This window comes from Rhizobium sp. YTUHZ044, from assembly GCF_051123975.1.
GTDB lineage: Bacteria > Pseudomonadota > Alphaproteobacteria > Rhizobiales > Rhizobiaceae > Rhizobium.
The window spans coordinates 4226603-4341945 of sequence record NZ_CP101426.1; the positions used below are offsets into that span (position 1 = coordinate 4226603).

Here is a 115343-nt window from a genome sequence, read left to right on the forward strand (position 1 = left end):
CGCTACGGGCCTGTCCAGGCGCTGACGGATATTTCGCTCGATGTCCAGGCCGGCAGCCGCACCGCCGTCATCGGGCCATCCGGCTCGGGCAAGACGACGCTGCTGCGCATCATCGCCGGCTTCGAGCTGGCCGACACCGGCAGGGTGACCCTGGACGGCGACGTGTTGGCCGATGGCCCCGCGGCGATGCCGGCTCACAAGCGGGGCATCGGCATCGTCTCGCAGGATGGCGCGCTGTTTCCACACTTGAGCGTGGCTGAAAATATCGGCTTCGGCTTCGAACGGGGTGCTGCCGATCGTGAGCGGCGCATCGCCGAACTGCTCGATATGGTCGAGCTCGACCGCGGCATGCTGGCGCGCCGCCCGCACCAGCTTTCCGGCGGTCAGCAGCAGCGCGTGGCGCTCGCCCGCGCGCTCGGCCGCAAGCCGCGGCTGATGCTGCTCGACGAACCATTCTCGGCGCTCGACACCGGCTTGCGTGAAAACATGCGCAAGGCTGTCGCGCGCGTGCTGCAGGCGGCCGGCATTACCGCCGTTCTCGTGACGCACGATCAGGAAGAGGCACTGAGTTTTGCCGATCAGGTCGCGGTCCTGAGGGAAGGGCGGCTGATCCAGGCGGGAACGCCGCAAACCCTGTATCTGCATCCCAGGGACCGCGAGACGGCACTGTTCCTCGGCGATGCCGTACTGCTTCCGGCCATCATCCGCAACGGCCTTGCCGACTGCGCCCTCGGCCATGTCGCCGTCGAAGGCAGCCGCCAGGGCAAGGCGGAAATCATGCTGCGGCCCGAGCAGATCCGCGTCATTGCCGATGAAAGCGATCGCGACTACGGCGGACGGGTTGTCGAGGTGGAATTCGGCGGCGCGGTCTGCACGGTTGCCGTCTCGCTCGATGGCGTTGCCCTGCCGCCGATCCGGATCAAGACCTCGAGTGTCGCCCTTCCCTCGCCAGGCGATCTCGTTCGCCTGGATATATCGGGCAAGGCGCACGTTTTCGAGCGCTGAGATAATCCTTTTCGGAAATCGACCCGGGTTGCGCGCTAACCGACTTTACGCATCAACTCTTGCGGCTCGACGCCCTCGAGCCAGCCGCCGGTAAAGCCGGCGCGCTCGAGCCCGAGGCGGATGACCGGCGATTGCCGCATCAGCTTCCAGATGAAATCGGAACGCGCGTTTTCGACGGTCATGACGACAAGACCCTGGTCGATGCCGACGGTGCGGTCGTCGACCCAGCCCTCCGGACGTTTTGTCTGTACGGTCGGATTGAAGCCGCCGGGGAAACCGCCTTCCAACAGCAGGTTCGGATAGGTGGTCAGCAGCGCCTTGGTGCCGTCGAGGGCTGCCTGCCGGTCGTAGGGCAGGCAGGCGAGTGCTGCCCATGGCGCGATCGTGCCGTCATCGGGCCCGAGCGGCGCGCCGCGCGCGGCATAACCCAGGACCTTCGGCTGCCGGCCGCCACGCATGCGCCGGGTCGGCGGTGGGCCGTCGCAGGCGGTAAAGCCCCAGACATTCCTGTTGTAGCCGACGAAACCGCCAGGATTGCGCTCGGCATAGTCGCGCTGCATGTTGATGACGATCTGGGTATTGCGGAAGTAGTCCCAGTTGCGCTCCATCATCGGTCTGTCCTGGATGCCGCGGAAATCGATCCAGGCATGCGAGAAGAGATGAATGAAAAGCGGTCCGGCATAGAGATACGGCTGGTCACCGAACGTCATCCAGGAATAGCTGGATGTGAAGGCGTCGTAGCTCGACTGCGGAACGGGATGCGTCGGCGAGGCGAGTGCCAGCGCATAAAGAATGATCGCCTCGTCGAAACCGTGATAGCGCCAGCGCAGGAAGCCCGACGAAGGCTTCCAGCCCATGGAAATCGTGTCGCCCTTGTTCAGCGCCCAGCGCCAGTCGACCCGTTCGTAGATGAAGGTTGCGAGTTCACGGATTTCCGTCTCTGTCTCGTCGTCTGCGCGATTGAAATATTGCGCTGCTGTCAGCACGCCGGCGATAAGCAGCGCGGTATCGATGGTCGAAAGCTCGCTGTTCCAGGCGCGATTTCCGCTATCCATCTGGAGAAAATGATAAAAGAAGCCGCGATGGCCGGTCGCATGGCGCTCTTCGCCCTGGCGCGCCTCGGCGAAGAAACGCAGCGTATTGACCGTGCGCTCGGCTGCTTCCTTGCGGCCGATCCAGCAACGCTCGACGGCAACCGGATAGGAGGAAAGGGCAAAACCGACGGCCGCGATGCTTGCCGGCACGCCGCCGATCGAGGTATCGGCCACCAGGCCATTTTCGGGATTGGAATATTTCAGGAAGTACTTGAATGCCGAATGCTGCAACCTGTCGATAAGGGCCGCATCAATGTCTTCAATCCGTTGCAGCATAGGCACCCACCCAACTGTTGCATCGCCCCATGCTTGAACATGGTCGTCATCTCCGGGCAAATCAAACCTTTTTGATTCGTAGGGATAAGAGAGCACAAACGGAGGTGATCGGTCGTTAACAATTATCGGTGAAATAATATCTAGCATAAGTCATATAAGCGGTGCAGCAAAAGCATCGCCGCGCACCGCACCGGCACAGTCTATCCCAGGCGACACTTGTTGCCAGCGGGCGCTGCGGGAAGCGGCCGCTATCGTCCGACCGCATAGGCCTGCATCAGGCGCGGGGTGGCTGCGGCGCGCATCAGCCCGTCGGCATCGCGTCGTGCGGCCGTCAGCCGGCCGATCGTCCAAGGATCGGTGATCGTCAGCTTGTGGCCCTTTCGGGCGAGCGCGGCGAGCACATCCGGACCGAAACTCTCTTCCGCTATCAGGCTGCCGGGTTCGCGGCTGCGCGGATAGAAGGAGCTCGGAAAATGAGCGGTATGAAAGAGCGGCTGATCGATCACCGCCTGCAGGTTCAGCTGGTGATGGATATGCCGCAGGAAGAAGGAAAGCTGCCATTGCTCCTGCTGGTCGCCGCCCGGCGTGCCGAAGGCAAGGGTCGGGCGGCCTTCATAGAGGCCGAGGGAAGGCGTCAGCGTCGTACGCGGCCGTTTTCCCGGAGCAAGCGATGTCGGCAAGCCTGGCTTCAGCCAGAACATCTGCGCGCGGGAATTGAGGCAGAAGCCGACGCCGGGCACGGTTGGCGAAGACTGCAGCCAGCCGCCGGACGGCGTGACGGAGACCATGTTGCCGTCACGGTCGATCACGTCGATATGCACGGTGTCGCCGCGCTTTTCGGACAGATGCGCCATGGTCGGCTCGTAGACGGCGCCGGTCTGCGAATCGGCGCCGAGCATCTTCATCGTCAGGTCATACTGCGCTTCGAAACCCGGAAAGATGCCGGGGCGAAGATCCAAGGAGGCATCCGCACCGACGAGTTTGCGGCGTTCGGCAGCGTAGCTCTCCGACAGCAGATGCGCCACAGGGATCTCGGAAAAATTCGGGTCGCCGTAATAAACCTCGCGGTCGGCAAAGGCGAGTTTCATCGCCTCGACGACGGTATGAACAAAATCGGCGCCATCCGGTCTCAATGCGCCGAGGTCGAAGCCCTTCAGGATCGACAGGGTCTGCAGGAAGACAGGCCCCTGACCCCACGGACCTGTCTTGGCAATCGTCCAGCCGTGATAATCATAGGTCAGCGGCGCCTCGACCGTCGCCGACCAGTTCGCCATATCGTCTGCCGTCAGCACGCCCCTGTGGCGGCTTCCGCTCGCATCCATCACCTCGGCGGTCTTAATATACTCATCGATCTTCTCGGCGATGAAGCCGCGATAAAAGGCGTTGCGCGCCGCTTCCACCTGCGCCTCCCGCCCGCTTTTCGCCTCGGCCTCGGCAATGACGCGCTTCCAGGTCGCAGCAAGCACCGGATTGCGGAAGTTCGCATGCGCCTCGGGCACGCGGCCACCAGGCAGCCAGGTTTGGTAAGAGGTCGGCCATTCATTCTCGAAGAAAGTCGCCAGCCCCTTAATGGTGCCCGAGACGCGCGGCAGCAGGGGATGGCCATGCTTCGCGTAGTAGATCGCCGGTTCCAGCACGTCGCGCACGCTCATCGTGCCGTAATCGCGCAGCATCAGCATCCAACCGTCGAAGGCGCCGGGAATGACCGTTGCGAGCAGGCCGTCGCCGGGGATCAGCGTCAGGCCTTCCGCAGTATAGTGCTCGATCGTGGCGCCGGCCGGTGCGGGGCCTTGCGCACAGATGACTTCGACCTTGTCCTTTTTCTTCGAATAGATCACCGCCGGCAGATCGCCGCCCGGCCCGCACAGATGCGGCTCGACGACCTGCAGCACGAAACCCGTCGCTATTGCGGCGTCGAATGCATTGCCGCCCTTTTCGAGAATGCTCATGCCGACAGCGGAGCCGATCCAGTGCGTCGAGGTGACGACGCCGAAGGTGCCGAGGATTTCGGGACGGGTCGTGAATGCGGTCATGTCAGCTGTCCTTTCTGGGGACCATGCCTAGGATCGGGCTAGCGCGCGCGTGCGGAACGGAAGACTTTCGGCTCGAAGGCAAATTCCTTGTCGAAGGGGTAGGTCGGATGCTGCTTGCGCAGCCGCGGCAGGCGCTCGACGAACTGATCGACCACGCCCTCCGACAGCGCCATCAGGTTCGGGTTGGCGATCGGCGCAAGTTCCGGCGAGAGATAGCCCGATTTGACGACGATGATCCTGGCGCCATGCGGGTCGAGGCCGAGCCGGGTGAAATCGGCGATATTGTGGTAGGGCCGCCGTTTGGCCGAGAGCACGAGATCGATGCCGCCGATCGAAACGACTGCCTGCCGATCGGCGGGGTCGCGGGTCTCATGCAGGAATTTGACGGTGAATCGGGCATTGACCGGCCTGCTGCCCTTGGAATCGAGCGAGGCGCCGACGCTCAAGACAAGCTGCGCACCGACACCTGCGGCATAACAGGCCTCGGTCGCCGCCTTGTCGGCGATGCCGGCAAAGACGACGCCGTCAGCACCCTTGGCGATCAACTCGGCCAGGACATCGGCCCGGTCGCCGACGCCACCGCCGGTCGGGTTGTCGCCGGATTCGGCGAGCACGACAGGCGCGGTCGGGCTGGCGATCGCTTTCGCGACGCATTCCTCGACGGAACCGGTCTCGCAGCCGAAGACGAAGTCTTCGCGGGCATCCCAATAGGCCTTGGCGAGCCTCCTTGCCTCACGCTCGAGCACGGCACGGTCGGTGCCGGTCATGATAGAGGCGGCCGTGGCGCGCGGTTCGTCGGCCCAGACATAACCGACCATCAGCGATGCGTCCCAGACGCCGGCCATGACATCGATCTCGGGCAGCCTGGCATAGAGGCTCTTTGCCGGCTCATCGACCGTGCTGGTGCGCTCGCCGGGCAGGACAACCGGGATCGGCGCCCAGAGAACGAACGGCCTGACGCCGGTTTTCAAGCTCTTGACCAGCATGGAGACCGAGCGGCGCATCGTCTCCTCGACATCGATATGCGGCGCCGTGCGATAGGTGGAGTAAATGTCGAGCGCGTCGATGATGCGCTGGGTGACGTTGCCGTGCAGGTCGTAGCTTGCCGAGACGGTGCATTCCTCGCCGACCAGTGCGCGGGCAGCACTGATCCAGTCGCCTTCGGCATCCTCCATGCCTTCGACATACATGGCGCCGTGCATGGCAAGATAGAGACCGTCAAGCGGCAGCAGCGGCTTCAGCCGCTCAAGAAATTCGCGCTTGAAGCCTTCATAGGTGGCGCGCGAAACCGGCCCGCCGGCAATGGCGCGGGCATGGATCGTCGGCAGGAACTCGGCATCATAATCCTTCAGAAAAGCGAAATAGGGCGATTCCAGCAGCCCCTCCCCCCGCAACACCCGAAAGTCCTTTTCCTCATTCAGAACGGGATTGTATGTGCTGCATTCGATATGGATGCCACCGACGGCAATGCGCATGGGAAACCTCGGTTGAAAGTGGGGGCGATCAGGACGGTATGGGTGGCGATGAGATCAAGGTGAAGACACAGGCGGTTTCTGCAGGTGTGCCGCCGTTATCCGATGCTGATGATAGTTCGCAAAATAAACCGATCAACCGCACTACATGACAAAATCGACCCGGGTCGATCATGAGATAAGTGTTCGATGACTGCCCTTGGAAGGAACTGCGTCGGCGTGCGGGCAAGATCGCTCACCAGGCGCAAAGCGACCGCGACGTCGGCGTCAACAGTGCGACATCGATACGCCGCCAGCACCGGCTGTCCATCCATGGATAAATCTCCGCCGTCCAGATCGGATTCTGCCGCAGCCGCTGCTGGTAGGCGGCTGCACCGCTTTGATCCGCGTGCGCTTCAAACCAGACGAACACCGTTTCCCCCTCGCGAACCGGCAGGCGCGGGAAACCGTTCCTGCTTCGCTCGGTCATGAACACCGCCTCGATCCGCGCACCGGCCGCCAGCATGGCCGGCATCGCCCTGGCGCGGAAAAATTCCGAGAAATCTTCTCCCGTTCCGGGTGCGAGCGAGCAGATGTTCACGGCGATCAGCCCTTGTGCTTCCGCGCGCTCCGCCTCTTTCTGCCTCGGCAGGTTATGCGCAAATGGAAGCACACCGGCCGCCGGCTTCAGCAGCAGGACATTGTCCGAATTCAGCATCGTCGCGTTCGCGGCCGGTCCATGCTCCTTCCAGACGGGGCCCGAATAAAAGGATGCGAGCGCATCCGTTCTGGCCTCCATGTTCTTGAAGGAGCGCACCCACACAAAGCAATCGGGATCGCCGAGATCGCGAAACTCCCCGTCGACGCGGATGCCCAACGCCTCCTGGGGCTCAACGAACTCGCGATCAAACAGGCGAATCAACCTCTCTCTGCGCTCGGGAAGGAGCCGGTAGCGGCGAAGCTCGAATATGAGGTGAGGGTCCATGGTTTTCCTGACAGGTCGATCATCCTGTTTTATCACAGGACAATTGACCTGTTTTGTCAAGCTGCTAGAATGCACGCCGACTGAATTGAGACGCCATGATCGAAACCAAAAGAAACAATGATCCCGAGGGCGTGCGCCGCAGGATCATCGATGCCGCCTATGACGCCTTTGTCACGCAGGGTTATCTCGCAACCGGCATGCTGGAACTGCGCGAGCGGGCCTCCGTGTCCGGCGGCGCACTGGCGCATCATTTTCCTGCAAAGCGTGACCTCGGGCTTGCAGTCATCCGCGATCGCGTCGCTGCCGCCGTTCGGCAGACATGGATCGAACCGCTGCGCACATGCGCCGATGCGCCAACGGCCATAGACCTGATTTTTGAAGCCATCATCGGTGAACTGACACAAAAGGACCGGGTCTCCGGTTGCCCGCTGAATAATATGGCAATGGAAGTTTCCCAACACGACGCAGAGATGCGCGCACTTGTCAGTGCCGTGTTCGGAGACTGGCACAATGCGCTCTTCGCCAAGTTTGCGGCAGATCTGGAGGAAAAGCGCGCCATCGGGCTCCATCCGCGGACAATCGCAACGCTTGTCATTGCCGCCTATTCCGGCGCCATGACGATGGCAAAGGCAAGCCAGGATGTCGGCCCGCTCCGCGACTGCCGCGCCGAATTGGCGACACTGCTGGCGGCGAACTACCGCCGGCCTTGACCGACAAATGGGATCGGGGAGAGTCGCGCCGATTTCGCCTGAAAAATCAGACCTGCGAAGCCGACATGGACAGAAAATGAGTGGCGGAGAGGGTGGGATTTGAACCCACGATACCCTTGCAGGTATGCCGCATTTCGAGTGCGGTGCATTCGACCACTCTGCCACCTCTCCGCGGTCTGGTCGGCGCTTGTTCGGCGCGGGCGTTCTCATAACGGGCATATGACAGGTTGGCAAGCCGAAATCTCAAGCTTTTCCATCCTTTTGCCTTGACACCTTTCTGTCACTCGCGTATCCCGCATCCGCAATAGGAGTGGAGTAGTCCGCCCCTTGCCCGCCTCGCGCTCGCGCGGGGTTTCACCGGCAGACCAGAGTTCCGGGCCAGTTCCCTGAAATCCCTGCTTAACTTCGACTGATAAAAAGACGGCCACCTGCTATTTGCGGGGAGCGCCGGAACGAACATGAAAGGATAAAAAATGTTCGCAGTCATCAAGACCGGCGGTAAGCAGTACCGTGTGGCAGCCAACGACGTGCTGACCATCGAGAAGCTTGAAGCATCCGCTGGCGACTCCATTGAATTCACCGAAGTCCTCGTGATCGGCGAAGGCGCCGACGCGGCGATCGGTGCGCCCTTCGTAGCCGGCGCCTCCGTCAAGGCGGAAGTCGTCGACCAGACCCGCGGCAAGAAGGTCATCGCCTTCAAGAAGCGCCGTCGTCAGAATTCGAAGCGTTCGCGCGGCCATCGTCAGCATCACACGGTCGTCCGTATCACGGACATCGTGGCTGCCAAGTAAGATCAACGGGTTTCAGGTTTAAAGGAGAACTCCAATGGCACATAAAAAAGCTGGCGGTTCCTCGCGCAACGGTCGCGATTCCGAATCCAAGCGCCTTGGCGTGAAGAAGTTCGGCGGCGAAGCCGTCATCGCAGGCAACATCATCGTGCGTCAGCGCGGTACGCAGTGGCATCCCGGTTCCAACGTCGGCCTCGGCAAGGATCACACGATCTTTGCACTTACCGCCGGCAATGTGGACTACCGAACGAAGGCCAACGGTCGCGTCTACGTGTCTGTCATGCCGAAAGCGGAAGCAGCGGAATAAGCCGGTAGCGCTCAAAAACAGCCGGCGTCTCATCGACCCGGCTGGCCGTACCAGGTTCAGTCCAGAAAACAGGGGAGATGGGGCGCCATCTCCCCTTTTTCTTTGTCCAAACAGGAGGACTGAACATGCAAGGCGAATTGATAAGGGTAGACCAATCACGGTCTTCCCCGGAAGACCAGCGGTCTTCCAAGGAACGGCTGAGGCCGGAGCGGTTAAGGACCGATTGCCCTGTCTTGTTATCGGAAAGGCTCGTCATGCGCGCGCCCCACGAAGAAGACATCGACGCCCTTGCCCATCTCGCCAATAACGCCAAAGTCGCCACCATGGTATCGCGTATGCCGCACCCCTATACCGCCAATGATGCCGCCGACTTTGTTTGGCGTTCGCGAAATGGCGAGATCGGCAAGTGCGTCTATGCGATCACCAAAGCCGAAAACGGCGCATTCATGGGATGCTGCGGCGTCGAACCGCATACCGACGGCAAGACCGTCGAGATCGGTTACTGGCTGGGTGAGCCCTATTGGAACCAGGGCTACACCACCGAGGCCTGCCACGCCCTCGTCGACATGGTGTTCAGAACCCGTCAGGACGTCGACCAGATCGACGCCCGCTGCCGGGTGATGAACGTCGCCTCGCGGCGTGTCATCCAGAAGTGCGGTTTCCAGTTCCAGGGTTCGGGGCTTGCTGCCTCGCTGGCGCTCGGCAGCAACGTGCCTGTGGAATGGTACAGGCTCGACCGCAAGACCTGGATGTCACTCCGAAGCTGGGGGAACATCGCATGAGCACGTCGGCACTGCAAAGGCCGGACACCAGGTCGATGCTGCCCGGCCCCGCGCCGGTCATCCCGACCACTCGGCTGACGCTCCGCCCCCACCGGCTGAGCGATGCGCCCGCCATCGCGGAATCGCTCTCCGATTTCGCGGTGACGCGCATGCTTTCCCGCGTGCCCGCGCCGTTCGACCGGCAGGATGCGCTGGACTGGCTGATGCCGGTCACGTCAGGCACCCTGCCGGACTGGTCGCTCGCGATAACAGGCAAGGACGATGTCCATATCGGCACCGTCTCGATCGAGCTGCGCCACGGCCGCTGGCATCTCGGCTACTGGCTGAACCGCTACTACTGGCGGCGCGGCTATATGAGCGAGGCGGTGGCGGCGATCATCGAGCGCTTCTCGCGCCGCATGCCGGAGACGCCTGTCCATTCCGGTGTCTTCGCCGACAACGCCGCTTCGCTGCGGCTGCAGGAGAAGCTCGGGTTCCGCATGACGGGTTGCGGCGAAATCTATTGTTTCGCCCGCAACACCATGGTGTCGCACATCGAAACCGTGCTGCAGCCGGGCGCGCTGCAGCCGCGCAAGGTTGCGTAACCCGGCATTATGCCGAAAAGTGTGAGCGGTTTTCGGACAACATCATGCTCTCAGAAGTCGAAAAAGGAGGCGCCGCCGGCTCGGCGGCGTCTTCGTCAATCGCCGATCTCGACCCACACAGGAAAATGATCGGAGCCGAGGGATTGCGTATCGATCCGCGCGGATTTCAACCGGCCGCCCAGGCCGCAACTGACGAAGCAATAATCGAGATGCATGCGTTTGCCGTGATCTTCGGGATCCATCCAGCTGTAGCTCTCAGGCCCGTAAGCCTTCAGCGCCGCAAAGGCATCGACCGGCGTGCCGATCCTGGCGACACGGCCGTAATATCCGCCGCCGGCGCCGGCAAGCGCACAATATTCCGGCGATTCCGGCTCCATGTTGAAATCGCCCATGATCATATAGTCCTCGGGCAGCGGCAGCTCCGGCAGATCAAGCTCGCCACCCCCCGTCAGCGATCCGCCCTCCTGGACGAATGCGTTGATGTGCACGTTCAAGAATTGCAGCTGGCGAATGCGCTCGTCGGCCGAGACATGGTCGAGATGGACGGAGTAGACGCGGATCGCGCCGCCCGGGATGGCGATCAGCGCCTCGGTTGCGCCGCGCTGCAGGTTGATCTTGGCGATGGTTCGGCTGCGCGGCAGAAGCAGAGTCCGCGTCGACAGGATCGGCCAGCGCGACAGCACCATATTGCCGAACTGAAAACGCGTGCCTCGTACCGGCTGCAGACCGCCTTCGCCCCCGTCGATATGGACGTCGCAGGCCGGCCCATACGCCCAGAAATGGTCGGGAAAGAAGGCTGCGATATCAGCCACCATGTCGGCAAAACCGTTGCGCCAGAAGCCGCGGGTCACCTCCTGCAGCGCGATGACATCGGCGCCTTCGAGGCTCCGGGCAATGCGCTTGAGATCGTATCGGCCGTCGAGACCGAAGCCGTACTGTATGTTATAGCTCACAAAATTCACGATAATCTTTGACCTCCGTCGGAACCGCCTATATCGAATGGGCCAAGACGGGCCGTCCAACTGCCACGGAATATTGGAAGTAAAATGAAATTTCTCGACGAAGCAAAGGTCTATATCCGATCCGGGGATGGTGGCGCGGGCAGCGTTTCCTTCCGGCGCGAGAAATTCATCGAGTTCGGCGGCCCCGATGGCGGTGACGGCGGACGCGGCGGCGACGTCTGGGTCGAGGCCGTCAACGGCCTCAACACGCTGATCGATTTCCGCTATCAGCAGCATTTCAAGGCGACCATCGGCACCCATGGCATGGGCCGCAACCGCACCGGCGCCAACGGCAGCGACGTGACGCTCAAGGTTCCCGTGGGAACCCAGATCTTCGAGGAAGACCGGGAAACGCTGATCTGCGACCTGACCGAGGAAGGCCAGCGCTACTGTCTCGCCCATGGCGGCAATGGCGGCTTCGGCAATGCCCATTTCAAAACCTCGGTCAATCAGGCGCCCGACTGGGCCAATCCCGGCCTGCCCGGCGAGGAAAAAACCCTCTGGCTGCGGCTGAAGCTGATCGCCGATGCCGGCCTTGTCGGCCTGCCCAATGCCGGCAAGTCGACCTTCCTGGCATCGGTTACCCGCGCCCGGCCGAAGATCGCCAACTATCCCTTCACTACCCTGCATCCGAATCTCGGCGTTGCCACGGTCGACGAGCGGGAGTTCATTCTTGCCGATATTCCGGGCCTGATCGAAGGCGCCCATGAAGGTGTCGGCATCGGCGACCGTTTTCTCGGCCACGTCGAGCGCACCCGCGTGCTGCTCCACCTCGTCTCCGCCCAGGAAGAAAAGGTCGGCAAGGCCTACAAGACGGTCAAACATGAACTCGAAGCCTATGGCAACGATCTGGCCGACAAGGCCGAGATCGTGGCGCTGTCGCAGATCGACGTGCTCGATGAGGCCGAACTGAAGAAGAAGACGAAGGAATTGGCCAAGGCCTGCGGCAAGACCCCCTTCCAGATCTCGGCTGTGACAGGCAGGGGCATGACCGAGGTTCTGCGTGCACTGCGCGACATCATCGTCGAGAATAATACCGAGGAGAAACCGGCCAAGGCGCCGAAACTCCGGCATCGCGACATGGTCGTCGGAGAAGAGGGCAAGGACGAGGATGGGGTCGATGACCAGCCGTAAGCCGCTCGGCCGCTACCGCCGCATCGTCATCAAAATCGGTTCTGCCCTGCTGGTCGATCGCAAGGCCGGGCTGAAGAAGGCGTGGCTGGATGCCATGTGCGCCGATATATCTGGCCTGAAGGCCAAGGGTATCGACGTGCTCGTCGTGTCATCAGGGGCCATCGCGCTCGGCCGCTCGGTGCTCGACCTGCCCTCGGGCGCGCTGAAGCTGGAAGAAAGCCAGGCCGCCGCCGCCGTCGGCCAGATCGCACTGGCGCGCGCCTGGTCGGAGAGCCTGTCGCGCGACGAGATCGTTGCCGGCCAGATCCTGCTGACGCTCGGCGATACCGAGGAACGCCGCCGCTATCTCAATGCGCGCGCCACCATCAATCAGTTGCTGAAGATCGGCGCCGTGCCGATCATCAACGAAAACGACACGGTCGCGACCAGCGAAATCCGCTATGGAGACAACGACCGGCTGGCCGCCCGCGTGGCGACGATGACCGGCGCCGACCTGCTCATCCTACTCTCCGATATTGACGGCCTCTACACCGCCCCGCCGCATCTCGATCCGAATGCGAGTTTCCTGGAGACGATTGCCGAAATCACCCCGGAGATCGAGGCGATGGCCGGCGGCGCCGCCTCCGAGCTATCGCGCGGCGGCATGCGCACCAAGATCGATGCCGGCAAGATCGCCACCACCTCGGGCTGCGCCATGATCATCGCCTCGGGCAAGACCGACAGCCCGCTGTCGGCGATCGAAAACGGCGCGCGCTCCTCCTGGTTCGCCCCCTCCGGAACGCCCGTCACCGCCCGCAAGACCTGGATCGCCGGACAATTGCAGCCGGCAGGCGAACTGCATGTCGATGAGGGCGCCGTCACGGCGCTCGGCGCCGGCAAGAGCCTGCTTCCCGCCGGCGTGCGCAGCGTTTCCGGCCTCTTCAGCCGCGGCGACACCGTGGCGATCATCGGCCCTTCAGGCCGCGAGATCGCCCGCGGCCTGGCAAGCTACGATGCCGAGGACGCCCGCCGCATTGCCGGCCGCAAATCGGCGGAGATCGAAGCCATCCTCGGTTATGCCGGACGGGCTGCCATGGTCCATCGCGACGATATGGTGATGACCGCGCAGATCCGGTCGAGATCGGAAAGGCAGAAGAAGGACGCGAGCTATGCTTGATACCGTTGCGCCGGGCCCTGACATTGACGTGCTGATGAATGACATCGGCCGCAAGGCGAAGGCTGCCGCGCGACCGTTGGGCTTTGCCTCCGCCGAGGCGAAGAACAAGGCCCTGAACGCCATGGCCGACGCGATCCTGGCGAACAAGGCGCATATCCTGGCCGGAAACGCCAAGGACCTGAAAGACATCGAAGGCAGCGAAACGCTTGCCTCCTTCGTCGACCGGCTGACGCTGAACGACAAGCGCATTGCCGAGATGGCCGAGGGAATCCGTGCGATCGCCGCCCTTGCCGATCCGGTCGGAGAAGTCATCGCGGCCTGGGACAGACCGAACGGCCTGAAGATCGAACGTGTCCGCACGCCGCTCGGCGTCATTGGCGTGATCTTCGAAAGCCGGCCGAACGTTACCGCCGATGCCGGGGCGCTCTGCCTGAAGGCGGGCAATGCGGTCATCCTGCGCTGCGGCTCGGATTCGCGCCGTTCATCGCAGGCTATACACGCCTGCATGGTCGAGGGCCTGAAGGCGGCGGGACTTCCGGAGCATGCGATCCAGCTCGTTCCGGTCATCGACCGCGCCGCCGTCGGCGCCATGCTGCGCGGCCTGGATGGGGCAATCGACGTCATCGTGCCGCGTGGCGGCAAGAGCCTGGTGGCCCGTGTCCAGAACGAGGCCCGGGTGCCGGTGTTCGCGCATCTCGAAGGCCTGTGCCACATCTATGTCGATGGCTCGGCCGATCTCGAGATGGCGAAGAAGATCGTCGTCAACGCCAAGATGCGCCGTACCGGCATCTGCGGGGCGGCCGAGACGCTGCTCGTTGATGCTGCAGCGGTCGGCACGCATCTGACGCCACTGCTTGAGGTGCTGACTGACGTCGGCTGCGAGATCCGCGCTTCGGCGGCGGTGCTGAAGGTTGCGCCCGGCCTCAAGCCCGCGACGGAGGAGGACTGGTCGACCGAATATCTCGACGCGATCATCTCAGTCGCTGTGGTCGACGGCATATCGGGGGCGATCGCCCATATCCAGAAATATTCCTCGAACCATACCGAGGCCGTCATCGCCGAAGACCCCGGCGTGGTCGAGCGTTTCTTCACCGAAGTCGATTCGGCGATCCTGCTGCACAATGCCTCGACCCAGTTCGCCGACGGCGGCGAGTTCGGCATGGGCGCGGAAATCGGCATCGCCACCGGCAAGATGCATGCCCGTGGCCCCGTCGGCGTCGAACAACTGACCTCCTTCAAATACCGGGTGCGCGGTGCCGGCCAGACCCGACCCTGACGTGACGACGGATAAGCTGGACCGACGTTATCTCCGCATGCCGCACAGCGAGCGCGGCATGGTCGTCGGCCTGTTCGGCGGGTCGTTCAATCCGCCGCATGAGGGCCATGCACTTGTCGCCGAAATCGCCATCAAGCGGCTCGGTCTCGACCAGCTCTGGTGGATGGTGACCCCCGGCAACCCGCTGAAAAGCCGCAATCTTCTTGCGCCGCTTGCCGAGCGCATTGCCGAAAGCGAGCGTGTCGCCGCCGATCCGCGCATCAAGGTCACGGCTTTCGAGCAGGCGCTCGGCGTCAGCTACACCGCCAATACGCTGGCCCGCGTCAAGGCTCGCAATCCCCATGTGCATTTCATCTGGATCATGGGCGCCGATAGCCTGCAGACATTTCACAAATGGCAGAAATGGCAGGAGATCGCCCGCACCTTCCCGATCGCGGTGATCGACCGGCCGGGGGCGACGCTCTCCTACCTCTCTTCGAAAATGACGCGGACCTTCGATTTCGCCCGCATCGACGAAGACGACGCACGTGTTCTCTGGAAGAAGCGGGCGCCAGCCTGGACCTTCATCCACGGGCCACGCTCCGGCCTGAGCTCGACGGCAATCCGCAACGGCGCTTTGCCGGTCCCGGTCGGTAGCTGAATTTCAGAAAAATCCCGGAAACGAGAAAGCCCGACGGGGGAGGAGATCCGTCGGGCTTATAAACTCGACCGACAACTTGGGAGGAGGAGTGTTGCCGATCCTGTCGAACGGCTATGGGAGGAGGAGAAAGCCGTTTCGATGGGTGTGTTGTACCATATTCAGCCGGTAGGTGAATATCATTTTGTGCAATGCAGCAATGCGACCGATGCAACACTGCGGGTAACGAAAGCTGCCGCCTTAATCGGCAAGCCCTGCAGTACAGCCGCTTTGCCCTGCGGTTACTCTGTCTGACCGATCGCCATTCGCCGTTGATTGCAGCCTGCGGACGTCTTGTTCTCAGAAAGCCATGCACCTCCTGAATAGGTAAGGCCGATTGGCAGTCGATACGGTTATGTTTTTCTGAATATATCCCTAGCCAGACAGTGAGCATCGTTATATTCGTCGAAATATTTCGAATCCTGGGGAGTGAAAGCATGCGGAACCGCCGCCAATGGACGAAACTGGCAACCGCCGCGATCGCGGCTCTTTGGTTAGGCGCGGCAGCACTGCCGGCGCCGGCCGCAGCCGCTGAAAAACTGACCGTCTTTGCCGCGGCGAGTTTAAAGAACGCGCTCGACGCCGCCAATGCCGCCTGGACCAGTGAGAGCGGCAAAGAAGCCGTCGCCTCCTATGCGGCGAGCGGGGCACTTGCCAAGCAGATCGAAAACGCCGCCCCGGCCGATATCTTCATTTCGGCGGATCGCGATTGGATGGATTATCTCGCGGAGAGGAAGCTGATCAAAGCCGACAGCCGTTCGGACCTGCTCGGAAACCGGCTCGTGCTCGTGGCCGAAAAGGACAAGGCAAAGCCGGTCGAGATCAAACAGGGTTTCGATCTCGCCGCTTTGCTCGGTGACGGCAGGCTTGCCATGGGTGAGCCGAAATCGGTCCCAGCAGGCAAATACGGCATGGCCGCGCTGGAAAAACTCGGTGTCTGGGCATCGGTCGAATCCAAGGTCGCCGGCGCCGAAAGCGTGCGCGCCGCCCTCGCCCTCGTCTCCCGCGGCGAAGCGCCTTACGGCATCGTCTACCAGACCGACGCGGCCGCCGATAAGGGTGTCGCGATCGTCGGCACCTTCCCGGCCGACTCCCACCCGCCGATCATCTATCCGGTCGCAATTCTTGCCGAGAGCAAGAACCCGGATGCAGCGGCCTATCTCGACTTCCTGAAGTCGGACAAGGCAGCCGCTTTCCTCACGGCGCAGGGTTTCACTATTCTGAAATAGTCGGCCAACTAATGTTTCGTCATGCTCGGGCTTGTCCCGAGCATCTGCAATCGGTTGATGTACAGCAGGTTAGGCACCAAGCCGCGGCTGCCCCTCACCCTAACCCTCTCCCCGTAAACGGGGCGAGGGGACGTGCCATGCGAGAGGCTGGCGAGGAACGGAGAGGTTGCGGCCATTCCCCTTCGCCCAGCGAGCGGGAGAAGGTGCCGGCAGGCAGATGAAGGGCAGGCGTCGAATGATGTCTGATTTTCCAGGGAGACGACCGCAGTTGAACATATTCGGCTTGAGCGACGAGGAATGGACGGCAATCCTGCTCAGCCTGCGCGTCTCGATCGTCGCAATGCTGGCGAGCCTGCCCTTCGGCATTCTCGTTGCCTTGCTCTTGGCCCGCGGCCGCTTCTGGGGCAAGTCGTTGCTGAACGGCATCGTTCACCTGCCGCTGATCCTGCCGCCCGTCGTCACCGGTTTTCTTCTTCTCATCCTCTTCGGTCGCCGCGGCCCGATCGGCAGCCTGCTCGACCATTATTTCGGCATCATCTTCTCCTTCCGCTGGACGGGCGCCGCACTTGCCTGTGCCGTCATGGCCTTTCCGCTGATGGTTCGCAGCATTCGCCTGTCGATCGAAGCGGTCGACCGCAAGCTGGAAGAGGCGGCCGGAACGCTCGGCGCCGGCCCTGCCTGGGTTTTCCTGACGATCACCCTGCCGTTGACGCTCCCGGGCATCATCGTCGGCATGATCCTCTCCTTCGCCAAGGCGATGGGCGAGTTCGGCGCGACGATCACCTTCGTCTCCAACATCCCGGGCGAGACCCAGACGCTGCCGGCAGCAATCTACACCTTCACCCAATTGCCGGGCGGTGATGCCGGCGCGCTGCGACTGACGCTGGTCGCTGTCGCCATTTCCATGGCCGCTCTGCTTGCCTCGGAGTTCCTTGCTCGTCTCGCCGGCCGAAGGATTGATCCGGAATGACGCTGATTGTCGAGGCAAAACAAAGGCTCGGCGCGTTCGCGCTCGACGCCGCCTTTACCTCCGAAGGCGGTGTAACCGTATTGTTCGGCCGCTCCGGCTCCGGCAAGACCTCACTGATCCGCATCATCGCCGGTCTCGCCCGGCCGGATGAAGGTCGCGTCGTGCTTGACGGCGAGCGCCTCACCGAAACGACAGCTGGCATCTTCGTCCCGAAACACCGCCGCCGTTTCGGTTATGTCTTCCAGGAGGCACGGCTGTTTCCGCATTTGAGCGTCCGAGCCAATCTTTCCTACGGCCGCTGGTTTGCCCCAAAGGCGGCACGCCGTGAGAGCTTCGATCATATTATAGACCTGCTCGGCATCGAGCCGCTGTTGGAACGCAGCCCGGCAAAACTTTCCGGCGGCGAAAAACAGCGCGTCGCGATCGGGCGTGCCCTTCTCTCCTCACCCCGCCTGCTCTTGATGGACGAGCCGCTCGCCGCCCTCGACGAGGCACGCAAGGCCGAGATCCTGCCATATCTCGAGCGGTTGCGTGATGAAACCGAAATTCCGATCGTCTATGTCAGCCATGCGATCGCCGAGGTGGCACGACTCGCAAATCAGGTCGTCGTCCTCAGCGACGGCAAGGTGGAAACGACCGGCCCGGCCGTCGACATATTGAGCCGTCCCTCAGCGGCCGCCGACCGGAAAGAGGCCGGCGCGCTGCTCGAAGGCACCGTCGAAAGCTTCGATGCGCGTCACCGCCTGTCGACCGTCGCTCTGAAATCCTCCCAACTGCATATTCCGAGCGGAGTGCTTCCGCCCGGCAGACCGGTGCGCATCCGCATTCCGTCGCGCGACGTCATGCTGGCGACCGCCAGGCCCGAGGGCCTCAGCGCGCTGAACATTCTCGAAGGCAGGATCGAGGCGATATCGTCTGGCGAGGACGGAACGGTCGAAATCCGGATCGATTGCGGCGGCAATGCCATTCTTTCGCGTATCACCGCACTGTCCTGCGAGCGCCTCGATCTCCGGCCTGGCAAGACCGTCTTCGCCATCATCAAGACGGTTGCCCTGGAAGGCTGATCAACCGTGCTCGCCAGGCGGCAGGTTGCGCTTGGCTTCGAGCCAGGCGAGATCCTTGGCAAGGCTCTCCCGCACCGTCTTTTCCATCCGGCGAAAACGCGCGAGCAATTCTTCGCCGAACGGTGTCAATGCCGCGCCGCCGCCCTTCTGCCCGCCGCGTTGCGGCTCCACCACCTGTTCTGAGAACATCCGGTTCATCTCGCTGACAAGCAGCCATGCTCGGCGATAGGACATGTCCATCGCCCGCCCGGCCGCCGAGATCGATCCGGTCGCGCGGATATGCTCCAGCAGCTCCATCTTGCCGTGACCGAGACGATGCTCATTCGGGAAGCTGATTCGCAGGACGGGAACAGGTGTTTTTGCGGCGGGGTCGGTCATTGAATCGAAAAATCGAGGAATTTGCGGCACTTTACGCCGCGGCACGGAAACTGTACACCGACCGCAAAGCAGCCCGAGCGGCAATATTCTTCAATTCGGACGCCAGATCGGATTTTCGGCGGCTCTGTACCTTAGCACGTCTTGAAACATTAATGGATTGATGCCTATCTTAACCATGATCCGGTCGTGATCGGATCTCGTGTTGTGCATGGTTTGTCATTCCAGGAAAGGGAAAAAACTGACAACAGTACACGCCAAGGGAAAAACGCTCGCCGTTGTCCCGAAGAGTGCGGAACGTGGCGCCGATGCCGCTGCCCGCGCTTTAGAAGCCGTCCTCACCAGTCTTGAGGACTCCAAAGCTGAAGATATCGTCACCATCGACATTGCCGGAAAATCGGCGCTTGGAGACTACATGGTCGTCGTCTCCGGCCGCTCGAACAGGCATGTCTTGGCGATCGCGGATCACCTGCTCACCGATCTCAAGGACGAAGGCTTCGGTACGGCCCGCGTCGAAGGTCAGGAAGGCGGCGACTGGATCCTGATCGACACCGGTGACATCATCGTGCATGTGTTCCGCCCGGAAATCCGCGAGTTCTACAATATCGAAAAGATGTGGGCGGCTCCGGATATGGATGAGGAAACACGGCACTGACAGGCAGGCCGGCATCGCCCGGCGCCTGAGATGCGGCATTTGACTGGCCGGGAAACATGCGAAGCCGGCTGCGGTGTATCGTGTGCCTGAAATGCCGTCACGAGCAGGAGCGGGGAAATGCGAATTGGTCTTTTTGCGGTGGGACGGCTGAAGTCCGGCCCCGAAAAGGATCTCGTGGCCCGTTACGTCGATCGTTTTGCCAAGGCCGGCTCTGCGGTCGGCCTCGAATTCACCCGTATTACCGAAGTTGGCGAAAGCCGCGCCTCCAATGCGGAGACCCGCAAGCGCGAAGAGGCGGCGATGCTGCTGAAATCGCTGGCCGAGGGCAGTGTTCTCATTCTTCTCGATGAACGCGGCAAGGCGCTCGACAGCCAAGCCTTCGCAAACCTGCTCGGCACCTATCGTGACCAGGGAAAACGCGAGCTGACGATTGCGATCGGCGGAGCCGACGGCCTCGATCCCGCCCTTTACGATCGGGCCGACGCCACACTGTGCCTCGGCAAAATGACCTGGCCGCACCAACTCGTGCGCACGCTGATCGCCGAGCAGCTCTACCGCGCCGTCACCATCTTGTCCGGCCACCCCTATCACCGCGTCTGACGCCTCAGGCTCGGTCCAGGGCTTTGGCTGCGCGTCGCATTGTCACGCAGCCGTGTTTTGCGCAGGCAGGCTTTCTCCTGCAAACTTTCTGGCAAAGCGTGCCAAATCAGCTTAGTCTCCGCGCGATTTGAGAGAGTGCCCGGACACGCATGACGACGACTCCAACCAGGCGACACCGCATGATTCTGCCGGCACTTGCGGCCGGTTTCGGTGTTGCGGTCATCCTCGTCTCGACAAGCCCGTTTTCGGTCCGGGCCCAGGATGCCGCCCCGGAAGCGGCGCAAGCTTCAAGCCCGCCGCCCGCCGAGGCGCCGTCGCCCGATCCGGCCGCCGAACTTGCCGCCAAACGCGATCGGACCCGCGCCGAACTCGAAACCCTGTCGAAATCAATCAGCCTGTCCTCCGACAAGGTGAGCGAACTCCAGCAGAGTATCGCCAATCTGGAAAAGAGTACGCAGAGCATTCGCCAGGCGCTGATCGATTCCGCCGCCCGCCGCAAGGGGCTGGAAAAACAGATCCTCGAGAGCGAAAAGAAGCTTGCCGACCTCGGCGTCAAGGAGGATGGCATCCGCCGTTCCCTGCATGAACGCCGCGGACTGCTGGCCGAGGTGCTGGCAGCACTCCAGCGCATGGGCCGTAATCCGCCGCCGGCGTTGCTCGTCACCCCCGACGACGCGCTTGCTTCCGTGCGCAGCGCCATCCTGCTCGGTGCCGTCGTGCCCGGCATTCGCAAGGAAACCGACAAGCTCGCCGCCGATCTCGGAAGCCTGGCCGCGCTGCAGACGGCAAGCGCCGCCGAGAAGACGCAGCTGACAGCGACGATGACTGATAGCATTGAGGAAGAGCGGCGCATGGACCTGCTGCTTGCCGAAAACGACAAGCTCAGCCGCAGCAACGCCGCTGATCTGGAGGCCGAGAAGAAGCGGTCCGAGGAACTCGCGGGCAAGGCGACCAGCCTCGAAGGCCTCGTCGCCTCAATGGAATCCGAGATCGCCTCGGTACGCGAAGCGGCCGCCGCCGCTCGCCAAGCCGAGGAGAACCGCAAGCTCTTGACGGACGAGCAGCGGGCTCAGGCGAAGGCGCTGGCCGAGAGCGGCGTGCCCGATAAAAACCGCATTGCGCCCGCATATCCCTTCGCAGAATTGAGGGCGAAATTGGAACTGCCCGTGGCAGGCGATATTCTGCGCCAGTTCGGCGATGCCGATGGCACCGGGCATGAAGCCATGGGAATGACGGTCGCCACCAACCCCGAAACAGTGGTGACGGCCCCGGCCGACGGGCTGGTGGTTTTTGCCGGCGCTTTCCGCAGTTACGGTCAGATGGTCATTCTCGACGCGGGCGGCGGTTACCACCTGGTTCTCTCGGGAATGGATACGATCAATACCCGTCAGGGAAAATTCGTTTTCTCCGGCGAGCCGCTCGCCGTGATGGGAGCGAAAAGAGTGGCAAGCGCAACTGCATTGGCGCTGGAAACGGACCGGCCAACGCTTTACATTGAATTTCGAAAAGACGGTAAACCGGTCGATTCCCGACCGTGGTGGACCGCCAAGGACACTGGAAAGGCACGCAATGATTCGTAGGGCTTCTCTTGTTCTGGTCGGCGCATTGATGGGTGCGACCGCGATGAGCGTCATTTATTCGGCAGGTGTGCCGGCAGAAGCAGCCGGATCCTCCACATACAAGGAACTGTCGGTATTCGGCGACGTCTTCGAACGGGTGCGCGCGCAATACGTTACGCCGCCGGCCGAAGACAAGCTGATCGAAAACGCCATCAACGGCATGCTGTCCTCGCTCGACCCCCATTCGAGCTACATGAATGCGAAGGACGCCGAAGACATGCGCACCCAGACCAAGGGTGAATTCGGCGGCCTCGGCATCGAAGTCACGATGGAAGACGAGCTCGTCAAGGTCATCACCCCGATCGATGACACGCCCGCCGCCAAAGCCGGTGTTCTCGCCGGCGACTACATTTCCGAGATCGACGGGCAGTCCGTTCGCGGCCTGAAGCTGGAAGACGCCGTCGAGAAGATGCGCGGCGCCGTCAACACCCCGATCAAGCTGACGCTGATCCGCAAGGGCGCCGACAAGCCGATCGAACTGACGATCGTCCGTGACGTCGTCGCCGTCCAGGCCGTCAAGTCGCGCGTCGAGGACGATGTCGGTTATCTCCGCATCATCTCCTTCACCGAAAAGACCTATCCCGACATGGAGAAGGCGATCAAGAAGATCAAGGACACCGTTCCGGCCGACAAGCTGAAGGGTTATGTCCTTGACCTGCGCCTCAACCCGGGCGGCCTGCTCGACCAGGCGATCAACGTCTCCGACGCCCTGCTGCAGCGTGGCGAGGTCGTTTCGACCCGCGGCCGCAATCCCGATGAAACCCGCCGCTTCAATGCCGGGCCAGGCGATCTGACGGACGGCAAGCCGGTCATCGTGCTGATCAATGGCGGTTCGGCGTCTGCATCGGAAATCGTCGCCGGCGCCCTTCAGGATCTGCGCCGTGCCACCGTTCTCGGTACGCGCTCCTTCGGCAAGGGTTCGGTCCAGACGATTATCCCGCTCGGCGAAAACGGCGCGCTGCGCCTGACCACGGCGCTCTATTACACGCCGTCGGGCCGCTCGATCCAGGGCACCGGCATCACCCCTGACATCAAGGTCGAGGAGCCGCTGCCGGAGGAACTGCAGGGCAAGATGGTGACCGAAGGCGAATCCAGCCTGCGCGGCCACATCAAGGGCCAGAGCGAAACCGACGAGGGTTCGGGCTCCGTTGCCTATGTGCCGCCGGACCCGAAGGATGACGTTCAGCTGAACTACGCGCTCGACCTGCTGCGCGGCAAGAAGACCGATCCGGCCTTCCCGCCGAACCCGGACAAGGCCGTCGTCGCCAAGTAATCGATCATTGCAAGGCCGGGCACTCGCCCGGCCTTGACCCTTTCTGCTGTTTCCCGGTTTGGAGCGGGCGAGAAAATTGGGAACGGACCTGCATGCGCCTTTGGGGCGCAACCGCAAAACCGGCAGCCGGCGGCCGGGAGTGCTGCTTCTCGGCCGCATCGCCGCCAGTCTGTGTCTTTTTGCAATAGGCGGCTTCTCGCTCTATACGGCGTTTCGCGGCGACGGGCTCGAACGCAAAAATCCGCCGGCAACCGATCAGGCGGCAGTGCCCTCCTCCGGCACACCCCAACCAGCGCAAAAGCCGGCCGGCCAGGCGGCGGATGGCATGCCGCGCGCCGAACCGCGTTCGGGCGCCAATGTCGAGCAGATGGTCACCGGTGACGGCTCCGTCGTCACCAAATACAGCCCCCGCCCCCGCGACGGCGGCGGACCGGTATTGGTCGATGCGATGCAGATCGGCCAGGATCCGCGCATGGCGGCGCTGCCGAACGAGACGCTGCTTGAGGATTCGGCCTATGGCAGGCTGCCGATCGTCGGCCCCGACGGCCGACGGCCGATGGATCAGTATGCCCGTCCCGCGTCCGGCGCCCGCGGTGTACGCATCGCCATTGTCGTCAGCGGCCTCGGGCTTAGCCAGACGGGAACGCAGCGCGCCATCGCCGAATTACCCGAGGAGATCACGCTAGCCTTTGCCGCAAGCGGCAACAGCCTCCAGCGCTGGATGCAGGAGGCTCGCCGCGGCGGCCATGAAATCCTTCTGCAGGTGCCGCTGGAACCGTTTGATTATCCGGCGAACGATCCGGGCCCTGAGACTCTGCTGACCTCAAAGCCTGTCGCCCGCAACATCGAGAACCTCCACAAGGCGATGGGCGAGATCACCAACTACACCGGCATCATGAACTATCTCGGCGGCCGTTTCCTTTCCGACCCTGCCGCCATGGAACCGGTCATGCGCGATATCGGCAAGCGTGGCCTGCTCTTCCTCGACGACGGGACGTCGGCGCAGTCGAAAACGGCTGATGTCGCCAAGGGGACTGAACTGCCCTATGTCTTTGCCGATCTGCAGCTCGACGGCCAGCTCGACGTCAACGCCATCCTGCAGAAACTCGACGAGCTCGAACGCATCGCTCGCAAGAACGGCCAGGCGATCGGCGTCGCCTCGGCTTTTGACGAAAGCGTCGACGCCATTGCCAAGTGGAGCGAGGAAGCTTCAATGCGCGGCATCGAGATCGTCGGCGTCGCAGCGCTTTCCAACGACCCCAGAAACCCCTGAGATGATGACCTCAACGGAGAAAAAGATGAGCCAGGCGACCGTGAAAGCCGAGGATCTGCCCTATCGCCCATGCGTCGGCGTGATGATCCTGAACCGCGATGGCCTGGTCTGGGCCGGCCGGCGCATCCCCGACGGCAATTCCGAATATGACGGCTCGCCGCAGCTCTGGCAGATGCCCCAGGGGGGCATCGATAAGGGCGAGAATCCGTTGGATGCCGCCTATCGCGAGCTTTATGAAGAAACCGGCATCAGGACGGTGACGCTGCTCGCCGAAGCGCGGGACTGGATCAATTATGATCTGCCGCCGGCGCTGATCGGCATCGGACTGAAAGGAAAATTCCGCGGTCAGACGCAGCGCTGGTTCGCCTTCCGCTTCGACGGCGACGAAAGCGAGATCGCTATCAACCCGCCGCCCGGCGGCCACGATCCCGAATTCGATGCCTGGGAATGGAAGCCGATGCATGCACTGCCGGGCCTGATCGTTCCTTTCAAACGCGCCGTCTATGACCAGGTGATCGCAGAGTTCCAGCATCTGGCGGCGTTGCAATCGGAAGACTGATCATGCCCGGATGCTTCCGTTTTGGGCGCGGCGAGCACGGGAGTGCCGGCCGCCCTAAGGCGGCCGGCACCTGGTAGGAGCTTATTCGGCTTGGTCAGCGGAATCGGCGTTGAGCTGGCCGTATTTGCTTTCGCCGATTTTTTCGAGCAGATCGAGCTGCGTTTCGAGGAAGTCGATATGGCCTTCTTCATCGGCCAGCAACTGTTCGAACAGCTTCATCGAGACGTAATCGCCGGCTTCATAACAGATATCGCGCGACTTCTTGTAGGCCGTGCGGGCGTCGTACTCGCCGGCGAGATCGGCTTCGAGGACTTCCTTGACGTTCTGGCCGATGCGCAGGGGGGCCAGGGTCTGCAGATTGGGATGGCCTTCGAGGAAGATGATGCGGGCGACGAGCCGGTCGGCATGATGCATCTCTTCGATGGATTCGGCGCGTTCCTTCTTGGCGAGCTTGGTGTAGCCCCAATCCTCGAGAAGACGATAGTGGACCCAGTATTGGTTGACCGCCCCGAGTTCGAGGAACAGTGCCTCGTTAAGCCGCTCGATGACCTTTTTGTCGCCTTTCAATGTCCGCTCTCCTGTTTTCCTCATGGAACTGCTTCAAGCGCGACATGAAATCAAATATCTCGGCCTCCGTCGAGTGGCGACGGGCGTGATATTCCTCGGTCGTCTGGATAATAATGTCGACCACGTTGGGGAAGCAGCCGCAGCAACGGCCGCGTTTTTCCATGGCGTGGTAGACCTTCGCAGGCACGATAAGCTGCCAACAGTCGTCGTCGAGAAGGTTGGTGATAACCTCCCGGATTTCCTTGTCGGTTATGTAATTGCAGCTGCAGACAAGCACGTCTTCATTTCCAAACATGACATTGACTATCGTGTTTTCTGCTAAAGAAGATGGTGGCTGTCAAGAAAAAATTCGAATCAGACGGCATCGATTGGAAGCGATGGGCGCGGCCTGTTGCAGATTGACTGGAACTGTGCGGCGATCACACGATGAGGCATGCCGGTGATCCGGTCGATCCGACTGCTAATGAAAGTTCCGCCCGCGCGGCATGACCTCGGCGGTTTCCACCACACCGGCATGGCGGCCCGCGGCGCCCGCCTCCCTTTCCAATTCCGCCCCTTCCCGCGCATTCGCAAGCCTTCTCTGTCGTGGATCGACCCCTGGCCTCAGCACCTCGTCGGCGCGCTCGCAGGCACCGAAACGTCGGGCCTCGCGTTGCAGGATGCCAAGCGCCGGCGTCATGTCCTCGATATGCTCGACGACCGTATGGATGACGCCGCTATGGCTTTGCAGCCTGCCCCGGATTTTCACGAGCCGGGCACCCATGACGACCGCCCGGTATTTTTCGAATATCTTGCTCCAGACGATAGCGTTGGCGACACCGGTTTCATCCTCCAGCGTCATGAAGATTACACCCTTGGCCGAACCCGGGCGCTGGCGCACCAGCACCAGACCGGCGATGGTCACTCTCTTTCCGTTCGGCACCGTCAGGAGATCGACATTGCGCGTGATGCCCATCTTTCGGAATTCCTCCCGCAGGAAAGACACCGGATGCGCCTTCAGCGACAATGACAGATAACGATAATCCTCGATCACCTGCTCGCCTGGCGGCATATCAGGCAGGCTGGTCTTCGGTTCGACCTGCAGATCGATATGGTTCACCCGATCGAACAGAGGCAATTTTTCAGGAGCGTATTTCGTATCCAGCGCCCTTGCAGCCCAAAGCGCCTCACGCCTCGATAGGCCGATCGAGCCGAAGGCATCGGCATCCGCCAGCCTTTCGATATCGGCTTTGTCGAGGCCGGACCGCAGCCAGAGATCACGAACCGAGCCATAACCATCGCCCCTGTTGGCAAGAAGGCTCTCCAACGCCTTCTCGGACAGACCCTTGACCTGCCGGAAGCCGAGGCGAACGGCTCGCTTTGCCTTGATGAGGGCTCGCATATCGGCATGCCGCCTGTCGACGGCATTTCTGTCGAATACCGCCTCCTCGAGATGGCAATCCCAATTGGATCTGTTGATGTCGACGGGTCGGACCTCGACCCCGTGTTCCCTGGCATCACGAACGAGCTGCGCCGGCGCGTAGAAGCCCATCGGCTGCGAATTGAGCATGGCAGCGCAAAAGACGTCTGGATAATAGGCCTTGACCCAGGACGAGGCATAGACCAGCAGGGCGAAGGAAGCCGCATGGCTTTCCGGAAAGCCATATTCGCCGAAGCCTTCGATCTGGCTGAAGCAGCGTTCGGCAAAGTCCCTCGGATAGCCTCTGCGGGTCATACCATTAATCAGATCATCCTTGAACGCGTTGACCTTTCCCAACCGCTTGAAGGTCGCCATCGAGCGGCGCAGGCGGTCGGCCTTGGCAGGCGAGAAGCCCGCCGCCGTAATCGCGATCTGCATCGCCTGTTCCTGAAACAGTGGCACGCCGAGCGTCCGCTTGAGGATCGGGATCATCTCGTCTTTCGGATAGTCGATCTTGAAACCTGGAGAATGCGACTGCTCCCGCCGCGTCAGGTAGGGATGGACCATATTGCCCTGAATCGGCCCCGGGCGGACGATTGCCACTTCAATCACGAGATCATAGAATCGGCGCGGCTTCAGCCGGGGCAGCATGCTCATCTGCGCCCTGCTTTCGATCTGAAAGACGCCCAGCGTGTCGGCCCGGCACATCATGTCATAAACCGGTACGCCCTCGTCTCCGTGTTCCCTGTTGCCGAGATCGGCAAGGGTTTTCTTCACGTCATAATGCAGTTCGAGCAGCGAGAAAGCCTTTCTGAGACAGGTCAGCATTCCGAGAGCCAGAACATCGACCTTCAGGATCTTGACGTTGTCGAGATCGTCCTTGTCCCATTCGATCATATAGCGATCCGGCATCGCCGTCTTCATGATCGGCACGACTTCATCGAGCCGATCCCGGGTGATGACGAAGCCGCCGACATGCTGGGTCAGGTGACGCGGAAATCCGAGGAGTTCGGACGCATAGCGCAGAACGTTTGATGTCACCGGATCCGAAATATCGAGCCCAGCCGCCTTGGCATCCCGCTCCGACAGATTATCCTCCGACCAGCCCCAGACCAGGCTGCTGATCGCCGCCTGGACGTCCTCCGAAAGCCCGAAGGCCTTGGAGACCTCGCGGCCGGCGGAACGAGTGCGATAGGTGGTGACGCCAGCCGTCAGCCCGGCATGCTCCTTGGTATATTTTCTGTAGATGTGCTGGATGACTTCTTCGCGGCGGTCATGCTCGAAATCCACATCGATGTCAGGCGGCTCGTCGCGATCCATCGAGATGAAGCGGTCGAAAAGCAGTGTGCTTTTGGTCGGATCGACTTCCGTGATCTCGAGGCAATAGCAGATGACCGAGTTGGCTGCAGAACCGCGGCCCTGGCACAAAATCTTCAATTCATAACGCGCATGCTGGATGAGCTTGTGGACCGTCAGGAAATAAGGCTCGTATTTCTTCTCCCGGATGAGATCGAGTTCATAGTCGATCTGGGTCTGGATTTGAGCAGGAACGCCATCCGGATAGCGCTTCTTAGCGCCCTCTTTCGTCAGACGTTCGAGGGTTTCATAAGGCGTCTCGCCGGGATCGTTTTCCGGCGGGTAATTGTGTTTCAGCTCATTGAGCGAAAACGAAAGCCTGCCGAAGAATGTCCCGGTATTGGCGATCGCCTCCGGATAATCGCGAAACAGCCGGGCCATTTCACGTGGGCCCTTGAGATAACGCTCGGCATTCGGAGCAAGAAGAAAACCTGCTTCGGCGATCGGAACATGCTCGCGGATCGAAATGACGATATCGGAAAGGGGTCGGCGATCCGTATGGTGATAGAGCGGCTGGTTGGTCGCGATGACAGCAATGCGGTGGCGGGCGGCGATTACGGAAAGTGCCGCGAAAACCTGCCTGTCGCGGCCATCATAGGCAGGCGCCAGCGCCACGTGAAACGCCTTGCCGAAACGGTTCTGGAACCGGGCGAGACAGGCTTCCAATTCCTGTTGGGCGACAGGCTCGACGGCAGCCGCCTGGCCGGGAACGAGGGCCAGCATCATCTCGTCCCCCCATTCCATGATATCCGCCTCGTAAAGCAGGCAGGATCCCTTTTCCGCTCTCAAATTTCCCGCACTCAGCAAACGGCAGAGATGCGCCCACCCTCGCCTGTTCTCAGGATAAGCAAGGATATCAGGCGTTCCGTCTGAAAAAACGAGACGGGCGCCCGGCTGAATCCGGATTGGATCGAGAATCTTCTCTTCCTCTCTGCCGTCGAGGTTCTTCTCGTGCCTTCTTCTGAATTTCTCTTCGATCTCCTGCGCCTGCGCATGCGCCCGGACGACGCCGGCAACCGAATTCCGGTCGGCGATTCCAAGACCGGAAAGTTTCAGCGCCGCGGCCTGCACCACCATTTCCTCAGGTTTCGAAGCACCCTCCAGAAAGGAGAAATTGGTGCGGGCGCCGATCTCGAAAAATGCAGGCGCCGCGCTCATGCGAAAATCCCGTGCATAAACCAGCGCGGCGGCGGCTCTTCACCGTAAAAGCCTTCGCGGTAAATCCAGAAACGATGCCCGGCATTGTCCTCGACACGGAAATAGTCACGCGTTTTGGCGTCGGCGCCATCGATCCACCACTCCATTGCAAGCCGTTCCGGGCCTTCGCTGCGCAGAACCTGATGCTGCATGCGGCGCCACCGAAAACTTTGCGGCGGCCCTTCCGGAACTTCGGCGAGCAAGGCCTCCACCGGTTCCGGTCGGGCAAAAAGCCTCAGAGGCCGCTCGCTGCGAGCGGCGGAAAGACGGCTTCCCTCGCTCCTGCGATGCGCCGGAAAACTCTCCATGAGTGGGGTTATGATAACCGCACGCTCCGGCACATGGCTTTCACGGAGCTGAAAGCTTTGGAGACAGTCTGCGCCAAGGCGAGCCGAGACGCGGTCGATGAAAGCTGCAAGGGAGATCTCTCTTTGCCGCCCGCCGTCGAAATCGCCCTGCGTTCCTTCGAAGGGCTCATGGCGCACGACATTCAGCCGCAGGATCTCGAAACCATATCCGGCATCGAGATCGTCATGAATTGCCTGCAGACGCTGGGAAAAAAGATCCGCGATCCGCTTCGGCTCCCTGAGCGGCCGTGAAGCGCCGACCGAAATCCGGAAAACCCGGCCATCGACCCGAAACAGCACGAGTTCGAAGACGCGGCCGCCGGCGCCGCGGGCTTCCAGGGAGGGTTTCAGCGACACGGCGATCTGGCCGGCAAGGACGAGAATATCCTCTTCGGTGCCGATCGGCTCGGCCAGCCGCCGCTCGGCCGAAAGGCTCGCAACCGGCAGGCGCGGCGAAATCGGTTCCTCATCATGTCCGAGCGCCTGATCGAGCCGCAATAGCAGGCTTGCCCCGAAACGGCGGGTCAACGGCGCCCGCGGCGCATTCATGACATCGCCGATATATTTCAGCCCGAGCTTCTTCAGCGATGCCACGGTGTCTTCGTTCAGCCGAAGCGCGGCGATCGGCAGCGGCGCCAGCATATCCTCCATTTCCTCGTCTTCGATGACGCCGCCATTGCCAAAACGAGCGACGGCCGAGGAAAGGCCGGGCGAAGAGGAGATCGAACCCCGGACGTCGAGCCCCATATGGAAAAGCCTGAGCAGAATATCCTTCAGCAGCGCTCTCTCGCCGCCGAAAAGATGGGCACAGCCGCTAATGTCGAGAAACAGCCCGTCCCGTCCGTCGATCGCCACCAACGGCGTATAGCGGTCGCACCAGTCGGCGATGGCTTCGAGCAGCCGCGCATCGGCGGCCCGATCCTCCTCGACGATATCGAGTTTCGGATGCATGGCGCGCGCTTCCGCGACACCCTGGCCCTTCTTCAGGCCAAGCGCCTCCGCGGCCTCGTCCAGCGCCATCAGCCGCATGGCATTTTCGTGCTTTCCGGCGCAGACGATCGGCGCAGCCTCAGGACGCCCTCTCGAACGCCAGGAGAGGCCCCATTTTCTGCGGGCGATCCTGTCCGTCGAAAGGTGCGGAAAGCTGAGCGCCAGGATACGCTGACCGTTCGTCTGGAGTAAGAGCGTGCCTTGGCTCGTTGATGGGGAAAAACTGACGTTCATGAGGGTTCCACTCCAGAAGAAGGGAGAGCGGAGCCGGGTTGCGGCTCTTCTCCAGGCTGAGATGAAAAACCGGATTGCCGATGCTGCCGGCAAGTCTCGATCCACCCGGCAGAGCCCGCATGCCGGCTGGCGCAGGCTCGGCAAGCAGCCGGAAGGCGGCGCTGCTCGCCTCCTCCTCTCCTGCCTGCCGAAGCAGGAAGAGCGGCCGGCCGGCCGCCTTGGCGCGAAGACCGAGCCGCCGGCTCTCGGTCAGACCGACATGCGCGGGATTGCCCCTGATCTCCAGGATGACCACCGAAAAGGCGCCGCTTTCCAGCGCGGTTTCCGCAAGCCAGAGCGCCTCATCGAGCTTGCGCGGCAAAGCCTGCAGGAAACGCTCAGGCCGCAGGCCGAAATCCTGCAGACCCACCGCATAGGGAAGGCCGGCCTCCATCGTCGAGACCGGATCGCCGATCCAGAGTATTGGCGAACAGTCGCTCGCCTCCTCCTCCACCCGCTGCAGCAGCGTTGCGGCCGCAAGGGCGAACCCACTGGCGGCTCCCGCATCCCGGAAAAGCGCCGAACGGATTTCCGTTATCGCATCGAGCGGCAGCCCGCCCTCCATCGCTTCGTCGAGCGATGTCACCCCAAACGACAAGCGCTGTCTGCGTCCATTCCGTTCCGCATCCTGCCGCCCGGTCTCACCCGAAGCCAGGGCTTCCCGCTCCGCTGCCGCAAGCGCCGGCGCAGGCTTTCCTTCCAGCTTGGCGATGGTTTCGCGGAGCGCAAAAAGCCGCTCGCGCGCCAGGGCGTTCTGCGCCATGGCGTTTACTCCGTCCGTATTGTTCCTGTTATGTTCTTATGGATTCCAGAGAGCTGAAGAAGAGTCAACAACCATTTTCTATGAATTTATTCCTGCCTTTGATTCCGCACTCGAAAATCGGCGGCAAAGGTTCTATATGGGCCCGCAAAGGAAGGAATATTCATGGCCCGCATAGACCTGAGCGATGATTGGCGGGACCGCCATGCGCCGACGATCAGCACTTTCGAGTCGCTGGCCATGGAGGCTTACAGCCATCTACCGGATGAATTCCGCCAACTGACGACCAATCTCACGATCGAGATTGAGGATTTTCCCGATGACGACGTTTTCGAGGATATGGCGCTGGAAACGCCTTTCGACCTGCTCGGCCTTTTCGAAGGCAGGGGAATTTCGGAGCGTTTCACCGTGGAAACCGGCGAAATGCCGAACCGCATTCGCCTCTACCGTCGCCCCATCCTCGATTATTGGGCAGAAAACGACGAGACGCTCGGCGATATCATCACTCACGTCCTGATCCACGAGATCGGCCACCATTTCGGACTGAGCGATGAGGATATGGAGCGGATCGAGGCTAGCGCCGAGGAAGCCGCCGAGCGCTGAAACCGTGCGTTCGGCAGAACGCGCTATTGCTCGGAGAGCTTCATCTCCGGATCGTAATCCTTGCCTTCGACAGTCTTGACGACGGCCTGGCCGCATTGCATCGCGCCGGTTGCGGCATTGAAGGCATAGGTCGGTGGGCCCTCCAGCGACCAGCCCTTGTTGAGGGCGGCGGTGACCTTGTGGCAGAAGGAAGCGTCGTCGGGGCCGGTCAGGAAGCGGTAGAGTTTCATCAGGCGGGCTTTCTTGCAGAAATCAGGCGAGCTTTATGAACCAGAGCTTCGGCCTGGACAAGATGCAGCCGTTCGATCATCCGCCCGTTCGCATTGATGACGTTCAGGCCTTGGGCAGCCGGATCGGCAAAGGCTGATATGATTGCCTGCGCTTCGGCAATCTCCTCGGGGCTCGGGCCGAAATGCCGGTTGGCGGCCGCAATCTGCGCGGGATGGATCAGCATCTTGCCGGCAAAACCCATGGCGCGCCCCTGCCCGCATTCGACATCGAAACCTTCGTCATCCCGGAAATCGTTGAAGACACTGTCGAGCGCATCAAGCCCATAGGCCTTGACCGCCAGAATGACCTGCATCAGCCAAGGCACGAGAAAGCTTCGCCCCGGCTGCGGCAGGACGCCGGTTTCCTTGCGCAGATCATTGAGGCCGACGACCAGGCAATCGAGCCGCGCCCCCAGCATGCAGCCGGCTTCAGCAATCGCTCCGGCATTCAGCACGCCGCGCGGCGTCTCGATCATGGCCCAGATGCGCAACTCCTCCGGGGCATCCGCATCGGCAAGCAGATCGCCGATGTCGGTGATATCCCGAGGCGCGTCCACCTTCGGCAGGAGAACGGCGTCGGGCAACAGCGCCTTGACCAGATCGAGATCTGCCGCCCCGAATCCGGATGACAAAGAATTGATGCGAATGATCCTTTCCTTGCCCTCGAGCGGCGGTCCGGCAAAAAAAGCACGCAGATTTTCCCGCGCATGGCCCTTGTTCTCGGGCGCGACGGAATCCTCCAGATCGAAAATAACCGCATCACAATCAAGGGAACGGCTCTTTTCGAGCGCGCGGAGATTGATGGCTGGCACGCTCAGCACCGAGCGGCGCAGACTTGCGGAGCGGAAAGGTTTGGTTTGGTTCATCATCCATTAGTGCCAAGCTTCGCAAAGCCCGGCAAGACAACAAAAAGCCATGCTTGCCTTGCAGAGAGGAAAAGGAAGGACCACATTCCTTTCTGTAGAAAGGTCTCAAACCCATGCAGAACATTCGCTCCATCTTCTTCATGCTGGCCGGCGCCACCTTCTTTGTCGCCATGCTGCTTCTCACCTTCTCGGTGACGCTTGCTGTCGGCGGCATCCTGACCGTGCTCATGGTCGGACGCGCGCTTTCGATGAAGATGAAGCCCGCTCCGGTCCGCGCCAAGGCAAACAACGGCAAGCCGGAGATGCGCATCTGGAACGACGGTCGCGGCACGATCATCGATCTCTGAGGCCTGCTTTCAAAAAAATTGGCGACACTGTCGCATCATGCTTCCGTGATACGTCTTTGAAGCAGCCGGGCATTCTGCCGGCGCTCAAAAACGATGGAGGACGTGCATGGATACGACGGAAAACAAGCCGGCCAAGTTACCGCCGGTGAAGAATGGCCTGCTGCCCTATCTGACGGTCGACGGCGCGGTGAAGGCCGCGGAATTCTACAAGAAGGCCTTCGGCGCCGAAGAGGCCCACAGGGTACCGGTCGATGAAAGCGGCCGGACGATGCATATTCATCTCTATATCAATGGCAGCTCCCTGATGCTGGCGGATGCCTATCCCGAACACGGCCATCCCTTCAAAGGTCATGAAGGCTTTGCCATCCAGCTTGTCATCGACGATATCGATTTCTGGTGGGATCGTGCGGTGGCCGCCGGCGCCGAAGTCGTCATGCCGGTCGAACTGATGTTCTGGGGTGACCGCTACGGCCAGCTTCGCGACCCGTTCGGCGTGCTCTGGGGCTTGAACGCGCCCGCCAAATAACCGGACGCGTACCGTCGCCAGGTCACGCGAAACGTCGCGTGGCCGCCATTTGAAAGCAGTTCGCGCAATAGTGTGCAGCGGTTTTGCGAGAACGACATGCGGCAGACCAGACCTAAAGCGTAGCAAGCGAATCTGAAAGATCGCGGTACGCTTTAGAAAGATTCTCCTTCATTTCGGCAAAAAACTGGACTAGATGCACATTCAGGAAAGTACATTTGCTGAAATGGAGCATGGGTCATGGATAAATTCGTGAAGCTCACGGGCGTTGCAGCGCCGCTGCCGGTCGTCAACATCGACACCGACATGATCATTCCGAAGGACTATCTGAAGACCATCAAGCGCACGGGTCTCGGCAAGGGCCTTTTCGCCGAAGCCCGCTACAATGAAGACGGCTCCGAAAATCCCGATTTCGTGCTGAACAAGCCAGCCTATCGCGATGCCAAGATCCTTGTCGCCGGCGACAATTTCGGCTGCGGTTCCTCGCGCGAGCACGCTCCCTGGGCGCTGCTCGATTTCGGCATTCGCTGTGTGATCTCCACCAGCTTCGCCGACATTTTCTACAACAACTGCTTCAAGAACGGCATCCTGCCGATCAAGGTCAGCCAGGAAGACCTCGACAAGCTGATGGACGACGCCTCGCGCGGCTCCAACGCCATCCTGACGGTCGACCTCGAGAACCTCGAGATCACCGGCCCCGATGGCGGCTCGATCAAGTTCGATCTCGACGAGTTCAAGCGCCACTGCCTGCTGAACGGCCTCGACGATATCGGCCTGACGCTGGAAAAGGGCAAGGCGATCGACGAGTTCGAAAAGAAGAACGTCGCGTCGCACCCCTGGGCCGCTTAAGCTCTGACCAATTGCCGATCGATTAAGCCGGGCTTTTGCCCGGCTTTTTCTTTATAGCGGCGCGCATCTCACGCGCGCAAAGGACGCTGTAACTGGCGCAGCTCAGAAAAACTTCTCTTTCCAGACCCTCAGTTTTTCCAGCGACACGCCGATTCCGCCGCAGACCTCGATCAGCGGATTGTCAAAACGCTGAAGCAGTCCGGCATGCACATCGGCAACGGCAAGGGCGGCGCCGCAGGCCGGCTCGACGAGGATGCGATGCGCATCGGCAAATTTCAGGCAGGCGGCGATGGCATCGGCGTCGCTGACGACAACGCTTTCGATCGGGTGCTGCTTCGGCAGCTCGAAGACATGCTGCGCCACCTGCTTTGCGCCGAGCGACGTTGCAATCGAGGTGATCGCTGGAAGCGAGATGCGTTCATTGGCCTTGAGGCTGGCATGAAACGAAGCCGCCCCTTCGGTTTCGACGGCGATGACGGGAATGTCGGAAAGCCCGTTCCGTTTCAGCCCCTCGACAATGCCGGCCAGCAGCCCGCCGCCGCCGACGCTGGTGACGACACAATCGAATGTCACGCCCTTCGCCACCACCTCGTCGATCAGCGTGGCATGACCATCCCACAGAAGCGGATGGTCAAAAGGGTGCACATAGGTCGCCTTACGGCTCTCTGCGAGCTCGACCGCATGAGCGTTGGCTTCATCGAAAGCCGAACCATGGACGAGAACATTGGCGCCGGTTGCGGCAATCGTCTGCCGCACATCGGCCGCCGTCGTCTCCGGCACGACGATCGTGACCGGCACGCCGAGCGCCCGGCCGGCATAAGCCGCAGCAATGCCGGCATTGCCGCCGGAGGCGCAGAAGATCTCGCGGGCACCATCTTCCACCTCGTGCTGGCACAGCCGGCCGACACCGCGCAGCTTGAAGCTGCCGGAAGGCTGTAATGCGTCGAGCTTCAGCCAGAGCGGCTTGCCGCTGGCGCTATAGCCAGGGGATGTCCGAACCAGAGGCGTGTCGAGATGGAGAGGTGCTGAAGCCATGGGAACCTCCAGGAAATGAAACTGTGACGGCTGTTCTAATCCGTTTGCGGCCACAGGAGCAACCATCGCGACCGGAAATGAAGCGTACCGATTCACCGCTTCTCTCGCTTGAAATGCCCATTTCCGGGGTCTAAGAAACCGCAACTTGTTTTTCCAGGAGGGTTTCATGACAGCGCGCAATCTTTTCCTGCTGCCGGGTGACGGCATCGGTCCCGAGGCCATGGGCGAGGTCCGCAAGATCATCGCCTATATGAACGAGGCAATGAATGCCGGTTTCGTCACCGATGAAGGTCTTGTCGGCGGTTGCGCCTACGATGCCCATGGCGCGGCGATCTCGGAAGCCGACATGCAGAAGGCGCTTGCCGTCGATGCCGTTCTGTTCGGCGCCGTCGGCGGGCCGAAGTGGGATAGCGTGCCTTACGACGTGCGCCCGGAAGCCGGTCTGCTACGCCTGCGCAAGGATCTGCAACTCTTCGCAAACCTGCGCCCTGCTATCTGCTACCCGGCGCTCGCCTCGGCCTCGTCGCTGAAGCCGGAACTGGTCGAAGGCCTCGACATCCTGATCATCCGCGAGCTGACAGGCGGCGTCTATTTCGGCGAGCCGAAGGAGATCATCGACCTCGGCAACGGCCAGAAGCGCGGCATCGACACGCAGGTCTACGATACCTACGAGATCGAACGCATCGCCGGCGTCGCCTTCGAAATGGCCCGCACAAGGCAGAACCGCGTCTGCTCCATGGAAAAGCGCAACGTCATGAAGTCGGGCGTGCTCTGGAACCAGGTCGTGACCGAAACGCACAAGGCGAAATATTCCGACGTCCAGCTCGAACACATGCTGGCCGACGCCGGCGGCATGCAGTTGGTGCGTCAGCCCAAGCAGTTCGACGTCATCGTCACCGACAATCTTTTCGGCGACATGCTCTCCGACGTCGCCGCCATGCTGACCGGGTCCCTCGGCATGCTGCCGTCGGCCTCGCTCGGCGCGCCTGACGGCAAGACCGGCAAACGCAAGGCGCTCTACGAGCCGGTGCACGGCTCGGCCCCGGATATCGCCGGCAAGGGCATCGCCAATCCGATCGCCATGATCGCCTCCTTCGCCATGTGCCTGCGTTATTCCTTCAACTTGGTGAAGGAAGCCGACAACCTGGAAAGGGCGATCGCCAACGTGCTCGACAAGGGCATTCGCACCGGCGACATCATGGCCGATGGCGCAAGGCAGGTCGGCACTGTCGAGATGGGCGATGCGATCCTCGCCGAGTTCAAGGCGCTTTCTGCCTGATATATTTCACGTGAAACAGTTCAGCCCTTCGCATCACCCATGCGGAGGGCTTTTTCATGTAAGGACGAGCAGCCGGAACCGGGTCGGTCGAATTATCCGACACGGACTATTCTCAGCCACAATCTCGTGTATTTTTGCGCCGAATTTTAACCCGGCAAAATCGAACGGACGACAGGATGCGGGCATTTTGGGCTTCCCTTGATAGGCGCTGGCGCCGCGGCGGCGTCGGCATGCCGCCCTTGCGCTGGCAGGCCTGCCTCTTCATCACCATCAATGCCGTGGTTCTTTCCATGCTGCTCTTCGATGCCCCGGTCGGCGCCAGCGAACGCCCTGCGGCGGTGAAGCAGCTCGGCCAGCTGCTGACCGGCTTCGGCGATTCTGGCTGGCTGATCTGCATCAGCATTCTGCTCTTCTTTCAGGGCAGGGCGGGTTACAAGCTTTTAAAGACCGCGCGCTCCAAGGCGCAGGCGCTTTATGTCAGCTGGATCGGCGCCTATCTGTTCACAACTGTCGTCTTCTCCGGGCTTCTTGCCAATCTCCTGAAACGGGCGATTGGAAGGGCGCGTCCCGACCACTTCCACGATTACGGCATGTTCTCCTTCACGCCCTTTTCGGGCCACGCCGCTTTCGAAAGCTTTCCCTCCGGCCATTCGACGACGGTCGGCGCCTTCTTTGCCGCTTTTGCATTGCTGTTTCCGCGCTACCGCATTCTCTTCATCGCCTGCGCCATCTGGCTTGCCATGACGCGTGTCATGGTAGGCGCCCATTATCCAAGCGACGTCATCGCCGGCCTTGCATTCGGCGGCTGGTTCTCGCTGCTGACGGCCATCGTCTATGCCCGCTGCGGACTTCTTTTTAAGCTGGCGCCGGATGGCTGGCCACTCGCCAAACGCCTGTTTCCGGACATGGAAAAGCCCGGCGGCTTGTGAGCGCCGGGCCTTTCGCCTGCATGCTTAGCGCAAAGCGCCTCAATCCATGGCGTGGATATCCCTGTTCTTCGTTTCGGGCAGGAAGATCAGGCCGATCACCAGCGTGATCGCCGCAAAGACGATCGGATACCAAAGACCGTAATAGATATCACCCGCGGCAGCGCTCATCGCGAAAGCCGTCGCTGGCAGCAGGCCGCCGAACCAGCCGTTGCCGATATGATAGGGCAGCGACATGCCGGTGTAGCGGATGCGGGTCGGGAAGAGCTCGACCAGGAGGGCCGCGATCGGGCCATAGACCATCGTCACATAGATGACGAGGACGAACAGGATGGCGATCGTGCCGATCCAGTTGACCCGGGTGGGGTCAGCGGTCATGGCGAAGGCGCCGCCATTGGCGATGTTGTAGACTGCCATGTCGGTGACGCCATTGGCCTCGTCCGCCGTTAGCAGCTTGCCTTCGACCAGCTTGGCTGCCGGCACGGTTTCCTTGTCGCCGGCGCGCACCGCATCGGCGTTGAGCGCCAGTTCCGGATTGGCGGCGATGAAGGCATCGAGCTTGCTATCCGGCACCTTGGCGGCCCCGCGCTTCAGCGGATAGCCGGCATCGTGGAGCGCAATGTTGACGCCTTTTTCGAAGGCGGCGGTCATGCCCTTCGCCTTGTCGCCGGCAGCAACAACGTCGAAGCTGGTAATCGTACCGTTACCGACCTTCACCGTCGCCGGCTGTCCGGCGGGACCAGGCACGACGTCATAAGGCACCGAGTTCTTCGTCAGGAATGCTGTCGCCACATCGCAGGAACTGGTGAATTTCGACGTGCCCGTCGGGTTGAACTGGAATTTGCAATCCGACGGATCGGCCGTGACCGTTGCGCGGATCGACGCCTGCGCTTCGGCAAGTGCGGGGTTCGCCGTCCAGGTCATCGCCTTGAACAGCGGATTATAGGTCACCGCCGCGATGAGAAGGCCTGCCATGATGATCGGCTTGCGGCCGATCTTGTCGGAAAGACCGCCGAAGATGACGAAGAACGGCGTGCCGAGGAAGAGCGCAATGGCGACCATGACATTGGCCGAGAACAGATCGACCTTGAGCACGTTCTGCAGGAAAAACAGCGCATAGAACTGGCCGCCATACCAGACGACCGCCTGGCCCATGGTGGCGCCGAGAAGCGCGATGAGCGCGATCTTGGCGTTCTTCCATTGCCCGAAGGCTTCGGTCAGCGGCGCCTTGGAGCCCTTGCCTTCCGCCTTCATGCGCTGGAACGCAGGCGATTCGTTCATCTTCAGACGGATCCAGACGGAAATGCCGAGCAGCACGACTGAGACCAGGAACGGAATGCGCCAGCCCCAGGCTGCGAATTGAACCGGGCCCATCAGGGACTGGACCAGGATGATGACGATCAGCGACAGGAACAGGCCGAGCGTCGCCGTCGTCTGGATCCATGAGGTGAAGTAGCCGCGCCGTCCATTCGGCGCATGTTCGGCGACATAGGTTGCCGCGCCGCCATATTCACCGCCGAGCGCCAGACCCTGCAGCAGACGCAACCCGATGAGAATGATCGGGGCTGCGATGCCGATGGTGGCCGCACCCGGCAGGATACCGACGAGGAAAGTCGACATGCCCATGATCAGGATCGTCACCAGGAAGGTGTATTTGCGGCCGACGAGATCGCCAAGACGGCCGAACACCAGGGCGCCGAAGGGACGCACGAGGAAGCCGGCGGCAAAGGCGAGCAGCGTGAAGATATTGCGCGTTGCCTCGGGGTATTGGGTGAAATAGGTCGCGCCGATATAGGTGGCGAGCGAACCGTAAAGATAGAAATCGTACCATTCGAAAACGGTGCCGAGCGAAGAAGCGAAGATGACCTTCTTCTCTTCGCCCGTCATCGGACCGGCCTTCGCGCCGTCGATGCTTGCGACATTTGCCATTGTCTGTCCTCCACAGAGTGATGAGCAACGCGCGCGACCTACTCTCCTCAAAGCAAATCCCCGGCCGCGACACGCCTGACGAGAGTGTGCCAGAAAACATGGCCCGCAAAGAGAGAGGCTTTGGGATTATGACTTTAGTCTAATGGCAGCGCTTTTGGCGGGCAGGGAAGTCGTCTGCTGGCTCTGTTCACGCCCTCAGCGCCTGCGCCGGCGATTGCCGGTAGGCGAGCACCGCCGGCAGTGCGGCGAGCAGTGCGGAAAAGGCGAGCAACACCCCTGCAAGCCCACCATCTTCGCGGGCGAAGCCGACGGGCATGGCGATGCCGCTCGTTTGCGAGAACATGCCGGACAAGCCAAGCGCCGCGGCAAATCCAAGCCCGAATCCGAGCGCGATCCCAACTGCCACGAGCGCGAAGAATTCCAACCAGACGATGCCGAAGATCGCACTTCGTGGGGCGCCGAAGGCCCTCAATGCGCCGATCTGGCGGCGGCGCTGACCGATATGGATGACCGTGACCAACACCAGCGAGGCTGCGACGAGAGCCTGCGCGCCGGAAGCGACCGCGACGAGGATCTGCTTGGCGTCGCCGAGCGTGGCATAAAGATTGGTCAGCACCTCGCCGGGGAAGACGGCGACGGTATTGCCGCTGCGATAGTCCTGCCGCAGCTTGTAGGCATCGGCGATCGTCTTCGGCTTGACGAGGATGGCGGGAAGGCCGGGAGCATTCGCGGCCCATTTCTCGTCGAGCACGGCAGCCGGGTCGATTTCGCCATGATGTTCCTGATGCGCATGCGCGTCGTGATCGGCGCTCGCCGGCTCATGATCGTGGCCAGGCTCCTCGTGTTCCTCCTCCCCAAGGCCATGGATATGCCAGACGGCCTGGATCGGAACGAGAATGGCTCGGTCCCAGGCTGTCCCCGTCGGCCGCAGGCGGCCGGCAACGTGGTAGACGAGTTCGGTGTGGGTCTCGCCGCCTTCTTCCGCTAGGCCATGCATCGGCTTGATCTCGCCGCCGAGCGAAAGCTTGACGGCCGAGCCGATCACCGCCTCTCCCTCGCGGGCGAAAACCTTCCCCTCGGCAAAGCCGCCCGACAGCCTGTCCGCCAGGGTCGCAGTCGTGCCGACGATCGGATAGCCGGAGAACGAGTCGCCGAAGCCGATCGGTGCCGCCCAGTCGACACGGGGATCGGCGGCAAGCCTGGCCAGCACCTCGCCCGGCATCAGCGGCAGGGGCGAGGGCTGCAGGAAGACGGAGGATAAAACGAGCTGTGTCTCGCTGCCGCCGGCGCCGATAACGAGATCGAACTTGTCGGCGGCGCGGGCGCTGCCGAGGCGAAGCGCTCGCTCCTGCAGGACAACGGAGACGCCGAGCGCCGTCGCAAGCGCCACCAGCAGCACCACCACCAACGACCCCGCCCAGAGGCGGCGAAGATCGGAAAGGATGAAGCGGATCATGCAGCCTCTCCCGCCGTTGCCGCGGAATCGTCGCTGATCCGGCCCGAGCCGAAGGTGATGCGCCGGTCGAGCCGGCTTGCCAGGCGCTGATCGTGCGAAACGACGATCAGCGTGCTGCCCTCGGCAATGGCAAGATCGAGGAGGAGATCGCCGACGGCCTCACCGCTTTCGGCATCGAGGCTCGCGGTCGGTTCGTCGGCGATGATGACGCCGGGCTTGCGCAACAGCGCCCGGCCGATCGCCACGCGCTGCATCTCGCCGCGCGACATTGTTTCGATCTTCTGGCCCGGGCGGGAAAGACCGACAGTGGTCAAAAGCACATGCGCCCGCTCGATGACGTCAGCTGTGGCGGCCCTGGCAAGCCGCGCCGGCAGAAGCACGTTTTCCAGCGCCGACAGGCCCGGGAAAAGATGGAACTCCTGCATGACCAGGCCGATATTGGCAGCGCGGAACCGGTCGCGCCCGCTTTCGGAAAAACTGGCGATATCCTCGCGGTTCCAGCGGATGCGGCCTTGGCGTGTCCGCTCCAGCCCGGCAATGATGTTGACGAAGGTGCTCTTGCCGGAGCCGGACGCTCCCGTGATGGCGACCCTGCTGCCGGCCTTGATCGACAGGCGGCCGATTGCCAGCGCCGGCGAGGACAGGCCTGGAAAGGTGATGGCAAGGTTTTCGATATCGAGAGCGAGCATATCGGTTCAGACAGCGGAATATTCGGCTTGGCGGATGCGCAACAGACTGACGAAGCCGTTTTCCGGATCCGTCCAGGAACCGTATTCCAGCGTGCCGCGCACTTCGATCGTCTGGCGCGGCTGCACGAATGTCTGCTTCTCCGCGAGATACACGACGACGATATTATCCGGCCAATCCGCATCCGAGGAGCAGAAGGGGCAGAGCGACATTGGCACCTCGGTCAGCACGAAGAACTGCGCCTCGGCCTTCAGTGGCGGCGCCATGAAGCCTTTCATGCTGATGTCCTGGCCGGCAAGACGCTTCACCTTGTCGGAGAATTCGAGGCCCAGCACGCCGAACTTGCCGTAGAGCTCGTCGAAGGAAAGCGATGGCTCGACAGCGCGACCAGCAGACGCCGTAAAAGGGAACGCAATGGCGGCGGCGATCAACCGTCGGCGGCTGAGATGCAGCGAAGGGAATATATCCATGGTGATCTCCAGGAAGCAAATCCCGGCCTCTAGCATCGGCCCGAAATCGGAACGATTTTCGGAAAGCACGATGCTAGCTTCAAAGTGTTACAGCGTCCTTTTGCGCGTCTGAAAGACGCGCGGCGCTGTAAGCGGCCGGGATAGATGATCGACGAAAGAGGCAAGGCCGGCAAGCTGCCCCGCAGGATCGGTTTCCGATCAGTTCGTCTGCTTGGCGCCGAGCGCGAAGGCGTCGGCGAGCACACGGTAGACGTCGCTCTGTTCGAGGTAGCCATGGAAGCCTTCAGCGCCCGGGCCGGCCGACTGCAGGACGACGTCGTCGACCGCATGAACGCCGCTCTCGCTGCTCTTCGGAAGATTGCCCTGCACGAAGACGGCGCCGGGAACATCCTTATACTGCTCGTTGGCGACATATTCCTTCTTTTCGTTCTGGACAGCCGGAACGAAGGGACCGTCGAGCTTCGGACGGAAGGTCTCGTAGTGATCGGGGCCATTGTTGGCACTCAGGAACAGGCGGCGGCTGACGTCGATCTTGTCGGGATAGCCGTCGCCATTTTCGTCCTTGTAGTTCGGGAAGCCGGCTTCGGCATAGGTGCCAACCTTTTCGCGCATTTCCGTACCCGGCTTCTCGTCATCGACGGTTCCGATGATCGAAACACCATGCGTGTGGTCGCCGGTAACGACGATCAGCGTGTCCGGATGCGCCTTCTGGAATTCGCGGGCAACGCCGATCGCCTGGTCGAATTCGATGGTATCGACAACGGCGCGATCCCAATCGAGCGGATGGGACATCTTGTCGATCGAGGAGCCTTCAACCATCAGGAAGAAACCATCCGGATTCTTGGAGAGGCGGTCGAGCGCGGCCTTGGTCATGTCGACGAGGCCCGGCTGGTTCGGGAACTTGTCGACAGTGCCCTTCTTCAGGAATTCGCGGTCGAGCGTCACGTCCATATTGCCGGTGTGGAAGAGACCGAGGAGATTGCCTTCAGCCGACGCATTGGCGGCGAGTTCGTTCTTGTCGGTCGCAAGCTTGTAGCCGGCATCCTGGAACAGCTTGATGTAATCCTGATTGTCCTTGCGCTTGGAACCGGCGACCTCCTTGCCGAGGAAATAGGCCGAGCCGCCGCCCAGCAGGACTTCCGGCTTGACGTCGAGCAGCATGCCGACGACGTCGGCCTTGTCGCCGCGGTTGCGGGTATGGGCAACGACAGCAGCCGGCGTAGCGTCTTCGACTTCAGATGTCGCAACGATGCCGATCGACTTCTTCGTCGTACGGCGGACGGCTTCGCCGAAAGTTTCGACACGCGGATCGTCGAGCGAAGATGGTGTACGGTCCGCGTAGACGCCGATCGCGTTGACGGCTGTCTTATGGCCGGTCATGAAGGCCGACATGGTGTTGGCCGAGTCCGTGGCAACGGCATTCGTCGCCGACGTGCCGATGAAAGCCATGCGATCGAGATCGTCCATGTTCAGACGGCCATTCGCCTTACCTTCGGTCATGCCCTTGGACATGATGCGGGCGGCGGTGCGATGCGCGACGGAAAGCCCGTCGCCGAGCAGGAAGATGATATTCTTGGCCTTCGGCTGGGCAGCGGTTTCGTAAACGTTCCAGGTGACGGACTTGGTTTCGTCGCCGGCAGCGACTTCGATCTTGTAGTCGCCCGGAACGGAAATCTTCAAGCCGCGCAACAGCAGAGCGGAGCCGAGAGCCTTGTCTTCCTTGCCCTTTTCCAGCTCGATGAACTGCGCTTCGCCCCCGAGAACGCTCTTGTAATCCTGGCCGTTGACCGTGATCTTCACGTCCTCAGGCTTGACCTGCTTGTTGAGCTCGACCTTGAAATCGAACGGCGAGCCGACAAGGATCGTGGCGCGATCGAGCGGATAGACCGTCGTCGCCTGAGCGGCGCCCGCAAGGATGGTGGTGGCCGCAAAGGCGGCAAGAAGCGTACGCATGGAAAACCCCCGTTTTCGGTGCAGACATTGACAACCGAGCCGGGATACCTCCCTGGGATGACAGCGGCATGACAAAACGTCGCAGCATCGCGGCGGCCGCTTTCGCCCTCCGCCTCCGAGCGCAAAAACCTTGACTCCTGTGGAAAACCTTCTAAGAGCAACAGCGGAAAAGGAATCTCCATGGTTCGCGACGAACACGCCATTGCCGCATGCAATGACCGGGCACAGGTTGCCGGGGTGGACATTGCCGTTCCGGTTTCTGCCAAAACCAAGGCCAAAACGACGACGAAAACCGTCTGACGTCTCTGGCCTGCCGCTCTCTCCCCGGCTCGGCTGGGGACAGGAAGACGCGATCCGTCGCGCCTTTCCCCTCACCGGACAAGAGGAGAGAAGAGAAAGAGAGCTTGAGAAATGGGTTTCAAAGTAGCAATTGCAGGAGCCACCGGAAATGTCGGCCGGGAGATGCTCAACATCCTCTCCGAACGCGGCTTCCCCGCCGATGAGGTCGTGGCGCTCGCCTCCTCGCGTTCGCAGGGCACTGAGGTGTCCTACGGGGACCGGACGCTGAAGGTCTCCAATCTGGAGAATTACGATTTCTCCGATACCGATATCTGCCTGATGTCGGCCGGCGGCGAGGTCTCGAAGAAATTCTCCCCCAAGATCGGCCAGCAGGGCTGTGTCGTCATCGACAATTCCTCGGCCTGGCGTTACGACGCCGACGTGCCGCTAATCGTGCCGGAAGTGAACCCGGACGCCGTCACGCAGTTCACCAAGCGCAACATCATTGCCAATCCGAACTGCTCGACCGCGCAGCTGGTGGTTGCGCTGAAGCCGCTGCACGACTTCGCCAAGATCAAGCGTGTCGTCGTCTCCACCTATCAGTCGGTCTCCGGCGCCGGCAAGGACGGCATGGACGAGCTCTTCAACCAGACGCGCGCCGTCTTCGTTGCCGATCCGATCGAGAACAAGAAGTTCACCAAACGCATCGCCTTCAACGTCATCCCGCACATCGATAGCTTCATGGAAGACGGCTACACCAAGGAAGAATGGAAGGTGCTGGCCGAGACGAAGAAGATGCTCGATCCGAAGATCAAGGTGACCTGCACGGCGGTGCGTGTGCCCGTCTTCATCGGTCATTCGGAATCGGTCAACATCGAATTCGAGAACGAGATCACCGCCGACCAGGCCCGCGATATCCTGCGCGATGCCCCGGGCTGCCTCGTCATCGACAAGCGCGAGAACGGCGGTTACATCACGCCTTATGAATCCGCCGGCGAAGATGCGACCTATATCTCGCGCATCCGCGAGGACGCGACGGTCGAAAACGGCCTCAATATGTGGGTGGTCTCCGACAACCTGCGCAAGGGCGCGGCGCTGAACGCCATCCAGATCGCCGAGCTGCTCGTCAATCGCGGCCTGGTCAAGCCGCGCAAGCAGGCAGCCTGATACCATTTGTAAACCATAAGATGTTAAAGCCCTGCTCGTTGAGTGGGGCTTTTTCCGGGGCAAATACGACTGTATAAGCGCTCGCTAAACGGTGATCGTGACAAAATCGCGAGTGGCTGGCATTTTCTTGCCCGCTTAAAAACTATGCAGATCGAGAGCGGGGTTTCTCAATGCGCATGACAAAGTTGTTTCTGGCGGCCGCTGCGGCAATGGGCGTCCTCCACGCGGTACCGGCGTTCGCGCAAGGACTGCAATGTGGCAATACCAGCGCCGGCTTCGACGCCTGGGTCGCCGATTTCAAGCAGACGGCAGCGGCCAATGGCGTCAGCCAATCGGTGCTCAGCCGCGCCTTCGCCAACGTCAACTACAACAAGCCGACGATCGCCGCCGATCGCGGCCAGAAAAGCTTCAAGCTCTCCTTCGATGCCTTCATGCAGAAGCGCGGCGGTGCCGCCGTCATTTCCCGCGGCCGGTCGATGAAAGCGGCCAACCAGGCCCTTTTTTCCTCGATCGAACGCCGCTTCGGCGTTCCCGCCGGTCCGCTGATCGCAATCTGGGGCATGGAGACCGGTTTCGGCAGCTATATGGGCAACCAGCATACGCTGTCGGCTGTGTCGACCCTTGCCTATGACTGCCGTCGTTCGGACTATTTCACCGATCAGCTCTATGCTGCGCTTCAGCTGGTCTCCGAAGGTTATCTGAGCCCGCAGGCCAAGGGTGCCGCCCATGGTGAAATCGGCCAGACGCAGTTTCTGCCACGCAACGTCGTGCGCTTCGGCGCCGACGGCGACGGCGACGGCCGGGTCGACATGGTCGGCTCCCGCGCCGATGCGCTGGCCTCGACCGCAAATTTCCTCAAGGGCCACGGCTGGCGTGCCGGCGCCGGCTATCAGCCGGGAGAGCCGAATTTCGCTGCGATCCAGGGGTGGAACGCCGCCAGCGTTTATCAGCAGGCGATCGCCTATATCGGCCAACAGATCGACGGCGGCAGATAAGCCTTCATTGACAGCCAGGCTTTTGGAAACGCCGCTGCGAACGCGGCGTTTTTCATATGCGGGAATCAAAACTGCCGCCCGATGCCGTCTTGCGTCGCTCCTCCTGCGGCGGGGCCGGCACGACCGGCCCCGACACGACGCAATTGCGGCCGGAAGCCTTGGCGGCGTAGAGCGCCAGATCGGCGCGTTTGACCAGATCCTCGAAGTTCCGGTTGGCGGCGTCGTTTGCCCGGCCGGCGCATCCGAAGCTCGCCGTGACCTTGAGGAAATCGCCACTCGCAAGCGGGATTTCCGCCGTCTCGATCGCCCGTCGCACGCGCTCGGCGACGATTGCGGCTTCGTCGGGCGTCGAATCCGGTAAAAGAGCCAGGAACTCCTCGCCCCCATGGCGCACCAGGAGATCGAAGGAACGAAAATTCTGGCGCGCAACGCCGGCAACGTGCCGAAGCACGGCGTCGCCAGCGTCATGGCCATGGACATCATTGATCTTCTTGAAATGATCGAGATCGAAGAGAACGACGGAAATCCAGTGCGAGCCGTGCTCGGCCTGCGTAAGGAGCGCCGAGGCGGCGACCTCGAAGCCGCGCCTGTTGTAGAGCCCCGTCAGAAGATCGGTTTGAGCAGCGTTACGCAACTCACCCACCAACGTTTCCCGGTCCCGAGTAAGCTTGTCGATCAGCCGAAGCCCTCTTGCCGCCAGTACCATCACCAGCGTGGCGAGGATGAGCAGGCCTGCACACAGCGCCAGAATCTGCGTCAGGTGTATGTGCGACAGGGTAGAAAACTGTTCGCCAGTCTCGTGAATATCACTCGCGGCCTCCACCATCTTTTGCTGAAGGAAAGCCATGCGTTCGCGCTGTGCGGCCGCCCAGGCGTCGCCCATTGCGCGCGACGGCCGCGAGCCGGCGAGAATGGCGTCGGTGATCGCATTCGCCTTCATCTGGTCGCTGCGACCGAGATAGGCAACGATGTCGCGCACGACCGGCGCTGAGGAATGGAAGACCATGTGATCCATGCCGGCACCGAGCATGGTCTTGCCCTGAATGAACAGTTCAATCGGAAATCTGGCGGAAACGTCTTGATCGAGGTAGCGGGTGCCAATCCCGGTGATCAACCTTTCGCCGTAGTAGGTGAGCAGGATGCCCATCAACTGGTTGGATTTTTCAAGCAGCACCGGGTCGCTGATCAGCGGTGAAAGTGCGTCGACGACGGCAAGCTGCTTGAGAGCCGCATACCAGTAGATGGAGCCGGGGTTGCTGCCGGAGTAACGGCCCTGGTCGACGGCGCTTCGCGCGGCGATGATGCGGCTATAGGCAAGGCTGAGGGCCGCCAATTCATCTGCAAGCCCTTGATCGAGCGTATCGCGCGACGGCAAGCTGGCATAGAAAGCATGGCGTTCGCGATCCAGCGTCAGCCGGCTTTGCTGCATGTCGACAGCAGTCCCGCTGCTGGGATGCGCGAGATAGCGGCGAGTGGCATCGATTTCGCTCAGGATTTCCGTGGCCGCGATCGACCCGCCGCGCGCAAGTACGTCGGCGAACCGCCGGTCGTTCTCGAGATCTCGGTATTGCAAGATGGAAGTTCGGAGGACAAAAACGCCTTCAATGAGCATGAAGACGAAGGGCAGCAGGATGGCGGCCAGGATAACCTTTTTGATGGTTTCAAACTTCATCGCCAATCGCCACGTAATCAAATGCCGGTCGTGTGCAGCCGATTAGAAGCTTAACAGCAATCCTTAAAAAACTGATAAACCGGTCCGCTCCTAGATTTCGGGACGGATGAAATCGCGTGTTTCAGCGTCCATGACCCAGAGCTCGCCGGTCGAGATATCGAACCAGGCGCCATGAAGGTGCATTTTTCCTGCGTCCTCGAGCGCCTTTATTTCCGGGAAGGTTCTGAGATTGTTGATCGAATTGCGGATGGAGACACGCTCCAGCGCCGTCTGTCGCTCAGCCTCGGTCATCACGTCGTTGCTCTGGATTTGTTCGGCTGCGGGTTTGACCAGCGACATCCACCGACCGATGAAATCGCCGGGCGACAACGGCTCGGCGTTCGGATCGAGTGCCGCGCGGATGCCGCCGCAACGGCCATGGCCCATTACGACGATGTCCGAGACCTTCAGCGCCTGCACGGCAAATTCAAGAGCGGCCGATGTCGAATGGAAATGACCGTCCGGCTGGTAGGGCGGCACCATATTGGCAACGTTGCGGATGACGAAAAGCTCGCCCGGGCCGGCATCGAAGATCAGCTCGGGAGCCGCACGTGAGTCCGAACAGGCAATGACCAGCGTGCTCGGGTTCTGGCCGTTTTCGGCAAGTTGCCTATACCTGTCGCGGGCGTCGGCATAACGCCCGTTCATAAAGTTGCGATAACCGTTCAGAAGGGTGTTTGGAAAACGCTGCATGCCTCTGGATTAGCGCGCGCGGAAGACAAGATCAACTGCCGCACCGCAAAATGCGCACATTGACAAATGCGTCATTTTTTCCGCCGCTGCACCGGGTGCACGAGCCGGCGCATCTGCACCATGGCCATCGGCGTCGACAGGCTGAGCGCATCGCTGGCCAGCATCAGCTCGTTGCTGCCTCGCTTGACCGCACGCGCAAGCACTTCGAACACGCTGGCGGTGGCAAGCTGCAACGCCTTTTCATCCTCGAGGCCGGAGAGCAGGCGCGACAGGAAAACGGCGGCCAGCAGGTCACCGAGACCATTCGGCGGGTTCTCGACGACGCGGTGCTCGGCAAGAAGCGCGTGGCTGCCGGAAAGGTAGAGATTGCCGGTACCGCCCGCCATCATCGGGACCGCCGAGGTGACGAGCATGCGTGACGGCCCAAGCGCCAGCGCCGCCTCCATGATTGCGCTGTTGTCATCGAGCGCTGCTCCCGACAGCCAGGCGAGCTCGTACCGGTTCGGCGTTGCGAGCGACGCGAGCGGAATGAGATGATCCCGAATGGCCTCGGCCGTCGCTTCCGGCACGTAGAGGCCGCCGAGGTCGCCCATGACCGGATCGCAGACATAAAGCAGTTCGGGATTGTTTTGCCGGAGCGCAGCGATCAGCCGAGCGACCGAGCGTGCCTGGGCGGCATTGCCGAAGTAGCCCGAAAGCACCGCCCTGACTTCGCCGATCCAAGGTGCGCGGATCAGATCGTCGATCGCCGCATCGAAATCCGCTTCGGCAAATGTCAGCCGCGTCGAACGGCCATGGCCGGGATGCCAGGGCAGAACGATCGTCGGCAGTGCCCAGACCGGATGGCCGAGCGTCTCCAGCGCAAACACCGCCGCCCGATTGCCAACCGAGCCACGCACGACATGGCTGGAAATAACGATGACTGCGCCCGCTGCATTTTCCGACATTAAACCGAGGTCCGAATGATGATGGCGTTTGATGATCTTTTTGACGCCGGGCTGTCAACCATTCTTCACGTGAGCGTGGAAATGTGCGGCGGAAGAGAAAACAAAAAGAGAGCCGTTCACGCTTGTTTTGGCTACGAAATCGGAAAAATCTCCGGCGTCAAAAAAGCATCAAAACCATCCGGCTGGCCCCCATTTTAGAGATTTTTTCGAAGAATCTTCTGCTAGCTTGCAGAAAATCAGTCTATTGCGGGAGGCGATCCATGGCTGCCAGAAACAATCCCAAACGAGAAAAACAGATTGAGGGCGCGCGAAAGATCGCCAGGGAGAGGGGCGAGGCCCATCTCGATCCGGAAATTCTCTTCGGCCGGGCAAGCAATGACGATCTCGAACGCTACACGCCCGAAATGCTGGCGCTTTCTGCCGTGCATTCGGCAAAAGAACTTGCCGCCTGGAACGCCAAGACGCCGCGCGTCAGCATCGACACCATCGGCGGTGTGACGCCTGACGGCATTGCCGTCTCGGTGCTTTCGGTGACCGACCGGAATATGCCGTTTCTCTATGAATCGGTCATGGGAGAAGTGACGAGCACCCATCGCGATCTCTTCATGGCCGTACATCCCATCCTGGTGATGGAAGGAGACAAGGCTCCCGGGCTCTATTCCGCCGACCAGCCGAGCGATCCCGCCACGCGGGTCAGCCATATCCAGCTTCATATCGCGCCGCTCAATTCCAACCAGGCGGCCGATCTCGTCAAACGTATCCAGATGGTGCTCGAACAGGTCCGCCTGTCGGTTTCGGACTGGAAGCCGATGCTTTCCAAGCTCGATGGGGTGATCGCCGAGCTTGCGGCCAACGGCGCCGGCCGCAGAAAGGCTGAACACGCCGAGGCGATCGCCTTCCTGAGCTGGCTGCGCGACGAGAACTTCACCTTCCTCGGCATGCGCGAATATATCTATTCCGGCAAGGGTGCCGACGCCAAGGTCGAGCGGGACAAGGGGGCGGGCCTCGGCATTCTCTCCAACCCCGATGTTCTCGTGCTGCGCACCGGTAAGGACGCCGTGACGACGACTCCGGAGATCCTCGCCTTTCTCGACGGCCCCGAGTTCCTGATCGTGACCAAGGCGAACGTGAAATCGATCGTCCATCGCCGCGCCTATATGGATTATGTCGGCGTCAAGCGTTTCGACGCCGCGGGCAACGTCACCGGCGAACTGCGCATCGTCGGCCTCTTCACCTCGACGGCCTATACGTCGCTCGCCTCGGAAATCCCGCTGCTGCGCTCCAAGATCGAGAAGGTGAAAGAGCATTTCGGCTTCGACCCGATGAGCCATTCCGGCCGCATGCTCGACAACACGCTGGAATCCTATCCGCGCGATGATCTTTTCCAGATCGACACGACATTGCTTGCCAGCTTTGCCGAGCAGATCAACGATCTCGCCGACCGGCCGCGTGTGCGCGTCCTGCCGCGCATCGACCATTTCGACCGCTTCGTCTCGGTCATCGTCTATGTGCCGCGCGAGGAATATGACTCGATCGTGCGCGAGCGGATCGGCACCTATCTGAAGACGGTCTATGACGGCCGTGTCTCCGCCTATTATCCGGCTTTCCCCGAAGGCGGTGTTGCCCGCGTGCATTTCATCATCGGTCGCTCCGGCGGCAAGACGCCACGCATTCCGCAGGCAAAGCTTGAGCAGACGATCCGCGAAATCACCGCCCGCTGGGACGACCGTTTCGAAGCGCTCGCCGGATCGAAGTCGCCGAGACTATCAGTCGATCAGGCCTTCCAGGATTCCTTTAGCCCTGAAGAAACCGTGGCCGACCTCGCCGATATCGGCGCCTGCGCCGCCGGCGAGCCGCTTCGCATCCAGTTTTATCATCGTCACGAACAACAGGGCCGCGTGCTCTCGCTGAAGATCTTCCATGCCGGCGGCCAGCTGGCCTTGTCGCGCCGCGTGCCGCTTCTCGAGAACCTCGGCTTCAATGTCGTCAGCGAACGCACCTTCGACATTGGGGTACAGGTCGCCGATGGCCCAACCCAACTCGTGGTGCTGCACGACATGGAACTCGAAACCCGCAGCGGCAGCGATATCGACCTGCATCGTTATGGCGCTGCGCTCGAGGAAGCCTTCGTCGCCGCCTTCGCCGGCACGCTCGACAATGACAGCTTCAACCGGCTGATCCTTTCGGCAGGGCTCTCGGCGCGCGAAGCCAATGTGTTGCGCGCCTATGCCCGTTATCTCCGCCAGGCCGGCATCGCCTATTCGCAGGATTACATCGCAACGACGCTCGATAAATATCCTGGTGTGGCCGCCGCCATCTTCCGGCTGTTCCACGACACGCTCGACCCCAAGCTTGCCGACAAAGCCCGTCTCAAGAAGATCGCCGACCTGCACCAGGCGATCGAGGCCGAGCTTGCCGACGTGCCGAGCCTTGACGACGACCGTATCCTGCGCCGCTACGTCAACATCGTCGACGCGACGCTGCGCACCAACTATTTCCAGAAGAACCCTGACGGGTCGCCGAAAGCCATGCTGGCCTTCAAGCTCGATCCGAATCTGGTCGACGGCTTGCCGCAACCGAAACCCTTCCGCGAGATGTTCGTCTACGGCGTCGAGGTCGAAGGCGTGCACCTGCGTTTCGGCCGGGTAGCGCGCGGTGGTCTGCGCTGGTCGGACCGCGCCGAGGACTACCGCACCGAGGTGCTCGGCCTGGTCAAGGCGCAGCAGGTGAAGAACGCCGTCATCGTCCCGGTCGGCGCCAAAGGCGGCTTTTACCCGAAAAGGCTTCCGGTGGGCGGCAGCCGCGACGAAATCTTCAATGCGGGCCGCGAGGCTTACAAGACCTATATTCGCACGCTGCTTTCGATCACCGACAATATCTCCGGCGCCGAGGTCGTGCCGCCGAAGGATACGGTAAGGCTCGATGGCGACGATCCCTATTTCGTCGTCGCCGCCGACAAGGGCACCGCGACCTTCTCCGACACCGCCAATGCGTTGGCGCAGGAAGCCGGCTTCTGGCTGGACGACGCCTTCGCCTCCGGTGGCTCGGCCGGCTACGACCACAAGAAGATGGGCATCACCGCCCGCGGCGCCTGGGAAACCGTGAAACGCCATTTCCGCGAAATGGACATCGACATCCAGACGACGCCCTTTACCGTCGCGGGCGTCGGCGACATGTCGGGCGACGTCTTCGGCAACGGCATGCTGCTCTCCCCGAAGATCCGGCTCGTCGCCGCCTTCGATCACCGCGACATCATCATCGACCCCGATCCCGATATGGAAAGGACGCTGGCCGAGCGCCAACGGCTCTTCAACCTGCCGCGCTCGAGCTGGCAGGACTTCGATAAAAACGTGCTTTCGAAGGGCGCGATGATCATTTCGCGCGCGGCGAAATCGGTGACGCTGACGCCGGAAGCGGTAAGTGCGATCGGCATCGACAAAGCCGTGGCCACGCCCTTCGAGATCATGACGGCGATCCTGAAGAGCCCGGTCGACCTGCTCTGGTTCGGCGGCATCGGCACCTATGTAAAAGCGCCGTCCGAAACCGATACCGAAGTCGGCGACCGCGCCAATGACCCGATCCGCATCACCGCGGCGGAGGTGGGCGCCAAGGTGATCGGCGAGGGCGCAAACCTCGGCGTCACCCAGAAAGGCCGCATCGCCTACGGCCTGAAGGGCGGGCGCTGCAATTCCGACGCCATCGACAATTCGGCTGGCGTCAACACCTCGGACGTCGAGGTCAACATCAAGATCGCGCTGGCGGCGGCCCTGCATGACGGGCGGCTGACGCGGGCAAAACGCGACCAGCTACTTTCGTCGATGACCGGTGAAGTCGCGGCCCTGGTCCTGCGCAACAACTATCTCCAGTCGCTGGCGATCTCACTGACGGAGCGCAAGGGCACGGCCAACGGCCTGGAACTCGGCCGCTTCATGAGCGTGCTCGAGGGGGCCGGTCAGCTGAACCGCAAGGTCGAGACCTTGCCCGACGACCAAACTCTTGCCGAACGTTATGCGGCCGGCAAGCCGCTGACGCGGCCGGAAATCGGCGTGCTGCTGTCCTATGCTAAGATCGTGCTCTTCGATGCGCTTGCCGCGAGCGACCTGCCCGATGACCCTTATTTTGCGGCGACACTGTCGAATTACTTTCCCGTCAGAATGCAGAAGTCGAACGCCGGCGATATCGCCGGCCACCGCCTGCGGCGCGAAATCATCGCGACCGTGCTTGCCAATGAAGCGATCAACCGCGGCGGGCCGAGCTTCACCATTGCCATGATGGACGCAACGGCGGCTTCGGCTCCGGAGGTGGTGCGCGCCGCAATTGTTGCCCGCGACGGTTTCGACCTTAACCGGCTCTGGGCCGAAACGGACGCGCTCGACGGCAAGATATCGGGCGGGATGCAGAACCGCATTTACGAGGAAATCAGCCACAGCTTTATCGTGCTCACGCGCCTGCTGTTGAAAACCGCCATGACCAAAGCCGATATGGCCGAGGTGATTAGCCGGCTGCGGGCGGCTCTGAAGAAGTTGAGGCCTGCTTTCGCCGAACAGGCGGCCGGCGATGCTGCCGCGCGCCAGTCGGAATATGCCGAAGCGGGCGTGCCCGAAGAGCTGGCAGCCGAAATCGCCAACCTCCAGAGCTTCGCGCTGGTGCCGGAGATCATGCAGATTGCCGAGCGCACCGGCGAGCCGCTGGTGCGCGCGGCCGAAAATTATTTTGCCGTGTCTAAGACCTTTCGGATCGCGCGGTTGCTCGCAGCCGGCGGCCGGATCCTCACCTCCGACCATTACGAAAATCTGGCGCTGGCGCGCAGCATCGACCAGATCGCCAGCGCCCGGCGCGATATCGTCATCTCGGCGCTTTCCGATCACGGCAAGGAGAAGCTGCCCGTCCAGGCCTGGCATGCGCAGGATCGCGTCCGTATCAACCGCATCGTCGAGGAGCTTTCGAGCCTCAGCGATAGTGGCGATCCCAATCTTGCGCGCATCACTGTTGCCGCAGGCATCCTGACCGATCTTGCGCGCGACCGGGCGAGGTGAGACAGTCCGCGAAAAAGGAGCGGATGTTGAATCGCATAGACTGGACAGGAACGCAGCCGCCGAAAGCCACGGAGAAGGGCATCTGGGCGTGGATGTTCTTCGATTGGGCGGCCCAGCCTTTCTTCACTGTGGTCACCACCTTCATCTTTGGGCCCTATTTCGTCTCCCGCCTGACGGATGACCCGGTGTCGGCGCAGACGACGTGGAGCAACATGGCGACGATTTCGTCTGTGATCATTGCCCTGCTCTCGCCCGTTCTCGGCTCGATCGCCGACCAGTCCGGCGCGCGCAAACCGTGGATCGGCTTCTTCGCCATCATCAAGATAGCCAGCCTCTTCGGCCTGTGGTTCGCAGCCCCCGGTTCGCCTGTCCTCTATCCCGTGATCTTTATGATCCTCGCCTCGGTTTCAGCCGAGTTTTCGATCGTCTTCAACGATTCGATGATGCCGCGGCTGGTCGGCAAGCACGAGGTCGGCAAACTCTCCAACACCGCTTGGGGGATCGGTTACCTCGGCGGCATGATCGTGCTAATTGCCGTCGTTACGCTTCTGGCGGCAAGCCCGGAAAGCGGCAAGACCGTTCTCGGCCTCGATCCGCTTTTCGGCCTCGATCCCAAGACCGGCCAGGACGCACGCATCACCGGGCCGATCTCAGCCGTCTGGTACCTGATTTTTATCCTGCCGATGTTCTTCTTCACACCCGATGTTCGCAGAGGCCTGCCCTTCGGCACCGCCATCCGCGCCGGCCTGCGGGAACTGAGAAACACGCTCGGCGAACTCAAGGAACGCCGCGGCACCCTGAAATTCCTGATTGCCCGCATGATCTATCAGGATGGCGTCAACGGCCTGTTGATCCTCGGCGGCGTTTTCGCCGCCGGCATGTTCGGCTGGGCGACGATCGAAATCGGCCTCTACGGCATCATCCTGAACGTCGTCGCGATCTTCGGCTGCCTGATCGCCGGCCGGATCGACAAGGGCGTCGGTTCGAAAGTGACCGTCGCCATCAGCCTCACCATGCTGCTTCTCGCCACCATCGGCATCATCTCGACCGGGCCGGGCTACACCCTGTTTGGCCTGATGGCGCTGCCGACGGCCGATTCCGGCGGCCTCTTCGGCACCGCCGCGGAAAAGGCCTATATCCTTTACGGCCTGCTGATCGGGCTCGCCTTCGGGCCGGTGCAGGCCTCGTCGCGCTCTTATCTCGCGCGCAGCGTCAGCCTTGAGGAAGCCGGCCGCTACTTCGGCCTCTATGCGCTTTCGGGACGCGCCACCAGTTTCATGGCGACGCTGCTCTTCTCGCTGGTGACCTATATGAGCGGCTCAGCGCGGCTCGGAATGGCAACGCTGATCCTGTTTCTCGCCGGCGGGCTGGTGCTGCTGATCCGCACGCCTTATCCCGCCGACCGATCCTGACAATTCTCCGGCACGCGTCAGTGCCGGAAATGGCGCATGCCGGTGAAGACCATCGCGACGCCGTGTTCGTTGGCGGCATCGATGACCTCCTGGTCTCGCATCGAACCGCCCGGCTGAATGACCGCTGTCGCCCCTGCGGCGATCATCGACAGAAGACCATCGGCAAATGGCAGGAAGGCTTCGGAAGCAACCGCCGAGCCTTGCGTCATCGGCGAGGGGAGGCCAAGCGCCTTGGCGGCCTCTTCGGCCTTCAGCGCGGCAATGCGGGCGGAATCCACCCGGCTCATCTGGCCGGCGCCGATTCCAGCCGTCTGGCCATCCTTGGCATAGACCACGGCATTCGATTTGACATGTTTGCCGACTTTGAAGGCAAACTTCATATCATCAAGCTCCTGCGCCGTCGGCGCACGCTTGGTGACGACCTTGAGCTCCAGATCCTCGATCATGCCGTTGTCGCGACTCTGGACGAGCAGGCCGCCGGAAACGGTCTTCGCCGTCAGTCCTGGGGCGCGCGGATCGGGCAGGCCACCGGCCGACAGCAGCCGCAGGTTCGGCTTGCGAGCGACGATAGCCCTGGCCTCCTCGGTGACATCGGGCGCGATGATCACTTCGGTGAAGAGCTTGACGATCTCCTCCGCCGTTTCGGCATCCAATATCCGGTTGAGGGCGATGATGCCGCCGAATGCGGAAACGGAATCGCAGGCAAGCGCCCGCTGATAGGCTTCCACCAGGCTCGAGCCGGTGGCGACGCCGCAGGGATTGGCATGTTTGATGATCGCGCAGGCGGGCGCCTTTTCCGGCAGGAATTCGGCGACGAGTTCATAGGCGGCATCGGTGTCGTTGATATTGTTATAGGAGAGCTGCTTGCCCTGCAGCAGGACGGCCGTCGAAACGCCCGGGCGCTTCTCGCCCGTGACGTAGAAGGCCGCCTTCTGGTGCGGATTTTCGCCGTAACGCATCTCTTCCTTCAGCACACCGCCGATGACGCGGTGGCGCGGCGTGTCGATCGCCAGCGCTTCGGCAAACCAGTTGGAAATCGTGGCATCATAGGCCGCGGTTCGGGCATAGGCCTTGGCAGCCATGCGCTGGCGGAAGGCATAGGCGGTCTTGCCGTCATCCGCCGAAAGCTGCTCCTTGAACTCGGCATAATCGTCTGGGTCTGTCAGGATGGTCACATAGGCATGGTTCTTGGCCGATGCACGGATCATCGCCGGACCGCCGATGTCGATATTTTCGACGGTCGTCGGATAATCGCCGCCGGCCGCGCGTACCTCTTCGAAAGGATAGAGGTTGATGACGGCCAGATCGATGCCCTCGATCCCGTGCTTTTTCATCGCTTCCTGGTGTTCGCCGTCATCGCGGATCGCCAGCAGGCCGCCATGCACGATCGGATGCAGCGTCTTGACGCGCCCATCCATGATCTCGGGAAAGCCGGTGATCTCGGAGACGTCGGTGACCACCAGACCGGCAGCGGCGATCGCCTTGTAGGTGCCGCCGGTCGACAGCAGCCGCACGCCTCTTTCGGACAATGTCCGGGCGAGCTCGACGATGCCGGTCTTGTCGAACACGGAGAGGAGTGCGGTCTTGATTTCGACCTTGTCCGGGGCGGGGATCTTTTTGGAAATGACGGCCATGAACCTTCTCCGTTCGGGCTTCGGAAGATATCCGCTAGAGCATGAGGCCGAAAAGTGTGAGCGGCTTTCGGACGAAATCTGCCTTAGGGACGTTTTCTTGCTGTCGCCGCGTTAGCACAGCTTTGACGTCACGCAAACAGCGCTGATGCTCTGCCTTTCGATTTAGTCCCGAATTTGAATTTTGGCCAGTTGGCCGTCCCGTCTAAGCTTTACGGGAGAGGAACCAGCGGATCTCCGTCTTCTCGGCCAGATCGAAATCGATCTCGATCTGGTCCGAGCCACAAATGCCGGAGCTGTCGGCAAAGAAGATGTCCTCGGAAACCAGGACTTCATTTCCGGGCGCGGAAAACAGCCAGCTTTCGCCGTCCGGCGCCATCAGCAGCACGGATTCTCCATCGCTCTGCTGCAGAACGATGGAAGGATGAATATGAAAACGGGCGACGGCCTTCAGGGGGTCGTCACTTTCATATCCTTCACGCCGGATGAGCCGGTCGTGGCCTGTCACCATCGAACCCGCAGCATTGAGCGTCAGCTCACGCTCGTGCAGCACGCCGAACAGCTTGAGATAACCGTCATGGCTGAGCTTGATGCTGTCGCGCCCATCCTCCGTTTCGACACGTTCGACGGTGACGGTTTTCACCGCTTCGGTGATTGCGTGATCGAGGAAAGGCGAGCGTGAAAAACGGCTGGATGAGGTGTCGTTGAGGATGACGGTCGAATGCGCCGCGGTCGTGCGCGCCATCTGCACATAGCGGTGTCCGGCAAATTTCGGCGAGCCGGAATTGACGATGAAGCGATGGCGGCCGGACGACATTTCGAATGAAAGGCTGCCGGCATGCGCGGTGCGCACTGCGCCGCCCGAAGGCGGCGTCCCGGTATCGGCGATTATGACGGTCTTGCCCCCGGAAAGCCGCTGATAGCGCGACTGCGGCAAAGCCTTGAACGGCTGGCCGGCGGTCTCGTCATATCTGAGCACCGACATCAGCTCATTGGCGAGCGTCGAGGTTGCGCCGTTGAAAAGCGCCAGGTCCCCGTCCTGATGCCGGAAAAACCGCAAAGCGGGATACATGCGGTCGATGCCGGAGATCAGCTTCTGCGGCAGGTCATGGCCGAGATTGACGTAAGTCTGCCGCAGCGGCAGCAGGTCGAGCAACAGTTCCAAGCCGATGCGCGGGTTGCGCGAGATGTGGCCGCCATCCGGCAGAATCTGGCTATCGAATTGACGGTCGAGCGCCTGCGCCGCTCTCCGAAGCGTGGAGGCGCGGGCCGGCATGGCGACGGAGGCCATGGCGAGCGCGATGCGTAGCCGGAACAGCTCCAGACCGCCAAGCGTATAGGGCGCCACGCGATGCAGGAACCTGACCTGGAAAGCGAGCGACTTCATGAAGCGCCGATAAAAGCCGCGATCGGCGTTCTGCAGCACAACAGGCGAATGTGACAGCCAGGCAATGAGGCGCTGGGCGGTGACGTCGGTCTCCCAGGCAATTCCTTCCATGCGGCCGGCATGGATGGAAAGCCAGCTGTCGACGATCGCTCGGGCAACCGCCGCGCTGCGTTCCGTCTTGTGCGCACGCATGTGCCGCAACCAGCCGAAGCTGTGCAGGCGGGTCGCAAAGGGCCGCGAAGGCAGGGTGAAGGTGAAGGGCGATTTGCCGTTCGTTTCCAGCATGCGCCCGGCCAGGAGGAAACGTCCATTGAGAATTTCGTCCGCCACATGTGAATCGATGCCGCGAAGATCGGTCGGGGCGACGATCAGGCGCTCGGGCGGTTTGATCGAATGGCGAATGAGCTTCAGGCGCAGCAACGCGACGCGGCGCAAGGCGCGCCGCCAAGCCTCCCGAACATACATGCTCGCAAAACGCCGACCGGACTGCATATTCTATTGTCTATTGACCCTCATGGTTAAGAATAGGTGAAAAGCAGCCGATTTCATCGCCCACAATGAATTAATTCGTTACAAATTTCGAATATACGAAAATTGTTGCACGTAATTCCGTCGCTACGCAAAGAACGACAGCTGTGCAGCGGGCGCGTAATCAGCGCATGAGACGGTTTCGGGCGACGAGGTTGAAGCAATCAGGCGGCTCGCCGCAGCACCACCGCGTAGAAGCCGTCGAGGCCGGAGGCAATGCCGTCCGGCATTTTCAGCATGGTCGGAAGCGTGCGGAATTCACCGAGCGGCGTGATCGCCGCTTCAAGACCGGGCCAGTCGCCCGCGCTGATCGGCACACGCTCGATCGCGTCCGTATTGGAAACAACGCGGGCGACCACCTCCTCGCCTTCGGCCGGATCGAGCGAGCAGTTCGAAAACACCAGCGTGCCTCCGGGTTTCAGCAAGGTCAGCGCATGACGCAGCAGCCGCTCCTGCAGCGCCGCCAGCCTCGCAATATCATCCGGCCCCTTGGTCCACAGCACGTCAGGGTGCCGGCGCGTCGTGCCGGTGGAAGAGCAGGGGGCGTCGAGCAGGATGGCATCGAAGCCTTCCGTCGGCTTGAATGTCGTCAGATCCGTCGCAACCGTTTCCGCGTTGAGGCCAAGCCGGTCGAGATTCGACCGCAGCCGTCTCAGCCGGCTTTCCGACTGATCGAGTGCGGTCACCGCGCCGCCGGCAAGGATGAGCTGCGCTGTCTTGCCGCCAGGCGCAGCACAGAGATCGGCGGCACGTTTGCCCGAGAGATCACCGAAAAGCCTGGCCGGAATGCTTGCCGCCGCATCCTGCACCCACCACGCACCGTCGTCGAAGCCCTCGAGTGAAGGAATTCCGCCGTCAAAGGCGGCAAGCCGCACGCCGCCCGTCGGCAGGGCAACGCCGTTCAGCTTCTTCGCCCAGGCTTCGGCGTCGGATTTGACGGTCAAATCGATCGCCGCAGGTTCGAGCTGCGATTGCGCGATCGCCAGCGCCGCGTCGCGGCCATAAGCCTTTTCCAGCCGTGCGAGGAACCAGCCCGGCATCGGCGGAACCTTACCGATCTTCTCCAGCACCTCGTCCTTTTCACGGCCGAGCCGGCGCAGCACCGCATTGACCAGCTTTGCGAAGCGGCGATTGCGGGGATCCAGGTTGGCCTGCTCTACGGCAAGATCGACGGCCGAATGATCCGGCACGTCGAGATAAAGGATCTGCGCCGCCGCGATTGCCAGAACATGGTGTAAGGCCCGCGCACCCTCCGGCAGCGGCGATTCCAGCAGCGAGGCAATTGCGGCGTCGATGCGCGGCAGGTGGCGCAGCGTCGTGTTGAGAATGGCGCGGACGAGGGCGCGATCGCTCTCACCAAGCGCCTTATAGGCCGGATTGCCGTGTTCATGATCGAGAGCGCCGTCGAGCGACAGCTTTCGGTCGACGACGGCTGCCAGAATTTTTGCGGCCGCCGCCCGGGCCTGCAGGCCCGGCTTGGCTGGCGCCGATCGGCCGGCGAAGGGTTTCTGTTGGCGGAATGGCTTTTTCGTGCCGTCTGAATTCAAGACCACGGACCTTTTGGCGGTTGCGAACCACCGCGACCCGTATTCGGAACAGAGCGCGATTTGCGCGACGGATTAGCAGCACGCACCGGTCCCGTCGAGACACTCATGCCGCTTTGCGCCATCTCCTGCAGCGCGGCAATGCGGTTTTCCGTGTTCGGGTGGGTGGAAAACAGATTGTCCATGCGTTCGCCGGAAAGCGGATTGATGATGAACATATGCGCCGTCGCCGGATTGCGCTCGGCATCCTCATTCGGCACATGAGCCGCGCCGCGGGCAATCTTTCCAAGTGCGGAAGCGAGCCAGAGCGGATTGCCGCAGATTTCGGCGCCGTGGCGGTCGGCCGAATATTCACGCGTGCGGCTGATCGCCATCTGCACCAGCATGGCGGCAAGCGGTGCGACGATCATCGCGACGAGAACGCCGATGAAACCGAGGGGATTATTGTTGTTGTCGCGGTTGCCGCCGAAGAAGAAAGCGAAGTTGCCGAGCATCGAGATCGCGCCGGCAAGCGTTGCCGTGATCGTCATGGTCAGCGTGTCGCGGTTCCGGATATGGGCAAGCTCATGCGCCATCACGCCGGCGACCTCCTGGGGAGACAAGGCAGAAAGCAGGCCGGTCGAGGCGGCGACGGCGGCATTTTCGGGATTGCGGCCGGTGGCGAAGGCATTCGGCTGCGGGCTGTCGTATAGATAGACCTTCGGCATCGGCAGACCGGCATTACGAGCGAGATCGCGCACGATCGCAAAGAATTCCGGCGCATTGCGTTCGTCGATCTGCTGCGCGCGATAGGCCGCTAGCACCATCCGATCGGAGTTCCAATAAGAGAAGAAATTCATGCCGGCGGCAATGAGAAAGGCGATCATCATGCCGCCTCGACCGCCGATCAGAAAACCGACGAACATGAAAAGCGCCGTCATGAAGGCAAGCAACATGGCAGTGCGAACGAGGTTCATTGCGAATCTCCAACTCGATTACGGCGTCGCAAGCTTTCATTCCCGGCGACCGCGCATTATGATTTGGTTATTCACCCGCCATTTTCAATATTTCCGGCAGGAGAAGGCCATGGAGGAAGCCGACAACGACAATAGCCAGACGCCGACGGTGGAGGGATCGGAGCCGCCGCGCAAGGTACTGTCTCCGGCGGCCCGACGTGCGCTTGCCGAGGCTGAAGAAAGACGCAAGAACCAGAAGCCGCTGGATCTGCCACCCGAGATCGGCGGCCGCGGCGGAGCCGAGCCTGCACGCTTCGGCGATTACGAGATCAATGGCCGGGCGATCGATTTTTAAGGCCGGATTGTCGGGCCCAAATCCGGGCCTCATGCAGGCCGTCCAAATTCAGCCGGCCAAAGCAAAGTGAGCCGCCCCGGGACTCGGATGGCCGGAGCGGCTCTTTATATCAGGCAGTCACCTTGTTCTGCCGGTTCGCGATCAGATCGTCGACGACGGCGGGATCGGCGAGCGTCGAGGTATCGCCGAGAGCGCCGAAATCGTCTTCGGCAATCTTGCGCAGGATGCGGCGCATGATCTTGCCGGAGCGGGTCTTCGGCAGGCCGGGCGCGAACTGGATCTTGTCGGGCGCCGCGATCGGCCCGATTTCGGCGCGCACATGTTTCACCAGTTCCTGGCGAAGCGTGTCGGTGCCTTCATGGCCGGCCATTAAGGTCACATAGCAATAGATGCCCTGACCCTTGATTGAATGCGGATAGCCGACGACGGCCGCTTCCGACACCAGATTGTGCGAGACGAGGGCGGACTCAACCTCCGCCGTTCCGAGCCGGTGGCCGGAGACGTTGAGCACGTCGTCGACACGGCCGGTGATCCAGTAATAGCCGTCTTCGTCGCGCCGGCAGCCGTCACCGGTGAAATACTTGCCCTTGTAGGTGGAGAAATAGGTCTGGATGAAGCGGTCGTGGTCGCCATAGACGGTGCGCATCTGGCCCGGCCAGCTGTCGGTGATGCAAAGATTGCCGTCGGCAGCCCCTTCCAGCACTTTGCCTTCATTGTCGACCAGCTGCGGCTTGACGCCGAAGAACGGCATCGTCGCCGAACCGGGCTTCAGGTCGGTGGCGCCCGGCAGCGGCGTGATCATGTGGCCGCCGGTTTCCGTCTGCCACCAGGTGTCGATGACCGGGCAGCGCTTGTCGCCGACGACATTATAATACCACTCCCAGGCTTCCGGGTTGATCGGTTCGCCGACCGTGCCGAGCAGCCGCAGCGACGAGCGGGAGGAGCGCGTGACGAATTCGTCGCCCGCGCCCATCAGCGAGCGGATTGCCGTCGGCGCGGTATAGAAAATGTTGACCTTGTGCTTGTCGATCACTTCCCAGAAACGGCCCTGATCCGGGAAATTCGGCACGCCCTCGAACATCAGCGTGGTCGCGCAGTTCGCCAGCGGCCCATAGACGATATAGGAATGGCCTGTGACCCAGCCGACATCGGCTGTGCACCAGTAAATGTCGCCGTGGTGGTAGTCGAAGACATATTCATGCGTCATCGCCGCATAGACGAGATAACCGCCGGTCGTATGCAGCACGCCCTTCGGCTTGCCGGTGGAACCTGACGTGTAGAGAATGAACAGCGGATCTTCCGCCTTCATCTTCACCGGCGGGCATTCCGCCTTCACGCTGGCGATTTCCTGATGAAACCAGAGGTCGCGTCCCGGCGCCCAGCCAGTCTTGCCGCCGGTGCGGCGAACGACGAGGACCTTGCTGACGGTGACGTGCTGACGGGCGGCGATATGGATCGCCGTATCGGTGTTGTCCTTCAGCGGTACCGGCTTGCCGCCGCGCACACCTTCGTCGCAGGTGATCACGAAGGTGGATTCGCAATCGACGATGCGCCCTGCCAGCGCCTCCGGCGAGAAGCCGCCGAAGACGACGGAATGCACCGCGCCGATGCGAGCACAGGCGAGCATCGCATAGGCTGCTTCCGGGATCATTGGCATGTAGATGGTGACGCGATCACCCTTCTTGACGCCATGCTTCTTCAACACGTTCGCCGTCCGGCACACATGCTCGTAGAGCTCGTTATAGGTGATCTTCTTGTCGACGTAAGGGTTATCGCCTTCCCAGATGATCGCCACCTGGTCGCCATTCGTCTTCAGATGGCGGTCGATGCAATTGTAGGAGACGTTCGTCTGGCCGTCTTCGAACCATTTGATCGAGACCTTGCCGGTAAAGGAGGTGTTCTTGACCTTCGTGTAAGGCTTGAACCAGTCGATCCGCTTGCCGTGCTTGCCCCAGAACTTGTCCGGATTTTCAATGCTTTCCTCGTACCATTTCAGGTACTTCTCCTTATCGATCAGGGCGCGCGCCTTCACCGGCTTCGTGACCGGATAGATCTTCTCCGACATGGAACTCCTCCTCATGGGACATGCGACGGACCGCCAGCTATGCAGGGCCGAACTTCAAATCACGGCAATTCATAGCAGTTCGCATCGCCACGGCAATTAGACAAAGGTCATTTGATTTCGGAAGAATTGCAATTCTGCGACAGTCCGGTTATATAGCGCCATATTTCCCGGACATTGTGGTGACAATCCACGGACCGCGACCGGCGCGGACGATAGAAGGACTATATCCATGGCTCAAACATTGCTCATGCCGAAGGCGACTGCCATCTGGCTTGTCGACAACACGGCGCTGTCTTTCGATCAGATCGCGCAGTTCTGCAAACTGCATCCGCTCGAGGTCAAGGCGATTGCTGACGGCGAAGCCGCGCAGGGCATCAAGGGTCTCGACCCGATCTCGACGGGACAGCTCTCCCGTGACGAGATCGCCCGCGCCGAAGCCAACCCGAACCACAAGCTGAAGCTTTCCGAACCGAAGGTGCGCGTGCCGGAATCCAAGCGCCGCGGCCCGCGTTACACGCCGGTCTCCAAGCGTCAGGACCGCCCGAACGCCATTCTCTGGCTGGTGCGCAATCATCCCGAGTTGAAGGACGCGCAGATTTCCCGACTGGTCGGCACGACGAAATCGACGATCGAGCAGATCCGCGAGCGCACCCACTGGAACTCCGCCAACCTGGCGCCGATGGATCCGGTCACGCTCGGCCTCTGCAGCCAGATCGACCTCGACATGGAAGTGGAAAAGGCATCCAAGGGTCGTCCGCTGCCGACCGCCGCGGAGCTTGGCGCAACGCTGCAATCGGCGCAGGAGACCGAACGGCTGACCCCGAACTACGAGCGCGAAGAGGAAAAGGAAATCGACGCCGACGCCGTCTTCCGCAAGCTGAGCTCGCTGCGCTCGGCCCCGAAGGACGAGGATGACGAAGATCAGTACTGAGATATCGGTCATCTCCGCAAAAACCCTGCCGGCCGGCAGGGTTTTTTATTGCGATAACGACGTGCGGAACCGGGCCCGTCGATATCTGGCTTACATCGGCAGGGAGCCAAAACCACGCTTGCGCAGTGCCTCTGCGATCTCTTCCAGAATCGCCGGATCATCGATGGTTGCCGGCATTTTCCAGGGTATGCCGTCAGCGATCTTCTGCATGGTTCCGCGCAGGATTTTGCCGGAGCGTGTTTTCGGCAGGCGATTGACGGTGATGGCCGTTTTGAAGGCCGCGACCGGGCCGATCGACTGGCGGATCATCGCCACGACCTCCGATTCGATCGCCGGCGTTTCACGGGAAACATCGCGTTTCAGCACCAGGAAACCACAGGGCACCTGACCCTTCACCGCATCGGTCACACCGATGACCGCGCACTCGGCGACATCGGGATGGCGCGCGCAGACCTCCTCCATCGCCCCGGTGGAAAGCCGGTGACCAGCGCAATTGATGATGTCATCGGTGCGCGACATGATGAAAAGATAACCGTCCTCGTCGACATAGCCGGCATCGGCGGTCTTGTAGTAGCCAGGAAATTCATCGAGGTAAGCCGACCGGAAGCGATCGTCGGCGTTCCAGAGGGTCGGCAGGCAACCCGGCGGCAAGGGCAGCTTTATGACGATATTGCCGAGCGTTCCCGACTCGACCGGGTGACCGGCATCGTCGAGCACCGCGATGTCATAACCGGGCATCGGCAATGTCGGTGAGCCATGCTTGACGGGGAGGGCGCCAAGACCAAGCGGGTTGGCGGCGATCGGCCAGCCGGTCTCCGTCTGCCACCAGTGATCGATGACAGGAACGCCGAGCATGCGCTCCGCCCATTTCAGTGTCTCTGGGTCCGCCCTCTCACCGGCCAGAAATAGTGCCCGGAAATCCGGCATTGGATATTGTCGCAGCAGTTCGCCCTCACCATCCTCCCGCCGAATGGCGCGGAATGCGGTCGGCGCCGTAAAGAGCACACGCACCTTGTATTCCGAGACGACCCGCCAGAAGACGCCGGCATCCGGGGTGCCGACCGGCTTTCCCTCGTAGATCAGCGTGGTCACGCCCGCGATCAGCGGTGCATAGACGATGTAGGAATGGCCGACGACCCAGCCGATATCGGACGCCGTCCAGAAGACCTCTCCCGGTTTCAGCCCGTAAATATTGCGCATCGACCAGTTGAGCGCGACCATATGGCCGCCATTGTCGCGCACCACGCCCTTCGGCTGGCCCGTCGTCCCGGAGGTGTAGAGGATATAGAGCGGATCGGTCGCTTTGACGGGAACACAGGCCAGCTCCGCGCCGCGATGGCGCGCCACCGCCGCCTCGAAATCCTGATCGCGGCCGCTGACGAGATCTGCCGGAAGCTGCGGCCGCTGCAGCACCAGGCAGCGCTCCGGCTTCATCCGTGCAAGCTCGATCGCCTGATCGACCAGCGGCTTATAGGCGACGACTCGGCCGGGCTCGAGGCCGCAGCTCGCGGTGATCACCAGCTTGGCGCCGCTGTCGTCGATGCGCGCGGCAAGCTCGCTGGCGGCAAAGCCGCCGAAAACGACCGAATGGACCGCACCGATGCGAGCGCAGGCGAGCATCGCAAACACCGCCTCTGGCACCATCGGCATATAAAGGATCACGCGGTCGCCTTTGCCGATGCCGAGCCCGAGCAGCGTCGCGGCGATCGCCTTCACCTCGCTAAGCGCCTCGTCATAGGTGAAGCGGCGTTTCTCGCCGCTCATCGCGCTGTCGAACAGGATCGCCGTCTCGCCCCCGCGTCCCGCCATGACATGCCGGTCCAGACAATTGTGACAGGTGTTGGTTTCCGCACCTGAGAACCAGCGGCCATAGGCGCCGTCATCGGGCGAAAATATCCGCTCCGGAGGCGTGAACCAGTTGATATCGGTGGCCGCTTCGCGCCAGAAGCCTTCGGGATCGCCTTTCCAGGCCGCATAGACTTGATGATAGCCGTTTTGCATCTGCTCCTCCCCAGGACATGCAAGCCTCGATATCAATTTAGGCTGGGCCGGGAGGACGGAAAGCCCGACGAAAGCAGGTATCAGCGCGCGCCGAAAATCGCCGATCCCACCCGTACGCTGGTGGCGCCGAAGGCGATCGCCGTCTCGTAATCGCCCGACATGCCCATGGAGAGTTTTTCGACGCCGCATTTCAATGCGAGCTTTGCCAGCAGGGCGAAATGCGGCCCGGGATTTTCGTCGGCCGGCGGAATGCACATCAACCCGTCGATGGCCAGGCCGAGCTCATCGCGGCAGAGGGCGACGAAACCAGGCGTATCCTCGGGAGCGATGCCGGCCTTCTGTGGCTCCAGTCCGGTATTGACCTGGACGTAGAGCCGCGGCGTCCTGCCTTGCCGCTTCATCTCTTCGGCAAGGGCGCGGGCGATCTTTTCGCGGTCCACCGTCTCGATGACATCGAAAAGCGCCACCGCATCCGCCGCCTTGTTCGATTGCAGCGGCCCGATCAGGTGCAGTTCGATATCAGCATGCTCGGCCTTCAGATCAGGCCATTTTCCCTGGCTTTCCTGTACCCGGTTCTCACCGAACACCCGCTGCCCCGCCTCGATCGCCGGGCGGATCGCATCCGCCTCGAACGTCTTCGATACGGCGACGATCTGAACGGAACCAGCCGGACGGCCTGCCTGGCGTTCCCCAGCCGCGACCCGCGACCGCACGTCATTCAACCGCTCTTGAAGGTCCATCATTCTGCCTCGACATATCTCAGTGAAAAGAATTGGCAATGAACTAGCCAGCCATTCCGTGCTTGCCAAGACCCGCTCCGGCGAAATCGCTTCGGCGGCATGAAGATCGGACGCTTGCAACGCCTGCAAAACTTGACGCTACGGTGGTTTCATGGTGAAGGTCTCGACCAACTCCCCTGATTTTCTGGAATTCTGAATACCATGGCCACCGAACGTTATAATCCGCGCGACGCCGAGCCCCGCTGGCAGCAAAAATGGAACGAAGAGAAGGTCTTCGAGACCGACAATTCGGATCCGCGCGAAAAATATTATGTCCTCGAAATGTTCCCCTATCCCTCGGGGCGCATTCATATGGGCCATGTCCGCAATTACGCCATGGGCGACGTGGTCGCCCGTTACAAGCGTGCCCGGGGCTATAACGTGCTGCATCCGATGGGTTGGGACGCCTTCGGCATGCCGGCGGAAAACGCCGCCATGGAGCGCGGTGTGCACCCCGCGTCCTGGACCTACCAGAACATCGCTTCGATGAAGGCGCAGTTGAAGGCCATGGGGCTGTCGCTGGACTGGAGCCGCGAATTCGCCACCTGCGACGTTCACTATTACCAGCACCAGCAGCATCTGTTCCTGGACTTCCTGGAAAAAGGTCTGGTCTACCGCAAGCAGTCGAAGGTGAACTGGGATCCGGTCGACAATACCGTTCTTGCCAACGAACAGGTGATCGACGGCCGCGGCTGGCGCTCCGGCGCGCTGGTCGAACAGCGCGAACTGACGCAGTGGTTCTTCAAGATCACCGATTTCAGCCAGGACCTGCTGGACGCGCTGGATACGCTCGACCAGTGGCCGGAAAAAGTGCGCCTGATGCAGAAGAACTGGATCGGCCGTTCCGAAGGCTTGACGGTCCGGTGGGAGATCGTGCCGGAGACGGCGCCCGCCGGTGAGACCGAAATCACGGTCTATACGACACGGCCGGATACCTTGTTCGGCGCCTCCTTCCTGGCGATCGCCGCCGATCATCCGCTGGCCAAGGATGCGGCGGCGAAGAATGTCGAGATCGAAGCCTTCTGCGAGGAGTGCCGCCGCGCCGGCACCTCGCTCGCCGCGCTCGAGACCGCCGAAAAGAAGGGCATGGATACCGGCATCCGGGTCAGGCATCCGCTCGATCCCTCCTGGGAACTGCCGGTCTACATCGCCAATTTCGTGCTGATGGATTACGGTACCGGCGCGATCTTCGGCTGCCCGTCGGGAGACCAGCGCGACCTCGATTTTGCCCGGAAATATGGCCTGCCGGTTGTGCCGGTCGTCATGCCGAAGGATGGTGACGCCGCAAGCTTTTCCGTCGGCGACACCGCTTATGACGGCGACGGCGTGATGATCAATTCGCGTTTCCTCGACGGCAAGACGACGGAGGAAGCCTTCAATATCGTCGCCGACCGGCTTTCGGCGGCTTGCCTCGGCAATGCGCCGCAGGGCGAGCGGATGATCAATTTCCGCCTGCGCGACTGGGGCATTTCGCGCCAGCGCTACTGGGGCTGCCCGATCCCGGTCATCCATTGCGACGCCTGCGGGGTTGTGCCGGTGCCGAAGAAGGATCTGCCGGTCAAGCTGCCCGAGGACGTAACCTTCGACCAGCCCGGCAATCCGCTCGACCGCCATCCGACTTGGCGTCATGTCGCCTGCCCGAACTGCGGCAAGGACGCTCGCCGCGAGACGGATACGATGGACACCTTCGTCGATTCAAGCTGGTATTTCACCCGCTTTACCGCGCCATGGGAAGCCAAGCCGACCGATCCTGAGGCGGCTAATCGCTGGCTGCCGGTCGACCAGTATATCGGCGGCATCGAGCATGCGATCCTGCATCTGCTCTATTCCCGTTTCTTCACCCGCGCGATGCGCGAGACCGGCCATGTCGCCGCCACCGAACCCTTCAAGGGTCTTTTCACCCAGGGCATGGTGGTCCATGAGACCTATAGCCGCGGTTCCGGCGCCAGCCGCGAGTGGGTGGCTCCCGCCGATATCCGTATCGAGGAGATCGACGGTAAACGCCGTGCCTTCTTGCTGGCGTCAGACGAGGAGATCGCCATCGGCTCGATCGAGAAGATGTCGAAGTCGAAGAAGAACGTCGTCGATCCGGACGATATTATCGCCTCCTATGGCGCCGATACTGCCCGCTTCTTCGTTCTGTCCGATTCGCCGCCGGAGCGTGACGTCATCTGGTCCGAGGCCGGGGTCGAAGGTGCCCATCGCTTCACCCAGCGCCTGTGGCGTCTGATTTCCGAAGCCGCTAACGGCCTGTCGAGCGTTGCCCCCGCACCGGCAAGCGAAGGGGAGGCTCTGGCAGTCTCGCAGGCGGCGCACAAGACGCTGAAGGCCGTTCAGAACGATTACGACAAGCTTTGGTTCAACAAGGCCGTCGCCCGTATCTATGAGCTCGTCAATGCGCTCGCCGCGCCGCTGACGAGGGTTGCGGCGGGTGAAGGCGATATCGCCTATCGTGCCGCCGTGCGTGACGCTGCCGAGATCCTGATCCAGCTCGTCGCACCGATGACGCCGCATCTTGCCGAGGAATGCTGGGCCACGCTCGGCAATGCCGGGCTGCTCGCCCGCACGGAATGGCCGCGCTACATGGAAGCGCTGGTCATGGAAAATGACGTCATTCTGCCCGTCCAGATCAACGGCAAGAAGCGCGCTGAATTGACAATTTCTCGCGACGCAGATCAGAATGCCGTCACCAACGCCGTGCTGGAACTGGATGCGGTGAAGAACGTGCTGAACGGTCAGGCGCCGAAGAAGATCATCGTGGTTCCCCAAAGGATTGTGAACATTGTCGTCTGATATCACCCGCAATGCCGGCATCGCCATGATCCTTGCCGCCTCGGCCTTTCTTGCGGCCTGCCAGGTTCGGCCGCTTTATTCGGAGAACTCGGGTGTTGCGGAAAAGCTGTCCTCGGTCGGCTTTTCCGATGCGGCAAGTCGCGTCGAGCAGCAGGTGCGCAATCACCTGATCTTCCTGGCATCGCGAGGCGCCGGCGAAGCGGTAAATCCACAATATCACGTCCAAATGCGCGCTACATCGATCGTCGCCGATACACTGCTGCGTCAATCCGGCGATACCTCCCGCGCCGGTCGCGTCACCGTCACCGTCACCTATACGCTGAGCTCGGTAGCCGATGGTCGCGTGATCAAGGCCGGCAGTCGCCAGACGACGGCTCTGGTCGATTTCTCCGAGCAGGAATTCGCGAAGCAAAGGGCGATCCGCGATGCCGAAAACCGCGCGGCCGACCAGGCGGCGGAATTCGTAGGAGCCGATCTCGCCGCCGCCCTCAGCCGCTGAGGGCGGGGCAGTGGCTGAAATCAAGTCTCATGAATTCGAGACTTTCCTGCAGAAATCGGCGGGGAATTACCGGATTTTCGTCATTTACGGGCCGGACCGCGGTCTGGTTTCCGAACGGGCCGGCCAGATCGCCGGCAAGACCGGCGTCGCGCTCGATGATCCTTTCTCGATGACCAAACTCGATATCGGCGATCTGCAAAAGGATCCCGGACGGTTGCTTGACGAGGCTCAGTCTATCGGGCTGTTCGGCGGCGAGAAACTCATCTGGATCCGCGGTGCCGCCAACGAGAAATACCTCGTCGACTCGCTGGCGGTGCTGGCTGAAAAACCGCTCGAAGCCGCCCACCTGATCGTCGAGGCCGGCGATCTGAAAAAAGGATCCCTGCTTCGCAAGACTGCGGAAGCCATGCGATCCATCATGACGATCCCCTCCTACGCCGACGACAGCCGCGCTCTGAACGGCTTGATCGACGCTGAACTCGGGGCGGAGAAGCTTGGTATTACCCCGGCGGCCCGTCAGGCGCTGATTGCACTGATCGGCGGTGATCGCATCGCTTCTCGTAACGAAGTGCGCAAGCTCGCCCTCTATTGCAGCGGCCTCAACACGGTTGAGGAACATCACGTAACCGAAATAATTGGCGACGCCAGCGCGATATCCGTCGATGACGCCGTCGATGCTATCCTCGGCGGTGATCTCCACGGTTTCCTACATGCCATGCAAAAGATCAGCAGTTCAAAAACCGCGATCTTTCTGGTGCTGCAGGCCTGTCTGAAGCAATTCCAGCTTCTGGACATGATGCGCGCTGAAATGGAAGAAAAAAGGGTACAGGCGCCTCAGGTCATGCAGACGATGGGTCGGCATCTGCATTTTCGTCGCAAGCCGATCATCGAGCAGGCACTACGCCACTGGTCGGCGGAAAACATTGCGCGTGAATCCAATCGCCTGCAAGCGGCGATCCTCCAGAGTCGGCGGCGACAGGTGCTGGAAGACAGCGTTGCAATGCAAACACTTCTCTCCACCACCCTTCAATCCGGCCGCAGATCCGCGTAATCATCGCCTTTCCAGCAGGCGGCAGACTTCCTCGAGCTGTTCCAGCGACTTGTAAGCAATCTTGATCTGGCCGCCGCCGGATTTATGATTGATTGAAACCTCAAGCCCAAGAGCATCAGAAAGCGTTCGTTCGAGCGCCAGCGTATCCGAATCCTTCTGATCACGACGCAAGGCCGGCTGCTGCGGCTCCGATTGCGCCTTGATATTGTTCTGCGCCAACTTCTCGGCATCACGCACCGACATGCCCTTGGCGACGATGGTGCGGGCAAGGCTTGCCGGGTCGGGTGTCGAAACAAGCGCGCGTGCATGTCCGGCCGAAAGGCTGCCGGCAGCAAGAAGATCGCGAACCGGATCGGGCAATTTCAGCAAACGCAACGAGTTGGCGACATGACTGCGGCTTTTGCCGATGATCTCGCCAAGATCATTTTGGGTATAGCCATACTCGGCGATCAGCTGCTCATAGCCCAATGCCTCTTCGAGAGGATTGAGATCGGCTCGCTGCACGTTTTCGACAATCGCAATCTCAAGCGCGGTCTTGTCGTCAACGTCCCGAATAATGACGGGGATTTCAATCAGGCCGGCGAGCTGAGCTGCACGCCAGCGCCGTTCACCGGCTATGATTTCATATCGGTCTTGCGACATCGTCCGCACCACGATCGGCTGAACGATGCCGTGCTGGCGGATGGAACTCGCAAGGTCGTGCAGTTCGGTGTCGTCGAAGAAACGGCGCGGGTTGCGTGGGTTACGGCTGACGAATTCGATCGGAATCATCCGGTCGGCGCTGACGGTGCGTTCAGCTTCGACCGGAACAGGCTGATCCATTTCACCAATCAGTGCTGCAAGGCCGCGACCCAGTCGTCTTTTCGATACGTCGTCATTCATATTCTACACTCACCTATACCCCGGAAATGATCTTACGCGGCCAGTCTCTGGCGCTCACGCTGAATGACCTCGGAGGCCAGTTGCAGATAGGCCTGGCTACCCGCACATTTCAGATCATAGAGAATAGCAGGCTTGCCGTAGGATGGCGCCTCGGATACCCGGACGTTACGGGGGATTAACGTATGATAAACCTTTTCCCCTAGATGGGTCCGCACATCATTGACCACCTGCTGGGCCAAATTGTTACGCGCATCGAACATCGTCAAAACGATGCCCTGGATGTCCAGCCGCGGATTTACTGTCCGCCGAATCTGACTGACGGTCTCGAGCAGCTGGCTCAGCCCCTCCAGCGCAAAGAATTCGCATTGCAGCGGCACCAGCACCGAATGGGCGGCCGCCATGGCATTCATCGTCAGCAGATTGAAAGAGGGCGGGCAATCCAGAAGAATATAGGAGAATGCCATAGCCTCGGGAGAGGACAGTGCCTTCCGCAATCTAAACACCCGATCGCTCTGCTGCGAGATCTCCATCTCGATGCCGAGCAGATCCATGGTCGAAGGAACGATGAAGAGGTTGGGAACGGCTGTCTCCAGCGTCACGTCGCCGATCCCGCGTTCGCCGACCATCAGGTCATAGGAGGAGAGCTTGCGATCACGACGGTCGATACCCAGGCCGGTGCTCGCATTGCCCTGCGGATCCAGATCGATGATCAGGACACGCTCGCCGATGGCGGCCAGCGCCGTTGCCAGATTGATTGCAGTGGTCGTCTTGCCAACGCCACCTTTCTGATTTGCGATGGTTATTATCCGATGTCGTTCGCCAGCCATTGCTGCAATATCCGATCTGTTAAACCAAGCGCCGGAGATTGGATACTTCCAAAATCACGGATTCCTGCTCGACGGCGCTCTCATGTTCTATCAGATCGAATTCCCACCGACCACGGGCTTCGGCAATTTCTCTCAGGTAATCCCGGCCTTTGTGAAAAAACCCCCGGCAATTTTCCTTGCCAAGCATCCAGGGGGCTGTATAGGCGATCAACCCATCAAGATCGGCAAGGGCTCGCGCTGAGATCGCTTCGCAATCGCCGATCTCCGCATAGGCGTCTTCGATTCGAGTGGCGTGTACGCTTCCCCGTGCATTCGTCTCTCGTAGCGCCGTTCGCAAGAACGCAGCCTTTTTGTGGTTGCTTTCGACAAGATGCACCCAACCGTCTTGCAGCTCTGCCAGGAAGATGGCGGTAATCACACCGGGAAAGCCGCCGCCACTGCCGAGATCGACCCAGGTGACAGGCCGCGGGCAGATCTGAAAAATCTGACTGCTATCAGCGATATGGCGGCGCCACAGTGCATCGAGCGTCGACGGCGCCACCAAGTTGATCGTTTTGGCCCATTTTTGAAACAGTGTCGCAAAATGTTGAAGTCGTTCCTGTGTTTCACGTGAAACACGCAAACCGTTCAATTCCATTCTCACAGACTCTCACATCTTGTATCAGGCGCTTTGGCGTTCGAATCCCTGCTGCCGACGCAAGTGCACCAGCAACAGCGCAATGGCGGCGGGGGTCATGCCCTCGACAATCGCCGCCTGGGCAACGTTGAACGGGCGAGCAGCATTGAGCTTAGCCTTAAGTTCATTGGAAAGCCCGGAGAGAGCGTCATAATTGAAATCCGCCGGGATCCGCCGCTCCTCGTCGCGCTGCTGGTCGGCAATCGCCGCCGCTTGCCGATCGAGGTAAACCGAGTAACCCGCCTCAATCTCCAACGCCTCCATGACTTTTGGCCGGAGCCCACCCAACTCTTCCGGCCAAACCTGTCGAAGTGCGGCGAAATCATAGGCCGGATAGGACAAGAGATCGTAGGCCGTCCGGCGCTGGCCATCGAGGTTGATGTTCAGGCCCGCCCGTCGCGCCTGGTTGGGCGTCACCGTCAGCGCCATCAGTTGGGCGCGGCCAGCGTCAATCTCGGCCTGATAGGCCGTGAATCGCTCGGCGCGCTCGGCGCCCACACATCCAAGCTCCATTGCCAGCGGTGTCAGCCGCGCGTCCGCGTTGTCGGCGCGCAAAGTCAGGCGGTATTCCGCACGCGAGGTAAACATTCGATACGGCTCCGTAACGCCACGCGACGTCAGGTCGTCGATCATCACGCCAATATAGGAGCTTGTACGGCTGAAATGGAACGGTTCCGAATCGGAACTGCGTAGTGCGGCATTCAATCCAGCTGCCAGTCCCTGGGCCGCGGCCTCCTCATAGCCGGTGGTGCCATTAATCTGGCCCGCGAGGAACAGACCTCTCAGTCGCTTGACCTCAAGCGATGGGGTAAGCTCTCTTGGATCGACATGGTCATATTCGATGGCATAACCCGGCTGCAGTATCTTGGCAGATTCGAGGCCCGGAATGGTCTTGATGAAAGCAGCTTGAACTTCGGCCGGCAGCGACGTCGAAATGCCGTTTGGATAAACCGTGTCGTCATCCAGTCCCTCAGGCTCAAGAAAGACCTGATGCCCGTCGCGTTCTCCGAATTTCACCAGCTTATCTTCGATGGACGGGCAGTAGCGCGGCCCGACGCCTTCGATCTGGCCGGAATACATCGCCGAGCGCTTGATATTCTCGATAATGATGCGGTGTGTCGCCTCGGTCGTCCTGGTAACGCCGCATTCAACCTGCCGCGTGGTGATGGAATTCGTCATGAGGGAAAAGGGCACAAGTTCCTCATCCGCACCCTGTCGGCCGACGGAGTCCCAGTCGATCGTCTTGCCATCAAGCCGGGCCGGCGTTCCGGTCTTCAACCGTCCCAGCCGCAGCCCCAACCGCGCCAGGGTGGCGGACAGGCCGATCGACGGAGCTTCGCCGACACGACCAGCAGGCGTCTTTGCAGCGCCGATATGAATAAGGCCGCGCAGGAAGGTGCCGGTTGTCAAGACCACCGCCGGCGCCTGAAGCCGTCGACCGTCTTTCATGATGACGCCAGCAACACGGCCATCGAGCACATCGAGATCAAATGCGTCGCCCTCGATAATGTCCAAGCCTGGCATTGCTTCGATTGCGGCGAGCATCGCCAGCCGGTAAAGCTTTCGGTCTGCCTGGGTCCGTGGACCCCGCACAGCGGCGCCCTTTTTGCGGTTCAGCATTCTGAACTGGATGCCGGCAACATCGGCAACCCGGCCCATCAGGCCATCCATCGCGTCGATCTCACGAACCAGATGTCCCTTTCCGAGCCCGCCGATCGCCGGATTGCAGGACATGACCCCGATCGTGTCTCGTCTGTGAGTAACCAGCGCAGTTTTCGCACCGAGGCGCGCAGCCGCACTGGCTGCCTCGGCCCCTGCATGGCCGCCGCCGATGACGATCACATCATAGCCACTATCGGTCATATCAAAACTCCAAAACAGCAGGGTTTCACGTGAACCTGAGAGGCGCCGCCGGAAAAGGTTTCACGTGAATCACTTGCCGATGCAAAACTCCGAGAAGATCACGTCGAGCAGCTGTTCGACATCCACCCGCCCGGTAATTCTCCCCAGGTATTCAGCCGCAAGCCGAAGCTGTTCGGTGCGCAGTTCAAGATCTGCGTCAATCTCCGAGATTGCCGCGTCGAGCGCCGCCAAACATTTCGTCAGCGAATCCTTGTGCCGCTGCCGGCTGGGGATGGCCAGAGACAGGCCACTGAAACGCTCGGCGACAATGCCCCCGATTAGCTGGCGCAACTCCGACAGACCGTCACCGGTCAGCGTCGAAATCTGCAGGTCATAGCGATCCGAACCAGTTTCAATGAGATCCTTCTTCGTTCCGACAGTAACATGGGGCAAAGTCTGCTCCAAGTCGCCGGGAATCAACGGATTGCTCATGTCGACCAATAGCAGCGCAAGATCGGCATCACGAAGCGCAACACGCGCGCGTCGCACGCCCTCCATTTCCACCCGGTCGTCCACCTGGCGCAGACCGGCGGTGTCATAGAGTTTGACAAGATAGCCGTCAATATCGAGATCGACTTGCAGCACATCACGGGTCGTTCCGGCAATGTCCGTGACGATTGCGACGTCACGCCGGGCCAGAGCGTTCAGCAGGCTCGATTTTCCGGCATTCGGAGCGCCGGCGATCACCACTTTAAAGCCGTCCCTGATGATTTCGCCCGCCGAGGCCGATTTGAGATGAAGGCCAATATCGTCACGAAGCCGCTTCATGTCGGTCCAGACCATATCCGAGACGGAACCTGGAACGTCGTCTTCGTCGGGGAAATCAAACTCAGCCTCGATCAGGGCCCGAGCACGGGTTAATCGTTCCGCCCACGAATCGTAAATTGCCGAGACACCGCCGGCACTCTGCTCCACGGCAAGACGACGCTGCATTTCTGTTTCGGCGCCGATCAGGTCGGCGAGCCCCTCAACCTCGACAAGATCAAGCTTGCCGTTTTCAAAGGCCCGCCGCGAAAACTCGCCTTCGTTGGCCATACGAACACCTGGAATATCGCCGAGTTCGGAGAACAATGCCGCCAGCACGGCCTTACTGCCGTGGATCTGCAACTCGGCCACATCCTCGCCGGTGAAGGAGTGCGGGGCGGGAAAAAACAGCACCAAGCCGTTGTCGATCGGCTGGCTGTTACGATTCCGAATCGTTCTGTAGGAAGCCGATCGGTCCGCCGGCACGGATCCCGCCAGCCGGGCCAATATATCTCTGGTCAGCGGACCGCTGACGCGGACGACTGAAACACCCGAGGGCGGAGCACCGCTCGAAAGCGCATAGATGGTATCATTCAACATGGCCATGCGTCCGGTTTTCAGTTCGAGTCCGAATCGATTCCCTCAAACAAAAAGCTGGCGACATCGAGACGATGCGCCAGCTCTCACAATCGGAATCCGGCTAAGGATTAGGTATTCATCGAATCGAAGAAGTCCGAATTGTTTTTCGTCTGTTTGAGTTTGTCGATCAGGAATTCGATCGCATCGGTGGTGCCCATAGGCGCAAGAATACGGCGTAGAACGAAGATCTTCTGCAGATCCTGGCGCGGAACAAGAAGGTCCTCCTTGCGTGTGCCGGACTTCAGAATATCCATCGCCGGGAAGATGCGCTTATCGGCAACCTTGCGGTCAAGGACGATTTCGGAGTTGCCGGTACCCTTGAACTCTTCAAAGATGACTTCGTCCATGCGGCTGCCCGTATCGATCAACGCGGTAGCGATGATCGTCAGAGAACCGCCTTCCTCGATGTTGCGCGCGGCGCCGAAGAAGCGCTTCGGCCGCTGCAGCGCGTTGGCATCGACGCCACCTGTCAGAACCTTGCCGGAGGAGGGAACGACCGTGTTATAGGCGCGGCCCAGACGTGTAATCGAATCGAGCAGGATGACGACATCGCGCCCGTGCTCAACCAGACGCTTTGCTTTTTCGATGACCATTTCGGCCACCTGGACGTGACGCACCGCCGGTTCGTCGAAGGTCGAGGAGATAACCTCGCCGCGGACCGAGCGCTGCATATCGGTCACTTCCTCGGGACGTTCGTCGATCAGGAGAACGATGAGATAACATTCCGGATGGTTGGCCGTGATCGAGTGCGCGATGTTCTGGAGAAGCACGGTCTTACCGGTCCGCGGCGGCGCGACGATCAGTCCGCGTTGGCCCTTGCCGAGCGGCGCCACGAGGTCGATCACACGCGGCGACAGATCCTTGGAGGTCGGGATCTCGAGTTCCATCTTGAAGCGCTCGTTCGGGTAGAGCGGCGTCAGGTTGTCGAAATGAACCTTGTGACGAATCTTTTCCGGATCGTCAAAATTGATGGTGTTGACCTTCAGCAGCGCGAAATAACGCTCGCCTTCCTTTGGCCCGCGGATCGGTCCCTCGACCGTGTCGCCGGTTTTCAGCGAGAAACGGCGGATCTGCGACGGCGAGATGTAGATGTCGTCGGGACCGGGCAGGTAGTTTGCGTTCGCCGAACGCAGAAAGCCGAAACCGTCCTGCAGCACCTCGACGACCCCTTCGCCGATGATTTCCACATCCTGGCTGGCAAGCATTTTGAGGATCGCAAACATCAGCTCCTGCTTACGCATCGTGCTTGCATTCTCGACCTCGAGCGATTCGGCGAAAGCCAGAAGATCCGTCGGGGATTTGCTCTTAAGTTCCTGAAGCTTCATTTCAGCCATGAAGTGACCAATACTCTTTTCAATTTCGAAGGGGAAAGGCGATGTTGGGTCGTATTCGGTACTGCGAAAGGGGCTCGCAGACGACTGAAATCTACACACATGCCACGTAGATGAGATGCGCGGAAAATAGCGACTCGTTATCGCCGCCGCAAGGGGGCTGCTTAAAATGAAGCAAATTTAACCTGAGAGAGGATTTCTCGTCAGAACGGCTTCACCACGACGAGGATCACGATCGCGATCATCAGCAATGTCGGCGCCTCGTTCATGAACCGCCAGTAGCGCGCAGAACGGCGATTTTCATCCCGCTCGAACGCCCGCACGGCGCTGCTGAAGAACATATGGATCGCGGTCAGCAGCACCACCAGACCGATCTTCGCATGCAGCCAGCCGCCCTGGAACCCGTAGACCGACCAGGCGAGATAGAGACCGAAGATCCAGGTCAGCATCATCGCCGGCGTCATGATGATGCGAAGCAGCCGGCGCTCCATCACCTTGAAGGTTTCCGACTGCACCGAGCCTGGTTCGGCCTCCGTATGATAGATGAACAACCGCGGCATATAGAACAGCCCTGCCATCCAGGAGATGACGGCGATGATATGAAGCGCCTTGATCCAGAGATAGAGGTTGTCGGGATTCCAGGCGAAAAGCCCGACCGCCATCAGCGCGAAGAAGGACAGGGCAAAATGCGCGCGGCGCCGGGCGTAAGCGCCAGCTCTGCGGTCCGTCTCTTTTTCCATCGTCACGCCCGGGGCATCCGTAAACCCCGCACGCGCTCGACCAGCAAACGCACCTGTTCGGGGTCGGCTTGCGGCGTGATGCCGTGGCCGAGATTGAAGATCAGCGGTCCATTGCCGAGATGATGAAGAATATCGTCGATACCCTCTTCCAGCGCCAGGCCGCCGGCAACGACGCGCATCGGATCGAGATTGCCCTGAACCGGACCATCCTTCTGAAGATCGGCGGCAAAGGCCAACGGAACGGACCAGTCTAGACCGATCGCATCCGTTCCAGTCTTCTGGCGATAGGTCTTCAGCTGGTATCCCGCACCCTTGGCGAAGGCGATAATGCGCGCCTGCGGCCGTCGCGCCTTGATCGAGGCGATCATCCGTGCAACCGGCTTGACAGCGAAGGCGTCGAACTCTTTCTCACCGAGAACACCCGCCCAGGAATCGAAAATCTGCACGGCATCGGCGCCGGCATCGATCTGCGCCACCAGATAATCGGCCGAAACGTCGGCAAGCAGCATCAGCAGATGCTCGAAGGCGCGGGGATGTTTGTAGGCGAAGAGACGGGCAGGGGCCTGATCCGCGGTGCCATGGCCGGCGATCATGTACGTCGCAACCGTCCAAGGCGCGCCGCAGAAACCAAGCAGAGCCGTTTCTTCAGGCAATTCGTGCCGCAACCGCCGCACCGTTTCCAGAACCGGTCTGAGATAATCGACAACGTCGTCGCCACTCAATCTGCCGATGCCCGCTTCATCGATTGGATCCATCTCCGGTCCGTGACCTTCAGTGAAACGAACATTCCGCTTCATCGCGTCGGGAATGACGAGGATGTCGGAAAATAGGATCGCTGCATCGAAGCCATAGCGGCGGATTGGCTGCAAGGTCACTTCGACGGCGTAATCGGGCGTGTAGCAGAGATCGAGGAAACTGCCGGCCTTTGCCCGAGTCTCCCTGTATTCCGGCAGATAGCGTCCAGCCTGTCTCATCAGCCAGAGAGGAGGAGGGAAAACGCATTCGCCGTCGAGAACCCTCATGATCTTTCGCCGCGTATCGCTCAAGCGCGTCTTCCCTATAAAAAATCAAAGATATTTTAAAAGGTTTCTATTTCTTAGAGTCGGTGTCTATCAAGGATTAAAATCCATCCACTGCCGATGCCATTTGTCGCGTGTTCGAAGAGAAACTCGAAAGAATTTCTCCATTCCCGTCAATTTCCGGGGAAAATCTGAATCCGAAAGCGATTCCAGATCCTTGCCGGGAGACGTGTTTTTTCGCGCCTGTGGATAGGCTGTGGGTGGCTGGACGACAAGTTGATTTCATCCCCAGCCTCCACAGGAGCGATCGAAACCGGTTAGCAAAATTCGAAATGTGGATAAGCAGGCATGTTTTCCCTTGCTCGAGGCAGCCTAGCCGCCTTAGCTCTCCATCATCCAGTCTTTTCAACAGGCAGCGGAAAATAACGTGGAGAACAGAACGAACTTCTTTCATCTGCACCTGATTTCTGACTCGACCGGAGAGACTCTCATCTCCGCCGGCCGCGCCGCTTCGGCGCAGTTCAGATCCGCTCAGCCGATCGAGCATGTCTATCCGCTGATCCGCAATCGCAAACAACTGCTGCCGGTTCTTCAGGCGATCGATGATGCGCCCGGGATCGTGCTCTACACGATTGTCGACCGCGATCTGGCGAGCCTGATCGACGAACGCTGCGTCGAGATGGGGGTCGCTTCCGTCAATGTCTTGGAGCCGGTCATGAACGCGTTCCAGATCTATCTCGGCGCCCCGTCCCGCCGCCGGGTCGGCGCCCAGCATGTGATGAATGCCGGTTACTTCGCACGCATCGAGGCGTTGAACTTCACCATGGATCATGACGACGGCCAGATGCCGGATGACTACAATGATGCCGATGTCGTCATCATCGGGATCAGCCGGACATCGAAGACGCCGACCAGCATCTATCTCGCCAATCGCGGTATCAAGACCGCGAATATTCCGATCGTCTACGGCGTACCCTTGCCGGAGAGCCTGCTCGCAGCAACAAAACCGCTGATCGTCTGCCTGATCGCCACCACCGACCGCATTTCCCAGGTCCGGGAAAATCGCGTGCTCGGGACGACGCAAGGTTTCGACCGGGAGCACTATACCGATCGAGCCACGATCTCGGAGGAGCTGAAATATGCCCGCTCCCTCTGCGCCCGCCACGGATGGCCGCTGATCGACGTTACTCGCCGCTCAATCGAGGAAACGGCGGCCGCCATTGTTGCCCTCCGCCCGAAGCTGCGCTAAGCGCAGACGAAAAGCCGGGAGTGGGAGAATCCATGACACCGAAACTCATCCTTGCATCGTCAAGCCCTTTTCGGCGAATGCTGATGGAAAATGCCGGTCTCTCCTTTGAGGCACATCCCGCTGAGATCGACGAAAGGGCGGTTGAGGCGCCGCTGGAAAAAGCCGCTGCGAAGCCGGATACCGTCGCCTGCATCCTGGCCAAGGCTAAAGCCGAAGACGTCAGCACCCGTTTTCCCGAGAGCCTCGTCATCGGTTCGGATCAGACGATGTCGCTCGGCGACCGCGTTTTCCACAAACCGAAGGACATGGCCGACGCAGCGAACCATCTTCGCGCCCTGTCGGGCACGACCCATCGGCTGAACAGCGCCATCGCTATCGTCCGCGGCGGCGCCGTTTTGTGGGAGTATGTCGGCCATGCGGAACTGACGATGCGACCCTTGACGGAAGATTTCATCGCCAGGCACTTGGCGCGGGTCGGCGAACGTGCGCTCTCCAGCGTCGGCGCCTACCAGCTGGAAGGCGAGGGCATTCAACTCTTCGAGAAGATCGAGGGCGACTATTTCACCATACTGGGGTTGCCGATGCTTCCGCTCCTGAGAAAATTGCGAGAATTCGGAACGATCGATGGATGATTCACGTGAAACACTGGGGCCGAACGCGTTTGTCACGGGCTTTCCCGTCAAGCATTCACGCTCGCCGCTGATCCATGGATACTGGCTGAAGAGACTTGGCCTGCCGGGCAGCTACTGCGCCCACGAGGTGGCGCCGGATGCCTTTCCGTATTTCATTGCCTCGCTGAAGGACGGCAGTTCCGGTTTTATCGGAGGCAATGTCACCATCCCCCACAAGGAACTTGCCTTCCGGCTCGCCGACAAGCCGGACGATCTGGCGCATGAGCTCGGTGCCTCGAATACGCTCTGGTTGGAGAATGGCCTCCTGCACGCCACCAATACCGACGGTCGCGGCTTCACCGCCAATCTCGACGAGCGCCATCCCGGCTGGGACCGTCATGATACGGCCGTGGTCTTCGGCGCCGGCGGCGCAAGCCGGGCGATCATTCAGGCGGTCCGCGATCGTGGCTTCAGGGAAATCCATGTCGTCAACCGCACCGTCGAACGCGCGCGCGAACTGGCCGATCGCTTCGGCCCGAGAATTCGAGCCCATCCGGTGGGCGCGCTTGCCGACGTCATGCATGGCGCTGGCCTCTTCATCAACACGACCTCGCTCGGCATGGATGGCGAAGCGGCGCCGTTGATCGATTTTGCGCCGCTTGCAGCAGATGCCGTCGTCACCGATATCGTCTACGTCCCCTTGAAGACACCGATCCTGAGACAGGCGGAAGAGCAGGGACTGTCGGTCGTCGATGGTCTCGGCATGCTGCTGCACCAGGCTGTTCCCGGTTTCGAAAAATGGTTCGGCGAGCGCCCTGTGGTTGATGCGGCACTGCGAGCTCTGATCATTGCTGACATGGAAGCGCACTGATGCTGAAGATCGGACTCACGGGCTCAATCGGAATGGGCAAGTCGACGGTCGGCAAACTCTTTGCCGAAGCGGGAATCCCCTTGAACGATTCCGACGCTGTGGTCCACGATCTCTACTCCGGGGAGGCAGCGCCGTTGGTGAACGCCGCTTTTCCCGGCACGATGACGGATGGAGCAGTCGACCGGCATGAGCTAGGCCGCCAGCTCGCGCTTGATCCCGAAGGCTTTAAACGTCTCGAAGCGATCGTTCATCCGCTGGTTCGCAAACGGGAAACGGAATTTCTGGCGCGACAGCAGGCCGCCGGCGCTGAAATGGTGCTGCTCGATATTCCGCTGCTCTTCGAAACCGGCGCCTGGGAAAGAGTGGATGTCATCGTCGTCGTCAGCACCGATCCACAGATTCAGCGTCAGCGGGTGCTTGCACGCGACGACATGACCGAAGAAAAATTCGATATGATTCTCGCTCGCCAGACCCCGGATGCGGAAAAACGACGCCGCGCCGATTATCTGGTCGACACCAGCCACAGCATTGCCGAGACGCGGGCGCAGGTGCTTGAGATCATCGCCGAACTGAAAATGCGGATTGCCAAGGGAGATTTCCGGAATGCGTGAGATCATCTTCGATACGGAAACCACCGGCCTCGATAACCGCGCCGACCGTATCATCGAAATCGGCGGCATCGAGCTCTTCAACCATTTTCCGACCGGCAACACGCTGCATATCTACATCAATCCGGGAGACCAGAAGGTCCATCCGGATGCACTTGCGGTACACGGCATCACCGATGAATTCCTGAAGGACAAGAAGCCTTTCGCCGCGGTGGCCGACGAAATCCTCGCCTTCTTCGGCGACGGCAAGTGGATTGCTCATAACGCGACCTTCGATATGGGCTTCATCAACGCCGAATTCGCGCGCATTGGTTTGCCGCCAATCCTGCCGGACAAGGTGGTCGATACGCTGTCGATGGCGCGGCGCAAGCACCCGATGGGACCGAACTCGCTCGACGCCCTTTGCCGGCGTTACGGCATCGACAACTCGCACCGTACCAAACACGGCGCGCTGCTCGACTCCGAACTATTGGCCGAAGTCTATATCGAGATGATCGGCGGCAGACAGGCAGCGTTCGGCCTGAGCATATCGGGTCAACCCGGCCAGGCGGCCCGCGGTGAAATGGCGATGGAAGACGATATGGCGTTTGCTGCGGCGCTCGAACGCCCTCGTCCGCTTGGCTCCCGCCTCAGTCAGTCCGAAGCACAGGCGCATGAGGCGCTGGTCGCCAAGCTCGGCGAAAAGGGCATCTGGGCGAAATACGCCAGCTCGAATTGAAAATGCCCGGGACCGGCCCGGGCATCCGCATGTCAGAATCATAAGAATTCGATCAGTTCGGAACGGCCTGAACCTTGGCGCGGGCCTGTTCTTCGGCAACGCGCTGAGCGAACATCTGCGTGAAGTCGATTGGGTCGATCATCAACGGCGGGAAGCCGCCATTGCGGGTCACGTCGGCGATGATCTGACGGGCGAAGGGGAAGAGCATGCGCGGGCACTCGATGAAGAGTACCGGCAGCATGTGCTCCTGCGGGAAGCCGGCAACGCGGAAGACGCCGCCATAGACGAGTTCGGTGTGGAACACCGTCTTGTCGCCGTCCTTGGCTTCGGCATTCAGCGACAGCACGACATCGAAATCCGTGTCGGAAAGCGGGTTGGCGTTGACGTTCACATTGATGTTGATCGTCGGCGCCTTGTCGCGGGCCTGCAGAGAACGCGGCGCACCCGGATTTTCGAAGGAGAGGTCCTTGGTATATTGCGCAAGGATCGAAAGAGTGGGGTTCGTCGCACCGTTGCTGTTGTTATCGTCTGCCATTGGCTTTTCCTCGAAGGGCATGGGAATGGTGCCGCCATCTAACATTTCGGGGAGGGGCTTACAACCCTGGGCGCAAGCCGCACCCTATCGCCGGCAAAGCCTCAGTCACCGAGATGTTTGCCGGACCATGGCGAGTTCCGGTTCGGCTCTCTATGATAGTCCTCCTCGTCGAGATCGACCACCTTTGAATTCGGGTTGCGATCGCGGAAACCAGGTTTCGGGCCAGCGCCAAAGCCGCCCTTGGCGTTGACGACGACGAAGCGTTTGGCGATCGATCGCCAGACGAAATCCCGCAGCGGCGGAATGAGAATGAGGATGGCGATGATATCCGTGAGGAAGCCGGGAATGATCAGGAGCAGCGCGGCAATGACCGTCATCGCCGGCTTCAGCAGATCGCGTCCGGGCATGACGCCGTTCCGTCCTTCGCTCGACATGCGCCGCAGGATACCGATCCCCTGCCGGCGCAGCAAGACCACGCCGAGGAGGAAGCTCGCCATGACGAGCGCAAGCGTCAGCGCCAGGCCGATCGCCCGACCGACGACGACGAAGCCGGCAATTTCGCCAAGCGGTAGCAACAGAATGAAAGCCGGCAGAATTGAAAAACGCATGGTCGTCATGTCCCGGGCTTACCGGTCTCCTCGTGGCGCCGGCGAAGATGCCAGCCATGATTTGAATCATCTGTATAGGCGGACTATATGGGAGTACAAATCAGAGATGTTAACGGCGGTTGCGACAGGATATGAGTTCGAACGACTTCATCACATTATTCTTCCTGGTGGCGGCGGTGCTGATTTTCTTTCAGCTCCGTTCCGTGCTCGGGCGCCGCACTGGCAATGAGAAGCCGCCGCGCGATCTCTATAGCCCGCGCGATGCGGCTCCGCCCGAGGCCGCTGATGCCGGTAAGGTCGTGACCCTCCCGCGCCGTGATGCGACAGCCGACGATGAGGATCGCTTCTCCGCCATCGACGCCTTTGCCGCACCGGGGACACCGCTCAACGAATCGCTGCGCGCCCTGAACAAGGCCGATCCTTCCTTCAGCCCGAAGGAGTTTCTGAACGGCGCCCGCATGGCCTACGAAATGGTCGTCATGGCCTATGCCGATGGTGACCGCAAAACGCTGAAGAGCCTTTTGTCCCGCGAGGTCTATGACGGGTTCGAGGCGGCCATCGCCGAGCGTGAAACCCGGGGCGAGAAGGTCAAGTCCACCTTCGTCGGTATCGACAAGGCCGAAATCACCCATGCCGAGACGAAGGGCAGCGAAGCACAGATCACCGTGCGCATCGTCAGCCAGCTGATATCGGCGACTTACGACAAGGCGGATGTCCTGATCGAGGGCGACGCCGAAAACGTCGCCGAGGTCAACGACCTCTGGACCTTCGCCCGCGACACCCGCTCGCGCGATCCGAACTGGAAACTTGTGGCGACCGAATCGGAACATGAGTGATCAGGCATCGGACTTCGTCCTGCAAGCCATCAGCTTCGATCGTTTGGAAGGCTGGAAGGATGATGATCCCTCCGGCCTTTTTGAAGTGATGCGACACTGCCGGCGGCAGATCACCGACGTCAAACCCTACCGCACCGGGTCGCTCGGCCTGAGCGCGGAGGACTTGCTTCCGCTTCTGATGGACGCTGAAAATTTTACGCCGTCGTCGCCGGCAGCGGCGCGCACTTTTTTCGAAACGCGTTGCCTGCCCTTTCTGATCCGCCGCAAGGACGGCAAGTCCGGTTTCGTCACCGCCTTTTACGAGCCGGAGATCGAGGTATCGGATCGGCCAAACGAGGTTTTCCGTTTTCCCTTCCACAGCCGTCCGAACGATCTGATCGATCTCGATGACGGCAATCGTCCGGCCGAATTGGATGGATCCTATGCTTTCGGCCGACTGCATGACGACGGCCGCATTGGCGCTTATCCGGATCGCCGCGAGATCGATCAGGGCTTTCTCGACGGCCGCGGCCTCGAAATCGCCTGGGCGAAATCGAAGGTCGATGTTTTCTTCGTCCACGTGCAGGGCGCCGCGCGCCTGCGTTATCGAGACGGGCGTATCGGCCGTATCACTTACGCGGCAAAAGCAGGGCATCCCTTCTCGGCAATCGGCAAGCTCTTGATCGACCGCGGTGAAATCGACCGTGGCGAGATTTCCATGCAGTCGATCCGCGCCTGGCTAGCCCGCAATTCCGAGCGGGTGGATGAGGTTCTATGGCATAACCGCTCTTATATTTTCTTCCGCGAAACGCCCTCGCGGGCTATCAGCCTGCGAACCGCTGATACTGAGGCCGGTCCGATCGCCGCCGCCAAGGTGCCGCTTCTCGCCGGGCGCTCGCTTGCGGTCGACCGGCTGATCCATACCTTCGGTTTCCCCTTTTTCATCCGCGCCGACAGCCTCACTCATCTTGATCATGGCCGCCCCTTCCGCCGGCTGATGCTGGCGCTCGATACAGGCTCGGCGATCGTCGGGCCTGCGCGCGGCGATATCTTTACCGGTTCGGGGGACTTGGCCGGAGAACGCGCCGGCACCGTCCGAAACGATGCCGATTTCGTCATCCTCATCCCCAACGCCGCCGCCGGACGTTTCAACTGATGGCCAGGGATCGCAAGCTCAGCGCCGATGAGAGGATTCTGTGGGGCAAGGTTGCCCGCAGCACGCGGCCGATGCCCGGCAAGGCGAACGAGTTGACCGAGCTTGACGCTTTTCTTGCCGAAACCGAAGCGGCAGCCGAACGGCAGACAGCCGAAAAGCAGACCTCCGTTTCGCCGACGGCGGCACAGCCGGCCCCACCGTCGACGCCGAGACAGCCGGCTAAGGTGCACCATCCGCTGGAAAGGCCGGTCAAGCGCAAGATCGCCAAGGGCCGTCTGGCGCTCGAGGCGCGCATCGATCTGCATGGCCTGGTGCAGAGCGAGGCCCATGTCATCCTCCTCGATTTTTTGATCCGCGCCCATGAGCGCGGCATGCGCCATGTGCTTGTCATCACCGGCAAGGGCAGCTCCCTGGGCAGCGAAGGTGCATTGAAGCGGGCCGTCCCCCTGTGGTTCTCGAAGCCCGAATTCCGCTACCTGATCTCCTCCTACGAGTCCGCCGCGCAGCATCATGGCGGCGACGGCGCGCTCTATATTCGCCTGTCGCGGCGGCATGGGCAAAAGCCATGACTCCCTTCGGAGAGGCGGTTCGCAGGCTGAGAGCCCGCAAGGGCGTCTCGCAGAAGGAGATGGCCGAAGCGCTGAACGTCTCCCCCGCCTATCTCTCGGCGCTCGAACATGGCAAGCGCGGCCTGCCGACATTCGACCTGCTGCAGCGCATCGCCGGCTATTTCAACATCATCTGGGACGAGGCCGAGGAACTGTTCCTGCTTGCCCGTTCCTCCAACCCCCGCGTCGTCATCGACACGTCGGGCCTGCCGCCGGAATATACCGAATTCGCCAACCGGCTGGCCCGGCGGATCCGCAGCCTTGACAGTGCAGAGATAGGCCGGCTATCGGCTGTTCTCGAAAATGACGGCAAAGGCGACGGAAAAGCGTCATAATCCCCTGTTTTATGGCTTGTTCAGGGGACTTGCCATTGGGAACCGGGCTCAAAAAACCTATATACGAGAGTGAAGAAAGCCGGTGATTCGCAGGGCGCGCCGCCGCTTTACGACAACAGGGAAAATCTCGACAGAATGAGCGATACATCCGCGACGGAAAACGGCGTAAGCAGCGAATATGGCGCAGATTCCATCAAGGTCCTGAAGGGCCTCGACGCCGTGCGCAAGCGCCCCGGCATGTATATCGGCGACACTGACGATGGCTCCGGCCTCCACCACATGGTCTATGAAGTTGTCGACAACGCGATCGACGAAGCGCTTGCCGGTCATGCCGACATCGTCACCGTCACTCTCAATCCGGATGGTTCGGTAACGGTCACCGACAACGGCCGCGGCATCCCGACCGACATCCATAGCGGCGAAGGCGTGTCGGCAGCGGAAGTCATCATGACGCAGCTGCATGCCGGCGGCAAATTCGACCAGAATTCCTACAAGGTCTCCGGCGGTCTGCACGGCGTCGGTGTTTCCGTCGTCAACGCGCTCTCGGTCTGGCTGAAGCTGAAGATCCGCCGCCATGGCAAGATCCATGAAATGAGCTTCACTCATGGCGTCGCCGATGCTCCGCTGAAGGTCACGGGCGATGCCCCCGATTCGACCGGTACGGAAGTCAGCTTCATGCCGAGCAGCGAAACCTTCACCATGACCGAATTCGATTACGGGACGCTGGAGCACCGCCTGCGTGAACTCGCATTTCTGAATTCCGGCGTCCGTATTCTCCTGGCCGACAAGCGTCATTCCGATATCAAGCAGGAGGAAATGCGCTATGACGGCGGCCTCGAGGCCTTCGTCTCTTATCTCGACCGCGCCAAGAAGCCGCTCGTCGACAAGCCGGTCGCCATCCGCGGCGAAAAGGACGGCATCACCGTCGAAGTGGCGATGTGGTGGAACGACAGCTATCACGAGAACGTGCTCTGCTTCACCAACAACATTCCCCAGCGCGACGGCGGCACCCATATGGCCGGTTTCCGCGCGGCCTTGACCCGTCAGGTGGTTTCCTATGCCGACAATTCCGGCATCACCAAAAAGGAAAAGGTGACGCTGCAGGGGGAAGACTGCCGCGAGGGTCTGACGGCAGTTCTGTCGGTCAAGGTGCCCGATCCGAAATTCTCGTCGCAGACGAAGGACAAGCTTGTTTCCTCGGAAGTCCGCCCTGTCGTCGAAAGCCTCGTCAACGAGGCGCTGAACACCTGGTTCGAAGAACATCCGAGCGAAGCCAAGATCCTCGTCGGCAAGGTCGTCGAGGCGGCAGCCGCGCGCGAAGCGGCCCGCAAGGCCCGTGAATTGACCCGCCGCAAGGGTGCGCTCGATATCGCCTCGCTACCGGGCAAGCTCGCCGACTGCTCCGAACGCGACCCGGCCAAATCCGAAGTCTTCCTGGTCGAGGGCGATTCCGCCGGCGGCTCGGCCAAGCAGGGCCGGTCGCGCGAAAACCAGGCGATCCTGCCGCTGCGCGGCAAGATCCTGAATGTGGAACGGGCCCGTTTCGACAAGATGCTCTCCAGCCAGGAAATCGGCACGCTGATTACCGCGCTCGGCACCGGTATCGGCAAGGACGAGTTCAACGCCGAAAAGCTGCGTTATCACAAGATCATCATCATGACGGACGCCGATGTCGACGGCGCCCACATCCGTACCCTGCTGCTCACCTTCTTCTTCCGCCAGATGCCGGAACTGATCGAGCGCGGCCATCTCTACATCGCCCAGCCACCGCTCTATAAGGTCGCACGCGGCAAATCGGTGCAGTATCTGAAGGATGAGAAGGCGCTCGAGGAATATCTCATCGCCCAGGGTCTCGAAGATGCAGCGTTGAGGCTCGGCAGCGGCGAGGTCCGCACCGGCCAGGACCTGCGCGAAGTTATCCTCGATGCGCTGCGCATGCGCGCTTTGCTCGACAATCTCCATTCGCGCTACAATCGCGCCGTCGTCGAACAGGCGGCGATCGCCGGCGCGCTCAATGCCGAGCTCGTCAGCGATCAGGCAAGAGCGCAGGCATTGGCGAGCGAGGTCGCAAGCCGCCTCGACATCATCGCCGAAGAGACTGAGCGCGGCTGGCAGGGCGACCTGGCGAGCGATGGCGGCCTGCGCCTCGAGCGCATGGTCCGCGGCGTCAAGGAAGTGGTCGTGCTCGACATGGCGTTGATCGGCTCCTCCGATGCCCGTCACATCGACCAGCTGACCGCGCGCCTCAAGGAAATCTACCAGACACCGCCGTCGCTGCACCGGCGCGAAGGCGACATCGAGATTTCAGGGCCGCGCGCCCTGCTCGACGCGATCTTCGCCAGCGGCCGCAAGGGTCTCAGCATGCAGCGCTACAAGGGTCTCGGTGAGATGAATGCCGAGCAACTCTGGGAAACGACGCTCGATCCGAATGTCCGTTCGCTGCTGCAGGTCAAGGTTGCCGACGCCACCGATGCCGATGGGCTCTTTGCCCGCCTGATGGGGGACGAAGTCGAGCCACGGCGCGAATTCATCCAGGACAATGCGCTAAGCGTCGCAAACCTCGATATCTGATCGATATGCCTTCAACAAAAAGCCCCGCCGTCGCAGGACGGCGGGGCTTTCGCTTATTCTGATGTCGCTCAGTTGGCTAGGAAATGGCCGTTAAAGGCGAGATCGGAGAGCGGCTTGCGCTGGCTCGGGATTTCGCGCGCCTGATTGCGTTCTGAAAGGACGCGCTTGTCGGCCAGACGGCCGACGGCAACGCCTGCTTCGACCCGGTAGCCCTCGGGGATATCGAACGTTTTTTTGATGTCCTCATGTTTGATGCCGCCCATGCCATGGGCATAGAAGCCGGAAAGGCGCGCCTGCAGCGCCAGATATCCCCAGGCTGCACCGGCGTCGAAGGAATGGGTGTAGCTCGGCTTTTCCTCGCCGGATCCGGCAACGCCGGTGAAGCTGCGTGAGACGACGAAGATCAGCGCCGATGCGTTCTTCGCCCATTCCTGATTGGCATCGACAAGCAGTGCGACGAATTTCTCCCAATGCTCCGAGCCCTTGAGGGCATAGATGAAGCGCCAGGGCTGCTGGTTGGAAGAGGACGGCGCCCAATGGGCGGCTTCGAGCAGGCTGAGCAGCTGTGCCTCCTCGATGATTTCGCCGGTAAGGGCGCGCGGCGACCAACGGTCGAGAAACATCGGATCGATCGGATATTGGGATTCGCGGTTATTGCTCTGCGTCATGCTTGTTCCAGGGTTGGGACATAAAAATCGTTGAGGTCAATCGGTCCAGACGATGTCGAGTTCCTCGCGGAAGGCGAAACGCTTCAGATGAGCGTCGATCACGCTTTGCATCCCTGCCTGCTGGTCGGGATCGGCAACGGAAAGCGTCATGGTGAGCGCCGCATCGTCGGCGGCGAATATCACCTCGGCGCTATCGCTGAACGGCACCCGGCCCTTATGAGGATCGAAATCGACGCTGAACTTGTGGCTCCAGTGTTTGCAGAGCTGCTGCAGGTACCGGCTCGCATGTTCGGTGCGTACGACGGCCTTGGAGAGGTGCATGTCGAACTCCATCTCGTGTTGGACGACAGCATGTCGCACCAAAATGTGCAGCGGTTTTGCGATAACGACATGCGTAAAACAAGGACCTAAAGCGCGGGCCAAGCGAATCTGAAAGATCGTGACGCGCTTAGAGCCAAGTCATATTTCCTGCTTCGCCGGCTTGGCAAGCGCAGCATCGTCGCAGTTGCGTGGACGGACTGTCTCCATAAAAGCGGCCTTACGCGTGCGCCGAAGCAGGGTAATGGACTGCTTCAATCGATCGGTTGGAGAAGTGCGCATGCTGGTGAACGGAAAATGGACGGAAGACTGGCAGCCCGTTCAGGCGAAGGATGAAAAAGGCGGCTTCGTCAGGCAGGTTTCGAGTTTCCGCAATTGGGTGACGCCGGATGGCAGCGCCGGGCCGACAGGCGAGGGCGGTTTTGAAGCCAGCCTCGGCCGCTACCATCTCTACGTCGCCTATATCTGCCCCTGGGCCTCTCGCACCCTGGTCGGCCGTAAGCTCAAGGGCCTGGAAGAGGTCATTTCCGTCTCCGTCGTCGAACCGGTGCTGACGAAGCAGGGCTGGCGCTTCGGCGACTATCCAGGTGCAACGCCGGATCATGTCAATGGCATGAGCTACATGCATGAAATTTACACGAGGGCAGCGCCCGGCTTCACCGGGCGCGCCACCGTCCCGGTTCTCTGGGACAAGCAGAGGCAGACCATCGTCAACAATGAATCTGCCGATATCCTGCGCATGCTGAACAGCGGCTTCGGTGAACTGGCGAAAAATCCGATCGATCTTTATCCCATCGAAAGGCGCGCCGAGATCGACGCTTTCAACGAACGTATTTATCCCGCCCTCAACAACGGGGTCTATCGCGCCGGTTTTGCCACGACCCAGATCGCCTATGAGGAAGCCTTCGCCGATGTCTTCTCCTGCCTCGATTGGATCGAGCCGAAATTCGAAGGCAGGTCTTTCCTCTTCGCGGATCACCCCACGGAAAGCGATATCCGCCTTTTCGTGACGCTGGTGCGCTTCGACGTCGCCTATCACGGCATCTTCAAATGCAATCTGCGCCGGCTTTCGGACTATGCCAATCTGCGCACCTTCTGCCCGCGCATGCTGGATTGGCCGGGCATTGCCGACACGGTGAATCTCGACCACATCAAGCGCGGCTACTACTCGGTCGAAAGCCTGAACCCGGCGAAAATCGTTCCTGCCGGTCCGGATCTCTCCGAAATTTTCTAGTAACGCCGTACCGCTTCCGGGCAAAGCCGTAATGACACCGATGAATAATTCGTTCATAGGTGGCTGCAAATTCGTTTTCGATGAGGAGGCATTCCATGAAGCTGATGCGTGTTGGCGAAGCAGGTCGGGAAAAACCGGCGCTTCTCGATGCCGATGGCAAGATCCGCGATCTCTCGGCGCATGTCGCCGACATCGGCGGCGAGGCAATCTCGCCGGCCGGCCTTGCAAGGATCGCCGCGCTCGATCCGAAGAGCCTGCCGGAACTTGCCTCCGGCCGGATCGGAGCCTGCGTAGCCGGCACGGGCAAATTCATCTGCATTGGCCTCAATTTCTCCGACCATGCCGCCGAAACCGGCGCCACCGTGCCGCCCGAGCCGGTCATCTTCATGAAGGCGACCTCGGCGATCGTTGGCCCGAACGACACCGTGCTGATCCCGCGCGGTTCCGAAAAGACCGATTGGGAAGTCGAGCTCGGCGTCGTCATCGGCAAAACGGCGAAATATGTCAGTGAAGCCGAGGCGCTCGACTACGTCGCCGGCTACTGTGTGTCCCACGACGTGTCCGAACGCGCCTTCCAGACCGAGCGCGCCGGCCAGTGGACCAAGGGCAAGTCCTGCGACACTTTCGGCCCGATCGGCCCCTGGCTGGTCACCAAGGATGAGATCGCCGATCCCCAGAACCTCGGCATGTGGTTGAAGGTTAACGGCCAGACGATGCAGAACGGTTCGTCCAAGACCATGGTTTATGGCGTCGCCCACGTCGTTTCCTATCTCAGCCAGTTCATGTCGCTGCATCCGGGCGATGTCATCTCGACGGGGACACCGCCCGGCGTCGGCATGGGCATGAAGCCGCCGCGCTTCCTCAGGGACGGCGATGTCGTCGAGCTTGGCATCGAAGGGCTCGGCAGTCAGAAGCAGAGCTTCGTTGCGGATCGTTAACGACGCTACTTCAGCGGAACCTTAAGTTTTCCGTCTACGTGATGCCGGAGATCAACTCTCCGGCATTTCCTGTGCAGCTTCGGGACGCCCATGTTGCTGTGCAACAGAAACCTGTTAGTCTGCGTTACGTGCCAGCGTGCGGAAAGAGCTCGATGTCTATCAACCGGCGTCATCTTTTCGATAGATGAAAGGCAGCGCCTTCTATGTTCTATCAGCTTTATGAATTGAATCATGCCGCTATGGCGCCGTTTCGCGCCGCAGCGGACATCATGCGATTTGCCTATGCCAATCCGCTGAACCCGTTCTCTCACACACCCTTCGGCCGGGCGATGGCGGCAAGCCTCGAAATGTTCGAGCGCACGACGCGTCGCTACGGAAAGCCGGAATTCGGGTTGAAGCAGACGACGATCGGCGCGCAGACGGTTTCCGTCCGCGAGGAGGTCGTCTGGTCGAGATCCTTCTGCAATCTCCTGCATTTCGCACGGAACGTTCCGCCCGGCCGGGCCAGCGATCCCCGTATCCTGATCGTCGCGCCGATGTCCGGCCACTATGCGACGCTCTTGCGCGGTACGGTCGAGGCGCTGCTGCCGAGCGCCGATGTCTACATCACCGATTGGATCGACGCCCGCATGGTGCCGATGACGGAAGGCAGGTTCGATTTCGACGATTATGTCGATTACGTCATCGAGATGCTGCATTTCCTCGGTCACGACACCCATGTCATCGCCGTCTGTCAGCCCTCCGTTCCGGTGCTCGCTGCAGCCGCGGTAATGGAGGAAGCCAACGATCCGCTCTCGCCGTCCTCGATGACGCTGATGGGCGGCCCGATCGACACGCGCATCAACCCGACGGCGGTCAACAAGCTCGCCCAGGAGCGGTCGCTGCAGTGGTTTTCCGACAATGTCATCATGGACGTTCCTTGGCCGCAGCCGGGCTTCATGCGCCCTGTCTATCCGGGCTTCCTGCAGCTGTCGGGCTTCATGTCGATGAACCTCGATCGCCACCTCGTCGCCCACAAGGAATTCTTCATGCATCTCGTGAAGAACGACGGCGAGCCGGAAAAACATCGCGATTTCTACGACGAATATCTTGCCGTCATGGATCTGACCGCCGAATTCTATCTGCAGACGGTCGAGCAGGTCTTTATGAAGCATTCGCTGCCGAAGGGCGAGTTGATGCATCGCGGCAAGCGCGTCGACCCGGCCGCGATCCGCAACGTCGCGCTGCTGACCGTCGAGGGCGAGAATGACGACATTTCAGGCGTCGGCCAGACCAGGGCGGCCCAGACCATCTGTGTCAACATTCCTGAAGACATGCGCATGCACTATCTTCAGCCGGATGTCGGCCATTACGGCGTTTTCAACGGCTCGCGCTTCCGTCGCGAGATCGCGCCGCGCATCGTCGATTTCGTCCGCCAGCATTCCCGCGCCGCCGTCAAGCCGCGGGTGCCGCGTGTGATCAAGGGCGGACGGACAGCGTGATTCAGCGACGTCTGAATTAGCAACGCCGATTCAAGGCTTTGTCCGATTTCGCCGGCAATCGTCTTGAAGGCGGTTCTTGCGGTTACCACATCGATTTCCAGCGTTCGGCATCTTGCCGGGCGCCGAAAGCGAGGATACCGCACGATGAACCAGTCAGCATTGCTTCGACCGGATTGGACTCCGGCTACCATTGCCCTGATGATTCTCGGCTTCATGGTTTTCTGGCCTCTGGGTCTGGCCATGCTTGCCTATATCATCTTCGGCGATCGTCTGCGCGGCTTCAAGCGCGACGTCAATCAGGCGACCGATGGTTTCTTTGCCTCCTGCCGCCGTTCGCATGGCCGCCACCGCCCGCATTTCTCGACCGGCAATGTCGCCTTCGACGACTGGCGTAAGGCCGAGCTCGACCGGATCGAGGAAGAGCGCCGCAAGCTCGACGAAATGCGCGAGGAATTCGACGAATATCTGCGTGAACTCCGCCGCGCCAAGGACCAGGAAGAGTTCGACCGCTTCATGCGTGACCGCAAGAACGCCAAGCGCGACGACAACGGCCCGGTCGCGGAGTTCCAGACGCCGTGAAGGCCTAAAGCATGTCGCGCAAAAGTGTGAAGCGGTTTTGCGGCAACGACATGCGTAAACGAAGACCTAAAGCGCAAGGAGCGAAGCTGGAGGATCGCGACCGCGCTTTAGGCAATGAAATGATGACCGGCATCTCGCGATGCCGGTTTTTCCATGTCCGCCTGCCCCGCAAATCGTTTAGATTCCCCGGCGAATCGTATAGAAAACCCCCATGTTTCCGCTTCTGAAGACACGGCCAAAGGCGCGAAAGCCAGCTCCGCCCGAAACGCGGACGCTCGATGTCGCCGGCCGGCTCATGCCGCTGACCATCAAGCAGCATGATCAGGCAACCCGGATCACGCTTCGCATCGAGCCGGGCGGGCGGGCCTTGAAGATGACGGTGCCGAGAGGTCTGGCGGCGCGTGAGGTGAACGCCTTCCTCGATCGGCACCAGGGATGGCTGCTCACCAAGCTTGCCAAGTTTTCGACCGATACCGGCTTACGCAACGGCGGCAAGATCCTCCTGCGCGGTGTTTCCCATCGCATCGAGCACACGGGCAGCCTGCGCGGCTTGACGGAGGTCGTCTCCGTGGATGGCAGTCCTGTGCTGCGCGTCAGCGGCATGCCCGAGCATGTCGGGCGGCGCATCGCGGCCTTCCTCAAGAAGGAGGCGCGCGCCGATCTTGAGAGGCTGGCGATGATGCATGCCGCGACAATCCGGGCGCCGATCCGCTCGATCTCGATGAAAGATACCCGCAGCCGATGGGGCTCCTGCTCGTCGGAGGGAAACTTGAGTTTCTCCTGGCGTATCGTCATGGCGCCGCCTTCGGTGATCGATTATCTCGCCGCCCATGAAGTCGCTCATCTCAAGGAGATGAATCACAGCCCCCGCTTCTGGGCGCTTTGCAAGACGCTTTGCCCCGGCATGGAGGAAGCGAAATCCTGGCTGAAGCGGCACGGCAGTCAGCTGCACGCCATCGATTTCGATTAGCCGCAAGCCCCGCTAAATACAGCTTTCCATGCAATTTGGCTCGACTCTTGCCGCATTTCGTGTCACTTCGCTGCCATGAAAACCGATATCAAGATCTGTGGCTTGAAGACGCCCGAAGCGATCGATCGTGCGCTGAAACGCGGCGCGACCCATATCGGTTTTATCTTCTTCGAAAAGAGCCCGCGTTATGTCGAGCCCGATGTGGCGGCAAAACTTGCCGAACCGGCGCGCGGCAAGGCGAAGATCGTCGCCGTCGTCGTTGATCCCACAAATGACGATCTCGACGAAATCGTGTCGCTGCTGAAGCCGGACATCCTCCAGCTCCATGGCAACGAGAGTCCCGAACATGTGCTGACCATCAAGGCGCTCTATGGTTTGCCTGTGATGAAAGTCTTTTCCGTGCGCACGGCCGACGATCTCAGGCGCGTCGAAGCCTATATCGGCGTCGCCGACCGTTTTCTCTTCGATGCGAAAGCGCCGAAGGGTTCGGAACTGCCTGGCGGCAACGGGATTTCCTTCGACTGGAGCCTTCTCGGCTGGCTCGACGGCAGCATCGACTACATGCTGTCCGGCGGGCTGAACAAGGACAATGTCGCGGATGCGCTTGTGAAGACCAAGGCACGTGGTATCGACGTCTCCTCGGGTGTCGAAACCGAGCCCGGCGTAAAGAGCGTCGCGTTGATCGATGAATTTTTCGATGCGGTCGAAAAGGCGGATACGCCTGTCATGGCCTCAGGGAGTTGATAGTGAACGAAACGCCTAAACCGAATTCCTTCCGTTCCGGGCCAGATGAAGATGGCCGCTTCGGCATCTATGGGGGTCGTTTCGTTGCCGAAACGTTGATGCCTTTGATTCTCGATCTGCAGGACGAGTGGAACAAGGCGAAGAGCGATCCGGCCTTCCAGGCGGAACTGAAGCATCTTGGCGCCCACTATATCGGCCGGCCGAGCCCGCTCTATTTTGCCGAGCGGCTGACTGCCGAACTCGGCGGCGCGAAGATCTATTTCAAGCGCGAGGAACTGAACCACACCGGTTCGCACAAGATCAACAACTGCATCGGCCAGATCCTGCTCGCCAAGCGCATGGGCAAGACCCGTATCATCGCCGAAACCGGCGCCGGCCAGCACGGCGTCGCTTCGGCTACCGTTGCCGCCCGCTTCGGGCTTCCCTGCGTCGTCTACATGGGCGCCACCGACGTCGAGCGTCAGGCGCCGAACGTTTTCCGCATGAAGCTGCTCGGCGCCGAAGTCAAGCCCGTGACGGCAGGCAGCGGCACGCTGAAGGACGCGATGAACGAGGCGCTCCGCGACTGGGTCACCAATGTCGAGGATACCTATTATCTGATCGGCACGGCGGCCGGCCCGCACCCCTATCCGGAGATGGTCCGGGACTTCCAGTCGGTGATCGGCGCGGAAGCGAAAGAGCAGATGCTGGCCGCCGAAGGCCGCCTGCCGGACCTCGTCGTCGCTGCCGTCGGCGGTGGCTCGAATGCGATCGGCATCTTCCACCCCTTCCTCGATGACCCCTCCGTGAAGATCGTCGGCGTCGAAGCCGGCGGCAAGGGCCTCCAGGGCGACGAACATTGCGCTTCGATCACCGCCGGGTCTCCCGGCGTGCTGCACGGCAACCGCACCTACCTGCTGCAGGATGGCGACGGCCAGATCAAGGAGGGTCATTCGATTTCGGCTGGTCTCGATTATCCCGGCATCGGCCCCGAACATTCCTGGCTGAGCGATATTGGCCGCGTCGACTACGTGCCGATCATGGACCACGAGGCGCTCGAGGCGTTCCAGACCCTGACCCGCCTCGAAGGCATCATCCCGGCGCTCGAGGCTGCGCATGCGATTGCCGAGGTCATCAAGCGCGCACCGACAATGAGCAAGGACGAGATCATCCTGATGAACCTCTCCGGCCGCGGCGACAAGGACATATTCACCGTCGGCAAGATTCTGGGAATGGGACTGTAAGACATGACTGCACGCATGGACAAACGCTTTGCCGCGCTCAAGGCCGAGGGCCGTCCGGCGCTTGTGACCTATTTCATGGGCGGTGATCCTGATTACGATACCTCTCTCGGCATCATGAAGGCACTGCCGGAAGCAGGTTCCGACATCATCGAGCTCGGCATGCCCTTTTCCGATCCGATGGCCGACGGCCCGGCCATCCAGCTGGCCGGCCAGCGGGCGCTGAAAGGCGGTCAGACGCTGAAGAAGACGCTGCAGCTGGCGGCAGACTTCCGCAAGAGCAACGACGCGACGCCGATCGTCATGATGGGCTATTACAATCCGATCTACATCTACGGCGTCGAGACGTTCCTGGACGATGCGCTGGCCGCCGGTATCGACGGCCTGATCGTCGTCGACCTGCCGCCGGAGATGGATGACGAACTCTGCATTCCGGCGATCCGCAAGGGGATCAACTTCATCCGCCTGGCGACGCCGACCACCGACGAAAAGCGCTTGCCCACCGTGTTGAAGAACACCTCCGGCTTCGTCTACTACGTCTCGATGAACGGCATCACCGGTTCGGCACTGCCCGATCCGGCGCTGGTTTCCGGCGCCGTCCAGCGTATCAAGCAGCATACGGAGCTGCCCGTCTGCGTCGGTTTTGGCGTCAAGACGGCGGAACATGCGAAGGTCATCGGCGGCTCGGCCGATGGCGTCGTCGTCGGTACCGCCATCGTCAACCAGGTCGCGACGAGCTTGACCAGCGATGGCAAGGCGACGGCGGACACGGTTCAGGCGGTCGCAACGCTGGTGCGCGGCCTTTCCTCGGGAACACGCTCGGCACGCCTTGTTGCTGCCGAATAGTTTTCCCACATTGGCGCTATTCAACCAGGAGAATTCGAGTTGAACTGGATCACCAACTACGTTCGCCCGCGGATCAATTCCATGCTGGGCCGTCGCGAAGTGCCGGAGAATCTCTGGATCAAGTGCCCGGAAACGGGCGAGATGGTCTTCCACAAGGACCTGGAAGGCAATAAGTGGGTGATCCCTGCTTCCGGCTATCACATGAAGATGCCGGCCAAGGCCCGGCTTGCCGACCTTTTCGACAATGGTGAATATGAATCGCTGCCGCAGCCGAAGGTCGCCCAGGACCCGCTGAAATTTCGCGATTCGAAGAAATACAGCGATCGTCTGCGTGACAGCCGCCTGAAGACCGAGCAGGAGGACACGATCCTCGCCGGCCTCGGAAAGGTGCAGGGTGTGAAACTCGTGGCCGTCGTGCACGAATTCAACTTCATCGGCGGTTCGCTCGGCATCGCCGCCGGCGAGGCGATCGTCAAGGCTTTCGAACGTGCGACGTCGGAAAAATGCCCGCTGGTGATGTTCCCGGCTTCCGGCGGTGCGCGCATGCAGGAAGGCATTCTCTCGCTGATGCAGCTGCCGCGCACGACCGTTGCCGTCGACTTGCTCAAGGAATCCGGCCAGCCCTACATTGTCGTGTTGACCAACCCGACAACAGGCGGCGTCACGGCCTCCTATGCCATGCTTGGCGATATTCACCTGGCCGAGCCCGGCGCCGAAATCGGCTTTGCCGGCAAGCGGGTGATCGAGCAGACGCTGCGTGAAAAGCTGCCGGAAGGCTTCCAGACCTCCGAATATCTGCTGGAACATGGTATGGTCGATATGGTTGTCAAACGTCATGACATTCCGGAAACGCTGGCGCGCATCCTGAAGATTCTGACGAAGAAGCCCGTCTCGGCAGCCAACGACGTGACTCGTGGAGCGATCGCCTTGGCGGCGAGCGCCTGATATCAGGCAAGCAGGCGGGGTGCCGAATTGATACCCAGAGGCCAAACCGCGGTGAGTGAGGCAGCGCAGGAGATCGAAAAACTCATGGGATTGCATCCCAAGGGCTTCGATCTGTCTCTCGATCGCATCACCCGTCTTCTCGACCAACTCGGCAATCCGCACCGGAAACTGCCGCCGGTCATCCATGTCGCTGGCACCAACGGCAAGGGTTCGGTCACTGCCTTCAGCCGGGCTCTGCTGGAAGCGGGGGGTTACAGCGCCCACGTCCACACCTCGCCGCATCTCGTCAATTGGCACGAGCGCTATCGCATTGGTGTCGCGGGCGGGCGCGGGCAGCTTGTCGATGACGCCGTCTTCGCCGATGCTCTGCGACGGGTGGCCGAGGCCAATGCCGGGCAGCATATCACCGTCTTCGAAATCCTGACGGCGGTCACCTTCATTCTGTTTTCCGAACACCCGGCCGATGCCGCGATCATCGAAGTCGGTCTCGGCGGCCGTTTCGACGCCACCAATGTCATTTCCGATCCGGCTGTGTCCGTCATCATGCCGATCTCGCTGGATCACCAGCCTTATCTCGGCGACAGGGTGGAACTGATCGCGGCTGAAAAGGCTGGCATCATGAAGCCCGGACGGCCCGTCGTCATCGGCCATCAGGAATATGATGCGGCGCTCGACGTGCTGATGTCGACGGCCGAGCGACTGCATTGCCCGAGCGCCGTCTTCGGGCAGGATTTCATGGCGCATGAGGAATATGGACGGCTGGTCTATCAGGACGAGTACGGGCTTGCCGACCTGCCGCTGCCGCGCCTTCCCGGTCGCCATCAATATGCCAATGCCGCCGCCGCCATCCGCGCTGTCAAGGCCGCCGGCTTCCCCGTCACCGAGACGATGATGGAAAAGGCGATGAATTTCGTGGAATGGCCGGGCCGGCTGCAGCGCCTCAGCGAGGGCCGGCTGCTATCGCATGCGCCCGCCGGCGCCGAGATCTGGGTCGATGGCGGGCACAATCCCGGAGCGGGTGAGGTGATCGCCGAAGCCATGGCTAATTTCGAGGAGCGCCAGCCGCGGCCGCTTTTCCTGATCATCGGCATGATCAACACCAAGGACCCGATCGGGTATTTCAAGGCCTTTACAGGCTTGGTCGAGAAGGTGTTCTGCGTGCCGATCCGCGGCAGCGAGGCGATGATCGACCCGGTGATATTGTCGAACGCCGCCTATGATGCCGGTTTGGTCGCCGAACCGATGTCGACGGTCGGCGAGGCGCTGGAAGCGATAAAATCGGCCCTCGACCCGACGGCACTGCCGCCCCGCATCCTCGTCGGCGGCTCTCTCTATCTCGTCGGCGATGTGCTTGCCGACAACGGCACGCCTCCGAAATAAGCAAATGAAAAAGCCCGGTCGAAGCCGGGCTTTTCATGCAATATAAAGACGATATCGATCAGGCGGCGTTCGAAATCCAGTTCGAAAGAGCTGTCTTCGGCTTGGCGCCGACCGAAATATCGGCCACTTCGCCGCCCTTGAAGATGGCGAGCGTCGGAATGGAGCGCACGCCGAATTGGGCGGCGAGTTCCGGGTTTTCATCGATATTGAGTTTGGCGACCTTTACCTTGCCTTCCATCTCGACGGAGATTTCCTCGAGGCTCGGAGCGATCATCTTGCACGGACCGCACCATTCAGCCCAGAAATCGACGACGACGGGTTCTGCGGATTCCAGAACTTCCGACTGGAAGTTATTGATATCGACTTTCACGGTAGCCATAGGCTGCTCCTTTGACCGAAGAAGATGTTGAACCACATGTGATGGTGCGGCGCCAAATTTTCAATGTCCGGTATTTCACTTTGTCTTGAGTCCTGCAAGCGCCAAACCGAGCGCCTTTTCGCTCAGCGTATAAAGCGACGCATTCTCGGTATAGACGAGCATGCAGTCGATGCGTTTGCCGGGATAGAGCGGCGCCAGGATCTCACGATAGATCGCGAGCTGAGCCTTATGTGCGAAAGGGATCGCCTCCTCGGTCGAAGGCGGCACCCGATTGGTCTTGTAATCGAGAATGACAACGCGATCGGCAAGCACGGCGAGCCGGTCGATACGGCCCGAGACCGCATAGCGGCTGTCTTCGAGCGTCAATGTTCCCATGATCGAAACTTCCGGCTGGGCCTCTGCCCCGAGAACCGGCTGCAAAGCCTGTTCGTCCATGAGTTTCAGAACCGAATCGACGAGCCGGCGGCGTTCCGCTTCCGGCCAGAACCGCGCCGCCCGTTCGGCATAACGGCATGCGGCATCGGGTCGTTCTCGAAGCGGAATTTCTGGAAGCGCCTGCAGCATGCGATGGATCAGTCTGCCCTTTTCCAGTGAACGATCGCTGCGCTCCTTCTCCCCGAACAGCGGCGAAGCGACAAACAAGCTGCCCTCGTCTTCGTCGATGATCGTCCCGATACCGGACGGGCTGAGGGGGCGGGGCAGCTCAGCCTGTGGTGGCAATGGCCGCAATAGGCCTTCCGGCAACGCCTGCTGACGGTCGCGCGCCTCGTTGCGTTCGATACGCTCGAAGCGCCGCTCCACCCGCGGCACGCGCCATCGGATACCCGGCCATTCCCCGTCAGGGCCGGAGAAGGTGGCCGCCTCCACATGCGGATGGCCTTCGCTGAGCGCAGTGGAGATCATCGTGTGCCAGGTATCGTTATTGACACGAACGCCACGATAGCCGCAGACGACCAGCCGGTCGGCAGCCCGCGTCATGGCGACATAAAGCAGCCGGCGATACTCCTCTTCCGCCAGCATCTGGATCCGCGTTGCATCGTTTTGCGTCAGCGAATTGGCGAGGTCCGAGACGGGAACCCAGGCCGGCAGCGGCGGCTCGTCGGGGTCGGTTTCGATCAGGCGAAGTTTCGGCAGATGCGTATGCGTGAAGGGCTTGGAGCCGCCGTCGACGAGGAAGACGATGGGTGCTTCAAGACCCTTGGAGGCATGCACGGTCATGATCCTGACCTCGTTGCGCCCCTTGTCCTGCTCACGCTTCACCTCCGGCGCTTCAAGCTCCAGCATTGAGATGAAGGATTGCAGCCCGGGTAGGCCGGAGTTCTCGTGGTCGAGGGTGAAGGTCAGGAATTCGTCGAGAATATCGCTGACCTCGGTGCCGAGACGGGCAAGGAATTGCCGCCGCCCGCCATGGCTGCCCAGCACCCGCGCATAGAAATCATGGACCGACAGATGTCGCGACTGCCGCAGAAACAGCTCCAGCCTTTCGACGGCGGCACGGAAACGTTCGGTGCCGTCGGCCGCAAACCTCTTGAGATGGCTCCAGACGCTCTCGTTGTCGCCCCGCAGGCCGGCGATTGCAAAGATATCGTCCTCGGAAAGATCGAAAAGCGGGCTCTTCAGCACCGCAGCGAGCGAAAGGTCGTCCTCCGGCAGAAGCAGGAAACGGCCGAGCGCCAGCAGATCCTGGACGGCGATATGGCTGGTCAGCGTCAGTCGGTCGGCGCCGGCCACGGGAATGTCGCCGCGGCGCTTCAAGGCGCGGGTCAAGGCATTGACGAAGGCGTCGCGCTTGCGCACCAGAACGAGGATGTCGCCGGCTTCGATGAGCCGCTCCCTGCCTTTGTCGACGATCGTTTCACGGCCGACGAGGGTGCCGATCGCATGGGCGATCCGCCGCGCGAGGATTGCGGCCGGCGCACCTTCCGGCGTCGCATCGAAGGGCGCCGTCCAATCCTCTTCCTTCACCACCGCCTCAGGCGCGACCATCTCCCAGAGGTCGACGGCGCCAGGATGTCCGATCCGGCTGGATCGATGCACGACCGGTTCGCCGACCGCGCTCAGACCCCGCGCATTATCCGATATCCTGAAGATCTGGTCGACGGCCTCGAGTACGTCGGCGGTCGAGCGAAAGGAGAGCGGCAGCCGTACGGAGGAAAAGCTCTGCCCGCTGTCGGAGACCCGCCGCCGCGTCCGGTCGCTCTCTTCGGAAAAACGCTCGGGCCGCGCCCCCTGAAAGGAGTAGATCGACTGCTTCTCGTCGCCGACGGCAAAGAGCGTGCGTACGACTGGCCGGGCGCTCTCGCCGGAAAAGAAATCCTCGGCGAGCGACTGGATGACGCTCCATTGGATCGGGCTGGTATCCTGTGCCTCGTCGACGAGGATATGATCGATACCCCGGTCGAGCTTGTAATGGATCCAGGGACCGACGCCACTCTTTGTCAGCAGGTCGGCGGTGCGGGTGATCAGGTCTTCGAAATCCAGTTGGCTGCGTTGCTTCTTCAACTCCTCGTAATCATGGTTCAGCCGACCGGCGAGCACCAGCGCGGCCTGCGTGGCGCCGAACATTCGCATCGTTTTCAACCGATCACGGCTTGCCGCGACATGCGCGCGGGCGACGGCGATGGCGCGCGCCAGTTGCGGTGCTTCCGCAAGCATGGCCTTGACCAGGAACTGCGTCTCCGATTTCGGCTCGCCCTTCGCCGTCAGGAAGATTTTCTCCAGCATTTCGGCGCGCCTGGCGTCATCGCGCTCCCGGCCGGCGAGCCTGAGGCCATAAGCAACTTCCTGCGCCTTGGCGCCGCCTTTCTGGTCGGCAAGCGACAGATAAAGCTCCAGCATGCCGCCCGAAAGCTCCGGCAACGGCCAATATTGCGCCGCGATCCGGCTTTCCGTATCGCCGGCGGCAAGGCCGAGCCTGTTGCGCAGCACTGCCTCCACGCCGCCGCGTCGCTCGGCAGCCGCGGTGAAGCGGCGAATGGCGTTGCGGTTGGCGATGATGTCGGCGAGCAGGTTCTCCAGCCCGGATTCGTCGCCGAGATTGAGCACATAGGCGAAAGCCTCGGCAAGGGCGCTGCCTTCTTCCGGCGCGGTCGCCGTCAGCAGCGCCCGGCGTGCATCGGAAAGCAGCGCCGCCGCCGCGCGATCGTCGAGGACCGAAAAATGCCCGGCAACATTGGCCTCCAGCGGGAATTGGTGCAGCAGCGCTTCGCAAAAGGCATGGATCGTCTGGATCTTCAACCCGCCCGGCGTTTCCAGCGCCTTGGCAAACAGCCGGCGCGCCTCGGCGAGCTTCAGCGCATCGGGCGCCGTCCCCTCGATCTGCATGATCCGCCGGCCGAGCTCTTCGTCGTCGAGCACCACCCAGTCCGCCAGCCGTTCGAAGACGCGATTCGACATTTCAGAGGCCGCGGCCTTGGTATAGGTCAGGCAGAGAATGGCGGAAGGCCGCGCGCCGGCAAGCAGCAGACGAATGACGCGCTGGGTCAGGACATGCGTCTTGCCGGAACCGGCATTGGCCGAAACCCATGCCGAGCGCTGGGGGTCGGAGGCGATCGCCTGTTGAATCGTGGTCCAGCCGATCCAGGCGCCGGGATCGTCGTCATTCGGAAGAGCGTCACTCATCGCCGCCGCCTTCCTCAGTCTCAGCCGTGGACCATTCGGAGACGCGGGCGAGATGATCGTAGTCGCCGCCGAAATCAAACTGCTGCGCCGGGATGAGCCGCGAGGTAAAGCCCTTTTCGCCGGACTGCAGCAAACTGACGAACTTGATCAGCTGGTCGATCGATTCTCCGGCAAGGTCCATCGCCGATTTCGCCTTGTCGCTGCGGGCCGCGTTTTCGTTGTTCACCGTATCGACCTGGAAGCGACGTCCCGGTCGCAGGCGAACATAGAGCAGATCCTGCGGCACAAGACTGCCGGCATCGCGGAAGGCGCCGGCGCTCAAAGCCGCCGCTTCCAGGGCGAGCTGCGGATCGAGAAGCGCGCGTGCCTGTGTCGGTGAGGGATTGTAGCCGGTCTTGTAGTCGATGATATCGGCCGCCCCCGGTCCTGTAATATCGATCCGGTCCGCAACGCCGTTCAGCCGGATATTGATCGCCTCCAGCTCCACGCCGCCGCGTACTTCCGTCAGCGTCCTGCGGATGCCGGGACGTCGTCCGGCCTCCCATTCGAGGAAGGCCCGGGCCACTTCGCGAAAGCGCGGCCGCCAGACGGCATCGATATGCGGCGGCAGCTTCTCCATGTCGAAAAGCTCGTTAAGGATCCGCTCCATCGCCGCTGCCGCCGCCGGCGTGCCGGCCACATGGGCCCCGCGGACGAACCGGTCGATGATCGTGTGATAGAGCGTTCCGCGTTCGGCCGCTCCCGGGTCGCGGTTGAACGCGTCCACCGGATCGAGCCGCAGGATGCGGCGGGCATAGATCGCATAGGGATCGCGGCGCAGCCGTCCGACCTCGCTGAAGGAATAGGACTTCGGCTGCAGCGCCAGCGGCGGTGTCGGCGAGGGCCGCTGCGCCGGTGCCTGGGCGTCTCCCCGATCGATCAGACCAGCCCATTGCAGGTACCGGTTACCGCGCTCCCTCAATGCCGCTTGAAAGGTCCCTCCGCCGAGCGCCAGCAGCCGCTGCAGCCAGCGTGAGGCGACGGTCGGCGTCGAACCTTGGCGCAGCGCTCTCGAATAGATCAGGTGGCGGGTGCCGTTCGCCATCTCGAAATCATGCGCTAGCTGCCCGATGCGCCGCTCCGGCGGTTCGAGCCCGATCTCCGTCTTCATCATACGTGGAATGAAGGGATTGTTCGCGCTCTGCCCTGGCCAGGAGCCTTCGTTCAACCCGCCGAGAATGAGCGTGTCGACGCTCTGCAGGCGGGCTTCGAGCGTGCCGAAGATGAAGAGGCGGGGATGGCTGAGCGCCCGCGGCTTCACTGCATGGCCGGCGGCAAGTGCTGCCATGATGTCGATCCATTGCGGTCCGTCGGCCTCCATCTGGCCGTCCGTGTCGATGACTTCGCTGAGGAGTGAGGCGAGGGCGTCCCCTGCCTCGTGTGCCCAGAGATCGGCAAGGTTGCCGTGCGGATCTGCCGCGACCGCTTCGAGCGAACGGCCGGTCCGCTCCGCCCATTCCGACAGCGTGAAACTTGCTGTCTTGCCGCGCTCCTCCGGCCGGTGCCGGACCAGCGCGGAAGCAAGAGGCTCGGTTGCGCGGGTGACCCGGCGCGCAAGTTCGGATGCGGTCTCGACGGCCTCGGCTGGCAGCGTCTTGCGCCATTGCGGCGCGTGTCGGTCGAGGACCTGTTCGCCGAGCTGCTGGCTCAGGAGCAATTCAAGTGCGTTGATATCCACCTCCGCCACCCCGCCGCGCAGCGCCAGCAGTTCGAGCGCTTCGGTCGCGGAAATCAAGGCGTCGCGTTCGAGGCCGAAGCGGGCCAGCGGATGTTTGAGCAGCGAAACGATCGCCACCGGATCACCCGGCCGCAGCGCCGCCTCCAGCAGCAGCTGTAGCAGCGTGCCCTGCGGGGTCGCCGAAAGCGGTGTGCCGGCCGAATCGTCGGCGAGGATCCCGAAGCGGGAGAGCTCGGCCATCACCCGACGGGCGAGATTGCGGTCTGGCGTAATCAGCGCAGCCCGGCTTTCGCCATCCTGTCCCTGCCTTTCCAGTGCAAGCCTGAGCGCGATGGCAATCGCGGTTGCTTCCTCGCGCTCATTGGCGGCTTCGATCAGCGAAACATCGCCGAAGGCCGAAGTCAGCGCTCCCTCGGGTAGCGAGCCCTTCCAGGCCTCCCAGTCGCTGGTCGCCTCTGCCGGGGCGAGCGCGCGCGACAGGATTTCGGCGCGCCGGTTAAGATCGGCCTCTGGTCTCCCCAGGAGGCTGACGTCGGCTCGTGTCAGCCTCAGCCTTTTCAGCAGCAAGGACAGGCCGTATTGCGGATGGCTCCGGCTGGCCGGATTGGCATGCTGGCCTGGCGCCGGTTCCGGCGCCACCATCTGCCAATGCCTGTCGGGCATGGACAGATCGAGGCCGGGAAGGACGATCACGCCTTCGGGCAGATTGGCAACGGCGGCGATGAGATCGGCCGTGGCAGGAACCGAACCCGTCGAACCGGCAATGATAATCGGCCCGGCCGGCTTCGCCGCCGAAATCCTGGCTGCTTCGGCCCGCAGAATTGCGTTCCTGTGCCGCGCCGGCGAGGACTTGCCGAGCTCGGAAAGCCGCTCCGGCCAAAAGGCGCTGGCGATCTGGAGGAACTCCGCCGTCAGCTGCCACCAGGCGGCGTAGTCGCCGGTGTCGAGTTTCGACAGTTCCGACCAGTCAAGATCCTCGGTTTCGATGGAATCGATCAGCTCCGCGAGGTTGCGGGCGAGCCAGATCGCATCTGCCGGGCTGGCCGGCGCAACGAGCGGCGAGTCGGAATGGATATGGCGGACGATCTCCGGCAGCTTGTTTCGCCAGGCAAGGATCAGCCGCGCCAGTTCCAGGAGCCGGGCGGTATTCGACAGCGGCTGGGCGAGATCGATCGTCGCCGGCAGCGCCTCTTCGAAATATCCGCTGTCGTCATCGGTTTCGCCGAGAGGACGGATCACCGGCAGGATCGCCGAGCGGCCGCCGAGCAGGTCGACGAATTCTGAGCGCAGCACGCGCACGGCGCGCCGGGTCGGCAGGTAGATCGTCACCCTGGCGAGCGACAGCGGATCATCGGACTCATGCCGAAAGAGCGGCGTCAGGCGTCCGTCGCAAAGCGTCGTCGCCAGCGTTTTCAGGAAGGGCAGGCCCGCCGGGATCGTCAGGATGCGTGGCTGGTGCCGGTCCGCCATGAGCTCACGCGAACGCCCGCAGTCGGCGGATCGTTTCCTCCGCTTCGCCGATCGCCTCTGGCGTTCCCACAGTCAGCCAATGGCCGTCGAGCACGATGCCGAACAGACGTCGGCGCGCGATCGCCTTGTCGAAATAGATATTGAGGTTGAAGGCATCCTTCGGCGCATCATCAAACAGCGTCGGGTTCATGGCGATCGCCCCGGCATAGACGAAGGGATTGGACGGATCGTCGCGATACCGCGTCAGCCGGCCATCTGCAGCGAGGCTGAAATCATTCTTGCCGTTGTGACCGGTTGTATCTTCGATCCTGACGCAAAGCAGCGCCATGTCCATTTGCTCTGCATCGAAGAATCCAGCTAAGCGCTGCAGGTTCGTCGGCCGTCCCGGCTGTTCTCCGATCCAGAAGAGATCGGCATTCATGACGAAAATGTCGTCGCGTTCAAGCAGCGTCAGGCCCTTCGCCAGTCCTCCGCCGGAATTCATCAGTCCGTCCCGCTCGTCCGATATGATGATGTCGAGGCCGCGATATTTGCCGAGATGGTCGAGCATCTGCTCGGCATGATGATGAACGTTGACGACGGCCCGCTCGACGCCGGCCGAAACCAGCGCGTCCAGCGAATAGTCGATCATCGGCTTGCCGTCGATCTTCACCAGCGGCTTCGGAATCGTATCGGTGATCGGGCGCATGCGGGTCCCGAGACCCGCGGCCAGAACCATGGCTTGTCTGATGGTCATCTTGATCCGGAACTTATGATTCGCTCTGGCCTATTCCAGCCCTTGTGCACCAATCGCGCAAGGGGGCAAGCGCCTCGTGCTCGAGCGCGACATTCAGATAGGCAAGTGTGCGCGGCATATGTTTGAGATAGCCGGGCTTGCCGTCCCGCTGCAGCAGCCGCACCCAGAGACCGGCAAGCTTGCAATTGCGCTGCGCCGACATGATCGCCCATGCTTTCAGGAATCCGGCGTCGTCGAAGCTGCCCTGTGCGCGGCGAAGCGCCAGATAATCGTCCATCAGCTGCCGGAAAAGCTGCGGTTCGATCGTGACGCGCGCGTCCTGGACGAGCGAGGCAAGATCATAGGCTGTGGGCCCGATCATGGCGTCCTGGAAGTCGATGAGACCGATCTTTTTGATGCCCGGCTCCTGCGGCCGCCAGATGATGTTCGGCGAGTGGAAATCGCGCAGCAGCAGGTTCTTTTCGGCCGTGGCAAGTTCATCGATCAGGGCGTCCCAGATCGCCAGATATTCCTTGCGCTCGGTATCCGAGGGGGCGGTGCCGCGCTTCCAGGCTATGTGCCAGTCGAGCACAAGCTGCACTTCCATCTTCATCGCCGTGCGATCGAAGTCCGGTATGTGATGCGTGTGCGTGGCGGAAACCGGTATGTCTGGCGGAAATTGCATGGAATGAAGATGGGCAAGACAGGCGACGCTTTGCCGGTAACGCTCGATGATCGGCCGCCCCTCGTCATCGAGCACGCCTTCGGTGCCGAGATCCTCGATCAAGAGGATCCCCTGCTGATAATCGACCTTATAGATCTCCGGCGCCGCAAAACCCCGTTCGCGCAGCGCATCGGCAATCGCAACGAAGGGATAGGCGTTCTGTGCCAGATGCGCGACTTTGGGATAAGGTTTGCCGTCATGGACCGGCGGTCCCTCGGGATGCGGCCGCCAGTCCATCAGGATGATGCGGCGCTCGGCGTTCTCGCGATAGATCGCCTCGTAAGCGCGAAGCGAGGCATCACCGGTCAGGAAGCGGCGTTTGGCATTGGAATAGCCGGCGTCTTCGAGGAAATTGCGGATCGCCAGGACGCGCCGGATGCGCAAAGCCTGTGCGCCGGCGGCGCTAATCGTCGCCCGGCGGCCGTTGCCTTCATGCGTCAGCGTCAACGTGATGCATTCGCCAGGCAACTCGCTCGCGGCCATCTCCGGCCATTCGACGAGACAGATGCCGTTCTGCAGGGCCTCGTCGAAGCCGAGCTCCGTCAATTCGCCGGGGTCACCGAGCCGATAGAGATCGAAGTGCGAAACCGGGATACGCAGATCGTAGGATTGCACCAGTGTGAAGGTGGGGCTCGGAACTTCGAGCCCATCGTCATCGGCAATGGCACGCAGGATCGCACGGGCAAGCGAGGATTTGCCGGCGCCGAGATCGCCCGACAGGGCAAGGCAATCTCCGGCCTTCAGGCCAAGCGCCAGGTCTTCGCCGAGGCGAACCGTGGCCGCTTCGTCTTTCAGGAACAGCGAGATCGTATCATCGGTCGTCATTCGGCGGCGGCGGAATGCGGTATGTTGACCGATGGGATACGGCAGACGACCGTCGTGCCTTTGCCCGGCTCGCTGTCGATCGTCACGTCGCCATGATGAAGGCTGACAAAGCTGTCGACGATCGAGAGACCGAGGCCGGCGCCGCCGCGTTTGCCGCTTTTAGCCCCCGTCGCGAACCGGTCGAACACGGTCGCGATCATGTCGGGCGAAATGCCGGGGCCGCGATCGCGGACGGAGAAGACGAAATCCGTGCCTTCGCGATGGCATTCCAGCGAGATCGACGTGCCCTCGGGCGAGAAATTCGCCGCATTGGCAAGAAGCTTCAGAAGGATCTGCTTCAGCCGCTGCGGATCGGCGACGATCGAGCCGAGATAGGCGGAGGCGGTGATTTCAAGCGCGACGCCGCTTTCGTGCAGCCGGTCGGCGATCTGCATCGAGACGTCGTCGAGCAGGTCGTTGAGATCAATCTCGGCATAGTTGAGCCGCATGATGCCGGCATCGACCGTCGCAAGGTCGAGGATATCGTTGACGAGCGTCAGCAGAACCGAGGACGAGGTCGAAATGTGGTCGACATATTCGGCCTGCCGTTCATTCAGCGGCCCGACGCCCTGCGTGCGCAGCAGATCGGTAAAGCCGATGATATTGGTCAGCGGTGAGCGAAGTTCATAGGAAACATGCTGAACGAAGTCGTTTTTCAATTCGTCGGCTTTGCGCAACGCCTCGTTCTTCTCGGTCAAAGCCCGCTCGGCCCGCACGCTGTCGGTCATGTTGACGAAGGTCAGCATGGTCTGCGCGTTCGGCAGCGGGATGACGGCGTAATCGAGCACGAGGCCGGAGAAGAGTTCCAGCGTCCCCTGGCTCGAGCGGCGTTCGTCATCGAAGCTGGTGATCAGTTCCGCGAAGGTCTTCCAGCCGTCCGGCCGGTCGTAGGACGGCGCGCAGGCCTCGCCCAGCGCGCGGATATGAGTGCCGGGCTTGGCTTCGGTTTCCGTAATGCCCCAGAGCGCCCGGAAGGCCGGATTCGACAGGCGGATACGTCCATCCGGTCCGAATACCGCCACCCCTTCGGAAAGGTGATCGATCGTCTCGCCCTGTACCTTGACCAATGTGTTGTAGCGCGTTTCGAGATCGACCTGCTCGGTCAGATTTTCGAATACCCAGGTGGCGCCGCCCTGCGGATGGGCGGTGGCGAAGACGCGCAGCGTCTGGCCGTTGGGCAGGTGCCAGAGATCCGATTGCGTGTCGAGCGCGCGATAGACGGAAAGGGCCGCTTCCTTCCAGCTTTTCCAGTTGAGCTGGTCCGGCAGCTTCTTGGCCGCGCGCAGCCGCTCGAGCAGCTCGCTATTATCAGGCCGGCTTTCGAGGAAGGCGATATCGAGCTCCCAGAGCGCGACGAAGGCCTGGTTGTAGAATTGCAGCCGGCGCTCGC

At 61.3% G+C, this 115343-nt stretch carries 101 protein-coding genes, 1 tRNA gene and 2 pseudogenes (2 of these 104 running past the window's edge); 56 read left to right on the top strand and 48 right to left on the bottom strand.

Annotated features, from left to right (window positions below):
* On the top strand, positions 1-1005 hold the 3' portion of the coding sequence (locus NL154_RS20675; RefSeq protein ID WP_221122906.1) for an ABC transporter ATP-binding protein. The gene continues 33 nt to the left of window position 1, outside the view; 1005 of the gene's 1038 nt are visible here — the last part of the coding sequence; its start codon lies off the left edge, out of view; it ends in the stop codon at positions 1003-1005.
* Between the two features lie 35 nt (positions 1006-1040).
* Here NL154_RS20675 and NL154_RS20680 read toward each other — a convergent pair whose 3' ends face one another.
* From NL154_RS20680 to NL154_RS20695, 4 genes are all read right to left on the bottom strand, one after another.
* Positions 1041-2375 (bottom strand): glucoamylase family protein, encoded by a 1335-nt coding sequence (locus NL154_RS20680; protein ID WP_434733273.1) that lies wholly within the window; start codon positions 2373-2375, stop codon positions 1041-1043.
* Between the two features lie 248 nt (positions 2376-2623).
* A complete protein-coding gene (locus NL154_RS20685; RefSeq protein WP_434733274.1) occupies positions 2624-4408 on the bottom strand; it encodes a gamma-glutamyltransferase family protein in 1785 nt (594 codons plus the stop codon).
* 38 nt (positions 4409-4446) lie between these two features.
* A complete protein-coding gene (locus tag NL154_RS20690; protein ID WP_434733275.1) occupies positions 4447-5883 on the bottom strand; it encodes a M81 family metallopeptidase in 1437 nt (478 codons plus the stop codon).
* A gap of 232 nt (positions 5884-6115) precedes the next feature.
* Entirely contained in the window at positions 6116-6844 is a 729-nt protein-coding gene (locus tag NL154_RS20695; protein ID WP_434733276.1) for an NIPSNAP family protein, read from the bottom strand.
* Between the two features lie 95 nt (positions 6845-6939).
* On the opposite strand from NL154_RS20695, the gene NL154_RS20700 reads away from it, so the two are divergent.
* Complete coding sequence (locus tag NL154_RS20700; RefSeq protein WP_434733277.1) at positions 6940-7554, top strand: TetR/AcrR family transcriptional regulator; 615 nt, start codon at positions 6940-6942, stop codon at positions 7552-7554.
* An 81-nt stretch (positions 7555-7635) separates the two neighbouring features.
* Here the strand turns inward: NL154_RS20700 and NL154_RS20705 are convergent.
* A tRNA-Ser gene (locus tag NL154_RS20705) sits at positions 7636-7725 on the bottom strand.
* 302 nt (positions 7726-8027) lie between these two features.
* Between NL154_RS20705 and rplU the strand changes: the two genes are divergently transcribed.
* The 4 genes from rplU (at position 8028) to NL154_RS20725 (ending at position 10015) form a co-directional block, all read left to right on the top strand.
* Positions 8028-8345, top strand: coding sequence for a 50S ribosomal protein L21 (rplU, locus tag NL154_RS20710; protein ID WP_007824851.1), 318 nt, complete (start codon positions 8028-8030; stop codon positions 8343-8345).
* Positions 8346-8379: 34 nt separating this feature from the next.
* A complete protein-coding gene (gene rpmA, locus NL154_RS20715) occupies positions 8380-8649 on the top strand; it encodes a 50S ribosomal protein L27 (RefSeq protein WP_004676172.1) in 270 nt (89 codons plus the stop codon).
* 125 nt (positions 8650-8774) lie between these two features.
* Positions 8775-9431, top strand: coding sequence for a GNAT family N-acetyltransferase (locus NL154_RS20720; RefSeq protein ID WP_210632739.1), 657 nt, complete (start codon positions 8775-8777; stop codon positions 9429-9431).
* A complete protein-coding gene (locus tag NL154_RS20725; RefSeq protein WP_434733278.1) occupies positions 9428-10015 on the top strand; it encodes a GNAT family N-acetyltransferase in 588 nt (195 codons plus the stop codon). The genes NL154_RS20720 and NL154_RS20725 overlap by 4 nt, the downstream gene beginning before the upstream one ends.
* A 95-nt stretch (positions 10016-10110) precedes the next feature.
* Here the strand turns inward: NL154_RS20725 and NL154_RS20730 are convergent, their stop codons facing one another.
* Positions 10111-10977, bottom strand: a complete 867-nt coding sequence (locus tag NL154_RS20730; RefSeq protein ID WP_210632741.1) for an endonuclease/exonuclease/phosphatase family protein — start codon at positions 10975-10977, stop codon at positions 10111-10113.
* Between the two features lie 84 nt (positions 10978-11061).
* Between NL154_RS20730 and obgE the strand changes: the two genes are divergently transcribed.
* The 7 genes from obgE (at position 11062) to modC (ending at position 18521) form a co-directional block, all read left to right on the top strand.
* Positions 11062-12150, top strand: a complete 1089-nt coding sequence (gene obgE, locus NL154_RS20735; RefSeq protein ID WP_221122901.1) for a GTPase ObgE — start codon at positions 11062-11064, stop codon at positions 12148-12150.
* Entirely contained in the window at positions 12137-13306 is a 1170-nt protein-coding gene (proB, locus tag NL154_RS20740; protein ID WP_210632743.1) for a glutamate 5-kinase, read from the top strand. Before obgE ends, proB begins: the two co-directional genes overlap by 14 nt.
* On the top strand, positions 13299-14582 hold the full coding sequence (locus tag NL154_RS20745; RefSeq protein WP_434733279.1) for a glutamate-5-semialdehyde dehydrogenase: 1284 nt from the start codon (positions 13299-13301) through the stop codon (positions 14580-14582). Before proB ends, NL154_RS20745 begins: the two co-directional genes overlap by 8 nt.
* A gap of 37 nt (positions 14583-14619) precedes the next feature.
* On the top strand, positions 14620-15222 hold the full coding sequence (locus NL154_RS20750) for a nicotinate-nucleotide adenylyltransferase (RefSeq protein WP_247241796.1): 603 nt from the start codon (positions 14620-14622) through the stop codon (positions 15220-15222).
* Positions 15223-15695: 473 nt separating this feature from the next.
* Positions 15696-16487, top strand: a complete 792-nt coding sequence (gene modA / locus NL154_RS20755; protein ID WP_221122898.1) for a molybdate ABC transporter substrate-binding protein — start codon at positions 15696-15698, stop codon at positions 16485-16487.
* Between the two features lie 268 nt (positions 16488-16755).
* Complete coding sequence (gene modB, locus NL154_RS20760; protein ID WP_221122897.1) at positions 16756-17457, top strand: molybdate ABC transporter permease subunit; 702 nt, start codon at positions 16756-16758, stop codon at positions 17455-17457.
* Positions 17454-18521: a molybdenum ABC transporter ATP-binding protein gene (gene modC / locus NL154_RS20765; RefSeq protein WP_221122896.1), complete on the top strand. Its 1068-nt coding sequence runs from the start codon at positions 17454-17456 to the stop codon at positions 18519-18521. The genes modB and modC overlap by 4 nt, the downstream gene beginning before the upstream one ends.
* Here modC and NL154_RS20770 read toward each other — a convergent pair whose 3' ends face one another.
* A complete protein-coding gene (locus NL154_RS20770) occupies positions 18522-18899 on the bottom strand; it encodes a winged helix-turn-helix domain-containing protein (protein WP_210632749.1) in 378 nt (125 codons plus the stop codon). It abuts the gene before it with no gap.
* Between the two features lie 208 nt (positions 18900-19107).
* Here NL154_RS20770 and rsfS point away from each other — a divergent pair, with 208 nt between their 5' ends.
* The 6 genes from rsfS (at position 19108) to NL154_RS20800 (ending at position 24875) form a co-directional block, all read left to right on the top strand.
* Positions 19108-19551 carry a ribosome silencing factor gene (gene rsfS, locus NL154_RS20775; protein ID WP_434733280.1) on the top strand — a complete coding sequence of 148 codons (444 nt, stop codon included), beginning with the start codon at positions 19108-19110 and terminating at the stop codon, positions 19549-19551.
* A gap of 117 nt (positions 19552-19668) precedes the next feature.
* Positions 19669-20151, top strand: coding sequence for a 23S rRNA (pseudouridine(1915)-N(3))-methyltransferase RlmH (gene rlmH / locus NL154_RS20780; protein ID WP_221122895.1), 483 nt, complete (start codon positions 19669-19671; stop codon positions 20149-20151).
* 179 nt (positions 20152-20330) lie between these two features.
* On the top strand, positions 20331-21731 hold the full coding sequence (locus NL154_RS20785) for a murein hydrolase activator EnvC family protein (protein ID WP_434733281.1): 1401 nt from the start codon (positions 20331-20333) through the stop codon (positions 21729-21731).
* Complete coding sequence (locus tag NL154_RS20790) at positions 21721-23043, top strand: S41 family peptidase (protein WP_003543943.1); 1323 nt, start codon at positions 21721-21723, stop codon at positions 23041-23043. The genes NL154_RS20785 and NL154_RS20790 overlap by 11 nt, the downstream gene beginning before the upstream one ends.
* A gap of 76 nt (positions 23044-23119) precedes the next feature.
* Positions 23120-24316, top strand: a complete 1197-nt coding sequence (locus tag NL154_RS20795; RefSeq protein ID WP_221122894.1) for a divergent polysaccharide deacetylase family protein — start codon at positions 23120-23122, stop codon at positions 24314-24316.
* 25 nt (positions 24317-24341) lie between these two features.
* The gene (locus NL154_RS20800) at positions 24342-24875 is read left to right on the top strand and encodes an RNA pyrophosphohydrolase (protein WP_210632753.1); all 534 of its coding nucleotides are present in this window, start codon (positions 24342-24344) and stop codon (positions 24873-24875) included.
* 81 nt (positions 24876-24956) lie between these two features.
* Here the strand turns inward: NL154_RS20800 and bfr are convergent, their stop codons facing one another.
* The 5 genes and pseudogenes from bfr to NL154_RS20825 all read right to left on the bottom strand — a co-directional run bounded on the left by bfr (position 24957) and on the right by NL154_RS20825 (position 31767).
* Positions 24957-25442, bottom strand: a complete 486-nt coding sequence (gene bfr, locus NL154_RS20805) for a bacterioferritin (RefSeq protein WP_434733282.1) — start codon at positions 25440-25442, stop codon at positions 24957-24959.
* Positions 25408-25807 (bottom strand): annotated as a pseudogene (locus tag NL154_RS20810) ((2Fe-2S)-binding protein). The gene bfr and the pseudogene NL154_RS20810 overlap by 35 nt, the downstream one beginning before the upstream one ends.
* 95 nt (positions 25808-25902) lie before the next feature.
* The gene (locus NL154_RS20815) at positions 25903-29355 is read right to left on the bottom strand and encodes an error-prone DNA polymerase (RefSeq protein ID WP_434733283.1); all 3453 of its coding nucleotides are present in this window, start codon (positions 29353-29355) and stop codon (positions 25903-25905) included.
* The gene (locus tag NL154_RS20820) at positions 29352-30770 is read right to left on the bottom strand and encodes a Y-family DNA polymerase (RefSeq protein WP_434733284.1); all 1419 of its coding nucleotides are present in this window, start codon (positions 30768-30770) and stop codon (positions 29352-29354) included. Before NL154_RS20820 ends, NL154_RS20815 begins: the two co-directional genes overlap by 4 nt.
* A gap of 40 nt (positions 30771-30810) precedes the next feature.
* The gene (locus tag NL154_RS20825) at positions 30811-31767 is read right to left on the bottom strand and encodes an ImuA family protein (RefSeq protein WP_434733285.1); all 957 of its coding nucleotides are present in this window, start codon (positions 31765-31767) and stop codon (positions 30811-30813) included.
* Between the two features lie 162 nt (positions 31768-31929).
* On the opposite strand from NL154_RS20825, the gene NL154_RS20830 reads away from it, so the two are divergent.
* Positions 31930-32367: a metallopeptidase family protein gene (locus NL154_RS20830; RefSeq protein WP_210632757.1), complete on the top strand. Its 438-nt coding sequence runs from the start codon at positions 31930-31932 to the stop codon at positions 32365-32367.
* Positions 32368-32390: 23 nt separating this feature from the next.
* Here NL154_RS20830 and NL154_RS20835 read toward each other — a convergent pair whose 3' ends face one another.
* Together NL154_RS20835 and NL154_RS20840 are read right to left on the bottom strand one after the other, a co-directional pair.
* Positions 32391-32597: a DUF1737 domain-containing protein gene (locus NL154_RS20835; protein ID WP_210632758.1), complete on the bottom strand. Its 207-nt coding sequence runs from the start codon at positions 32595-32597 to the stop codon at positions 32391-32393.
* Positions 32597-33502 carry an HpcH/HpaI aldolase/citrate lyase family protein gene (locus NL154_RS20840; protein WP_210633052.1) on the bottom strand — a complete coding sequence of 302 codons (906 nt, stop codon included), beginning with the start codon at positions 33500-33502 and terminating at the stop codon, positions 32597-32599. Before NL154_RS20840 ends, NL154_RS20835 begins: the two co-directional genes overlap by 1 nt.
* A 113-nt stretch (positions 33503-33615) precedes the next feature.
* Between NL154_RS20840 and NL154_RS20845 the strand changes: the two genes are divergently transcribed.
* The 3 genes from NL154_RS20845 to leuD all read left to right on the top strand — a co-directional run bounded on the left by NL154_RS20845 (position 33616) and on the right by leuD (position 35221).
* Positions 33616-33849: a hypothetical protein gene (locus NL154_RS20845; protein ID WP_064708240.1), complete on the top strand. Its 234-nt coding sequence runs from the start codon at positions 33616-33618 to the stop codon at positions 33847-33849.
* 106 nt (positions 33850-33955) lie between these two features.
* Positions 33956-34375 carry a VOC family protein gene (locus NL154_RS20850; protein WP_210632759.1) on the top strand — a complete coding sequence of 140 codons (420 nt, stop codon included), beginning with the start codon at positions 33956-33958 and terminating at the stop codon, positions 34373-34375.
* 237 nt (positions 34376-34612) lie between these two features.
* A complete protein-coding gene (gene leuD / locus NL154_RS20855) occupies positions 34613-35221 on the top strand; it encodes a 3-isopropylmalate dehydratase small subunit (protein WP_210632760.1) in 609 nt (202 codons plus the stop codon).
* 102 nt (positions 35222-35323) lie between these two features.
* Here the strand turns inward: leuD and NL154_RS20860 are convergent, their stop codons facing one another.
* Positions 35324-36256: a pyridoxal-phosphate dependent enzyme gene (locus tag NL154_RS20860; RefSeq protein ID WP_221122893.1), complete on the bottom strand. Its 933-nt coding sequence runs from the start codon at positions 36254-36256 to the stop codon at positions 35324-35326.
* Between the two features lie 166 nt (positions 36257-36422).
* On the opposite strand from NL154_RS20860, the gene leuB reads away from it, so the two are divergent.
* Positions 36423-37535, top strand: coding sequence for a 3-isopropylmalate dehydrogenase (gene leuB / locus NL154_RS20865; RefSeq protein ID WP_434733286.1), 1113 nt, complete (start codon positions 36423-36425; stop codon positions 37533-37535).
* Between the two features lie 176 nt (positions 37536-37711).
* Positions 37712-38464: a phosphatase PAP2 family protein gene (lpxE, locus tag NL154_RS20870; RefSeq protein WP_221154834.1), complete on the top strand. Its 753-nt coding sequence runs from the start codon at positions 37712-37714 to the stop codon at positions 38462-38464.
* A gap of 39 nt (positions 38465-38503) precedes the next feature.
* On the opposite strand, the gene NL154_RS20875 is transcribed toward lpxE, so the two are convergent.
* The 5 genes from NL154_RS20875 to NL154_RS20895 all read right to left on the bottom strand — a co-directional run bounded on the left by NL154_RS20875 (position 38504) and on the right by NL154_RS20895 (position 44956).
* Positions 38504-40390 carry an MFS transporter gene (locus NL154_RS20875; protein ID WP_210632764.1) on the bottom strand — a complete coding sequence of 629 codons (1887 nt, stop codon included), beginning with the start codon at positions 40388-40390 and terminating at the stop codon, positions 38504-38506.
* Positions 40391-40577: 187 nt separating this feature from the next.
* The gene (locus NL154_RS20880) at positions 40578-41846 is read right to left on the bottom strand and encodes an FtsX-like permease family protein (RefSeq protein ID WP_434733287.1); all 1269 of its coding nucleotides are present in this window, start codon (positions 41844-41846) and stop codon (positions 40578-40580) included.
* Positions 41843-42535 carry an ABC transporter ATP-binding protein gene (locus NL154_RS20885; RefSeq protein WP_221123906.1) on the bottom strand — a complete coding sequence of 231 codons (693 nt, stop codon included), beginning with the start codon at positions 42533-42535 and terminating at the stop codon, positions 41843-41845. The genes NL154_RS20880 and NL154_RS20885 overlap by 4 nt, the downstream gene beginning before the upstream one ends.
* A 6-nt stretch (positions 42536-42541) precedes the next feature.
* On the bottom strand, positions 42542-43003 hold the full coding sequence (locus tag NL154_RS20890; RefSeq protein WP_434733288.1) for a hypothetical protein: 462 nt from the start codon (positions 43001-43003) through the stop codon (positions 42542-42544).
* A gap of 198 nt (positions 43004-43201) precedes the next feature.
* A complete protein-coding gene (locus tag NL154_RS20895) occupies positions 43202-44956 on the bottom strand; it encodes an alkaline phosphatase (protein WP_221154838.1) in 1755 nt (584 codons plus the stop codon).
* Positions 44957-45046: 90 nt separating this feature from the next.
* Between NL154_RS20895 and NL154_RS20900 the strand changes: the two are divergent.
* From NL154_RS20900 to NL154_RS20910, 3 genes and pseudogenes are all read left to right on the top strand, one after another.
* Positions 45047-45256 (top strand): annotated as a pseudogene (locus NL154_RS20900) (hypothetical protein); the annotation flags it as partial.
* A gap of 111 nt (positions 45257-45367) precedes the next feature.
* Positions 45368-46402, top strand: coding sequence for an aspartate-semialdehyde dehydrogenase (locus NL154_RS20905; protein ID WP_210632769.1), 1035 nt, complete (start codon positions 45368-45370; stop codon positions 46400-46402).
* 170 nt (positions 46403-46572) lie between these two features.
* The gene (locus tag NL154_RS20910; protein ID WP_210632770.1) at positions 46573-47397 is read left to right on the top strand and encodes a lytic murein transglycosylase; all 825 of its coding nucleotides are present in this window, start codon (positions 46573-46575) and stop codon (positions 47395-47397) included.
* A 52-nt stretch (positions 47398-47449) separates the two neighbouring features.
* Here NL154_RS20910 and NL154_RS20915 read toward each other — a convergent pair whose 3' ends face one another.
* The 3 genes from NL154_RS20915 to pdxY all read right to left on the bottom strand — a co-directional run bounded on the left by NL154_RS20915 (position 47450) and on the right by pdxY (position 50748).
* A complete protein-coding gene (locus tag NL154_RS20915) occupies positions 47450-49069 on the bottom strand; it encodes a GGDEF domain-containing protein (RefSeq protein WP_210632771.1) in 1620 nt (539 codons plus the stop codon).
* A gap of 90 nt (positions 49070-49159) precedes the next feature.
* On the bottom strand, positions 49160-49801 hold the full coding sequence (locus NL154_RS20920) for a carbonic anhydrase (protein WP_210632772.1): 642 nt from the start codon (positions 49799-49801) through the stop codon (positions 49160-49162).
* Positions 49802-49872: 71 nt separating this feature from the next.
* Complete coding sequence (gene pdxY, locus NL154_RS20925) at positions 49873-50748, bottom strand: pyridoxal kinase PdxY (protein WP_434733289.1); 876 nt, start codon at positions 50746-50748, stop codon at positions 49873-49875.
* Positions 50749-50763: 15 nt separating this feature from the next.
* On the opposite strand from pdxY, the gene NL154_RS20930 reads away from it, so the two are divergent.
* The 3 genes from NL154_RS20930 (at position 50764) to NL154_RS20940 (ending at position 57196) form a co-directional block, all read left to right on the top strand.
* Positions 50764-50946 (top strand): hypothetical protein, encoded by a 183-nt coding sequence (locus NL154_RS20930; RefSeq protein ID WP_434733290.1) that lies wholly within the window; start codon positions 50764-50766, stop codon positions 50944-50946.
* 62 nt (positions 50947-51008) lie between these two features.
* Complete coding sequence (locus NL154_RS20935) at positions 51009-55784, top strand: NAD-glutamate dehydrogenase (RefSeq protein ID WP_434733291.1); 4776 nt, start codon at positions 51009-51011, stop codon at positions 55782-55784.
* 23 nt (positions 55785-55807) lie between these two features.
* Positions 55808-57196: an MFS transporter gene (locus NL154_RS20940; protein ID WP_221154842.1), complete on the top strand. Its 1389-nt coding sequence runs from the start codon at positions 55808-55810 to the stop codon at positions 57194-57196.
* Between the two features lie 17 nt (positions 57197-57213).
* Here NL154_RS20940 and purH read toward each other — a convergent pair whose 3' ends face one another.
* The 4 genes from purH to htpX form a co-directional block, all read right to left on the bottom strand.
* Positions 57214-58830 (bottom strand): bifunctional phosphoribosylaminoimidazolecarboxamide formyltransferase/IMP cyclohydrolase, encoded by a 1617-nt coding sequence (gene purH, locus NL154_RS20945; protein WP_210632777.1) that lies wholly within the window; start codon positions 58828-58830, stop codon positions 57214-57216.
* Positions 58831-59032: 202 nt separating this feature from the next.
* Positions 59033-60706, bottom strand: a complete 1674-nt coding sequence (locus tag NL154_RS20950; protein ID WP_434733292.1) for a heparinase II/III family protein — start codon at positions 60704-60706, stop codon at positions 59033-59035.
* A gap of 200 nt (positions 60707-60906) precedes the next feature.
* Positions 60907-62295 carry an RsmB/NOP family class I SAM-dependent RNA methyltransferase gene (locus NL154_RS20955; protein WP_434733293.1) on the bottom strand — a complete coding sequence of 463 codons (1389 nt, stop codon included), beginning with the start codon at positions 62293-62295 and terminating at the stop codon, positions 60907-60909.
* Positions 62286-63242: a zinc metalloprotease HtpX gene (htpX, locus tag NL154_RS20960; protein ID WP_434733294.1), complete on the bottom strand. Its 957-nt coding sequence runs from the start codon at positions 63240-63242 to the stop codon at positions 62286-62288. Before htpX ends, NL154_RS20955 begins: the two co-directional genes overlap by 10 nt.
* A 109-nt stretch (positions 63243-63351) precedes the next feature.
* Here htpX and NL154_RS20965 point away from each other — a divergent pair, with 109 nt between their 5' ends.
* Entirely contained in the window at positions 63352-63576 is a 225-nt protein-coding gene (locus tag NL154_RS20965; RefSeq protein WP_434733295.1) for a DUF1674 domain-containing protein, read from the top strand.
* Between the two features lie 109 nt (positions 63577-63685).
* On the opposite strand, the gene acs is transcribed toward NL154_RS20965, so the two are convergent.
* The gene (gene acs / locus NL154_RS20970; RefSeq protein ID WP_221146284.1) at positions 63686-65641 is read right to left on the bottom strand and encodes an acetate--CoA ligase; all 1956 of its coding nucleotides are present in this window, start codon (positions 65639-65641) and stop codon (positions 63686-63688) included.
* Between the two features lie 229 nt (positions 65642-65870).
* Here acs and NL154_RS20975 point away from each other — a divergent pair, with 229 nt between their 5' ends.
* Positions 65871-66572, top strand: coding sequence for a DUF1013 domain-containing protein (locus NL154_RS20975; protein WP_210632782.1), 702 nt, complete (start codon positions 65871-65873; stop codon positions 66570-66572).
* A gap of 90 nt (positions 66573-66662) precedes the next feature.
* Here NL154_RS20975 and NL154_RS20980 read toward each other — a convergent pair whose 3' ends face one another.
* On the bottom strand, positions 66663-68573 hold the full coding sequence (locus NL154_RS20980) for a propionyl-CoA synthetase (protein ID WP_434733296.1): 1911 nt from the start codon (positions 68571-68573) through the stop codon (positions 66663-66665).
* Between the two features lie 80 nt (positions 68574-68653).
* Complete coding sequence (locus NL154_RS20985) at positions 68654-69313, bottom strand: YggS family pyridoxal phosphate-dependent enzyme (protein ID WP_434734121.1); 660 nt, start codon at positions 69311-69313, stop codon at positions 68654-68656.
* 201 nt (positions 69314-69514) lie between these two features.
* Here NL154_RS20985 and leuS point away from each other — a divergent pair, with 201 nt between their 5' ends.
* From leuS to holA, 3 genes are read left to right on the top strand one after another with little or no spacing between them, the layout of a single operon-like run.
* Entirely contained in the window at positions 69515-72145 is a 2631-nt protein-coding gene (leuS, locus tag NL154_RS20990; RefSeq protein ID WP_434733297.1) for a leucine--tRNA ligase, read from the top strand.
* Positions 72135-72644 carry an LPS assembly lipoprotein LptE gene (gene lptE, locus NL154_RS20995; protein WP_210632785.1) on the top strand — a complete coding sequence of 170 codons (510 nt, stop codon included), beginning with the start codon at positions 72135-72137 and terminating at the stop codon, positions 72642-72644. The genes leuS and lptE overlap by 11 nt, the downstream gene beginning before the upstream one ends.
* Before the next feature lie 10 nt (positions 72645-72654).
* Complete coding sequence (gene holA, locus NL154_RS21000; protein WP_221146290.1) at positions 72655-73695, top strand: DNA polymerase III subunit delta; 1041 nt, start codon at positions 72655-72657, stop codon at positions 73693-73695.
* On the opposite strand, the gene NL154_RS21005 is transcribed toward holA, so the two are convergent.
* The 8 genes from NL154_RS21005 to hemE all read right to left on the bottom strand — a co-directional run bounded on the left by NL154_RS21005 (position 73696) and on the right by hemE (position 82482).
* On the bottom strand, positions 73696-74577 hold the full coding sequence (locus tag NL154_RS21005) for a ParB/RepB/Spo0J family partition protein (protein WP_210632787.1): 882 nt from the start codon (positions 74575-74577) through the stop codon (positions 73696-73698).
* A 32-nt stretch (positions 74578-74609) separates the two neighbouring features.
* Positions 74610-75404 (bottom strand): ParA family protein, encoded by a 795-nt coding sequence (locus tag NL154_RS21010; protein WP_210632788.1) that lies wholly within the window; start codon positions 75402-75404, stop codon positions 74610-74612.
* 19 nt (positions 75405-75423) lie between these two features.
* Positions 75424-76041: a 16S rRNA (guanine(527)-N(7))-methyltransferase RsmG gene (gene rsmG / locus NL154_RS21015; protein WP_210632789.1), complete on the bottom strand. Its 618-nt coding sequence runs from the start codon at positions 76039-76041 to the stop codon at positions 75424-75426.
* Positions 76042-76065: 24 nt separating this feature from the next.
* Positions 76066-77943, bottom strand: coding sequence for a tRNA uridine-5-carboxymethylaminomethyl(34) synthesis enzyme MnmG (mnmG, locus tag NL154_RS21020; RefSeq protein WP_210632790.1), 1878 nt, complete (start codon positions 77941-77943; stop codon positions 76066-76068).
* A gap of 69 nt (positions 77944-78012) precedes the next feature.
* Complete coding sequence (mnmE, locus tag NL154_RS21025) at positions 78013-79332, bottom strand: tRNA uridine-5-carboxymethylaminomethyl(34) synthesis GTPase MnmE (RefSeq protein WP_434733298.1); 1320 nt, start codon at positions 79330-79332, stop codon at positions 78013-78015.
* 101 nt (positions 79333-79433) lie between these two features.
* Complete coding sequence (gene rho, locus NL154_RS21030) at positions 79434-80699, bottom strand: transcription termination factor Rho (protein WP_003589536.1); 1266 nt, start codon at positions 80697-80699, stop codon at positions 79434-79436.
* A 200-nt stretch (positions 80700-80899) separates the two neighbouring features.
* The gene (hemJ, locus tag NL154_RS21035; protein ID WP_210633054.1) at positions 80900-81436 is read right to left on the bottom strand and encodes a protoporphyrinogen oxidase HemJ; all 537 of its coding nucleotides are present in this window, start codon (positions 81434-81436) and stop codon (positions 80900-80902) included.
* Positions 81437-81438: 2 nt separating this feature from the next.
* Entirely contained in the window at positions 81439-82482 is a 1044-nt protein-coding gene (gene hemE, locus NL154_RS21040) for a uroporphyrinogen decarboxylase (RefSeq protein ID WP_210632792.1), read from the bottom strand.
* A gap of 400 nt (positions 82483-82882) precedes the next feature.
* Here hemE and NL154_RS21045 point away from each other — a divergent pair, with 400 nt between their 5' ends.
* From NL154_RS21045 to dnaQ, 5 genes are read left to right on the top strand one after another with little or no spacing between them, the layout of a single operon-like run.
* Entirely contained in the window at positions 82883-83704 is an 822-nt protein-coding gene (locus tag NL154_RS21045) for a pyruvate, water dikinase regulatory protein (RefSeq protein ID WP_210632793.1), read from the top strand.
* Between the two features lie 32 nt (positions 83705-83736).
* Positions 83737-84336, top strand: coding sequence for a Maf-like protein (locus NL154_RS21050; RefSeq protein WP_210632794.1), 600 nt, complete (start codon positions 83737-83739; stop codon positions 84334-84336).
* A complete protein-coding gene (locus NL154_RS21055) occupies positions 84329-85186 on the top strand; it encodes a shikimate dehydrogenase (RefSeq protein ID WP_210632795.1) in 858 nt (285 codons plus the stop codon). The genes NL154_RS21050 and NL154_RS21055 overlap by 8 nt, the downstream gene beginning before the upstream one ends.
* Positions 85186-85797 carry a dephospho-CoA kinase gene (gene coaE, locus NL154_RS21060; RefSeq protein WP_210632796.1) on the top strand — a complete coding sequence of 204 codons (612 nt, stop codon included), beginning with the start codon at positions 85186-85188 and terminating at the stop codon, positions 85795-85797. The genes NL154_RS21055 and coaE overlap by 1 nt, the downstream gene beginning before the upstream one ends.
* On the top strand, positions 85790-86512 hold the full coding sequence (gene dnaQ, locus NL154_RS21065; RefSeq protein WP_210632797.1) for a DNA polymerase III subunit epsilon: 723 nt from the start codon (positions 85790-85792) through the stop codon (positions 86510-86512). The genes coaE and dnaQ overlap by 8 nt, the downstream gene beginning before the upstream one ends.
* A 52-nt stretch (positions 86513-86564) precedes the next feature.
* Here the strand turns inward: dnaQ and secB are convergent, their stop codons facing one another.
* Positions 86565-87047 (bottom strand): protein-export chaperone SecB, encoded by a 483-nt coding sequence (gene secB, locus NL154_RS21070; RefSeq protein WP_011423412.1) that lies wholly within the window; start codon positions 87045-87047, stop codon positions 86565-86567.
* Between the two features lie 101 nt (positions 87048-87148).
* Complete coding sequence (locus NL154_RS21075; protein ID WP_282615116.1) at positions 87149-87655, bottom strand: FxsA family protein; 507 nt, start codon at positions 87653-87655, stop codon at positions 87149-87151.
* 131 nt (positions 87656-87786) lie between these two features.
* Here NL154_RS21075 and NL154_RS21080 point away from each other — a divergent pair, with 131 nt between their 5' ends.
* The 5 genes from NL154_RS21080 (at position 87787) to gyrB (ending at position 93140) form a co-directional block, all read left to right on the top strand.
* Positions 87787-88491 carry a Tim44/TimA family putative adaptor protein gene (locus NL154_RS21080; RefSeq protein ID WP_210632799.1) on the top strand — a complete coding sequence of 235 codons (705 nt, stop codon included), beginning with the start codon at positions 87787-87789 and terminating at the stop codon, positions 88489-88491.
* Positions 88484-89626 (top strand): murein transglycosylase A, encoded by a 1143-nt coding sequence (gene mltA, locus NL154_RS21085; RefSeq protein ID WP_434733299.1) that lies wholly within the window; start codon positions 88484-88486, stop codon positions 89624-89626. The genes NL154_RS21080 and mltA overlap by 8 nt, the downstream gene beginning before the upstream one ends.
* Positions 89626-90195: a Smr/MutS family protein gene (locus NL154_RS21090; RefSeq protein ID WP_434733300.1), complete on the top strand. Its 570-nt coding sequence runs from the start codon at positions 89626-89628 to the stop codon at positions 90193-90195. Before mltA ends, NL154_RS21090 begins: the two co-directional genes overlap by 1 nt.
* A complete protein-coding gene (locus tag NL154_RS21095) occupies positions 90192-90569 on the top strand; it encodes a helix-turn-helix domain-containing protein (RefSeq protein WP_210632802.1) in 378 nt (125 codons plus the stop codon). Before NL154_RS21090 ends, NL154_RS21095 begins: the two co-directional genes overlap by 4 nt.
* A gap of 135 nt (positions 90570-90704) precedes the next feature.
* Positions 90705-93140, top strand: a complete 2436-nt coding sequence (gene gyrB, locus NL154_RS21100) for a DNA topoisomerase (ATP-hydrolyzing) subunit B (protein ID WP_210632803.1) — start codon at positions 90705-90707, stop codon at positions 93138-93140.
* A gap of 68 nt (positions 93141-93208) precedes the next feature.
* Here gyrB and NL154_RS21105 read toward each other — a convergent pair whose 3' ends face one another.
* Positions 93209-93808 carry a nitroreductase family protein gene (locus tag NL154_RS21105; RefSeq protein ID WP_434733301.1) on the bottom strand — a complete coding sequence of 200 codons (600 nt, stop codon included), beginning with the start codon at positions 93806-93808 and terminating at the stop codon, positions 93209-93211.
* Between the two features lie 36 nt (positions 93809-93844).
* Complete coding sequence (locus tag NL154_RS21110) at positions 93845-94129, bottom strand: DUF2218 domain-containing protein (protein WP_210632805.1); 285 nt, start codon at positions 94127-94129, stop codon at positions 93845-93847.
* A gap of 277 nt (positions 94130-94406) precedes the next feature.
* Between NL154_RS21110 and NL154_RS21115 the strand changes: the two genes are divergently transcribed.
* From NL154_RS21115 to NL154_RS21160, 10 genes are all read left to right on the top strand, one after another.
* The gene (locus NL154_RS21115) at positions 94407-95360 is read left to right on the top strand and encodes a glutathione S-transferase family protein (protein ID WP_434733302.1); all 954 of its coding nucleotides are present in this window, start codon (positions 94407-94409) and stop codon (positions 95358-95360) included.
* 95 nt (positions 95361-95455) lie between these two features.
* On the top strand, positions 95456-96298 hold the full coding sequence (locus NL154_RS21120) for a fumarylacetoacetate hydrolase family protein (RefSeq protein WP_210632807.1): 843 nt from the start codon (positions 95456-95458) through the stop codon (positions 96296-96298).
* Between the two features lie 203 nt (positions 96299-96501).
* A complete protein-coding gene (locus NL154_RS21125) occupies positions 96502-97779 on the top strand; it encodes a polyhydroxyalkanoate depolymerase (protein WP_210632808.1) in 1278 nt (425 codons plus the stop codon).
* Between the two features lie 144 nt (positions 97780-97923).
* Positions 97924-98358 (top strand): DUF2852 domain-containing protein, encoded by a 435-nt coding sequence (locus NL154_RS21130; protein WP_064800136.1) that lies wholly within the window; start codon positions 97924-97926, stop codon positions 98356-98358.
* A 211-nt stretch (positions 98359-98569) separates the two neighbouring features.
* On the top strand, positions 98570-99328 hold the full coding sequence (locus tag NL154_RS21135) for a M48 family metallopeptidase (RefSeq protein WP_434733303.1): 759 nt from the start codon (positions 98570-98572) through the stop codon (positions 99326-99328).
* Positions 99329-99403: 75 nt separating this feature from the next.
* Positions 99404-100072 carry a phosphoribosylanthranilate isomerase gene (locus NL154_RS21140; protein WP_434733304.1) on the top strand — a complete coding sequence of 223 codons (669 nt, stop codon included), beginning with the start codon at positions 99404-99406 and terminating at the stop codon, positions 100070-100072.
* Positions 100073-100074: 2 nt separating this feature from the next.
* Positions 100075-101295: a tryptophan synthase subunit beta gene (gene trpB, locus NL154_RS21145; protein WP_221146301.1), complete on the top strand. Its 1221-nt coding sequence runs from the start codon at positions 100075-100077 to the stop codon at positions 101293-101295.
* 3 nt (positions 101296-101298) lie between these two features.
* Positions 101299-102138: a tryptophan synthase subunit alpha gene (gene trpA / locus NL154_RS21150; protein ID WP_221122882.1), complete on the top strand. Its 840-nt coding sequence runs from the start codon at positions 101299-101301 to the stop codon at positions 102136-102138.
* Between the two features lie 39 nt (positions 102139-102177).
* Positions 102178-103083 carry an acetyl-CoA carboxylase, carboxyltransferase subunit beta gene (gene accD, locus NL154_RS21155; protein WP_210632813.1) on the top strand — a complete coding sequence of 302 codons (906 nt, stop codon included), beginning with the start codon at positions 102178-102180 and terminating at the stop codon, positions 103081-103083.
* Positions 103084-103110: 27 nt separating this feature from the next.
* Positions 103111-104463, top strand: coding sequence for a bifunctional folylpolyglutamate synthase/dihydrofolate synthase (locus NL154_RS21160; protein WP_221122881.1), 1353 nt, complete (start codon positions 103111-103113; stop codon positions 104461-104463).
* A 58-nt stretch (positions 104464-104521) separates the two neighbouring features.
* On the opposite strand, the gene trxA is transcribed toward NL154_RS21160, so the two are convergent.
* The 6 genes from trxA to NL154_RS21190 form a co-directional block, all read right to left on the bottom strand.
* Entirely contained in the window at positions 104522-104842 is a 321-nt protein-coding gene (gene trxA / locus NL154_RS21165; protein WP_004672616.1) for a thioredoxin, read from the bottom strand.
* Between the two features lie 75 nt (positions 104843-104917).
* Positions 104918-108463 carry a double-strand break repair helicase AddA gene (gene addA, locus NL154_RS21170; protein WP_434733305.1) on the bottom strand — a complete coding sequence of 1182 codons (3546 nt, stop codon included), beginning with the start codon at positions 108461-108463 and terminating at the stop codon, positions 104918-104920.
* Positions 108456-111650: a double-strand break repair protein AddB gene (gene addB / locus NL154_RS21175; protein ID WP_434733306.1), complete on the bottom strand. Its 3195-nt coding sequence runs from the start codon at positions 111648-111650 to the stop codon at positions 108456-108458. Before addB ends, addA begins: the two co-directional genes overlap by 8 nt.
* Before the next feature lie 4 nt (positions 111651-111654).
* Positions 111655-112386 (bottom strand): nucleotidyltransferase family protein, encoded by a 732-nt coding sequence (locus NL154_RS21180; RefSeq protein ID WP_434733307.1) that lies wholly within the window; start codon positions 112384-112386, stop codon positions 111655-111657.
* A gap of 13 nt (positions 112387-112399) precedes the next feature.
* Positions 112400-113914, bottom strand: a complete 1515-nt coding sequence (tsaE, locus tag NL154_RS21185) for a tRNA (adenosine(37)-N6)-threonylcarbamoyltransferase complex ATPase subunit type 1 TsaE (protein ID WP_434733308.1) — start codon at positions 113912-113914, stop codon at positions 112400-112402.
* Positions 113911-115343, bottom strand: the 3' portion of a protein-coding gene (locus NL154_RS21190; protein WP_434733309.1) for an ATP-binding protein. The gene runs 1153 nt beyond the window's last position; only the last 1433 of its 2586 coding nucleotides appear in the window; its start codon lies off the right edge, out of view; the stop codon is at positions 113911-113913. The genes tsaE and NL154_RS21190 overlap by 4 nt, the downstream gene beginning before the upstream one ends.

Coding starts and splice junctions, on each gene's coding strand:
- NL154_RS20680 (WP_434733273.1), bottom strand. CDS start 2,375: ATGCTGCAACGGATTGAAGACATTGATGCGGCCCTTATCGACAGGTTG.
- NL154_RS20685 (WP_434733274.1), bottom strand. CDS start 4,408: ATGACCGCATTCACGACCCGTCCCGAAATCCTCGGCACCTTCGGCGTC.
- NL154_RS20690 (WP_434733275.1), bottom strand. CDS start 5,883: ATGCGCATTGCCGTCGGTGGCATCCATATCGAATGCAGCACATACAAT.
- NL154_RS20695 (WP_434733276.1), bottom strand. CDS start 6,844: ATGGACCCTCACCTCATATTCGAGCTTCGCCGCTACCGGCTCCTTCCC.
- NL154_RS20700 (WP_434733277.1), top strand. CDS start 6,940: ATGATCGAAACCAAAAGAAACAATGATCCCGAGGGCGTGCGCCGCAGG.
- rplU (WP_007824851.1), top strand. CDS start 8,028: ATGTTCGCAGTCATCAAGACCGGCGGTAAGCAGTACCGTGTGGCAGCC.
- rpmA (WP_004676172.1), top strand. CDS start 8,380: ATGGCACATAAAAAAGCTGGCGGTTCCTCGCGCAACGGTCGCGATTCC.
- NL154_RS20720 (WP_210632739.1), top strand. CDS start 8,775: ATGCAAGGCGAATTGATAAGGGTAGACCAATCACGGTCTTCCCCGGAA.
- NL154_RS20725 (WP_434733278.1), top strand. CDS start 9,428: ATGAGCACGTCGGCACTGCAAAGGCCGGACACCAGGTCGATGCTGCCC.
- obgE (WP_221122901.1), top strand. CDS start 11,062: ATGAAATTTCTCGACGAAGCAAAGGTCTATATCCGATCCGGGGATGGT.
- proB (WP_210632743.1), top strand. CDS start 12,137: ATGACCAGCCGTAAGCCGCTCGGCCGCTACCGCCGCATCGTCATCAAA.
- NL154_RS20745 (WP_434733279.1), top strand. CDS start 13,299: ATGCTTGATACCGTTGCGCCGGGCCCTGACATTGACGTGCTGATGAAT.
- NL154_RS20750 (WP_247241796.1), top strand. CDS start 14,620: ATGCCGCACAGCGAGCGCGGCATGGTCGTCGGCCTGTTCGGCGGGTCG.
- modA (WP_221122898.1), top strand. CDS start 15,696: ATGCGGAACCGCCGCCAATGGACGAAACTGGCAACCGCCGCGATCGCG.
- modC (WP_221122896.1), top strand. CDS start 17,454: ATGACGCTGATTGTCGAGGCAAAACAAAGGCTCGGCGCGTTCGCGCTC.
- NL154_RS20770 (WP_210632749.1), bottom strand. CDS start 18,899: ATGACCGACCCCGCCGCAAAAACACCTGTTCCCGTCCTGCGAATCAGC.
- rsfS (WP_434733280.1), top strand. CDS start 19,108: ATGGTTTGTCATTCCAGGAAAGGGAAAAAACTGACAACAGTACACGCC.
- rlmH (WP_221122895.1), top strand. CDS start 19,669: ATGCGAATTGGTCTTTTTGCGGTGGGACGGCTGAAGTCCGGCCCCGAA.
- NL154_RS20785 (WP_434733281.1), top strand. CDS start 20,331: ATGATTCTGCCGGCACTTGCGGCCGGTTTCGGTGTTGCGGTCATCCTC.
- NL154_RS20790 (WP_003543943.1), top strand. CDS start 21,721: ATGATTCGTAGGGCTTCTCTTGTTCTGGTCGGCGCATTGATGGGTGCG.
- NL154_RS20800 (WP_210632753.1), top strand. CDS start 24,342: ATGAGCCAGGCGACCGTGAAAGCCGAGGATCTGCCCTATCGCCCATGC.
- NL154_RS20815 (WP_434733283.1), bottom strand. CDS start 29,355: ATGAGCGCGGCGCCTGCATTTTTCGAGATCGGCGCCCGCACCAATTTC.
- NL154_RS20820 (WP_434733284.1), bottom strand. CDS start 30,770: ATGCGGCTGATGGCGCTGGACGAGGCCGCGGAGGCGCTTGGCCTGAAG.
- NL154_RS20825 (WP_434733285.1), bottom strand. CDS start 31,767: ATGGCGCAGAACGCCCTGGCGCGCGAGCGGCTTTTTGCGCTCCGCGAA.
- NL154_RS20830 (WP_210632757.1), top strand. CDS start 31,930: ATGGCCCGCATAGACCTGAGCGATGATTGGCGGGACCGCCATGCGCCG.
- NL154_RS20835 (WP_210632758.1), bottom strand. CDS start 32,597: ATGAAACTCTACCGCTTCCTGACCGGCCCCGACGACGCTTCCTTCTGC.
- NL154_RS20840 (WP_210633052.1), bottom strand. CDS start 33,502: ATGAACCAAACCAAACCTTTCCGCTCCGCAAGTCTGCGCCGCTCGGTG.
- NL154_RS20845 (WP_064708240.1), top strand. CDS start 33,616: ATGCAGAACATTCGCTCCATCTTCTTCATGCTGGCCGGCGCCACCTTC.
- NL154_RS20850 (WP_210632759.1), top strand. CDS start 33,956: ATGGATACGACGGAAAACAAGCCGGCCAAGTTACCGCCGGTGAAGAAT.
- leuD (WP_210632760.1), top strand. CDS start 34,613: ATGGATAAATTCGTGAAGCTCACGGGCGTTGCAGCGCCGCTGCCGGTC.
- NL154_RS20860 (WP_221122893.1), bottom strand. CDS start 36,256: ATGGCTTCAGCACCTCTCCATCTCGACACGCCTCTGGTTCGGACATCC.
- leuB (WP_434733286.1), top strand. CDS start 36,423: ATGACAGCGCGCAATCTTTTCCTGCTGCCGGGTGACGGCATCGGTCCC.
- lpxE (WP_221154834.1), top strand. CDS start 37,712: ATGCGGGCATTTTGGGCTTCCCTTGATAGGCGCTGGCGCCGCGGCGGC.
- NL154_RS20875 (WP_210632764.1), bottom strand. CDS start 40,390: ATGGCAAATGTCGCAAGCATCGACGGCGCGAAGGCCGGTCCGATGACG.
- NL154_RS20880 (WP_434733287.1), bottom strand. CDS start 41,846: ATGATCCGCTTCATCCTTTCCGATCTTCGCCGCCTCTGGGCGGGGTCG.
- NL154_RS20885 (WP_221123906.1), bottom strand. CDS start 42,535: ATGCTCGCTCTCGATATCGAAAACCTTGCCATCACCTTTCCAGGCCTG.
- NL154_RS20890 (WP_434733288.1), bottom strand. CDS start 43,003: ATGGATATATTCCCTTCGCTGCATCTCAGCCGCCGACGGTTGATCGCC.
- NL154_RS20895 (WP_221154838.1), bottom strand. CDS start 44,956: ATGCGTACGCTTCTTGCCGCCTTTGCGGCCACCACCATCCTTGCGGGC.
- NL154_RS20905 (WP_210632769.1), top strand. CDS start 45,368: ATGGGTTTCAAAGTAGCAATTGCAGGAGCCACCGGAAATGTCGGCCGG.
- NL154_RS20910 (WP_210632770.1), top strand. CDS start 46,573: ATGCGCATGACAAAGTTGTTTCTGGCGGCCGCTGCGGCAATGGGCGTC.
- NL154_RS20915 (WP_210632771.1), bottom strand. CDS start 49,069: ATGAAGTTTGAAACCATCAAAAAGGTTATCCTGGCCGCCATCCTGCTG.
- NL154_RS20920 (WP_210632772.1), bottom strand. CDS start 49,801: ATGCAGCGTTTTCCAAACACCCTTCTGAACGGTTATCGCAACTTTATG.
- pdxY (WP_434733289.1), bottom strand. CDS start 50,748: ATGTCGGAAAATGCAGCGGGCGCAGTCATCGTTATTTCCAGCCATGTC.
- NL154_RS20930 (WP_434733290.1), top strand. CDS start 50,764: ATGATGATGGCGTTTGATGATCTTTTTGACGCCGGGCTGTCAACCATT.
- NL154_RS20935 (WP_434733291.1), top strand. CDS start 51,009: ATGGCTGCCAGAAACAATCCCAAACGAGAAAAACAGATTGAGGGCGCG.
- NL154_RS20940 (WP_221154842.1), top strand. CDS start 55,808: ATGTTGAATCGCATAGACTGGACAGGAACGCAGCCGCCGAAAGCCACG.
- purH (WP_210632777.1), bottom strand. CDS start 58,830: ATGGCCGTCATTTCCAAAAAGATCCCCGCCCCGGACAAGGTCGAAATC.
- NL154_RS20950 (WP_434733292.1), bottom strand. CDS start 60,706: ATGCAGTCCGGTCGGCGTTTTGCGAGCATGTATGTTCGGGAGGCTTGG.
- htpX (WP_434733294.1), bottom strand. CDS start 63,242: ATGAACCTCGTTCGCACTGCCATGTTGCTTGCCTTCATGACGGCGCTT.
- NL154_RS20965 (WP_434733295.1), top strand. CDS start 63,352: ATGGAGGAAGCCGACAACGACAATAGCCAGACGCCGACGGTGGAGGGA.
- acs (WP_221146284.1), bottom strand. CDS start 65,641: ATGTCGGAGAAGATCTATCCGGTCACGAAGCCGGTGAAGGCGCGCGCC.
- NL154_RS20975 (WP_210632782.1), top strand. CDS start 65,871: ATGGCTCAAACATTGCTCATGCCGAAGGCGACTGCCATCTGGCTTGTC.
- NL154_RS20980 (WP_434733296.1), bottom strand. CDS start 68,573: ATGCAAAACGGCTATCATCAAGTCTATGCGGCCTGGAAAGGCGATCCC.
- NL154_RS20985 (WP_434734121.1), bottom strand. CDS start 69,313: ATGGACCTTCAAGAGCGGTTGAATGACGTGCGGTCGCGGGTCGCGGCT.
- leuS (WP_434733297.1), top strand. CDS start 69,515: ATGGCCACCGAACGTTATAATCCGCGCGACGCCGAGCCCCGCTGGCAG.
- NL154_RS21005 (WP_210632787.1), bottom strand. CDS start 74,577: ATGAATGACGACGTATCGAAAAGACGACTGGGTCGCGGCCTTGCAGCA.
- NL154_RS21010 (WP_210632788.1), bottom strand. CDS start 75,404: ATGGCTGGCGAACGACATCGGATAATAACCATCGCAAATCAGAAAGGT.
- rsmG (WP_210632789.1), bottom strand. CDS start 76,041: ATGGAATTGAACGGTTTGCGTGTTTCACGTGAAACACAGGAACGACTT.
- mnmG (WP_210632790.1), bottom strand. CDS start 77,943: ATGACCGATAGTGGCTATGATGTGATCGTCATCGGCGGCGGCCATGCA.
- mnmE (WP_434733298.1), bottom strand. CDS start 79,332: ATGGCCATGTTGAATGATACCATCTATGCGCTTTCGAGCGGTGCTCCG.
- rho (WP_003589536.1), bottom strand. CDS start 80,699: ATGGCTGAAATGAAGCTTCAGGAACTTAAGAGCAAATCCCCGACGGAT.
- hemJ (WP_210633054.1), bottom strand. CDS start 81,436: ATGGAAAAAGAGACGGACCGCAGAGCTGGCGCTTACGCCCGGCGCCGC.
- NL154_RS21050 (WP_210632794.1), top strand. CDS start 83,737: ATGACACCGAAACTCATCCTTGCATCGTCAAGCCCTTTTCGGCGAATG.
- NL154_RS21055 (WP_210632795.1), top strand. CDS start 84,329: ATGGATGATTCACGTGAAACACTGGGGCCGAACGCGTTTGTCACGGGC.
- coaE (WP_210632796.1), top strand. CDS start 85,186: ATGCTGAAGATCGGACTCACGGGCTCAATCGGAATGGGCAAGTCGACG.
- dnaQ (WP_210632797.1), top strand. CDS start 85,790: ATGCGTGAGATCATCTTCGATACGGAAACCACCGGCCTCGATAACCGC.
- secB (WP_011423412.1), bottom strand. CDS start 87,047: ATGGCAGACGATAACAACAGCAACGGTGCGACGAACCCCACTCTTTCG.
- NL154_RS21075 (WP_282615116.1), bottom strand. CDS start 87,655: ATGCGTTTTTCAATTCTGCCGGCTTTCATTCTGTTGCTACCGCTTGGC.
- NL154_RS21080 (WP_210632799.1), top strand. CDS start 87,787: ATGAGTTCGAACGACTTCATCACATTATTCTTCCTGGTGGCGGCGGTG.
- mltA (WP_434733299.1), top strand. CDS start 88,484: ATGAGTGATCAGGCATCGGACTTCGTCCTGCAAGCCATCAGCTTCGAT.
- NL154_RS21090 (WP_434733300.1), top strand. CDS start 89,626: ATGGCCAGGGATCGCAAGCTCAGCGCCGATGAGAGGATTCTGTGGGGC.
- NL154_RS21095 (WP_210632802.1), top strand. CDS start 90,192: ATGACTCCCTTCGGAGAGGCGGTTCGCAGGCTGAGAGCCCGCAAGGGC.
- gyrB (WP_210632803.1), top strand. CDS start 90,705: ATGAGCGATACATCCGCGACGGAAAACGGCGTAAGCAGCGAATATGGC.
- NL154_RS21105 (WP_434733301.1), bottom strand. CDS start 93,808: ATGACGCAGAGCAATAACCGCGAATCCCAATATCCGATCGATCCGATG.
- NL154_RS21110 (WP_210632805.1), bottom strand. CDS start 94,129: ATGCACCTCTCCAAGGCCGTCGTACGCACCGAACATGCGAGCCGGTAC.
- NL154_RS21115 (WP_434733302.1), top strand. CDS start 94,407: ATGCTGGTGAACGGAAAATGGACGGAAGACTGGCAGCCCGTTCAGGCG.
- NL154_RS21120 (WP_210632807.1), top strand. CDS start 95,456: ATGAAGCTGATGCGTGTTGGCGAAGCAGGTCGGGAAAAACCGGCGCTT.
- NL154_RS21125 (WP_210632808.1), top strand. CDS start 96,502: ATGTTCTATCAGCTTTATGAATTGAATCATGCCGCTATGGCGCCGTTT.
- NL154_RS21130 (WP_064800136.1), top strand. CDS start 97,924: ATGAACCAGTCAGCATTGCTTCGACCGGATTGGACTCCGGCTACCATT.
- NL154_RS21135 (WP_434733303.1), top strand. CDS start 98,570: ATGTTTCCGCTTCTGAAGACACGGCCAAAGGCGCGAAAGCCAGCTCCG.
- NL154_RS21140 (WP_434733304.1), top strand. CDS start 99,404: ATGAAAACCGATATCAAGATCTGTGGCTTGAAGACGCCCGAAGCGATC.
- trpA (WP_221122882.1), top strand. CDS start 101,299: ATGACTGCACGCATGGACAAACGCTTTGCCGCGCTCAAGGCCGAGGGC.
- trxA (WP_004672616.1), bottom strand. CDS start 104,842: ATGGCTACCGTGAAAGTCGATATCAATAACTTCCAGTCGGAAGTTCTG.
- addA (WP_434733305.1), bottom strand. CDS start 108,463: ATGAGTGACGCTCTTCCGAATGACGACGATCCCGGCGCCTGGATCGGC.
- addB (WP_434733306.1), bottom strand. CDS start 111,650: ATGGCGGACCGGCACCAGCCACGCATCCTGACGATCCCGGCGGGCCTG.
- NL154_RS21180 (WP_434733307.1), bottom strand. CDS start 112,386: ATGACCATCAGACAAGCCATGGTTCTGGCCGCGGGTCTCGGGACCCGC.
- tsaE (WP_434733308.1), bottom strand. CDS start 113,914: ATGACGACCGATGATACGATCTCGCTGTTCCTGAAAGACGAAGCGGCC.